The sequence below is a fragment of the Microbispora triticiradicis genome (genome assembly GCF_005864065.1).
GTDB classification, from domain to species: Bacteria; Actinomycetota; Actinomycetes; order Streptosporangiales; family Streptosporangiaceae; genus Microbispora; species Microbispora triticiradicis.
Genome location: NZ_VANP01000001.1, coordinates 901,488 through 1,014,073, shown reverse-complemented (window position 1 = coordinate 1,014,073; position 112,586 = coordinate 901,488). Strand labels below are relative to the sequence as shown.

Below are 112,586 nucleotides of genomic sequence, written 5' to 3'. Positions count from 1 at the left end.
AGCAAGTACCTGTTGCTCTCCCTGGCCTTCGAGACCTGGCAGGTTCACCGGATCACCCTCAAGGCAGACGTACGCAACACCCGATCCCGGGCCGCCATCGAGGCCCTCGGCGCGCACCTGGACGGTGTGCGACGGGCGGACAGCCGAGGCGCCGACGACACGGTCCGAGATACCGCGTACTACTCCATCCTGAGTCCCGAATGGCCCGCCGTACGCGAGCGTCTGCTCGCGAGGCTGGGCCTTCTGGAACCGGCGTCGGAAGCAGCCTGACAAGCCCCCATAGACAGATCCAAAGCCTATAAAAAGGGAGCGGCCCGTCCCGGGAAGGGACGGGCCGCGTCATGCCTGCGGACGATCAGGCGTCGTAGCCGTACTCGTCCTCGTAGGCGTTGTAGATCTCGTGCCAGCCACCGCACTTGACCGGGAAGTTGCTGTACAGACCGATCTGGCAGACCTGCGCCTGGACCTGCGCGACGTCGTAGCGCCAGAAGTTGATCTGCTTGTAGCCGCCGGCGCCGCAGTACTTGTACGACTTGAAGCTGGAGGACCAGTCGTCCTCGCTGTCGTCCCAGTCCTGGACGCGGAACCGGATGTAGGCGCACTTGCCGCCGTGCCGGTAGGTGCGGTTGTCCTGGTCGTAGAGCTTGCCGGTGACGTGGACCCGGTTCGACTCCTCGTCGTCGTAGTTCACGTCGATGTGGCCCTTGGCCTTGGCGAGGTGGTTGGAGGACCAGTAGGTGCCCCACCACTCGGAGTAGTCCCAGTCGTCGTCGTGGTGGGAGGCGGAGGCCGCGGACGCCGGGGCGGCGCTGGCGGCGGTCGTGAGGGCCGGCAGCCCGAGGGCGGTGACGGCGGTGGCAGCGGCGAGGCCGAGGATGATGGAGCGACGCATTTCGGTTCTCCTGTTCGAGGACGATCCCCCGATGCGGGGTGCTGTCGGGGTTGCGTCTCAGTGATAAGCCGCTCCGCCTGCAAATCGCTTTCACCGCCCGGACGGCGGTTTGCAGGCCGCTTTCAAGCACCTGAACGCACGCTGAACCCTGGTAAATCGGCGGGAGCGTTATACGGGCGCCTCGCCGCACGATCTATCATTTGCTCACGAATCTTGCCGTTCAGGAGACAGGTTCCACATGCCTGACCACGCCACCTCGGACGACCTGCGCTTCGCCGTACTGGGACCCGTCCTGGCGTGGCGCGACGGCGTCGAACTCGACCTCGGCACGCCCCTGCAACGCTCCATTCTGGCGATGTTGCTGCTGCGGGAGGGGCACGCGGTCTCGCCGACCGAGATGATCGACGGCGTCTGGGGCGAGGATGCGCCACCGCGTGCGCTGGGCGCGCTGCGTACCTACGTCTCCCGACTGCGCACCGTCCTTGAGCCCGGCCGCTCGCCCAGGACGCCGCCGCAACTGCTGACCTCGGTGGGCCGGGGGTACGCGCTGCGGCTCGGCCCTGCCCGGTTCGACCTCGCCGTCTTCGACCGGGAGTGCGCCGCCGCCGAGTCGGACCGCCGTGCGGGCCGGGTGGAGCAGGCCGCCCGGCGGCTCCGCGGCGCCCTGGGGCTGTGGTCTGGCGAGCCGCTCGCCGGCGCGGTCGGGCCGTACGCCGAGCACCAGCGCGACCGGCTGGCCGAGCGCCGCATCGGGGCCGTCGAGGCCCTCATGGAGGTCGACCTGGAGCTCGGCCGGCACGCGGAGATCATCTCGGAACTGGTCGCGCTCGCCGCCGAGCACCCGCTGCGCGAGCGGATCCGCGTCCAGCTCATGCTGGCCTACTACCGGTGCGGCAGGCAGGCCGAGGCGTTGGCGGTGTTCACCGAGACCCGGCAGGCACTGGTGGACGAGCTCGGCATCGAGCCGGGCGCCGAGCTGAGCGAGATGCACCGGCGGATCCTCGCCGCCGATCCCTCGCTCGCCCCCACGTCCCCTCCCGTACGGCTGTCGCAGCATGACGACGCCTGGGAGGAGAACGGGGACGGGGAGACCGGCCCGGGTCACGGCCCGATGGTCGAGATGCCGCGACCGGCGCAGCTTCCGGCGGCGATCACCGACTTCACCGGGCGCACGCGCCTGGTGCACCGGCTGCTCGCGCTGCTGCGCGGCGAGGGCCTGGCCGGCGGCACGGCCGAGGGGGTGCCGATCGCGGCGATGTCGGGCATCGGCGGCGTCGGCAAGACGACCCTGGCCGTCCACGTGGCCCATCTCGCGGAGGACCTGTTCCCCGACGGCCAGCTCTACGCCGACCTGCGCGGGTACGGCGTCGAGCCCACCGCGCCGGAGACCGCTCTGGTCGCGTTCCTGCGGGCGCTCGGCATCCCGATGGATGTGATCCCCGACGGCTTGGCCGAGCGCTCGGCGTTGTTCCGATCGCTGCTCGCCGACCGCAGGATGCTGGTGCTGCTCGACAACGCCCGCGACGCCGACCAGGTGGAGCATCTGCTGCCCGGCTCGGCCGGCTGCGCCGCGATCATCACCAGCCGGGGCAAGCTGGCCGACCTGCCCGCGGCGCGGCTCGTCGACCTCGACGTGCTGGAGCCCGACGAGGCGCTGTCGCTGCTGGCCGCGGTCGCGGGGCCGGATCGGGTGGCGGCCGAGCGCGCGGCCGCGATGGACGTGGTGGCCGCCTGCGGTTTCCTGCCGCTGGCCGTGCGGATCGTCGCCGCCAGGCTCGCCTCCCGCCCGTCGTGGACGGTGGCCTCGCTCGTCCCCCGGCTCGCCGACGAACGCCGCCGCCTGGACGAGATGAAGATCGGGAACCTGGCGGTCTCGGCCACGTTCGCCCTCGGGTACGGCCAGCTCGACGCCCGGCAGGCCCGGGCGTTCCGGCTGCTGTCGCTGCCGGAGGGCTCAGACATCTCGCTCTCCGCGGCGGCGGCGCTGCTCGACCTCACCCTCTCCGAGACCGAGGACGTGCTGGAGTCGCTGGTGGACGCCAGCCTGCTGGAGGCGCCCGCGCAGGGCCGCTACCGGTTCCACGACCTGCTCAAGCTGTTCGCCCGGCGGCAGGCGGAGACGGCCGAGGAGCCCGGGGCCCGGGCGCTCGCGCTGCGCCGACTGCTGGGCTTCTCACTGGCGTCGGCGGGCGCGGCGCACCGGCTCGCGTACGAGGGCAGCGCGGTCGCCGACAACCTGGTCGACCTGGGCATGCGCGGCCACTCCTTCGGCTCCGCCGACGAGGCGGTGGCGTGGCTGTCGGCGGAGGCCGAGAACCTGTTCGCGGCGGTGGCCAGGGCGTACGGGTCGGGAGAGGACCTGCTCCCGGCGGCCGACCTGCTGCTGGCGCTGGAGCCGCTGCTGGAGTCGGGCACCAGTCAGCGCGAGTTCGAGCAGCGGGTGTCCGCGCTGCTGACGGCCGCGCGGAACGCGGGCGAGCGGCGCGCGGAGATGCGCTGCCGGTACATGCTCGGCCGGGTGCTGTTCGGCGCGAACCGGCTGGCCGAGGCGGAGTCGCACTTCCTGTCCGCCCGGGCCCTGGGCGAGGAGACCGGCGACCACGTCGTGCTCGGCGAGACGTGCAACGCGCTCGCGGTGGTCGCGGGACGGCAGCGCCGTCACACCGAGGCGCTCGACTGGTTCGACCGGGCCACGGCGATCTACCGCGAGGTCGGCAACCCCGCGGGCGAGGCGCTGGCGTCGTGCTACTCGGCCCGCGACCACCTCGGCCTCGGCCGGCCCGACGACGCCATCGCCGCGGCCGAGCGAGGTCTGGCGGTCTTCTCCGAGATCGGCAGCGGCGCCGGGACGGCCCGGGCGCGCTATCACCTCGGCAACGTGTTGTCCCACGTCGGACGGCTCAACGAGGCCGTCGTCCACCACGCCGAGTGCCTGGCCTTCTTCCGCGCGAGCAACCAGCGGGTCTGGGAGCAGCGGGTGTGCTACCGGCTCGCCGCGACCTTCATCGCCGCCGGTCGTTACGCCGAGGCCGCCCGGCACGCCGAGGAGGCCCTCACGGTCAGCCGTGAGATCACCCACCCGTACGGCGAGGCGCAGTCACTGGCCGCGCTCGGCAAGGCCCTCATGGGCGTCGGAGAGGCCGCGCGGGGCGGGGACGCCCTGGACAAGGCGCTGGAGATCTTCACCCGGCTCGGCTCGCCCGAGGCCGCCGACATCGCCGCGCTCCTGGCCGAACAGGCCCAGACCCAGGTCGACTCGTAGGTCGTCGTCCAACCGGCTCATCCGGACGTGGTTGATCACGCGCTCGCCCCTTCTGGTATCCCGGACAGATCGGCCCGGCCGGCCGCCCGCCGCCTTGGGGCGCGCAGGGGGCCCGGTCCTTACCGGTGCGCCCCGTGGCGGCTCGCCGCCTCACATGAACGACCGGCCAGGCTTCGGTGCGGGCTCCGAACCCCCCCGGAGCCCGCACATGACCAGAGTCGCCCCGGCCGTTCAACTTCCGATCAACGCGGGCTTGCAGCCGAGCTCGCGACCGACAGAAAGCCCTCGGCGACCAGCGGGCGGAGCGCCGCGGGGGCCCGGCCGAGCACGGCGTCCGGGTCCTCCCCGGTGAGTTCCGCGATCGCGGCGAGCAGCGGCCGCGTGGGCAGGTCGCCGTCGCACACCCCTGCCAGCGCCGCCTCCACGGTCCCCACGGTGGCCGTACGGCGTGCGCCCCGGGTCTGCCGGAGCACGATGCGGGAGGGGTCGTCGGCGCCGGGCGGGCCGACACGCTCCTCCACGACTCCGTCGGCCACCCGGAGGCGAGCGTCGAGCAGGTCCTCGTCGGACAGTTCGTGCGCGGCGCGGGCCGCCCGCAGGACCTCCTCGACCAGCGCGCCGGCCGGCGGCTCCACCGGCTGCGTCAGCTCCTCCACCCGCACCAGCGGGCTGAGCGAGCCGGAGTCGTGCAGGGCGATCCAGCCGAAGCCGACGCCGGTCACGTCCATCGACTCGAACCACGCGAGCCACTCGTCGTAGCGCTCCCGGTAGGCCGAGGTGCCGTGCTCGGCGGAGTCGCGCAGCCACAGTTCGACGTACTCGGCGGGGTCCTGCACGTCGCGTTGCACGGCCCAGCCGTCGCAGCCGGTCTCGGTGAGCCAGCCGCCCACCCTGTCCTGCCAGTCCTCGCCCTTGACGTGCAGCCAGTTGGCGAGGAAGCGGGCGTGCCCGCCCTGGGCGAGATGGCGGGGCGTGCGCCGGACGAGCTCGCGGCAGAAGTCGTCGCCGTGCCGCCCGGTCTCCCGGTAGGTGTACCTGGCCTCCGGCGCGATGACGAACGGCGGGTTGGACACCACGAGGTCGAACCGCTCGCCGTCCACCGGGTCGTACATCGACCCCTCGCGCGCCTCGACGCCGTGCACGCCGGACAGCTCCCAGCTCAGGCGGGCGAGCCGCAGCGCGCGGCGGTTCACGTCGGTCGCGACGACCTGGCCGGCCCGGGGAGCGAGGTGCAGCACCTGCACCCCGCAGCCGGTGCCGAGGTCGAGCGCCCGGCCGGCCGGGGCGGCCCAGCCGAGCTGGGCGAGGTTCGCCGACGCGCCGCCGGCCCCCACGACGTGATCGGGGCGCAGGGAGGGGTCCCCGGGCCGCACCTTGCGGTCGGAGACCACGTACGCCGGACCGGCCGCCCCCGCGTCCCACGGCTGGAGATGCACGGTGGCCTGGACGGTGTCGCCCAGCCGTACCAGCAGGCCGGTCTCGATGAGGTCCTGGAGGGGCAGGTCGGCGGCGGCCATGCTGACCGGCACGCCCAGCCACCACAGGCGGATCAGCGCGGCGAGGGGGTCGGCGTCCCTGGTGGCGCGCAGCGCGGGCACGATCTCCTCGCGGGCCAGGGCCGAGGCCGCCATGTCGCCCAGCCGCTCACGTACGCCGTCGATCGAGTAGCCGGTCTCCACGAATCTGTCGCGAAGCCGTCGGACCAGGTCAGAAGGGGCGTCCACAGATCGAATGTATCGCGGCGCCGCCGGACGGCACGCGGACTTCGGCGGTAAGCCGTTGATAAGTGAAACTCAAGCAGCAGGCCTTATTCATATGGGGAACCCCCCGACCGAGGACCCCGATGCTGCTGCCCTGTCTGGCGTGCGACTGCCGCCTGCGCCCCGACGAGTACTTCGACGCCTGCCACGACTACAACCGGGCCAGGGACGTCGTCATGTGGACCTGTCCCCGCTGCGGCAACCGGGACGAGATCCGCGTCTTCCCGGGAGAGCTGGGCTTCGGGTACGCCCGCGGCAGGCGGTTCGACGTACAGGACCGTGTCCCGGTGCCGGGGCTGCGGCGCCACCGCTACGAGCTGCGGCTGGAGATCTGTCTCGACGGCCGGGTGTGGCGGGTGCTCAGCAGGGAGCTGCCGTCCCCCGGCGTGGGCGCTACGGCGTCTTGAGGCTGTGCCAGGCGGCCTCGCCCAGCCCGCGGATCTCCTCCGCGGTGGGCTGGTGGGCGCCGCTGAACCACAGGCGGCACATCTCCTGCGCCGGGCCGAGCCACAGCACGTAGCACATGGTGGCGGGGACCGCCCGGAGCTCGCCGTTCTTCACGTGCGGCCGCCACCAGTCGGCGACCTGGCGGAAGAAGTCGCGCCGCGACTCGGCGACCTCCGGGCCGCCGGGCTCGTTGCGGCGGGGCGGGCGCTCGCTGATCAGCAGGCGGGCGCGTTCCGGGTGCTCGCCGCACCACGCCATGTGCAGGGCGACGATGGCCTCGATCCCGCCGCGGGCGTCCTCGTGGCGGATGAGCTCGTCGACGAAGGCATCCTGGTACGCCTCCAGGATCTCGGCGTAGAGCACCCCGTAGACGTGCTCCTTGCTGGTGAAGTGGTGATAGAAGCTGCCGACGCTGACGCCGCTCTCCTGACGGAGACTGGCGAGCGTGGTGGCGGACACGCCGCTCTGGCTGAACCTGCGCAGGGCCCCCTCGATGATCCTGGCCCTGCCGTCCCGCCCGCTTCTCACGTTGTTCACAAAGTCAATGGTGAACCAACAGAACCTTGTTCTGCAAACGCGGGGGTGGCTTCGTTCAATTGTGACAGAGCGGAAGGGGTTTGTGCATACGATGCGTGACATGCGGCGTTATCGGGTGGACAACTGCTCCATCGAGCGAACCCTCGCCGTGCTCGGCGAGAAGTGGACGCTCCTGGTGCTGCGCGAGGCGTTCAACGGCGTCCGGCGGTTCGCCGATCTCCAGGCGCGTACGGGTGCGCCGCGGCAGGTGCTCAGCGCCCGGCTGTCCCGCCTCGTGGACGAGGGGCTGCTCCGCAAGGTGCCCTACCGGGAGCCCGGCCAGCGCCAGCGCGACGAGTACCGGCTCACCCAGAAGGGGCTCGACCTCTACCCGATCATGATCTCCCTGATGCACTGGGGCGACCGCTACCTCGCCGACTCCGCGGGGCCGCCGGTCGTGGTGACCCACCGCGACTGCGGCGCGCCGGTCGCGCTGCGCCTGCTGTGCGCCGACGGCCACGAGGTCGGCGGCCCACTGGAGGCGACCCCCCGCCCCGGTCCCGGCGCCCGGCTCGGCCTGACCCGTGCCTGATATCGCGTGCCTGACATACGGACCACCCGTGGGGCTGCCTAGGCTGGTCACGTGTACCGGTTCCTCCTCTCACGCCGCTGGGTCGGCCTGCACCTGCTCGTGCTCGCGCTGATCCCCGCCTTCTTCTTCCTGGGGAAGTGGCAGTGGGGGCGGTTCGAGGAGAACTCGGCCAGAAGCACCAGGATCACCGCCAACCTCGCCGCCGCGCCCGTGCCGATCGACCGGCTCGACCGGCCCGGCGGGGCCGTACCCGAGAAGGACGGGCATCGCCTCGTCACCGCGACAGGGCGGTACGACCCCGCGCACGAACTCGTGGTGCGCCGGCGCACCCTCCACTCCCGCGTCGGGTTCTACGTGGTCACCCCGCTCGTCACCCCCGGTGGCGCCGTGCTGGTGAACCGGGGGTGGGTCCCGGCGGGCGCGACCGCGGACGCGCCGCCGCGGGTGCCCGCGCCGCCCGCCGGAGAGGTGACGGTCACCGGGCGGCTGCGCCCGGCCGAGACCCGGGAGAACAGCGGGATCAGGGTCCGGGCCGGGCTGCCGCCCGGCCAGATCCTGCTGATCGACACGCCCGCGGTCGCCGGAGGCCTGCCATACCCGGTCTACGGCGGCTTCGTCGAGCTGACCGATCAGCGGCCGCCGGCCGGCGCCTCCCCCGAACTCCTGCCGCCGCCGGACGTGGGCGCCGGCGGCGGGCTCAACCTGGCGTACGCCGTGCAGTGGTGGTTGTTCATCGGCATCGCGGTGGGCGGCTGGGTCCTGCTCGTCCGCCGGGAGGCCCGCGATCTGCGGGAGGCCGGAGACGCCGTCCCCGAGGACGCGCCACGCGTCGTGATCACACCCAGTGACCGGGACACCGCAAGGTGAGCGAACGGATACCAACCGGAGACCTTGCAGCTTGTACCGTGTTATCCCTTGGCTTTACCGTTTACTCTCGTGACGACGCCGCTGCATCCCGACCCAGAGCCGAGGCGGCGGGACTACGTGATCATTTCGGTCGACGATCATCTGATCGAGCCGGCCGACCTCTTCGAGGGCCGTCTCCCGGAGAAGTACAAGGACCTCGCGCCCAAGGTCGTGGAGACCGAAGCGGGCCACCAGGTGTGGCGGTACGGCGGCGCCACCTATCCCTGCGCCGGGGTCGACGTGGGCGCGGGCCTGCCCAAGGAGCAGTGGACCCTCGACCCCGTACGCTTCGACGACATGCGGCCGGGCTGCCACGACATCGAGGCCCGCATCGGCGACATGGACCGTGCCGGGATCTGGGCGGCCCTCTGCTTCCCCGGGATGCTGGCGAGCCAGGCGGGCGTGGCCTTCGGCCGCACCCGTGACCGGGACCTCGGGCTCGCACTGGTGCGGGCGTGGAACGACTGGCACGTCGACGTGTGGGCGGGCAGCTACCCCGAGCGCATGATCGCGCTCCAGCTGCCCTGGCTGCCTGACCCCGAGGTCGCGGCCAAGGAGATCAGGGAGAACGCCGCCCGCGGCTTCAAGGCCGTCGTGTTCCCCGAGTTCCCCACCCGGCTGCGGCTGCCGTCCATCCACAGCCGCCACTGGGACCCGTTCTTCGCCGCGTGCGAGGAGACCGGGACGGTCGTCTGCCTGCACACCGGGGCGTCCTCCTGGGCGCCGGTGCCGTCGCCCGACACCCCGGTGGAGGCGATCACCACGCTGATCCCGGCCAGCGCGATGTTCGCCTGCGCCGACTGGCTCTGGTCCGGGGTCGCGCTGCGCTACCCCAAACTGCGCATCCTCATCGTGGAGGGCGGCGTGGGCTGGCTGCCCATGCTGGCCGAGCGGGCCGACTACGCGCTCGACCACCCGGTCGCGGGCGAGCCGGCGTGGGAGGGCGGCCTGAAGCCCAGCGAGGTGCTCAGGCGCAACTTCTTCTTCGGCACCCTCGACGACAGCGCGCTCAGTTCGGTGCGGCTGGCCGTCGGCATGGAGCACGTCCTGCTGGAGACCGGCTATCCGCGCGCCGAGTCGACCTGGCCGGACACCCAGCGCACGGTGGCCCGCAACCTCGGCAGCCTGCCCCCGGCCGACATCGCCCGGGTCTCGTACGGCAACGCCGCCCGGCTGTTCGGCCACCCCCTGCCGTCACGGGCCTGGCTGCGGATGGAACAGCTCTAACGCCGCGTCCGCCCTGTGCGCGTGTGCGCCTGCGGGTGCGCGGGCCGGGCGCCGTTCTCCCACTCGACGAACTGGCCGCTCTCGCCGAGCAGCGCGGTCGCCAGCCACAGCAGGACGCCGAAGTCGTCGACGATCCCGATGCCCAGGAGGAAGTCGGGGACCACGTCGATGGGGGACACGATGTACGCCACGGCCATGCCGAGCATGGCCAGCTTGCCCTTCGTCAGGCCGTGATACTCGCCCTTGACGGCGGCGCGGATCATCCGGGGCACGGCCTTGAGGCGCGAGCCCACGCCGGGCGAGCCCGGCCGGGACACCTCGCGGTAGGCGCGCCAGGTAGCCGCCGCACGTCCTGCCTTCACCATGAGGACACCTCCCGGGGGACAACACTGCCCGCCCTGTCCTCCCGTTAACGTACGGCCGCGCCCGCCCGGTTCCTGTCACGCCCGCAGCTCGTGCACCACCTCGATGACCTCCCTGGCCACACCCTTGATGCCGGGCAGGTGCGACAGGGCGACCAGCCGGTCGACGAGCGGGACGACCCGGTCGATCAGACGGTGGGTGCGCGCGCAGCCGGGCGAGGCGTCGTGCACCCAGAACAGCACGACGCCCATCCACAGCATCCACAGCAGCTCGGGCAGCTCCTCACGCAGCTCGTCGTCCATCCGCCCGGCCGACCCGTCGACGACCTCCCGGTAGAGCGCGATGGCCGACTCCCGTGCGGGCGCCGACTCGGCGCTGAACGGGCTGAGCGGATTGCTGGGCTCGGCGGCGTGCTTGAAGAACTTCACCGCGAACTCGTGGTACGGCTCGGAGATCCGCACCCACTCCCGCAGCACGCCGCCGAGCCGTCCCGCGAAGGACCTCTCTGCGGCGAACACCTCGCGGCAGGCCGCCTCGTGCGACGCCTGCGCCCGGTCGTAGTACGCCTGGACCAGCTGTTCCTTGGACGTGAAGTAGTAGTAGGCGTTGCCCACCGACACGCCCGCCTCCGCGGCGATGGCACGCATCGTGGTCGCCTCGTACCCCCGCTCCCGGAACAGCCGGAGGGCCGTCTCGACGATGAGCTCCCGTGTCTTCTCGGCCACGATCGTCACTGTACGGCGCGGCCGGGCAGGGAGCGGGGGTCAGGAGAACTCAGCAGAACTCAGGCGAACTCGGTGGCGACGAGCGCGGCGATCTCGGCGGTGTTCAGCGCGGCGCCCTTGCGGAGGTTGTCGCCGCACACGAACAGGTCGAGCGTGTTGGGGAAGTCGAGCGCCTGCCGGATCCGGCCGACGTAGGTCGGGTCGGTGCCCACGACGTCCGCCGGCGTGGGGAACACGCCGTTGGCCGGGTCGTCGAGCACCACGACGGTCGGCGCCGCGTCCAGGATCTCCCGGGCGCCCTCGACGGTCACCTCCCGCTCGAACGTCGCGTGGACGGCGAGCGAGTGGGTGGTCACCACGGGGACGCGCACACAGGTCGCGGAGACCCGCAGGTCCGGGATGCCGAGGATCTTGCGGGACTCGTTGCGGACCTTCAGCTCCTCCGACGTCCAGCCGCCGCCCCGGATCGAGCCCGCCAGCGGCACCACGTTGAGCGCCAGCGGAGCGGGGAACGGCGAGTCGGCCAGGTCGGGCACGGTCTTGCGCACGTCACCGGCGGCCGTGCCCATCGTCCGGTCGCCCGCGACGGCCTCGATCTCGGCGTACAACCGCTCGGGGCCGGCCACCCCGGCGCCGGAGACGGCCTGGTAGGAGGCGACGACCAGCTCACGCAGGCGGTACTCGCGGTGCAGCGCGCCCATCGCGGCCATCATCGACAGCGTCGTGCAGTTGGGGTTGGAGATGATCCCCTTGGGCCGGTTGCGGGCCTGCTCGGGGTTGCACTCGGGCACCACGAGCGGCACGTCCGGGTCCATCCGGAAGGCGCCGGAGTTGTCCACGGCCACCGCGCCGCGCTCGGCGGCGATCGGCGCCCACTCGGCGGACACCTCGTCCGGCACGTCGAACATCGCGATGTCGACGCCGTCGAAGGCCTCCGGCGACAACGCCTGGACCACGACGTCCTCGCCGCGCACGCTCAGCACCTTGCCCGCCGAACGCGGGGAGGCGATGAGCCGGATCTCGCCGTACGCGTCGGACAGGTCGCGGCGGTTGGTCAGGATGTCGAGCATGACCGTGCCGACGGCGCCGGTCGCGCCGACGACGGCCAAAACGGGCTTGCGGCTCATCGTCCGGTACCTCCATACACAACGGCCTCGACCTGGTCGGAGTCGAGGTCGAACGCGCGGTGGGCGGCGGCGACCGCGGTGTCCACCTCGTTCTGCCCCACGACGACGGAGATTCGGATCTCCGAGGTCGAGATCATCTCGATGTTCACTCCGGCGTCGGCCAGCGCGCCGAAGAACGTGGCGGTGACGCCGGGGTGCGAGCGCATGCCCGCGCCGACGAGCGACACCTTGCCGATCTGGTCGTCGTACAGCAGCGACTCGAACGCGACCTGACTCTGGATCTTCTTCAGCGCGGTGAGGGCCGTCTGGCTGTCGTTCACCGGCAGCGTGAAGGAGATGTCCGTACGCCCGGTCGCGGCGGCCGACACGTTCTGCACGATCATGTCGATGTTGATCTCCGCGTCCGCCAGCGTGCGGAAGATGGCGGCGGCCTCGCCGACCTTGTCGGGCACCCCGACCACAGTGATCTTGGCCTCGCTCCGGTCGTGCGCGACCCCGGAGATGATGGGCTGCTCCACTTCGGTCCCTTCGCTGTAGGGGTCGGAGACGACCCAGGTGCCTTCCCTCGTGCTGAACGAGCTTCTGACGTGGATGGGCAGGCCGAACCTGCGGGCGTACTCCACGCAGCGCAGGTGCAGGATCTTCGCCCCGCACGCCGCCATCTCCATGGCCTCGTCGTAGGAGATCCGCGGGATCTGCCGTGCCGAGCGGACGATGCGGGGATCGGCGGTGTAGATGCCGTCCACGTCGGTGTAGATCTCGCAGACGTCCGCGCCGAGCGCCGCCGCGAGAGCGACGGCCGTGGTGTCGGAGCCGCCCCGGCCCAGCGTCGTGATGTCCTTGCTGTCCTGGGAGACGCCCTGGAACCCGGCCACGATCGCGATCTGACCGGCGTCGACCGCCTCCCTGATTCGGCTCGGCGTGACGTCGATGATGCGCGCCTTGCCGTGCGTCGAGTCGGTGATCACGCCCGCCTGCGAACCGGTGAAGCTGCGCGCCTCGTGGCCGAGGTTGGCGATCGCCATCGCGAGCAGGGCCATCGAGATCCGCTCACCCGAGGTGAGCAGCATGTCGAGCTCGCGGCCGGGCGGTAGCGGCGACACCTGCCGGGCCAGGTCGAGCAGTTCGTCCGTGGTGTCGCCCATCGCGGAGACCACCACCACGACGTCGTTGCCCGCTTTTTTCGTCGCCACGATCCGCTGGGCGACCCGCTTGATGCAGGACGCGTCGGCTACGGAGGAACCACCGTACTTTTGCACAACGAGCGCCACTGGAATCTCCAACGAATCAGGACGTGGAGCTCACAGTGTACTTGTGCGTCCCAAACGCCCACCGTACGCGACCAGTATGTGGACGGTCAGACCACGATCAGACGGCGATCAGACGGTGGTGCCCTCTTCGACCACGTCGAGGCGGGCGTGCGCGACGAGCGACTGCAGGGCCCGCAGCGCCGCGCCGGCGTGGTTGCCCCAGGTGTTGAAGTAGGAGAACTGCCACCACCACAGCGCCTCAAGGGGACGGCCCGCGCCGTAGTGCCGCAGCCCGTGGATCAGGTCGGCCGCCACCGCCGCGAGGTCGTCGGACAGCCGGTACGGCGTGACCGCGTCGTCCTTGTAGGGGTCGAAGACCTCGGCGTAGTCGTCCACCGGCCCGAGCCGAGCGGCCAGCGCCGTGCGGAGGGGGTCGATGTCGGGGTCCTCGCTCAGCACGGGCTCGACGTTCCCCTGCAGGATCACGTCCTGCGCGGCCCCCAGCTGGGTGCCCGCGAGGCTGACCTGGGCCACCTCCACCAGAAGCAGCGGCAGCGTCGCGTCGCCGCCCTCGCCGCCGGCCAGGCGGGTCAGGCCGTCGATGTAGTTCTGCGCGTGTCCGGCGACGCGTGCGGCCAGGTCGTTCCACTCGTCAGACATCCAGCAGCCTCCGTCCTTCGAAAGCGCGGCCCAAGGTGACCTCGTCGGCGTACTCGAGATCACCGCCCACAGGCAGGCCGCTGGCAAGTCGGGTCACCTTCAGCCCCAGAGGCTTGACGAGCCGGGCCAGATAGGTGGCCGTCGCCTCACCTTCGAGGTTCGGGTCGGTAGCGAGGATCAGCTCGGTGATCTGGCCGTCGGCCAGCCGGACCATCAACTCGCGAATCTTCAGGTCGTCCGGCCCGACACCGTCGATCGGGCTGATCGCTCCTCCGAGCACGTGGTAGCGGCCGCGGAACTCGCGGGTCCTCTCGATCGCCACCACGTCCTTCGGTTCCTCGACCACGCAGATCACCTGCGGGTCACGCCGCTGGTCGCGGCAGATGCGGCATTCCTCTTCCGCTGCGACGTTGCCGCAAACCCGGCAGAAGCGCACCTTCTCCTTGACCTCCAGCAGCGCGTGCGCCAGCCGCTTGACGTCGGCCGGGTCGGCGGCGAGGAGGTGGAACGCGATCCGCTGCGCGCTCTTGGGACCGACGCCGGGCAGCAGCCCGAGCTCGTCGATCAGATTCTGGACGACCCCTTCGTACATGCTCTAGAACCCCGGCAGCTGACCGCCGCCGAAACCGCCTCCCAGACCCTGCGCGAGCGGGCCCAGCTTCTCCTGCTGCAGCTCGGCCGCGGCGCGTACGGCGTCCCGCACGGCGGCGAGGACCAGGTCCGCGATCGTCTGCGCGGTCTCCTCCGGGTCGCTCGTGTCGATGGCGACCGGGCTGATCTCGAGTTCCAGCAGCTCGCCGCTGCCGTTCACGGTGGCGCGGACGAGCCCGCCGCCGGCGGTCCCGTCGACCTCGGCGTCGCTGAGCTCCTGCTGCGCGGTGACGAGCTGCTGCTGCATCAGCTGAGCCTGCTCCAGCAACTGCTGGAGATTGACATCTCCTGGATTCACGATGGTGCGCTCCTCAGCGTCCAGCGACGTGTTCGTCGCGACGAGCCTACGGCGTCCGTCCCCGTTTCCGCACCGGAGCCGGTACGCGTGTTCCACCCGGGGCCGTCGGCGGACGGACACCGGTTACCCCACCAGTCTCCGTCCATGCGGCGTCCGTCTCCCGCGCGGGTGAGGCGTTCAGGAGTGGTCGATCTCCTCGATGATCCGGCCGCCGAGCTCGCGCTGGATCAGGGCCATGCCGGTCAGCTCGCTCACGTCCGCGCCCGCGTCGCCACGGCCCGGCACCGTCTCCGGCCAGGCCTGGCGTGATCCCGCCGGCGCGGCGGGCCGCCCGGCCGGCCGCGCGGTGGCGAAGGCGGACGACGCTCCCGACGGCGGGCCGGGCGACGGGCTGTCGAAGTCGTCCGACGGCGCGTCCGGCCAGGTCTCGTCGGTCGTCCCGCTGGGACCCGCTCCACCGCTTCCCGTCCCGTTGCTCACGGCGGGCGGGGCGGCCGGTGCGGCGGACGCCGGCGGTGACGGCGCGGACGCCGCGGGGACGCCGGCTGAAGTGGGCACCGTGGCCGGTGACGACCCTGTCGGCGCGACCGGCGCGGGCGGCGCCGCGGGCGCGGGCGGGCCGGACGGGCCGCGCGCGGCGGAGCCGGACGGGCCCGGGCCCGAGCCGCCGACGACCACCTCGACGCGCCAGACACCGCCGAGCACCTCGCCGAGGGCGGCGGCCACCAGCTCGTCGCGCTTGCCCTTGAGGAAGCCCTGCACGTCGCCCGGCTTCTCGAAGCCGATGGTCACCACGTTGCCCTCGACGCCGAGCAGCCTGCCCTGGGCGTTGAGGATGATCCAGGCCACCTTCTGCCGGCTCCTGATCGCCTCCAGCACCCGCGGCCAGGCCTGGTGCACCGGCCCGCCGCTCTGAACCACTCCCTGGCCGACGCCCGTCGCGGGCGCCTGGGCCTGCGCGGGCGGCGGAGCGGCCCCGGACCCGGGCCGTACGGGGGTGGGCCAGTCGTCGGCGTCCCCGGTCCTCGCCGGGGCGGCCGCCGGGGGCCGCGCGGCCGGGGCCGGCGCGCTCTCCGCGGGGGGCGCCGCAGGTGGGGCGGCCGGTGGGGCGACGGGTGGAGCCGCCGGCGGTGCCGTAGGAGGCGCGGCCGGTGGCGGGGCGGCGGCGACGGGGTGTGTCCCGGCCACGACGCCGCGCTCCAGCCGTTCGAGCCGGGTCAGCAACGCTGCCTCACCCTGGTCGGCCCCCGGGAGCAGCACGCGGGCGCACACGAGTTCCAGCAGCAGGCGGGGAGAGGTCGCGCCGCGCATCTCGGTCAGCCCGGCGTTGAAGACCTCCGCGGCCCGGGTCAGCTCGGCGGGGCCCATCGACGCCGCCTGCGCCTGGAGGCGCTCCAGCTCGTCGGCCGGACGGTCGAGCAGGCCACTGCCCGCGGCCTCGGGGACGTTCGAGAGGATCACCAGGTCGCGGAAGCGTTCGAGCAGGTCGGTGGCGAAGCGGCGGGGGTCGTGGCCGCCCTCGATCACCCGGTGCACCGCGTGGAACACGGCCGCGCCGTCCCTCTTGGCGAACGCGTCGACCACCTCGTCCAGCAGGTCGCCGTCGGTGTAGCCGAGCAGGGACACGGCCCGCGGGTAGGTGATGCCGGCCTCGTCCGCGCCCGCGAGAAGCTGGTCGAGGATCGACAGCGTGTCGCGGGCCGACCCGGCGCCCGCCCGGACGACCAGCGGTAACGCGGCCGGCTCGTACGGCACCGACTCGGATTCGAGGATCTCCTCCATGAGCCGGCGCAGCGTCGCGGGCGGCATCAGCCGGAACGGGTAGTGATGGGTGCGGGACTTGATCGTCCCGATGACCTTCTCCGGCTCGGTGGTGGCGAAGACGAACTTGAGGTGCGGCGGCGGCTCCTCCACCAGCTTCAGCAGCGCGTTGAAGCCCTCACGGGTGACCATGTGGGCCTCGTCGATGATGTAGATCTTGTATCTCGCCGAGACGGGGGCGAAGAAGGCCCGCTCGCGCAGGTCACGCGCGTCGTCCACGCCGCCGTGGGACGCCGCGTCGATCTCGATCACGTCGAGGTGGCCGGGCCCGGTGGGCGCCAGCGCCACGCAGGACTCGCACTCCCCGCAGGGGTCCGGCGTCGGGCCCTTCTCGCAGTTCAGGGAGCGGGCGAGGATGCGGGCGCTGGAGGTCTTGCCGCAGCCGCGCGGGCCGCTGAAGAGATAGGCGTGGTGGATCCGGCCGCTGCGCAACGCCTGGCGCAGCGGGTCGGTGACGTGTTCCTGCCCCTTGACCTCGGCGAACGTCCCGGGCCTGTACTTGCGGTACAGCGCAAGACTCATGCCGCCTCCTCGGGGGGTCGACCCGGCCGGCGTACCCGCTAACTGAGAGACCCCTCGCACACCCGCCAGAGCCCGCTTATCCTTGCTGCCTTCCGGCCCTGGGGAGGTTCACAGGATGACGCCGCGCGAGGGGTCCGCTGGACAGTCTAGCCACTAGGCGGGGGTGCGCGGGACGCTTGACCACACCTCGCCATCACCGTCGAAACCACACCCGAAGTGAGCTAAGCTGTCCGACGGAGGATTCGCCTAGTTGGCCTAGGGCGCACGCTTGGAAAGCGTGTTGGGGGCAACCCCTCAGGAGTTCGAATCTCCTATCCTCCGCGCTTGGTTGAGCAGCAAGAACGCGAAAGGCCCGGTCCATCCAGCCGGGCCTTTCGCGCGTCCGGGCCCTGCGTGTCTGGGTCCCGCACGTCCGGCGGAACACCATCGCTCCGACCAACCTCGAAGGGTGGCGGCTGAGGACGGCGTGACTCCTGCGGGGCCGGGCCGCCTTCGGGCCGCCCGGCCCCGCTTCGCGATCTGCCACTCCCACGGAACTGCCATGGCGTGGACGACCTCCGCCGGCGGGTGGTTGGTTGACGGGATGGACCTCATCGACTTCTCCGGCTCTCCCCGTCCGGGAGACCTCGGCGTCCGCTGGATCCACGGGTCCGAGTCGGCCAAGCACAACACCGATCCGGACATCCAGGTCCACCGGTACGACGAGCACACCGTCATCCTGCGGCAGAACAAGGCGATCAACTACGAGGCGCCGTTCATGTTCCTGCTGTTCGGGAACGACCGGGCCCTCCTGCTCGACACCGGCGCGACCGCGTCGCCCGCGTACTTCCCGCTACGCCGGACGGTGGACGCCCTCGTACGGGACTGGCTGGGCGAGCACCCGCGCGAGCGCTACGGGCTTCTCGTCGCCCACACCCACGGCCACGGCGACCACATCGCCGGGGACGGCCAGTTCGCCGGCCGCCCGGACACGGTGGTCGTGGACCCCGCGCCGGAGCGCGTGCGCGAGTTCTTCGGGCTCGGCGACGACCTGGACGTGCCCGCTCCCCTCGATCTCGGCGGCCGCGTCCTGGACGTGCTGGCGAGCCCCGGGCACCACAGGGCGGCGGTGACCTTCTACGACCGGTCCACGGGCCTGCTACTGACGGGCGACACGGTCTACCGCGGACGGCTGTACGTCGAGGACTGGCCGGAGTTCGGGCGGACCATCGACCGCCTGGTGAGGTTCGCCGCGGACCGGCCCGTCACCCATGTGCTCGGCTGCCACATCGAGATGACCGGCGTGCCGGGCGAGGACTACCCGATCCGCACCACCTATCAGCCGGACGAACCGCCGCTGCAGATGACGGCTGGGCACCTGCGGGAGATCCGCCACGCGGTGACCGAGATCGGGGGCCGGCCCGGCGTCCACGTCTATCCCGATTTCATCGTCCACGTCCGCTAAGCCGCGAAAATTTCAGCCCCGGTGTGACGTCTCGGCAGGCCGCCGCCGGAGGGCGGGCGCGGCGGTTGACACGGCCTGGCCCCTCGGGAGATTCCGGATTCGCGGACACCGCAGCCCGCAACGGCCGGCCGACGAGTCAGGAAAACACATGGTGATCTCCCGTACGACGGCGGCCCTCGCCGCGGTGCTCGCCCTCGCCCTGCCCGCACCCGCGGCCGCGGCCGCCGCTCCACCGGCGGACAGGCAAGTGGGCACTCCGGTGCGAACCGAGCCCCTGGCGCAGGAGCTGCGGCTCGCCGGAGCGGGGACCTCGCTGCTGCTCTGGTACCGCTCCACCGGCCACGACGGACGTCCTGCCGTGGTCAGCGGGACGCTGGCGGTGCCGTCCGGACGTCCTCCGGCGGGCGGCTGGCCGGTGGTGAGCTTCGGGCACGGCTTCGGCGGCATCGCCGACGCCTGCGCCCCCTCCCGCACCGGCCCGAGCCCCTGGGAGCGCGCGGTGCAGGAGACGCTGCTCGCCGCTGGGTACGCCGTGGCCGTCACCGACTACGAGGGGCTCGGCACCCCCGGGGACAGCCCGGGCATCGACGGGAGATCCGAGGCGTACAACGTGATCGACATCGTCCGCGCCGCCCGGCGCGTGGCTCCCGTCGGGCGTGACTGGGCGTCGGTCGGCTACTCGATGGGCGGGCACGCGGCCCTGTTCGCCGCCGCCCTCACCTCCTCGTACGCGCCTTCGCTGCGGCACAGGGGCACGATCGCGATGGCCCCGATCACCCAGTGGGGGCTGCAGACGAAGGACCCCGCGTTCTCCGACCCCGCGCGTCCCGTCAACCACACGGTCCCCTACAACGGCCGGACGATGCCGCTGACGACGCCCGGCTTCCGCGCGGCGGACTGGTTCACCCCGAAGGGGATGGAGCTGGTCGACCTGGCCGGGCGGGCCTGCATCGGCGACATGATCGCGGCGGTCGCCGGGCTCACCAACGGCGACGTGCTCAAGGACCCGGCCGCAGCCAACGCGGTGTTCGCCCGGTCGCTGGCCGACGACGAGATCCCCGTGTCGCGCTATCCGCGGCCGGTGTACGTCGTCCACGGCACCGACGACGTCATCCCGATCGCGCTCAGCCGTCTCACGGCCGGACAGCTCCGCGCGGCGGGCACCGACGTCACGTTCGTACCGGTGGAGGGCGCCGACCACATCACGCTGCTGCCGGCGATCGCCACGCGGGTGCGGGAGTGGACCGACCGGCTCTTCCGCCGCCGGTAGGAGCCGCCTAGACCCACCCGGGCAGCAGCATGCGGCTCAGCCAGGCGTCGTACGGCACGGGGACCGCGGTGAGGACCGGGGACAGCCACCAGAAGTCGGCCAGGGCCAGCAGGGCGAACGCGCCCACCAGCGCCGCGCCCGTGGAGCGCCGCACGGCCGAGGCGCCCGGCGGCCCGAGGACGAGCCCGCAGGCGAGCACGATCGCGAGGATCAGGAACGGCAGCGCGGGCAGCAGGTAGAACAGGAACGTCGTGCGCCGGTCGGCCAGCGCGAAGTAGCACCACGGCAGCCAGCCCGCGGCGTAGCCGAGCACCGCGGCCCCCGCCCGCCAGTCGCGCGTCGTCAGATGCCACACGACCATCGCGAGCAGCGCGAGCAGTCCGGCGTACCAGACGACCGGGGTGCCGGTCCCGAGGATCGCCTGGCTGCAGGAGCGCGCCCCGCAGGCGCCGGTGGACGAGCGGTAGTAGAAGAGGACCGGGCGTGCCAGCAGCGGCCAGCCCCAGGGGTCCGACTGGTAGTCGTGGTGAGCGCGCAGTCCCTGGTGGAAGCCCAGCACCTGGCTCTGGTAGTCGATCAGGGACCGCAGCGAGTCGACGACGAAGTAGGCCCAGCCGTTCGCGCTCGCGCGGTCCCAGTTGCGGCCGTAGCCGCCGGCCGAGGCCAGCCACCCGGCGAACGAGGCGACGTACGCGACGGCGGGGACGGCGCAGAGCCACGCGAGGACGAGCGGCAGGTCGAGGCGGACCGCCTGCCGTCCGGGGCGGCGCAGGCCGACCGCCCGCCTGGCGCCGCGGTCCCAGGCGAACGCCATGACCGCGAAGGCCACGACGAAGAGCACGCCGGTCCACTTCGTGGCCGTCGCCGCCCCGAGGCACAGCCCGGCGGCCAGCCGCCAGAGCCGGGGGCCGAGCCGGGGGCCGGGTTCCTCCAGGGCGGAGGTGCGGTGCCACTCCGCCAGGCGGGCGCGGGCGGCGTCTCGGTCGGCGACCAGGCAGGCGAAGCCCGCGAGCACCCAGAACATGAGGAAGACGTCGAGCAGCGCGGACCGCGACAGCACGAGGTGCAGGCCGTCCAGCGCCAGCAGCAGGCCCGCGAGGCAGCCGAGCAGCGTCGAACGGGTCATCCGGCGGGCGACCCGCGCCAGGACCAGCACGCTCAGGGTCCCGGCGAGCGCGGCGGCGAAGCGCCATCCGAAGGGCGTCAGGCCGAACAGCCACTCCCCCGCGCCGATGAGCCACTTGCCCAGCGGGGGATGCGCGACGTAGGCGGCGCAGTCCTCCGGCCGGGCGCAGGCGCGGAAGACGTCCCGGCCGCCGCGCAGGATCGTCTGCTCCGCGCCGTCGGCGAACTGCCGCTCGACCCCGTACGTGATCAGCGAGTAGGCGTCCTTGGCGTAGTACAGCTCGTCGAAGACGAAGGCGTGCGGGACGTCGAGACGATCGAACCGGAGGAACCCCCCGAACGCGGCCACGGCCAGCGGGCCGAGCCAGCCGAGCCCGCCCGGCATCGGCGGCACCAGCCGGTGTGCGGCGCTCCGAGGCACGCGCGCATCCTAACCCGCCCGGTTAAGGCATGATCACTCACATGCGGGGCAGTAGGCCCGGCGAGCAACGCAGTGACGGCAATGAGTGACGGCAACGCCATCGGGAGCGTCGCAGATGGATTTCGATGATCGAGCGCAACTCGACACCTCGCAGGTCGAGGACGTCGGCGGAGGTGGCGGATTCCGGGGCGGCGGCCTGGCCGTCGGCGGCGGCGCCGCCGGCATCATCGCCCTCATCGTGGCCCTGATCTTCGGCATCAACCCCGGGAACATCACGGGCGGCGGAGACGAGCCAACCGGGGTGCAGCCGAGCAGTGACCTGAGCGCCCAGTGCAAGAGCGGCGCCGACGCCGACCAGTCGGAGAAGTGCCGCGTCGTGGGCGTGGTCAACAGCATCCAGAAGTACTGGGGCGACCAGGTCCAGGGCTACACCAACGCGAAGACCACGCTGTTCTCGGGCGGGGTGCAGACCGGGTGCGGCGCGGCCGACTCGTCCGTCGGCCCCTTCTACTGCCCGAACGACAAGCACGTCTATCTGGACCTGTCGTTCTTCGACGAACTGCAGTCGCGGTTCGGGGCCAAGGGCGGCCCGTTCGCGCAGGCGTACGTGATCGCCCACGAGTACGGCCACCACGTGCAGGACCTGCTCGGCACGATGAACAAGGTCGGCCAGGAGCAGGGCGCGGAGAGCGGCTCCGTACGGCTCGAACTGCAGGCGGACTGCTACGCGGGCGTGTGGGCGAAGAACGCGGTGAGCACGGGCTTCTACGCCTCGGAGTTCACCGACACCGACATCAAGGAGGCGATCGACGCCGCCGCGGCGGTCGGCGACGACCACATCCAGGAGCAGGCGCAGGGCCGGGTCAACCCGGACGCGTTCACCCACGGCACGTCGGCCCAGCGGACCAAGTGGTTCAAGAACGGCTACGGGTCGGGCGACCCCGCACGCTGCGACACCTTCTCCGGAAGCATCTGAGGCCGATGTGAGGGCCGCCGGACAGCCTGCGGCGGCTCCGGACACCGGCCGTTTGCCACGTCTCCTAAACTACATAGCGTGATCTTTAAGTTGGTCGGCGACGGACGGCCCTACCCGGAACACGGACTGTCCTCCCGAGAGTGGGCCCAGATCCCGCCCCGGCAGGTCCGGCTCGACACGCTGATCACCACGAAGGCGGTGCTGGACCTGCACTCGTTGCTCAGCAAGGACTCGACCTTCTACGGCGACCTGTTCCCGCACGTGGTGCAGTGGCAGGGCGAGCTGTACCTGGAGGACGGCCTGCACCGCGCGCTGCGCTCCGCGCTGCACCAGCGCTCCGTGCTGCACGCCCGCGTGCTGGAGCTGCAGGACTGACGCCGGACCGGCATACGAGAAGAGCCGCCGACCTGGACGACCAGGTCGGCGGCTCTTTTCCGTGTCCTAGGACAGTGGCGGTGGAGGTGGGATTTGAACCCACGGTAGGTTGCCCTACACACGCTTTCGAGGCGTGCGCCCTCGGCCACTAGGCGACTCCACCGCGCAGCAGCTTACCGGACGAACACCACTGCCCGCGCACCCGTTTCCGGCGCGCACCCCGCGATCAGGCGCGGCGGCCGGAGAAGAACCCGCTCAGCACCGCCGCGCACTCGTCGGCCAGCACGCCCATGACGACCTCGGGCCGGTGGTTGAGCCTCCGGTCCCGCAGGACGTCCCACAGGGAGCCGGCGGCGCCCGCCTTCTCGTCCACCGCGCCGTACACGACCCGGTCGACCCGGGCGAGGACGGCGGCGCCGGCGCACATCGTGCAGGGCTCCAGCGTGACGACCAGGGTGCAGCCGGTCAGCCGCCAGTCGCCCCGGGCGGCCGCGGCGGCCCGGAGGGCGAGCACCTCGGCGTGCGCGGTCGGGTCGCCGCTCGCCTCGCGGTCGTTGCCCGCCGCCGCGAGCACGCGACCGAGTTCCGGATCACCGGCCTCCGAACGACCGGCCGCCGCGGGGCCGAGCAGCACGGCGCCGACCGGCACCTCCCCGCGCTCACCCGCACGTACGGCCTCCGCCAGCGCCAGCCGCATGGCGGCCTCGTACGGCCCCGGCGGCGAGCCGGTCACCGCAGGCGTTCGAGCTCGTCGGCGAACCCGAGCCGTTCGGCGATGAGGGAGAGGATGTCGGCGGGCAGCACACCCTCCTCCATGCTGAGCTCCAGCAGTTCCTCCGCGCTCAGCGAGAAGTCGGCGAGCAGTTCGAGGTCGCCCACCGGGCGGATACCGAGATCGGGGGTGTCCTTGTCCACCACCACACCGGCGAGCTCGGCGAAGATCTCCCCGAGCGGGTCGTGCTGCGCCGCGTGCGCGTCCGAGATGAACACGCGCGGATCGAGATCGTCCTCATAGCGGATGATCGCGAACCACTCGTCCTCGACCTCAACGCAGAGCAGGGCCAGCTCGTCGCCGTTGAGCCCGAGCGCCTCCTGCAGGGCGTCGCCCAGGTCGTCGGCGATCTCGGCCTCGCCGAGGTCGACCTCGGCGCCGGCCCAGCGGCCGTCGATGCGGGCGAAACCGGCGGAGAAGAGGTTGGATCTGGAGGGCATTGCCGTCTCCCCAGGTCAGCCGATGGCGGCGTCGACGGCGCGTTCGAAGGGCTGGGAGAAGCCCAGCCGCGCGGCGATGCTCGACAGCACCTCGTCGGGCAGCAGGTCGAGGTCGCCGGACAGGGCGCCCAGCTCCATCTCGTCGAGCCCGAGGTCGGCGAAGATGGACAGGTCGCCGGCCGGAAGGACGCTGTCGAGCTCCTCCTCCTCGGGCACCGGCACCTCGAGGTACTCGAGGGCCTGCTGCGCCAGCGGCCACTCCCAGGCGGCCGTGACATCCGAGAGGAAGACGTCGACCTGCTCGCCGAAGACCCGCAACGCCACGAAGAAGTCATCCCCTACGGCGACCATGCCAATCGTGGTCCCCATGCTCGGCGTCTGCCGCAGCGCGTGGATGAGCCCGTCCAGGTCGGAGGTGAGGGCCACCGGAAGCATCTCGGCCTCCCAGCGGTCCTCTTCCCGATACACAACGATGGCGAAGTCAAGAGTGTCCACGTCTGTCATCGTCTTCCCCACCGCACGGTCCTCACGCACGGAATCGTCGCAGAATCGGGCTCCCGCCGTACGGTGCTCACGCCAAATCGTGATCAAAGAGTCAGGCGGCGCCGAGGCACGAGGTCGGAGACGGTAACTTTTGTTCCCATGCAGACCCTCGTCGTCGACCACCCGCTCGTCGCCCACAAGCTCACGACGCTGCGCGATGTGCGGACCGACTCGCCGACGTTCCGCCGCCTGGCCGACGAACTGGTCACGCTCCTCGCCTACGAGGCGACCCGCGACGTGCGGGTGACCGACGTCACCGTCGCCACGCCGCTCGCCCCCGCCCATGGCGTACGGCTCGCCCGTCCCGTGCCGCTCGTCGTGCCCATCCTGCGGGCCGGGCTGGGGATGCTCGACGGGATGACCCGGCTGCTGCCGACCGCCGAGGTCGGCTTCCTCGGAATGATCCGCGACGAGTCCACGCTCAAGGCCCAGACGTACGCCACCCGGCTGCCCGAGGACCTCTCCGGGCGTCAGTGCTACGTGCTGGACCCGATGCTGGCGACCGGCGGCACGCTCGCCGCGGCGATCGAGTTCCTGTTCGCCCGCGGCGCGCGGGACGTCACCGCGATCTGCCTGCTCGCCGCCCCCGAGGGCATCGCGTACCTGGACGAGGCGTTCCAGGGCGGCGACCGGCCCATCAGGGTGGTGACCGCCGCGCTCGACGAGCGGCTCAACGAGAACGGCTACATCGTGCCCGGCCTCGGCGACGCCGGCGACCGCCTATACGGCGTGGTCTGATTTCCCTCTCCTTCCGCACGCTCCGCGGCCCTTCTCTCCCTGGTTACGCTCCGCTCCCGCTAGGGTACGCAGTGTGATGACGACGTCACCTCGCGCTCACGCGAGCGGGGCGCCACAGGGAGAGCGATTGAGCCAGCATCCGGGCGGCGAGCACTACGAGCAGCTCGAAGCCCTGCTCAGGGACGAGTTCGCGGGAGTGCATCCCCCCGCGACGGTGACCCGGTGCGTGCAGGCCGCCCACCACGGCGCCGTCGAGGTCATCGGCCACGCGCCCGCCGGGCTCGTGGAGCGGATCGCCCGTAAACACCTGCGGGTGCTCGCGACCGCCGCCGAGGGGCGGGGCTGACACCGTCACGATCACTGATCCCGTTCGCGGTTCGCCGCTTTACCAAACGGGGTGACTGGGTAATGTATTGGTCATGGGAGTGGTGACGGCGGTGCAGGGGAAGAAGATCCTCAAGTGGACGGTCATTGTCGTGGTGGCCTTCTACTTGCTCACGAGGCCGACTGACGCGGCCCACACGGTCCACGGAGCCCTCAACGGAATGATCAACGCGGCCGACTCGATGGCGCAGTTCTTCGCCTCCCTGACATGAGACTTGTGACCCACGGGGACTCCGCCCCGTCGTCGGTCAACCGTTACCTCCTCCCCCACGAACAACAGGTCATCATGGTGCGGCGGCACCCTGCCGTGCTCCTGCGCCCGGTCGCCGAGATCTTCGGAGGGCTCATCCTCGCCGGAGTTCTCAGCAAGTTCCTGAGCGACGGCGGCGCCGCGCAGGCCCTGGCCATCGTCTGGTGGGCCTGGCTGCTGCTGCTCGTCCGCTTCGTATGGAAGGTGGCGGAGTGGTCGGTCGACTACTTCGTCGTCACCTCCCAGCGCATGCTTCTCACCACCGGCCTCATCACGCGCAAGGTCGCGATGATGCCCCTGGGCAAGGTCACCGACATGAGCTTCCAGCGCTCGCTCCTCGGCCGCATGCTCGGCTACGGCGAGTTCGTACTGGAGTCGGCCGGCCAGGATCAGGCCTTCCGCACCGTTCCCCACATCCCGTATCCGGAGACCCTGTATCTAGAGGTCTGTCAGATGATCTTCCCCGGCAAGGACGGGGACGACGACTGACGGCCTCCGGCCGTCCGTTATCTCGACACCGTGATCGAACCTTCACCGTCGTGATTCTTGACGGAGGGTTACACGAATCGGTCGCTTCGTGCCATTATGGCGACACTATTGACCCTTCCCCCGCCCTGAGAGATCAGATGCCGAGTCAGGGAACCATCGGTGACCGCGTCCGCGGACTGCGGTTGAGCAGGCGAATGTCGCAGGCCCAGTTGGCCGGACCCGACCTATCCGACAGTTATGTCTCACTCATCGAGTCCGGAAAGCGGACGCCAACGCCGGTCGTCGCCCGGCTGCTCGCCGAGCGTCTCGGTTGCACCACCGAGTTCCTGCTTCACGGGATAGAGCCTCGGCAGCGCATCGACACCGAGCTCGGCCTCCGGCACGCCGAGCTGGAGCTGTACCACGGCGACCCCGCCGTGGCCGCCGACCGCTTCGGCGAGATCGCCAAGGCGGCGGGCGAGGACAACGCGATGCTGGCCGCGCACGCGCGGCTCGGCGTGGCGCGGGCCCTGGAGGCCCAGGGCCGCGTCGGCCGGGCCGTCGAGGCGTACGAGCGGCTACGCCGTGAGGCCACCGCGCATCCCGAGCGCCTCGCCGACCTCCCGCTGACCGTCGCGCTGTGCCGCTGCTACCAGCGGGCCGGCGACCGGTTGCGCGCCCGCGACCTCGGCGCCCACGCGCTCGGCCAGGTCGACCGGCTCGGCGTGATCGAGGGCGACCTCGCCGTCGAGCTCGCGCTGGCGCTGGTGGAGGCCGAGACCGGCCTGCCGTACGTCGAGCGGGTGCTGGACAGCGCGGGCCTGCCGCAGGCCGCCGACCGCAGCGGAGAGATCCTCGCGTTGTGGCAGGCGAGCGTGACGGCGGGTGAAGGCGAGGACTCGGCGCTGGCCGTGCAGCTCGCCGAGGACGCCCTCGCGGCCGGCCGCCCGGCCCGGATCGCCCTCCGGTGCGCCCGCATCGCGATGCACTGGGCCCGGATCACAGCGGCGGATCCCGAAGGTGCGGATTTGGATCGAGCCAACAAGCTGGCGGCGTCCGCCGTGGGGGTTTTCGCCCGATTCCCGGCCGAGCGACGGGAGCACGCGAGGGGCCTCGTGGTGCTGAGTTCGGTACGGCTGCGGACAGGAGACACGGAATCCGCACTCGAACTCGCCGACGAGGCACTGGTTCGGCTGGGCGACGCCCGGGGGACCACGGCGGCCACCGCGAACATGGTGCTCGCCGAGATCGCTTTGGCACGGTCCGAAGACCCGGCGCCCGCGCTCACCCGGGCCCATGACCTGCTGGGCGGCGAGACGCCGGACCGGGACACCGCCCGGGCCTGGCGGACGCTCGGCGACCTGTGGGGCCAGGCCGGTGCTCTCAACCAGCAGACGGAGGCATATCGTAGAGCCCTGGAAGCCGTGGGGATCCGCGTGAACATACCGGGCTCCACCACCGCGGCGGCGCTCGCTCGGTAGCCTCCCTGGAGCTCCGGATTTGTTCCGGAAGCTCTGGAATAATTAGGGTCGACCACTCATTCCATCATCGGATGATTGGCTACCCAAAGGAGGCTGACTGTGAGCCTGCGGACGGCGCAGCGGGCGTCTCTCGTGGACCAGGTGATCGACCAGCTCAAGGAGCAGATCACCTCCGGCTCCTGGCAGATGCATGCCAAGATTCCCACCGAGACCGTGCTCGCCGAGCATCTCGGAGTCGGCCGGAACACCGTCCGCGAAGCGGTGCGGGCACTGACGCACGCCGGGCTGCTGGAGTGCCGCCAGGGCGACGGCACGTACGTGCGGGCCACAAGTGAGCTCTCGGGCGCGATGGCCCGGCGGCTGCGGGCGGCCGAGCAGCTGGAGATCCTTGAGGTGCGTCGCGCCCTGGAGGTCGAGGCGGCCCGGCTCGCCGCGACGCGGCGCACCGACCAGGACATCGCGTCCATCGAGGCCGCGCTGGCCGCGCGGGAGAAGGCGTGGGCGGACGGCGACGCGGAGGCGTTCGTCGAGTCCGACCTCGCCTTCCACGTCGCGGTCGTCGAAGCCACGCACAACACGGTGCTGATCGACCTGTACGTCGACTTCTCGGCGGCGCTCCGGGCGAGCATCGCCGCTGCCGGCGGCTCGCTGGAGCAGAACTACATCCCCCACGACGCCATCGTCCGCGCGATCGTCGCCGGTGACGCCACCGCGGCGGAGCGGGCGGGTCACGCGTGCATGGAGCACATCCTCATCGCCCTCACCGAGTCGGCGACGCTGACCTCCTGAGCCGCCCCCGGCTCCCAGAACCGGGACCGGGAGCTCAGCCGAGCCGCAGGGACATCACCAGGTAGCGGTAGCCGGGGTCGTCGCCCTCGTCCGTGACCAGGGCGGGCCGGGTCGGCGAGTCCAGGTGGACGCGCGCCCGCTCGGTCCCGACGCCCGCGAGACCGTCGAGCAGGAAGTGGGGCTGGAAGGCGATCTGGATGTCCGGACCTTCCAGCTCGGCCTCGACGACCTCCGCGCCCCTGCCGATGTCGCCGCCGCCGGCCTGGATCAGCACCTGTCCCGGGGAGAACGACAGCCGGACCGCGGTGTTGCGCTCGGCGACCAGCGTCACCCGCTTGACGGCCTCCACGAACGGCCCCACCGGGACGTCGGCGTGGATCGGCCACTGCTCGGTCAGCCGGGCCCGGTAGTCGATGAACTGCTCGTCGAGCAGCCGGACGGTGGTGGTGCGGCCCTGGCTCTCGAATCCGGCCACGTTGTCGCCGAGCCCGACCGCCACCTCGCCCCCGCGCAGCGAGCGCGCCACCTCGACCAGCACCCGCGCCGGCACGACCACACCGTGCCGCTCCTCCTGCCGCTCCGGGTGCCACAGGAACTCGCTCGCCGCGATGCGGTAGCGGTCGGTGGCGGCCAGGGAGACGCGAACGTCCTCGATGTCCATCCGGATGCCCGTGAGCATGGGCAGCGTGTCGTCGCGGCTCGCGGCGGGCGCGACCTGGTTGACGGCGGTGGCGAAGACGCCCCCGCCCACGGCGCCGACCCTCGGCGGCATCGGCGGCATCGCGGGGAAGTCCTCGTCCGGCATGGTCAGGAGGCCGAACTCGGCGCTGCCGCAGGTGAGCACGGCCTCCGAGCCGCTGGTGGCGATCTCGACGGGGCGCGCCGGAAGGCTGCGGGTGACCTCCGCCAGGACCTTCCCCGGGATCAGCACCCGCCCCGGCTCCGCCACCTCGGCCTCGACGTCGGCCCGCGCCGACACGTCGTAGTCGAAGGCGGACACCCGCAGGTCGTCCCCCGCCTCCAGCAGCAGCCCCGCGAGGACGGGCACCGCGGGCCTGGCCGGGAGCACCCGGGCCGCCCACGCCACCGCTTCGGCGAGAACGTCGCGGTTCACCTGGAATTTCATCCCGACCTCCTGCCTGTGCCACCTGCCTGTGCCACGACTCGATTCCCCAAGGTAGCGCCCCGCACCGACATTCCAGGGGCCGGTTGCGCGGCTCAGCTGGGCCTGCTGCCGAGGAAGGCCAGCACCGCGAGCACCCGGCGGTTGTCGTCGTCGGAGGGCGCCAGGCCGAGCTTGGCGAAGATGTTCGCGGTGTGCTTGCCCACCGCGCTGTCGCTGAGGAACAGCCGCTGCCCGATGGCGGCGTTCGACCTGCCCTCCGCCATCAGTTCCAGCACCTCCCGCTCCCGGGGGGTGAGCCGGCCGAGCGGCTCGTTGCGCGAGTTGCTGGCCAGGAGCCTCGCGATGACCTCGGGGTCCATCGCCGTGCCGCCCGCCGCGACGCGGCGTACGGCGTCGACGAACTGCTCGCCGTTGAACACCCGGTCCTTCAGCAGGTAGCCGACCCCGCCCGAGCCGTCGGCCAGCAGCTCCCTGGCGTACAGCTGCTCGACGTGCTGGGACAGCACGAGCACCGGCAGCCCCGGCACCCGCCGCCGCGCGGCGAGCGCGGCCTGCAGCCCCTCGTCGGTGAACGTCGGCGGCAGCCGTACGTCGACCACGGCCACGTCCGGACGCTCGCCGACCAGCGCGGCGAGCAGCTCCGGGCCGGACTCGACCGCGGCGACGACCTCGAAGCCGTGCGCGCGCAGCAGGTGGACCAGGCCCTCCCGCAGCAGGTGCAGATCCTCCGCCAGGACTACCCGCACCCGCTCTCCTTCTCCCGCATGGCCCGTGCCGTCGTGGTCAGCGCGACGGTCAGCAGGCCGCCGCCGAGCAGCATCATGCCGACGATGACCGGCCACTGGAAGGGCTCGGGCATGTACAGCCCCACGAACCAGGACCTCACCGGCGAACCGGCCAGTTTGAGCACCATCGCCACCAGCCCCTGCGGGAACAGCGCGATCGGCCACAGCGCCCAGCAGACGCCGCCGAGCATGCGCCACGGGGACCGGGGCGCCACCCGCAGCGGGAAGGCCCGCGGCAGCTCGACGACCGCCGTGGTCGGGCCGCCCGCCGGGCTGCTCAGCGCGAACACGCCGTCGAACGCCCCGAGCCTGCGCTCGATGCCGCGCAGGCCGGTGCCACGCCCGGGGTCCGCGCCGCCGCGGCCGTCGTCGGTCACCGTGACCCGCAGCGCGGGACCCCGCGTGCTCACGTCCACCCACGCCTCGGTCGCGTCGCCGTGCCGGGCGGCGTTGGCCAGCAGCTCGCTGACCGCGAAGTACGCCGCGGACTCCAGCGGCGCGGACGCGCGCTCCGGCACGTCGACGGTCACATGGACGCGCAGCGGGCTGTCCAGGGCCAGCGCGCGTACGGCGTCGCCGAGGCCGCGTTCGGCGAGCACGGGGGGATGGATGCCCCGCACCAGCCGCCGGATGTCCTGCAGCGCGGCCGCCGAGGCGTCCCGCGCCTTGTCCAGCAGCGCCCGGGCGGCCCGCGGGTCGGTCTCCAGCAGCTGCTCGGCCGCGCCGATCGTCATCCCGATCGCGACGAGACGGGCCTGGGCGCCGTCGTGCAGGTCACGTTCGATCCGCCGCAGCTCGGCGGCCTGCGAGTCGACGACCTCGGTGCGCGCCGCGTCCAGGTGGCTGACCCGCCGGGCCAGCCGCGTCTTCTCCGTGGGCCCGAGAAGCACGGCGGCGACGCCGCCGTGGACGCGCAGGGCCCACGGCGCGTACCAGTACGCGACGCCCGCCGCGAGCAGGATCCACACCACACCCAGGGGGTCGCCCCCGGCCAGCCGCAGCACGCCGTACGCGGCCGTGAGCAGCGGCGCGGCGGCCACGAGTCCGCAGGTCACCGGCGCGGCGAGCAGATAGGCGAGATCGCGCCAGGTCGCCGGGTCCTTGATCATCCAGTTCCACCGCTTGTTGAAGGCGGGGATCGTGGGCTTCTTGTACAGGGTGCGGCCGTCGCGGTACCAGCCGTCCGCCTGCGGCACCGGCGGGGACGGCACCGGCAGGTAGGGGTCGTCCACCGGCACGCCCGACCAGCGCCCGGACAGATCGCGCGCCAGCCCGGTCACAGCCCGCGTGAGCCGTACGGCCGGGGGCAGGGCGAAGACCAGGCCGAGCAGGAAGGTGAGGAGCGCCGCCGTCAGCATCACCAGGGCGGCGGCCAGGCCCAGCAGGGCGAGGCCGGCGAGGGCTGCGCCTCTGCCGAGTGCGACGAGGGTGCGGCGAGCTGCGGTCATGCGTCCAGTCTGCGAGTTCCGGGCGGTTCCGCACAGTGGCCCCGGGCCCCCGGCGGGGGTGGGGAAAAGTGCACCCCCGCCGGGTCCGCAGCCGCATTCCGGGCGGCCCGCCCGATTCCTAGCGTCGTCGGCATGGCAATCATCACCGTGGACCACCTCCGCAAGACGTACGGGGCACGCGTGGCGGTCGAGGACGTGTCGTTCTCCGTGGAGGAGGGCGAGGTCTTCGGCATCGTCGGCCGCAACGGGGCCGGCAAGACGACGACGGTCGAGTGCGTCGCCGGGCTGCGCACCCCCACGGCGGGCACGATCGATCTGGACGTCGGCCCGGACGGCGGCGCAGGCGCGGACCTGAAGGAACAGGTCGGCGTGCAGCTCCAGGAGTGCTCGCTGCCCGACAAGATCCGGGTCGGGGAGGCGCTGTCGCTCTACGCGTCGTTCTACCGCCGTCCCGCCGACTGGCGGGCGCTGGCCGCCGACGCCGGGCTCGACCTCCGCGCGTCGTTCGCCACCCTCTCCGGCGGGCAGCGCCAGCGGCTGTCGGTCGCGCTCGCGCTGGTGGGCAGCCCGCGCGTCGCGATCCTCGACGAGCTCACCACCGGCCTCGATCCGCAGGCCCGGCGGGAGACCTGGGAACTGGTCACCCGGATCAGGGACCGGGGCGTGACGGTCCTGCTCGTCACCCACTTCATGGAGGAGGTGGAGCGGCTGTGCGACCGCGTCGCGGTCATCTCGCGCGGCCGGGTGCGCGCGGTCGACACGCCCGCCGGGCTCGTCGCCCGCGCCGGCGGCGAGCAGCGCCTGGTCTTCCGTACGGAGAGGCCGCTGACAGCTGAGCAGGTCACGGGCCTGCGTGCGCTGCCCGAGGTGACGTCGGCCACTGTGGAGGGCGGGGATGACGCTGGGGAGGTCACCATCGCCGGCACCGGCGACCTGCTGAGCGCGGTGACGGCGGTGCTGCCCGCGTCCCTGATGCGTGGCCTCCGCATGGAGCGGACCACCCTCGACGACGCGTTCCTCGCCCTCACCGACCCCTCGTACGGACCCTCTCACGCGCCCTCCCAGGAGGAGTCATGACCACCGCCCGTACACGGGTTCTCGTCCGGATCGCGGCCGTGGAGGCCCGGCTCTTCCTCCGTGAGCCCGCCGCCGTGTTCTTCGCGGTCGTGCTGCCGGTCGCGCTGCTGCTGACCCTCGGCGCCACGATTCCCGGCTTCCGCGACGCGGACCCGTCCCTGGGCGGGCAGCGCTTCGTGGACGCGCCCTTCACCTCGATGATGGTGCTGCTGTCGGTCGTGACGCTCGGGCTCAGTGCGCTGCCGGCGGTCCTGGTGACCTACCGCGAGCGCGGCGTGCTGCGGCGGCTGTCCACGACGCCGGTACGGCCCGGGGCCCTGCTGTCCGCGCAACTGCTGATCAATGTGGGCGTGGCCGTGGTCGCGACGGCGCTGACGCTGGGGCTGGGGCACCTGTTCCTCGGGGTGCCGCCGCCCCGCTCGCCCTGGGCGTTCGCCGGGGTTTTCGTCCTCGGCTCGACCGCCATGCTCGCCATCGGGCTCCTCCTCGCCGCCGTGGCGCCGAACTCCAAGGTCGTCCAGGGCGCGGGGGCCGCGCTCATGTTCCCGCTGCTGTTCCTGGCCGGGATGTGGCTGCCCAGGCCGCTCATGCCGGAGCTGCTGCGCCGGATCAGCGACTTCACGCCCACCGGGGCCTTCGGGCAGGCGCTCACCGACGCGCTGGGCGGCGGTGGTCCCCAGGCCGTCCACCTCGCCGTACTGGCGGGCTGGGCGCTGGCCGCCGGGCTCGCCGCGGCCCGGCTGTTCCGCTGGCAGTGAGACCGGTGCGGTGAGAGCCGTGCGGTGAAAGGCGGCCCGCTCCGTGCCCGTCGCGGGGGCGGGGGCACGGAACGGGCCGCGACCGGTCACGTGGGCCCGGTGGTTACCCAGGGGGTAATCGCCGGGCCGCGCGGACGGGGATAGCGTCGGGGCGTGACCGTCGCCCAGATCCACCAGCGGCCGTTCGGTGAGCTCCTGCGCCAGTGGCGCGAGCACCGGCGGCTCAGCCAGCTCGACCTCTCCAACCGCGCCGAGATCTCCACTCGGCACATCAGCTTCCTGGAGACCGGCCGCTCCACGCCGAGCCGCGACATGGTGCTCCACCTCTCCGAACACCTGGATCTCCCGCTGCGCGAGCGCAACCACCTGCTGCTGGCCGCCGGGTACGCCCCGGTCTACGCCGCGTCGCCGCTCGGCTCGCCGGGGATGGCGGCGGTGTGCGAGGCGATCCGGCGGCTGTTGTCGGCCCACGACCCCTATCCGGCCGTGGTGGTGGACCGGGCCTGGGACCTCGTCGACGCCAACGAGGGGATCGCGCTGCTCGCCGAGGGCGTCGATTCCGACCTGATGGGCAACGTGCTGCGGGCGAGCCTGCATCCGGAGGGTCTCGCGCCGCACATCCTGAACCTCGGCGAGTGGCGGGCGCACCTGCTCGGACGGCTGCGGCGGCAGATCACGCACACCGCCGACCCCCGGCTCACCGAGCTGTACGCCGAACTGCGCGACTACCCCTGCGACCAGCCCGAGCCCGAGGTGGAGCTGCCCGGGCCGGGAGACATCCTGGTGCCGCTCCGGGTGCGGCGGGCCGGGCGGGAGCTGTCGTTCTTCAGCATCGTGGCCACCTTCGGCACGCCGCTCGACATCACGGTCTCCGAGCTGGCCATCGAGTCGTTCTATCCGGCGGACGCCGCGACCGCCGCCTTCCTGCGCGACACGTCTTCGTGATCGTCCGGAGATCATCCGGCGTCCGGCGTTCTGTCACACTTCGTGCATCGACACGTGCCTTGGCCGTGCCTGAGCAGAAGGAGGCGGGAATGCCCACACGAGTACTGGTCAACACGTTCCACGTGGACGCCGCTCCGGAGAAGGTCTTCGCGCATCTCACGACGCCCGAGAGTTACGTCGGCCTGTCACCGCTCGTGGTCGCCGTACGCGACGTCGACCGGTCCGAGCCGGGGGTGGTGCGGTACACCTCCGTCGAGCGGTTCCGCTTCCTCGGTCTCAGGTACGACAACCCCATCGCCGTGACACTCCTCACCGAGGGCCTGTCCGTACGCGGACAGGTGCGCAGCCCCGGCGGAGTCCGGCTCGGCTACCGGTTCGATCTGTCCCCCGAGGGGCCCGGAACCCGGGTGGCCGACCGGCTCGACGTGAGCGCGGCCTGGTTCCTGCTGGGCTTCGCGGCGGGCCAGGCACGGAAGGTGCAGCTGGCCCGGGCCGGTATCCTCGCCCGACGGCTGTCGGAGGGTTCCGCCCGGATGTCCTGACGGAAGCGGTTTCACGGCGTACGGTGCGGTCGCGGGCGGCGCTCGCGAGCGGCGGCCCGCCGGCGGCGGCTCGCGGGATGTGCACGCGGGCGGCGGCTTCCGGGGCGGCGCCTCGTGATCATGTCCGCCGCGCTCTCACGTGAGAAGCTGTAGCCCCCATCCATGGCCGGAGGTATCACATGCTCGTGCTGGCGCACGTCAGCGACATCCACATCGACGGAAGCGAGCGGAACACCTCGCGCGCCGCACGCGCGCTCACCTACGCGAGGTCGCTGCGGCCCGACGCGATCGTGCTCACCGGTGACCTGGCGGACCACGGCGCGATGGAGGAGTACGAGATCGTCCGTGAGCTCGTCTCCGGTGACGACGTGCCGCTCGTGCTGTGCCCAGGCAACCACGACACGCGCGCCCACCTCCGCAAGGTCCTGCTGGAGCAGGACGGCGACCACCCGGTGAACCAGGCGCTCAACCTCGACCACGCGACGATCGCGCTGTGCGACTCCAGCGTTCCCGGGCGGCCCGAGGGTGAGCTCAGCGACGACACGCTGGCCTGGCTCGACTCGGTGCTCGCCGCGACCCCCGGGGTTCCGGCCTTCGTCGGCATGCACCACCCGCCGGTCGCGCTCGGCATCCCGTACGTGGACGGCATCCGGCTGGAGCGGCCGGAGGGGCTGGCGGAGGTCCTCGGCCGTCACCCGCACGCCATCGCGGTGCTGGCCGGGCACGCGCACACCGCGGCGGCCACGACGTTCGCCGGGCTGCCGCTGCTGGTCGCGCCGGGAGTGGTGAGCACGGGGCTGCTGCCGTCCGAGACCTCCGCGCACCCGCCGGTCGACCACGACCTGCCTCCGGCCGTCGCCCTGCACGTACTCGACGACGGCCGGGTCACCACCCACTTCCGGCCCGTCCCGTAGGCCGCGGCGCCACTCGGCCGTACGGCCCGCGCCGGATCCTCCCGCGCGGGCCGTACGGGCGACGACGGCCTCAGGCGTCGGGGATCCACGAGCCGTGGAACCCGGCGGGCACCCGCCGCGGCAGCCGTACCGACGCGACCTGGGACAGGTCCGACGCGTCGAGCACGAGCAGCTCGGCGCCGTCGTCGGTGCCGGCGATCGACAGCAGCCAGCCCGCGTCCTCGTCACCGGAGCCGCCCGTGCCGCCCGCGCCGTCTGTGGCGGCGGGCACGAACACGGCCTCACCGGGCGTGCGGTCTCCCGTCTCGTGGGCCACGCTCGTGCCGGCGCCCGTGTCGTACTTCACGATCGCGTCCTTGGTGACCGCGTAGAGGTAGCGGCTGCGCAGGCCGGTCAGCGTCTCGTTGACCGTGGGGAACTCGACGTCCCGATCGTCGAGGGCCTCGTCTTTCGACACGCCGGTCGCGGGGTCGAGCACCCAGCGGTGCAGCGCCGCGCCGCCGGTGTGCGCGGCGGGGCTGGCCGTGCCGCCGATGGTCGGCCAGAAGGCCTGGAACGCCCCCGGTGCGTAACGCACGGCGTCGACGACGATCCGCCCCTGCTCGTCCTCGCTCGCGTTCCCCACATGGAAGACGTAGCAGGGGTCGATCTCGAACCACCGGACCTGCCCCGTGCGCCGGCTCATCACGCCGAGCCGGGCGCCGTACAGGTCGTCCCACCGGTACGGCATGCTCCGGCCCACCAGGTTCACGTCGAAGACGACCGGCAGGTCGAGCCAGACGACGTGGTTCGCGGTGATCGCGAAGTCGTGCGCCATCGTGGGTCCGGGCACCTCGACCTCACGGGTCTCCACCAGCTCACCGGCGGCGGACAGGCGGTGGTAGGTGAGGTAGGGCGGCGCCCAGCCGTACCCGAAGAAGTGCAGCTCCCCGGTGACCGGGTCCTCCTTGGGGTGCGCGGTCATCGCGGTGGCGAGCCGGCCGCCGAAGTCGCAGGGGCCGACCGTGTCGAGCTCCGGCGTCATCTCGTACGGCAGGCCGTTCTCGACCAGCGCGAAGATCTTGTCGGCGTGCGAGACGACGTGGGTGTTCGCGGGGACGGCGGCCAGGTCGACGCCCTTGTCGCCGAGGTAGGGCGCGCCGTCGAGGCGGGTGGTGCGCACCCACCGGTTGCGGTACCACTCGGCACGCCCCTCGCGTAACCGGATGCCGTGGATCATCCCGTGGCCGACGAACCAGTGGCCGGGCTCTTCGCCGGGGCGGGGGTTGGGCCCGTTGCGGAAGTAGCGGCCGGTCAGCTCGGGCGGCAGCGTGCCCTCCACGGGCAGGTCGAGCGCGTCGATCTCGTCGGGTACGGGGGCGAGGCGGCCGGAGAGGTAGGAAGCGGTCATGTCTCGTGGCTCCTTTCAGAACGGCTTTCCAGACGGCTTTCAGGCGGCTTCAGGCGGCGTTGTAACGGGCGCGGACGATCCGGGGGTAGCGGACCGTGAACAGGGCGGGCAGTGCGAGACCACAGACCTTCACGGTGACGAGGGCGGCGGTGGCCTGCGGCTCGAAGGCGAGCAGCAGGGCGAGCGCGACGGCGGTGAGCGTGAACGCGGCGGCCCAGACGGTGGTGATGACGGCGTTGACCTGGTAAAAGATCTCGGTCGCGTGCACCTCGGGGGCCGTGGAACGGCGGGCCATGCCCAGCGTGAACGGCCTGCGGACCGCCAGCGACCCCCAGGCGGTGAGCGCCAGCCAGCCGACCGACACGGCCGGTCCGTACTCGCCGAGCGGCGCCGGGGTGACCGTGAAGGCGACGAGCGCGAGGGCCGCGAAGAAGACGCCCGAGCTGAGCTCCAGGACGATCTCGTCCCAGCCGCGCCCCGCGCGGCGGTCGACGGCCAGCAGAACGATCGCCACGAGGAGACCGGCCCCGGCTCCGTACCTCGCCTCGCCGTTGGTGCTGAGCACGGAGAAGACAATCCAGGGGAGGAAGGTGAGGACGTAACGGAGCACGGCGGGTTCCTTCGGATGACGTTCCAGTTGTGACATGTCAAAAGTAGAAGCTCCAGAGATGACATGTCAACACAGGAATGTAGGATCTGGCGCATGAGTCTTCGTCACGCACTGCTGGGGCTCCTGTCGGCCGGCCCGGCCAGCGGGTACGACCTGCTGAAGACGTTCGAGATATCGCTGGCCAACGTCTGGCCGGCCACCCAGAGCCAGCTCTACTCGGAGCTGACGCGCCTGGATCGCGAGGGTCTGATCGAGGTCGCCGCCGAGGGCCCGCGCGGACGCAAGGAGTATCGGATCACCGGAGAGGGCCTCGCCGAGCTGCGCCACTGGCTGGTGGAGGAGCCGCCCACGCAGAGCCGGCGCAGCGACATGCTGCTGCGGGTGTTCTTCCTCGACACGGTCACGCCGGACCAGGCCCACGGCTACCTGGAGAGGCTCGCCGTACAGGCCCGCAAGGAGCACGCCGCGCTCCGCGGCGTGCGCGAACAGATCATCGGCCAGGGCGAGGACGCGCTGCGGCTGTACGGAGACCTCGCGTTGGAGTGGGGTCTGCGCCTGACCGCCGCCCAGCGTGACTGGGCCGAGTGGGCGGCCGCCCGGATCGCGGCCCTGCCCCACCAGAGCACCGTGCCCACCGAGACGCTCACCGAGACGCTCACCGCGCCCGCCGAGACCGCCGAAGCCATCGAGCCCGCCGCGGCCGAGTGAGGCTCCCGGCCCCGGCGCGGCCTCCCGACGGACGGCCGCCCGGGGCCGCGGCCCACCCGGTCAGTGCGTGAGTCGCCTAATGGGTGGCCATGTCGACGAAACGGCTGTAGTGGCCCTGGAAGGCGACGGTGACCGTGGCCGTGGGGCCGTTTCGGTGCTTGGCCACGATCAGGTCCGCCTCGCCCGCGCGCGGCGACTCCCGCTCGTACGCGTCCTCCCGGTGCAGCAGGATGACCATGTCGGCGTCCTGCTCGATAGATCCAGACTCACGTAGGTCCGACACCTGCGGGCGTTTGTCCGTACGCTGCTCGGGGCCACGGTTGAGCTGGGAGATGGCGATGACCGGCACCTCCAGCTCCTTGGCCAGCAGCTTGAGCGCCCGGGACAGCTCTGAGACCTCCTGCTGCCGGCTCTCGGTCTTCTTCGGCGAGCTCATGAGCTGCAGATAGTCGACGATCACGAAGCGCAGGTCGTGCCGCTGCTTCAGGCGGCGGCACTTCGCCCGGATCTCCATCATCGACATGTTCGGGGAGTCGTCGATGAACAGCGGCGCCTCGGCGACCTCCCCCATCCGGCGGGCCATCCGGGTCCAGTCGTCGTCGCTCATCGTGCCCGAGCGCATCGTGTGCAGCGGGACCCGCGCCTCCGCCGACAGCAGGCGCATCGTGATCTCGTTGCGCGACATCTCCAGCGAGAAGATGACCGTGGTCATCCCATGCCTGATCGCTGCAGACCGGGCGAAATCCAGACCTAGGGTGCTTTTTCCGATCGCGGGGCGGGCGGCCACGACGATCATCTGGCCGGGGTGGAGGCCGTTGGTGAGGACGTCGAGGTCCTGGAAGCCGGTCGGAACGCCGACCATCTGGCCGCTGCGGCTGCCGATGGCCTCGATCTCGTCCAGGGCGCCGGGCATGATGTCCGACAGCGGGAGGTAGTCCTCGGAGGTGCGGCGCTCGGTGACCTTGTAGATCTCGGCCTGGGCGCGGTCGACCAGGTCGTCGACCTCCTCGCCCTGACCGCCGTAGCCGTAGGAGACGATGCGGGTGCCCGCCTCGATGAGGCGCCGCAGGACGGCCTGCTCCCGCACGATCTTCGCGTAGTAGCCGGCGTTCGCGGCGGTGGGCACGATCGCGGTCAGGGTGTGCAGGTAGGCGCCGCCGCCGACGCGGGCGACCTCGCCCCGCTTCTGCAGTTCGTCGAAGACGGTCACCGAGTCGGCGGGCTCGCCCCGGCCGTAGAGATCGGTGATCACGTCGAAGACGATCTGGTGGGCCGGCCGGTAGAAGTCGTCGGCGCGCAGCACCTCGATGACGTCGGCGATGGCGTCCTTGGACAGCAGCATGCCGCCCAGCACCGACTGCTCGGCCTCGATGTTGTGCGGCGGCGTCCGCTCGAACGTCGATTCGGAGCCTCCCGGGCCTCCCGGGAAGTCGAGCACGCTCACCTCACACCCCCTGCCCAGCGGTCACAGCATCCCCAACCCGGTGCGACAGTCTCCCCAACCTCGGGGCGGGGCGGCAACCCGGCCGGTGGACAAGCCTGTGGACAACGTGTGCAGGCACGCCCGTGACATGTGGGAAGCCTGGGGACGAGCCTGTGGACAGCCGCGCGGCCGCATCGGGGGAATCCATCGTCACCTGCGGTTTCACTGTCCACCGCCTGTGGAGGAAAGAAAGTCGCAGAGGGATTCCCGATACTGATCGAGCATGACCCCGTAAGCCGCAAAATAGGCGTATGTCCCTTACCTCCAGAACAGGACGCGGACGTGCCCACGACAGGGAGATCCTGAGGCTCGCGATCCCGGCATTCGGGGCACTCGTGGCCGAGCCGCTCTTCCTGCTCACCGACTCGGTCATCGTCGGCCACCTCCCCGATCCAGCGCTCGGCGCGCTCGGTGTGGCCAGCGCGGCCCTGTCGGCTCTCGTCGGGCTGTGCGTGTTCCTCGCGTACGCCACCACGGCCGCGGTCGCGCGGAGGCTTGGGGCGGGGGACGTCAGGCAGGCGATGCGCCAGGGGATGGACGGCCTGTGGCTGGCCGCGATCATCGGCCTGGCCGTCGGTGTGGCGTGCTGGCCTCTTGCTCCGTTTATCGTACACCTGTTCGGAGCGGTGGGCCAGCTCGCCACGGAGGCCGTCACCTACCTGCGCATCAGCCTCATCGGCATCCCCGCGATGCTGCTGGTCCTCGCCGGCACCGGCGTGCTGCGGGGAATGCAGGACACGCGGACGCCGCTCGTGGTCTCCGTGGCGTCGTTCGCGCTGAACGGGCTGCTCAACGCCTGGTTCGTGCTCGGGCTCGGCTGGGGGCTCGCCGGGTCGGCCTGGGGCACGGTCCTCGCCCAGGCCCTCGCGGCGGCGGCCTATCTCGTGATGGTCGTGCGCGCCGCCCGCGCGCACGGCGCCTCGCTGCTGCCCGACCTCGCGGGGCTGCGCGCCGCCGGAGCGGCCGGGCTGGCCCTGGTCGTCCGTACGGCGTGCCTGCAGGCGGTGCTGCTCGTCGCCGCGGGGATCGCCACCCGCATGGGCGACGAGCAGATCGCCGCGCACACGATCGCCACCCGGATCTGGACCTTCCTCGCCTTCGCCCTCGACGCGATCGCCATCGCCGGTCAGGCCATCACCGGCCGCGCGCTGGGCGCGGGAGACACCTCGGGCACCCGCACGGCGACCCGGCGCATGCTGATCTGGGGCGTCGCCTGCGGCGTGGTGTTCGGCGCGCTCGTGCTGGCCGCCCGGCCGCTGGTCCCGGCCCTGTTCGACGCGCGGGGCGAGGCCGCCGCCGAACTGCTGGCCGTGCTGTGGCCGGTGGCCCTCCTCCAGCCCGTCGCGGGTGTCGTGTTCGTGCTGGACGGGGTGCTCATCGGCGCCGGCGACCAGCGCTACCTCGCCCACGCCGGGCTGTGGACGACGCTGGCCTTCCTGCCGTTCGCCGCGGTGGCGGGCACCCTGGTCGCCCTGTGGCTCGCGCTCGGCGCGTGGATGGCCGCCCGGCTGGTCACGCTCGGCGTCCGAGCGTACGGCACCGCCTGGATGGTGACCGGCACCTCGCGGACGGCGACCTGACTCACATGCGGCGGGCCTCCAGCACGCGCTGGAGGAACGCGCGGGTGCGGGGATGCCGGGGCTCGGAGAAGATCTGCCCGGGCGGACCGCTCTCCAGCAGCACGCCGCCTTCGAGGAAGCAGACCTGGTCGGCGATGTCACGGGCGAAGCCCATCTCATGGGTGGCCAGGATCATGGTCATCCCGGTGTCCTTGAGCTCGCGGATGATCCCCAGCACCTCGGTGACCAGCGTCGGGTCGAGCGCGGAGGTCACCTCGTCGAGCAGCAGCAGGCGCGGCGTGGTCGCGACCGCGCGGATCACGGCGACGCGCTGCTGCTGTCCGCCGGACAGCCGGTCGGGATACTCGTCCGCCTTGCCGGCCAGCCCGAACCGGTCCAGCAGCTCACGCGCCCGCGCCTCGGCCTCCTCCGCCCGTACGCCGTGGACCCTGCGCGGCGCGAGCGTGATGTTGTCCAGCACGGTCATGTGCGGGAACAGGTTGTAGGCCTGGAACACCATGCCGATGCGGCGGCGCACGTCGTCCGGGTCGGCCCGCGGGTCCGTGATCTCCGTCCCGTCCAGGTGGATCGCGCCGTCGTCGATCGTCTCCAGCAGGTTGACGCAGCGCAGCAGCGTCGACTTGCCCGAGCCGGACGCGCCGATCAGGCAGACCACCTCGTGCGGGGCGACCTCCAGGTCGACGCCGCGCAGCACGCTCTGCCGGTGGTAGTGCTTCCAGACACCCTCGACCTTAAGCAGGCTCATGCGTCCCCGCCTCCCGTACGGCGCCGGGCCGCCCGCGCGGCGAGATGGTCGGTGAGCCGGGCCATCGGCACGGTCAGCGCGATGAACAGCAGCGCGGCGGCGAGATAGGGCGTGTAGTTGAAGTCGGAGGATGCGTGGATGGACGCCTGCCGCAGCGCCTCCAGCGGACCGAGCACGGCCACCAGGGCGGTGTCCTTCTGCAGCGACACGAAGTCGTTGAGCAGCGGCGGGACCACCCGGCGGACGGCCTGGGGCAGCACCACGTAGCGCATGGTCTGGCCGTGGGTGAGGGCCAGCGACCGGGCCGCCGCCCGCTGGCTGGGGTGCACCGACTCGATCCCCGAGCGGAACACCTCCGCGACGTACGCGCCGTAGGACAGCACGAGGGCGATGATGCCGAGTGTGACCGGGTCGCTCGGCGCGCCCTGCAACTGGAGCGCCGGAACGCCGAACCCGACCAGGTAGATCAGCAGGATCGTGGGGACGCCGCGGAAGATGTCCGTGTAGAGCACGGCGAGCGCGCGCAGCGGGAAGAACACCGGCGAGCGCAGGCCGCGCACCAGCGCGACGAGAAGGCCCACCACCAGGATGAACGCCTCGGCGATGAGGAAGATCTTGATGTTGAGCAGGAACCCGCGCAGCACGTCGGGCAGCGCGGCGACGAACGCCTCGGGGCTGAGGAAGGTCTCCTGGACGCGCGGCCACCCCGGCGACTTGGTGATCCCGACGACCAGGGCGACCACCACGACGATGGTGGAGGCGGTGGCGATGGACACCGACCGCCGCCCGCGGGCGCGCAGCTCCGCCTCCCGGCGAAGCTGCCGCTCGCTCTTCACCCACTCCGGCGGATCGCCCGGCCCGTCCGGACCGCGATCGGGATCGTCCTCCCGGCCGGGCAGCCCGTACGGCGCCGCCGCGTGCCCGTCGGTCACTTGAGCTCCGGCGCGCCCGCGGCGGCGGTCAGCCACTCGCCTTCGATCTTCGCCAGCTCACCGGAGCTCCGCAGCTCGCCAAGCGCCTTGTCGACGCAGCTCACCAGGGAGCTGCCCTTCTGGAACAGCAGGCCGAACTCCTCCGGCTCGCCGCCGGTCGCGGCGAACTGGCCGACGATCTTCGAGCCCTTCACCTGCGCGGCCGTGACGTAGAAGGCGGTGGGCAGGTCGACGACGATGGCGTCGATCTGCTTGTTCTTCAGCGCGGTGATCGCGTCGACCTGCTGGTTGAACACGCTCGGGTCCTTGGCCGGCTGGATGACCGACCGTACGGCCTGCAGCGCGGTGGTGGCCGCCTGCACACCGATCTTGGCGTCCTTGAGATCGGCGAGGCTGGTGGCGGAGGCGTACTCGCCGCCCTCCAGGGCGACCACGCCCTGCTTGACGGTGTAGTAGCCCTGGCTGAAGTCGACGGCCTTGGCCCGCTCGGGGGTGATGGAGATCTGGTTGACGTCGAAGTCGAACTGCTTGGGCCCGGGGGCGAACGACGAGTCGAACGGCACGACCGTCCAGGCGACCTCGTCCCTGGTGAAGCCCAACTGCCCGGCCACCGCGTAGGCGACGGCGCTCTCGAACCCCTGACCGCTGGAGGGGTCGTCGTTCTTGAACCACGGCTCGTACGCCGGTTTGTCCGTGCCGATGGTGAGCTTGCCGGGGGTGGTGAGCTTCAGGCTCTCCTTGGCACACGTGTCGGCGCCCGTGGAGGCACCCGCCGACGTGCCCGCCGAGGAGCTCGCGGTGGTGGAGGCGTCGTTCGCCGGGGCGCAGGCGGCGGCCGCCAGCGTGAGGGCACCGGACGCCAGCAGCAGAGAGGGACGGCGCATCACAGCCTCCATCAGGGGGTCTTTCCACGAAATCCGTCAAAACGGATGGGATGATACTAGCGTTCCGTAGAACCCCCCTTTACCTGGGGAGATCTCGGAATTCCGCTCGCCCACACGGCTCGGACGACGAAGGGCCCCTCTCCGCGGACGGAGAAGGGCCCTCGACGGACTGCGGCGGGTGTCAGCCCGCGACCACCTCGACATCGAGGGTGGCGGCGACCTCCGGGTGCAGCCGGACGCTGACCTTGTGGGTGCCGACGCTCTTGATCGCGTTGCCGATCTCGATCCGGCGGCGGTCGAGCTGGGGACCGCCGGCGGCCTTGACGGCGTCGGCGATGTCACCGGTCGTGACCGAGCCGAACAGCCGGCCGGACTCGCCGGCGCGGGTCTTCAGCTTGACCTTGAGCGCGCCGAGCTGGCCGGCGACCTCCTTGGCGGAGCCGAGGTCGCGGATCTCGCGGGAGGCGCGGGCCTTCTTCAGCGAGGCGACCTGCGACTCGGCGCCGCGGGTCCAGCGGATGGCGAAGCCACGGGGAATAAGGTAGTTGCGGCCGTAGCCGTCCTTGACCTCGACAACGTCGCCGGGAGCGCCGAGCCCGGAGACCTCAGTGGTGAGAATGAGCTTCATGTCCTGGGTCTCCCTTCTCAGCGCGCGGTGCTCGTGTACGGCAGCAGGGCCATCTCACGAGCGTTCTTGATAGCGGTGGCCACGTCGCGCTGGTGCTGGGTGCAGTTGCCCGTCACCCGGCGAGCACGGATCTTGCCGCGGTCGGAAATGAACTTCCGCAGCAGCGCCGTGTCCTTGTAGTCGACGTAGGAGATCTTGTCGTGACAGAAGAGGCAAACCTTCTTCTTGGGCTTGCGCACTGCCGGCTTCGCCATCGTGGTGCTCCTTTCAGAGCCCCGCGTTTCGCGGGAATGGTCGCTCGGTTGTGTTTACAGTTGGTGGGACCGGAAGGCCCGGGACCGGGTCGTTCCCGAAGGTCGTTTCCCTAGAAGGGCGGTTCGTCGCTGAAGTCGCCGCCGAAGCCGCCACCACCCTGGGGAGCGCCGCCGAAGCCGCCGCCACCCCCTCCGCCGGAGCCGTAGCCACCCTGCGGAGCGGGAGCCGCGGACGCCCACGGGTCGTTGGCCGGGCCGCCGCCGAAGCCGCCGCCTCCGCCCTGGCGCGAGGTCTTGTTGACCTTCGCCGTCGCGTTGCGCAGCGAAGGACCGACCTCGTCGACCTCGACCTCGTAGACCGTGCGCTTCTCGCCTTCCTTGGTCTCGTACGAACGCTGGCGCAGCCGTCCCTGCACGATCACCCGCATGCCGCGCTGGAGGCTCTCGGCGACGTTCTCCGCCGCCTGCCGCCAGACGTTGCAGGTGAGGAACAGGCCCTCGCCGTCTTTCCACTCGTTGGTCTGCTTGTCCAGGAACCTCGGAGTGGACGCGATGCGGAACCGGGCCACGGCCTGCCCCGTCGGGGTGAAGCGCAGCTCCGGGTCGTCGACAAGATTGCCGACAATGGTGATCTGTGTGTCGCCTGCTGCCATCGGTCGCTTTCGCCTTCCTATCCCGTCAGCTGAGCCGTCAGGGGCTCAGAGTACGGCTCGGGCCCGACAAACCGCCGGGCTTCGGAGCCGTCTAGTGCAGCTCGGGGCGGATGACCTTGGTGCGGAGAATGCCCTCGTTCAGGTTGAGCTGGCGGTCCAGCTCCTTCACGGTGGCGGGCTCGGCGGTCAGGTCGACCACCGCGTAGATGCCCTCGGACTTCTTCTCGATGTCGTAGGACAGGCGGCGACGGCCCCAGACGTCGACCTTCTCCACGCTTCCGCCGTCATTGCGGACGACGGCGAGGAACTGGTCGAGCGACGGCTGCACGGTGCGCTCGTCGAGGGACGGGTCGAGGATGACCATCATCTCGTAGCGACGCATGTGTTATCCAACCTCCTCTGGACTCTTGCGGTCACGACGCCTTGCCGTGACAGGAGGACCTGCGCGATGCCGGGCGGCCAAGCCGCCCCAGCTGTGTCACACGCAGTCGAACCAGGCTACCAGCCCCTTGGCCGTACGCCGGACGGAGAGCGAAACTGGAGGTCGGAGAGGGGGGAGGCGCGATGCCACGTGTCATCGGCCGGAGAAGGAGGCGCCCCGGTCACCTGACGCTGAACACCGACGGGCGTCCGCACCCGCGGGAGAACGCGTTGACGATCGCCACGCTCGCGTGTGGTCTGGTGGCGTTCGTCACGGGGTTCGTCGTGCAGGCGCACATGGTCGCGTCCTGGGTCGGCGCGATCGGGTTCTGGGGCGGCCTCTACGCACAGTTCGTCTCGTCGACCAGCAGGCAACGGGCACTGATCATCGTGGGGATCGTGGGGTCGTTCGTCGGCGCGGCGCTGGGGATCGCGCACGGCGGCTTCTTCCCCCGCGGGTTCACCCTGCGCAACTGACTCGTCCACGGCGCCGCTCCGACCGGAGGCGGCTCAGCCGCCGATGTGCAGGTCGACGCCGAGGAGCACGAGGAACCACAGGAAGACGGCGATCAGGGCCTGGGCGACCTGCTTGATGAGGGTGGGGGTGATGTAGTGGTGGATCCAGGCCACGTAGAGGCCGACGAGGATGTAGATGAGAAGGATGAAGCTGCCTAAGCGGTATCTCATGCTCGTCTCCCTGACGAAGTAGGATCGGCGCGCGGGTCTCAGGGCGCGTGACACGCGACTTCCCTGGTGCGCTCTTTTGAAACAGCGCACCCTCTTGAAACGCTCTTGGAGAGCGCCTACAGTTCGCCCTCCGCGTCCGGCAGCCGCTCACCAGGCACGCACGTGTTGGAGGACCTCCATGGACAGCCACAGCGCCGGCCCGCGGATCGGGGCCCACGTCGACCAGGACGACCCGCTGGCGCACGCGGCGGCCCGCGACGCCGAGGTGGTGCAGTTCTTCCTCGGCGACCCGCAGGGATGGAAGAGCCCGGTGCTCCCGGCCACGGCCGACGCCCTGCGCGCCTCGGACGTCGACGTCTACGTGCACGCGCCGTACGTCATCAACGTGGCGACCGCGAACAACCGCATCCGCATCCCGAGCCGCAAGCTCCTGGACGCGCACCTCAAGGCGGCGGCGTCGATCGGCGCCAAGGGGCTGGTCGTCCACGGCGGGCACGTCAACGCGGGCGACGACCCGCAGACCGGGTTCGACAACTGGCGCAAGGTCTTCGAGCGCACCGAGTGCCCGATTCCCGTCCTGATCGAGAACACCGCGGGCGGCGGCAACGCGATGGCGCGCAGGCTGGAGCGGATCGCCCGGCTGTGGGACGCCGCGACGGCGGGCGCGCCGGACCCCTCGATGGTCGGCTTCTGCCTCGACACCTGTCACTTCCACGCGGGTGGCGAGGAGCTCGCCGGGCTGGTGGAGCGGGTGAAGGCGATCACCGGCCGGATCGACCTCGTGCACTGCAACGACTCGCGGGACGCGTTCGACTCGGGCGCCGACCGGCACGCCAACCTCGGCGCCGGCCAGATCGACCCCGAGTCGATCCTCGCGGTCTGCCGCGCGGCCGGGGCGCCGATCGTGGTCGAGACGCCGTTCGAGGGTCAGGCCGAGGACATCGCGTTCCTGCGCAAGCATCTGTGACACAGGGCCGTCCACAGCCTGTGGATAAATCTGCGGATTGCGAACCTCAGGAAACGGGTAGGGCTTCCGGAACGTCCTGCTCGTCCTTCGCCTTCTTCGGCCTGCGCGTGGCCCGCCACAGCTGCACGTACGACGTGACCGCCGCGGCCAGGAAGACCAGGTTCCGGAGGGTCAGCACCACGGTGCCGGGCAGCGCGCCCTCCCAGCTGTAGTCCTGCTCCACCCAGGGGTACATGATCCCGGTGAGCAGGGCGGCGACCATGACGAGCCAGGCGGCCGGCCGCTGCGTCGGCCCCGGCTCCGCGCGCCGCACCGCGAGGATGACGGCGGCGACGCCGATCACCCAGACGAAGTACTGCGGCGACAGCACCCGGCTGGTGACGACCAGGAACAGCACGGTGGTGAGCGCGGCGTCGTAGTAGGACCGCGGGCTGGGAGCCGCGCGCAGCCACCACACCCCGATCAGCACGAGCGCCACGGGCGTGGCCGCCAGGCTCACCCCGGTCGCGGTGTCCACGCCGGCGCCCACGGCCTCCATCGAGCCGTGCTGGTAGGAGGTGAAGCCGTCCCACCACCCGAGGGCCCGGGCGAGCGCGAACGGCGTCGCGGCGAGCGACTCGATCTGCAGCCCCCGCTCCTGCTGCGCGGTCAGGAAGTCGAGCGCGTGCGGCAGGGTCAGCGCGGCCATGCCGCAGCCGGCCACCGCGACGACGAGCGTGGAGCCCGTGGCGGTCAGCAGTTCACGCCACCGCCGCAGGCCGGTGAGCAGCGCGACCGGCCACACCTTGACGACGAGCCCGACGCCGATCAGCGCTCCGCGCACCACCGGGTTCGCCGAGGCCGTCAGCGCCAGCACCGCCACCAGCGTGACCATCAGGTCGTACCGGCCGAGGAGCACCGGTCCGAGCAGGGCCGCGCCGATGGTCCACGCCCACGGGCCGGTGCGGCCTCCGCCGCGCGGGGAGCGCGAGAACCGCCACACCAGGAACAGGATCGCGAGGTCGCACAGCAGGGACAGCAGGTAGAAGGCGACGTGATACTCGAACGGCAGCAGCCGGGGGACGAGCATCGGCAGCGCCGCGAACGGCGGATACTGCCACTTGTCGTCCCCGGCGGGGAACTCCCCGCGCGCCAGGACGTCCGACCAGCCCTGGTAGAGGGAGACGTCGTTGCTGAAGGAGTCGCCGTGGCCGGTCGGGATGGCCTGGGTCGCGACGAGGAACAGCCCCGCCCTGGTCACCGTCCACACGAGCAGCAGAAGCCATGGCGGCCTCCGGCGCATCACCGTCTCCTCCCCGTTCGCCGCACGCTTGCGAGCGACGTTACGCGAAGCCCGCGCGCACGTCTCGCGGAGACATCCGGCGAGGGTGCGCGCGGGCCGTGAAATCCGATGAAAGATTCATGCCTCAGACCGGTTCCGGCTGCTCCTGTCCGCCCCGCTCCTCCGGTCCGTCACGCTCCTCGGAGCCGCCCCGGGCGAGGACCGCGCGGCGCAGCACGAAACGATCCTCGGCCTGGTCGAACGGGCCACCGGACGGGTCGTCCACATCCCCCTGGCGTACGACGTCGTGCTCGGGGCGCAGGATCTCCCAGACGACCAGCGCCATGAGGACGACGATCGTCAGCAGCCGGGCCCAGACCGACAGGAAGTACGGGTCGTCGCCGATGCCGAGCGAGGCCTGGTCGGGGATCTGGGTGATCAGGTAGAGCCAGATCGAGAAGAAGTACCAGCACTCGGCCACCTGCCAGGCGGCGAGGGCCCCCCACCTCGGCCTGGCCAGCACCGCGAACGGCACCAGCCACAGGACGTACTGCGGCGACCAGACCTTGTTGGTGATCATGAAGGCGGCCAGGGCCAGGAAGCACAGCTGCATCAGGCGAGGCCGGCGGGGCGCGGTAAGCGCGAGCACGGCCACGCCCAGCAGCAGCACCGCCAGGGCCGCCATGGCCATCGTGTTCAGCTTCTCGCCGTCGCCGAGGAAGGCCAGGAACTCGGGCCTGTCGTGGCCGAACCACTGCGTCTTCTGGAAGAAGAACCACAGGCCGCCCCAGTCGGCGCCGCGCTCGCTGCTGAAGGCGTAGAACCGCTGCCAGCCCTCAAAGTTGATCATCATGATCGGCACGTTGACCAGCAGCCAGGCGCCGGCCGCCCCCGCGACGGTCTTCAGGAACGGCATCCATTTGGCCGTACGCAGGGTGAGCAGGAACAACGCGCCGAAGAACATCAGCGGGTAGAACTTCGTGGCCACGGACAGGGCCAGCAGCACACCGGCCAGCCACGGCCGGTGCCGGGCCCAGGCCAGCAGGCCGCCGAGCGCGAGCGCGCCCGCGGCGAGGTCCCAGTTGATGTACGCGCAGAGGATGACGGCCGGGCCGACGGCGTACCAGAGGGCGTCCCAGGGGCGGCGGCCCGCGAGCGCGGCCGTCAGCAGCACGCCCACGACCAGCGCGATGCCCATCAGGACCACGGTGACGTCGTAGAACACGACCCCGTCACCGCCGGCGAGGCGCCGGGCGAACTCCATGATCCCGCCGATGCCGACCGGATACTCGACCGGGTAGTCGACGTACGGGACCTTGCCCTCGTTGAGCTTCTCCGCCCAGAACAGCGGATAGATGTCCGTGTAGCAGAAGTGCGTGTACTGCCCGATTCCGCCGTCCCAGGCGCCGCCGAACCGGCACGGATACTTCCACAGGTAGGCGAGGACGGCGCCGAGTCCCGCGAGAAGCCCGAGAGGCAGGTACGGCACAGCCCGCGCGGCGACCCCGGGCAGCGGGGCGGAGTCGTTCGTGGTCCGGGTCGTCATGGTGGGTATTGCACCATCGAACCCCGTGAGTTGGCGACTCAGACGGTTCGAGGGGGCCCGCGGCGCGCCGCCGCTGGCCCCCTCGTCACGGTCTCACGAAGTTTCGGTCCGGACTCAGGGACTGGTTCCGGACTGCTGCGCGACGGGTGCCGACGCGGGGGCGCCGGTGCCGTCCGCCGGGGCGTTCTGTCCCCCTGGTCCCCCCTGGCCGCCCGGGCCCCCCTGTCCCCCGGGGCCGTTGTCGCCGAGATCGAGACCCACGCCGTCATCGCCACCGCCGACGCTGCCGTCACAGGACAGGTCGCCGGGGAGACAGGAACCGTCGCCGCCGTCACCGCCGCCGTTCGGGAAGTCGGTCGGCATGTCGTTGGGGAACCCGCCGCCGCCGTCCTCCGGGCTGGGGGACGGGGTGGGCGTCGGGCTCGGCACGAGGTTCTCCGGGCTGCCCATGCCGGCCTTCGCCGGGAACTGCTCGACGGGCTTGCCCTCGTGCGCCGCGACCATGAAGTCGTGCCAGATGTGCGTCGGCGAGTCGGCGCCTTCGAAGCCCAGCGACACCTCCTTGACGCGGGTGTACGGGTTGTTCCCGTTGTACTTCGGGTGCTCCTTGCCGTTCGGCGTGATCGGGCAGTTGGAGTAGCGCGGCTGCACGATCTTGCCGCTCTTGGTCACACACTGCTCGCGGTACATGCCCACCGCGGTCACCAGCTGCGGCGTGTAGCCGACGAACCAGGCTTCCTTCTCGTCGTTGTTGGTGCCGGTCTTGCCGGCGGCGGGGCGCCCGATGGGGCCCCAGCGGCTGGCGGTACCGGACTTGATGACCTGCTCCATGGCGTAGGTCGCGTCGGCCGCCGCCTCCGGCGAGATCACCTGCTTGACCTCGCGGGCCTCGGTCAGCACGACGGTCTTGTCCTGCTTGACCTCTTTGATCACGTGGTAGTCGACGTGCTTGCCCGCGTTGGCGAAGATCGAGTAGCCGGCCGCCTGCTCCACGGGCGTCACGCCGACGCTGCCGATCGCGAGCTGGTAGCCGTGACCGCTCTGGCCGTTGATGCCGTTCTTGTCCTCCTCCAGCGCCCGCTTGCTGATGCCGGCCGCCTCGGCGAGCGACCGCAGGTCGTCCAGCTGGCCGGGCAGCTTGAACGCCATCGAGGCGAACGCCGTGTTGATCGAGTGCGCGGTCGCGTAGATCACGTCGATCGACGCGGGCACGGAGTGCCCGTTGGTGATCGGAGTGGTGCCGGGCAGCTCCTTCGGCATCGTCTCCTTGCCGGGGACGTAGCTGTTGAGGCTGTAGCCCGCGTCGAGCCAGGCGGCCAGCACGTACGGCTTGAACGCCGAGGCCGCCTGCTTCCTGGAGTCGAAGGGCTCGTTCCAGGTCTCGTTGAGGTAGTTGCTGCCGCCGTAGAACGCGATCACCCGGCCGTTCGTCGGGTCCACGGCCGCGAGGCCGGTGTGGAACTCCTTCGACATCGACGACGTGGTGTTCAGGACCGCCTTCTTCGCGGCCTGCATGAGCTTCTTGTCGAAGGTGGTGTAGATCTTGTAGCCGCCGCTCTCGATCTGCTCGCGGCTGAGCTTGCGGCCCTCCAGCTCGTGCAGCGCCTGGCTGAGCATGTAGCCCTTGAGCCCGCTGAACTCCTGCGAGGCCTTCTTCGGCTTCGGCTTGGGGAACTTCGCGGTGGCCGCGATGTTCGGATACTTGGGCTTGCCGTCCTTGTCCGTCATCAGGGACATGCCGTTGAGGACGTACTTGAAGCGCTCCTCGGTGCCCGCGTAGTTGCCGTCGGCCTCGGCGTTGTCGAAGTTGCTGGGCTGCTGGATGCGCCCGGCCAGGTAGGCCCCCTGCGCGACGGTGAGCTTCTTGGCGGGCACGTTGAAGAACTCACGCGCCGCCGCCTCGATGCCGTAGGTGTTGCGGCCGAAGGGCACCGTGTTCAGGTAGTACTCCAGGACCTTGTTCTTCGACCAGTCCTTGTCGAGCCGGACCGCGATGAAGATCTCCTTCACCTTGCGCTTGATGGTCTGCTCGGTGCTGAGGCCGTTGAAGTAGTTGCGGGCCATCTGCTGGGTGATGGTCGACCCGCCCTGCGTCTGCTGGCCCGTGGCGGTCATCCAGACCGACCGGGTGAGGCCGGCGATGTCGATGCCGCCGTCCTCCCAGAACGAGCGGTTCTCCGCCGCCACCACCGCGTCCTGGACGTGCTGGGGCACCTGGTCGATGGTGACCGCCACCCGCTTGGTGCCGAGGCGGGCCAGCACCGAGCCGTCGCGGTAGTAGAAGGTGCTGCCCTGGGCCTTGGCCGCCTCCTGCGCGTCGTGCTCGGAGGGCAGCTCCGTGTTCGCGTAGGCGACCGCGATCATGCCGAAGAGGCCGGCGCACAGCACGGTGAGGCTGGCGAGGAGGATCTTCCAGCTCGGCACGAACCGCTTCCAGCCCGTACGGCGGGGCTTGGCGTTCTCCTCGAAGTCGTCGTCGTCGAAGTCGCGCGGGTCACGCGGACCACGCCCGCCCGGGCCACCTGGCCCACCCGGTCCCCCCGGACCACCGGGACCCCCCGGACCACCGGGACCGCCGGGGCCGCGTCCGCCGCGGCCGGTCGGCCTGCGGCGGCGACCGCCGGTCTGCCCACCGGTCTGCATCGACTCGGTGGGCTGTCCCTCGGCGTCGCGGCGGGGACCGCCCGCCGGCATGCCCAGCGCCTGCGTGCGCTCGTCGGCGCCCGGCACCCCCGGCCGCCCCGGACCGCCGGGGCCACCGGGACCGCCAGGGCCCTGCGGGCCGTAGCGCGGGTCGTGCCCCCCTGGCGGGCGGCCGCCGCCCATCGGCCCCCGCGGGCCCGGTCCCTGACCCTGCGGCGGACCCTGCATCGGGCCGCCTGGCGGCACCGCGCCCATGGCCGCCGTGTCCTCGAAGGCCGCCTCACGGCGGCGGGGGTCCGGTCCGGGAGGGGGCGGCTGCGGCGCGCGACCCCGGCCGGGTTGCCGCGGCGGAGCGGGATCGCCGTACTCGCCGTACGCGTCGTACTCGTCGGACTCCCGGGGCGAGCGACGACGGCGCCCAGGGCGGGATGATCCACCGGAGCCCGAGGCGTCCTCGGGGCGGCCGGACGATTCCGGTCCGTAGCTGCTGTAAGTCACACGTCCTCGTCAGATGTCTTCGGGAAACTGATCGACGTCGGCCGGCAGGCCGGGAGGGTTCCTCCTGGGAAGGTGGAGGGTCGCCCTACAGGGAAGGGCCCGGGGGATCGGCTGTTCCGTGGACGAACGACACCGCCAGGTGGTTCCAGGTACAACCTTGGCAGACCTCCCCCACGCAGACCCGGGATTCGCCGTATTCCCGGGCCGTCGCGGCGCGCTCCGTCCTCCCCCCGGTCCGTTCCGCCGCTCGTCCCCGTTCGCCTCCGTGCACAGGTGTGACGTTGGTCACGTTCCTTCGCCCGCGCGTGGGGCAGATGCGAGACGTGGGCTCAGCGTGAGGCCGGGCCGCACGTGGGAGGAGAGGGCGGGCGTCCCAGACGTCCCGCGCCCGCGTGCGATCGGCGCGGAAGGACCGTACGGCCGCCCGCCTGGCGAAGCCTCGGGCCTCGACCGATCGCTGTGAGCACATGTGGCCAGATTACGACCCTTTGCCAAATCTTGCCCAACTGTTGACCCGTTGCCAGATATGACACCCCGACGTATCCTGCAGATGTATCGAGTCGATACATCAGTCGGACACAGGAGGTGGTTCCAGTGACGGGCTCTCGTGGAGGTGTGCTGGAACTCGCCGTCCTGGGGTCGCTGCACGAAACACCTCTGCACGGATACGAGCTGCGCAAACGGCTCAACACGCTGCTCGGCATGTTCCGTGCGTTCTCCTATGGCTCGCTGTATCCCTGCCTCAGGGGCCTGCTCAACGACGGGCTCATCGTCGAGGAGGAGCCCCCGCAGGACACGGTTCTCGGCCGCAGGTCGAAGATCGTCTATCGGCTCACGGCGGAAGGTAAGGAGCGGTTGCAGGAGCTGCTCAACCAATCGGGCCCGTCCTCCTGGGAGGACGAGAGCTTCGGCATCCGCTTCGCCTTCTTCCGCCACACGGAAGCCGAAGTGCGGCTGCGCATCCTGGAGGGCCGCCGCAGCCGCCTGGAAGAACGCCTCGACCGCGTCCGTGAGGCTCTGTCCCGCACGAGGGAGCGACTGGACAGCTACACGCTGGAGCTCCAGCGCCACGGGCTGGAGTCGGTCGAGCGCGAGGTTCGCTGGCTGAACGAGCTGATCGACTCGGAACGACGGAGCCGGTCGGCTCCCGGCGAGGGGGATCACCCCCCGGGTCCCGCGCAGGCCGTACAGGAAGAGACCCAGAGGGCGGACACGCCCGAGGCAGATAGGTAAAGGAGCGAGTGCTATGGGTTCGGTGCGCGTAGCCATCGTCGGTGTGGGCAACTGCGCCTCATCGCTGGTGCAGGGCGTCCACTACTACAGGGACGCGGATCCGGGCAGCCGTGTGCCGGGCCTCATGCACGTGCGGTTCGGTGAGTACCACGTCGGCGACGTGGAGTTCGTCGCGGCTTTCGACGTGGACGCCAAGAAGGTCGGCCGCGACCTGTCGGAGGCCATCGTCGCCTCCGAGAACAACACGATCAAGATCTGCGACGTGCCGCCGCTCGGCGTCACCGTGCAGCGTGGTCCCACCTTCGACGGGCTGGGCACGTACTACCGCGAGATCATCGAGGAGTCCGACGAGCAGCCGGTCGACGTCGTCCAGGCGCTCAAGGACGCCCGGGTGGACGTGCTCGTCTCCTACCTGCCGGTGGGCTCGGAGGAGGCCGACCGCTTCTACGCGCAGTGCGCGATCGACGCCAAGGTGGCCTTCGTCAACGCGCTTCCGGTCTTCATCGCCTCCGACCCCGAGTGGGCCGCGAAGTTCACCGAGGCCGGCGTGCCGATCGTGGGCGACGACATCAAGTCGCAGGTCGGCGCCACGATCACGCACCGTGTGCTGGCCAAGCTGTTCGAGGACCGCGGAGTGGAGCTGCTGCGCACCTACCAGCTCAACTTCGGCGGGAACATGGACTTCATGAACATGCTGGAGCGCACCCGCCTCCAGTCCAAGAAGATCTCCAAGACCCAGTCGGTCACCTCGCAGATCCCGCACGAGATGGGGAAGGCCGACGTCCACATCGGCCCGTCGGACCACGTGCCGTGGCTGGACGACCGCAAGTGGGCCTACGTCCGCCTGGAGGGCAGGTCGTTCGGCGACACCCCGCTGAACCTGGAGTACAAGCTCGAGGTCTGGGACTCGCCCAACTCGGCCGGCATCATCATCGACGCGGTCCGCGCGGCCAAGATCGCCCTGGACCGGGGCATCGGCGGCCCGCTGCTGTCGCCCTCGTCGTACTTTATGAAGTCGCCGCCGGAGCAGTACTCCGACGACGTCGCCCGCGAGGCCGTCGAGAAGTTCATCCGGGGCGAGAACGAGCGCTGACGGACTCTTCTCCGCGTGTCCCGCCCCGGTTCCGTGACGGACCGGGGCGGTTTCACATGCTCATGGGTGGCCCGGAGGCGGCGGCTCAGGCGAGAGGGAGCGCGGCCGGCGGCAGGGCCGCCGGGTCGGCCACCGGCCAGGCCAGCGGGTCCGGGCCGAGCGCGACGAGCTGCGGCACCTGCTCCCGCGCCCAGGGCGAGATGTCCAGCTCTCCGCTCGTCACCCCGGCGGCGAAGCTCGCCCAGGGCTCCCAGCGGACCTCGCCGACCTCCTCGGCGTTGGGCGCGGCCTCCTCTCCCGTCACCACCGCCCGGTAGACCGGGCACAGCTCGTGCTCGACCATCCCGTTGTCCATGACCGCGCGGTAGGCGAAGCGCGGCAGGATCAGGTCGACGGACTCGACGATCAGCCCCAGCTCGAACTCCAGGCGGCGGACCACCGCCGCCGACAGCGGCTCCCCGGGCAGCGGATGGCCGCAGCAGCTGTTGGTCCACGCGTCGGGCCAGGTCAGCTTGTGACCCGCCCGCCGCGACAGCAGCACCCGGCCCTGCCGGTCGAAGACATAACTGGAGAACGCCAGGTGCAGCGGAGTGTCCGCGCCGTGGACGGTGGACTTGGGAGCGGTGCCGATCGGGTTGCCCTCGACGTCGACCAGCACGACATGTTCCGGTGAGGTCACCGTCAGAGACTACGGTGTCACGCCGTCGCCGGTCAGTGGCAGGGGGTTTTATCGGGGTTGATCCTGATGCCACCCGGAGATCGTCCGCGTAGGCTGTCGCCGTGTCCTACGTCTCCGATCTGCGGGTGGTCCTGCGGGGTCGCAACTTCCGGCGGCTCTTCGCCACGAGGCTCGTCTCGCAGTTCTCGGACGGGATCTTCCAGCTCGCCGTCGGCGGGTACGCGTTCTTCAGCCCGGAACGGCAGGCCAGCGCCGCCGACATCGCGGCGGGCCTCGCCGTGCTGCTCCTGCCGTACAGCGTGCTCGGGCCCTTCGTCGGGGTGTTCATCGACCGCTGGTCGCGGCGGCAGATCCTCGTGATCGCGCCGTTCGTGCGCGGGACGCTGCTGGTGCTGGCCGCCTGCCTCGTCCTGGCGGGAACCTCCGACGTCGTCTTCTACGTGGCGGCGCTCGGCGTGCTCGCGGTCAACCGCTTCTTCCTGGCGGCCCTGGGCGCGTCGCTGCCCCACGTCGTGCCGGGCGACCAGCTCATGATGGCCAACGCGGTGACCCCCACCTCCGGCACGGTGGCGACGTTCCTCGGGATGGGCGCGGCCATGGTGCTCCGCACGATCGCCGGATCGGACGACCGGGGCGTGGCGGTGCTGCTGGTCTGCTCCGGCGTCGTCTTCGGGCTGAGCGCGCTGATCGCCCGGACGATGGAGCGCTCCCTGCTCGGCCCCGCGTACGACCCGGACCGGCCGCAGGCCCGCGAGGCCGTACGGCACGTGCTGACCGGGCTGGTGGACGGCGCGCGGCACGTCGCGCACCGGCGCTCGGCGGCGGCCGCCCTCACCGGCATGGCCGCCCACCGCCTCATGTTCGGCATCTCGACGGCGGCGGTGGTCCTCATTTACCGTTACTCCTTCACCAGCGACCCCGACGACGCGCTGAAGGGCATCGCGCTCGTGCTGGGCGCCGTCGGCGCCGGGAGCTTCGCCGCGGTGCTGGTCACCCCGTGGGCCACCGAACGGATCCGCATCGAGACCTGGGTCCCGGCCATGCTGATCACCTGCGGGATCCTGGAGTTCGCGCTGTGCGTGACGTTCCGCGAGTGGGGCTTCCTCGGCGCCGGGCTCGTGATCGGCGTCGCGGGACAGAGCGTGAAGATCTGCGCCGACACCGTCGTGCAGCGCGACGTCGAGGACGCCTACCTCGGCCGCGCCTTCTCCGTGTACGACATGCTGTTCAACGGCATGACGGTCCTCGGCGCGGTGCTGGCGGCGGCGCTGCTGCCCCACGACGGCAGGTCCTACCCCGCGCTCGCCGTGATCGCCGTCGGCTACCTGCTCGGCGCGGTGGTCTACCGCCTGGTCCTCCCCTCCCCCACCACCCGCCACCCCGCCGTCGCCTCCGATCGACCCGAGTAAGGGCCGGGCGTGATCAGGTGATGTGCCCCTGACATATCCATGACGGCGCCCTGACGGATCATCGGAGAGCTACTATTCCGGCAGTTCCCGGTCCTCTCATCACTGAACAGGCCGTTGTGATGTCCTCCCCGACCCCCTCGACCGCAGGAGACGACTCCGACAGGCCGCCAGGGAACGCACCGGGGGAGGCGACGCCCCCGGAGCGGCCCCCGAAGGTGGCGGCGGCGCGGGAGACGCTCGTCACGACGCTCGCCGCGGCCGCGGCGAACAGCATCTGGACGGAATACCACGCCTTCCTGGAGCACCTGCCGGTCCCGACGTACGTCGGAGTGCTGGCGACCGGCGTGCTCGGCGGTTTCTTCCTGTCGGGCCGGGGGCCGGCGGGTGTGCTCGCCCGACTGACCGGATGGCTCGGCCCGCCCGCCGCGAGGATCCGGGACTGGATCCTGGCCCCCCTCTCCCAGCGGACGCGGACGGCGAAGACGCTGCGGACGCTGCGCCGCGCCCTGCCCGTGCTCGTGATCGCCTATCTGTCCGTGGCGTCCGGTGTGGTCGTCGTCCTGGGCGTCTGGGGCGCGTCGATGCTGGTGCGGTGGGCGTCGTCACCCTCCTGCGCGGATCCGCGGGAGTTGTTCGTGATCACGGCGCCGGAGAACGTCGACGAGCTGCGCGATGCCGTCGCGGCCTATGCCGGCGATTCGGACGACTGCCCGCCGTACCGGATCTCGGTCGGCCCCGCGCCGTCGGCGGCCGACATCGCCAAGGGCTTCACCCTCGGCTGGTGCCGGGGAGACGAGTCGTTCCCGAGGCTCTTCGGGAGGCGCCCTGACGCCTGGATCGCCACCAGCACCGCCGAGGTGGAGCACGTTCTCCGGCTCCAGAGCACCAGCAGCCCTTCGGGACAGCCCTGCGACAGGATGGCCGGCGGAACGGCGACGCTGCGCCCGGGCCCGAGTGTGGCCGGCGAGCAGCTGGTCGTCGCGATGCTCGCCGAGCGCGCCGACGACCTGGAGAGACTGCCTCCGGAGCGGAGAGGCGACAGAGCGCTGGCGGACGTCATGCGGACGGTCCGCACCGATCTGGGCATGCGCCTGGTCTACCCGCAACCCGGTCTCTCCTCGGCCGGTCTGCTGGCGGCCGCACGCCTGGTCGGCCTGGAACGCCCTGAGGACACCGTGCGGAGCATGGTCTCCGACGACAGCGTCAACGCGCTCCTGTGCCGCTTCAAACGGATGACGAGGGCCGAGAAGAATGAGCATGCCCTGCTCATCCCGGCCCACAGCGTGCGGGAGTACAACGCCGGGGAGCTCACGGACGAGGGCTGCCGGGGCATGGGCGAGGACGAGCCCAGACTCACGGAGGAACGGCCGCCCGGTCTGCCCCTCCTCGACTATCCGTTCGTCGCCGTCGACTGGCCGGACGAGGGCGCCCCGGCCTCCCGGGACGAGACGGCCGAAAGCCGCCTCGCTCTCGATCGCTTCGCCGCCTGGCTCACGCACGAGCACCCGCTCTTCGGCCGCCCGGCACCGCCTGCCAAGCAGAGCGGCGATGACGTGCTGGACCAGGCGCAGAAGGAGATCTCCCGGCGGCTGCACCCCGTCGACCTGCAGTTCCTGCTCGACGTCTCCGGATCGATGTCCCGATCGCTCCTTCCCGCGAGTGAGGCGCTCCCCGAGATCAGGCAGGCGCTCGTCGAGACCGACCGCCTGTCGCTCAGCACATTCTGGCGGGAGAAGGACGAAGGTCCCGTAAGGGTCAGCGATCCCACCGACAAGGACGAGCCGAGCCGTCTGGACAGGTTCGTCGGGCGTTTCCGGCTGGAGCGGAGCCGGGGACGGGACGCACCGCTGTGGACGGCGATAGAGGAGTTGGGAAGGAAGTTCGGCCCCCCGGCCCGTTCGGTGGTGGTCATCACGGACGGAGGACCGTTCGGGACCGGAAGGGATCCCCGACCTGCGGAGCAGGACGTCGTGCGGGCCCTGAGTCGCAGCCCCTCGATACGCAACCTCTACGTCCTCGTCCTCGGGCACAACGGGTGTGGGGGCAGGTTCCCGCAGCCGGAGCGGGTGCACGGGCCGGGGGCGAAGCCGGGGTCGGAGCAGCGCGTGATCTGCGCTGAGATCGGAGGAGGGCAGCCCTCCCGGACAGGGACGCAGGCGGTGGCGGGCGTGCTGCGCAACGCGATCTTCACACTACGGGAGTGGTCTCGATGACCCGGCGACCGGAGCTGTGGTGGTCACGGCTTCCCCCCTTCCGGAGGCGGCTCGCCGCCGGAGGGTTCGCGGTGGGCGTCCTCCTCGGGAGTCTGCAACTCCTGCACACCGGGAGGGACACGGCCTGCCACTCCGACGGGCGGATCACGATCGCGGCGAACAGCGACGTCAGCGCCGGAGGCTTCCGCAGGGACCTCGTCCGGCAGTGGAACGCGAAGTCGAAACGCACCGACGATCTCGTCGAGATCTCCGACTCCACCGACGAGGCCAGGGCCGAGATGGCCGCCGCGGCCCAGTCGCACCGCTGCACCTACGACATCTTCCTCCTGGACGTCGTCTACATCCCCGAGTTCGCGAGGAACGGCTACCTGAGCGAGCTCACCCCGAAGGAGTTCGGCGCGGCGTGGCCGCACGTCACGAAGGAGGTGCTGCGGGCGGCACAGGTGGACCGCAGACAGTACGCCGAGCCCCTGGCCACAGACGCGCCGCTGTTGTTCCGCAAGGCCGGCCTGCCGCTCCCCGCCACATGGGCGGATCTCGTCGGAGACGGCAGCCGGACCGGCTACGCCGGCACGTACGGCTACGTCGGGCAGTTCGACGACTACGAGGGGGGAACCGTCAACCTCATGGAGGCGGTGCTCTCCTCCGGCGCCGAGATCACCAAGGGCGACAAGGTCGTGCTCGACCAGTACGCCGAGAAGACGCAGAACGCGCTCGCCCACCTGCGCGGGCTCCTCGACGGCCTCGCGGGGGACGGGAGCCGGCCACCCGGCTCGGGCGGCCCCTCCTCCAGCCCGGCGCCCTCCCCCGGCGCCGAGGCCCGGTGCCAGGACCGCCTCGGCCGCGGCTGTCTGTTCCGGTACCGGGAGGAGAGCAGCCTGCAGGCTTTCCGGGACGGGGACGTGGGGTACATGCGGAACTGGCCGTTCGCCTTCCCCCGTCTGGCGCTCGACCCGTCGATGCGGGCCGGAGACGGGTCTCCGCTGTTCGAGGTGTCCCACCTGCCCGGCAAGGGGATCACGGGGGGCTACGCCCTCGCGATCAGCGCGACCATGCCCGAGGAGGAACGTCCGGACGCGGTACGGCTCATCCGCTTCCTCACGTCGGCCGAGGCCCAGAAGCAGCTGTTCGCGTGCGGCGGCTACCCGCCCGTCATCAAGGAGGTCTACGACTTCTACATGTCGCAGAAGAAGGGCCCCCGAACGTGCAGCGAGCTCCAGGATCGGGAGGATCCGTCCCCCGAACCCGGATCGGAGATGACGGCCCCCGAGCTCGGCGACTTCGCGACGGCGATCCACGACGCGCTGGGCCGGGCCGAGTCACGTCCGGTCTGGCCCCACTACGCCACGTTCAGCGACACGTTCAGATCCTGCGCGAGAAAAGCGGTGACCGGCGAGATCGAGGCGCGGGAGATCGACGTCGACAGCTTCGCCGAGGCCCTGCGGACGGCCGGGGACGGCAGGCGGCCGGACGATCCCTGCCCCGGCTGACCGGCCGTCACAGGGCGGTGGCCGCGGCCGTCATCGCCCTGGTGATCATATCGATCTCCTCGGGCGCGCAGGCGTATGGCGGCATCGTGTAGATGAGGCGCCCGAACGGGCGCAGCCACACGCCGTGGCCCATCACGATGTCCTGAATTTTCGCGACATCGACGGGGTGGTCGGTCTCGATCACGCCGATGGCGCCCAGTACCCGCACGTCCCGTACGCCCGGGGCGTGGACGGCCGGGGCGAGGCCGTCGAGCAGCCCGGCCTCGATGCGGGCGACCTCCTCCCGCCACGGGCGCTCGGCCAGCAGGTCGAGCGAGGCGCCGGCCACCGCGCAGGCGAGCGGGTTGCCCATGTAGGTGGGGCCGTGCATCAGCACTCCGAGGCGGTCGGCCACCCGCTCGGTGCACAGGGTCGCCGCGAGCGTCACGTATCCGCCGGTCAGGGCCTTGCCGACGCACATGATGTCCGGCCTGATCCCGGCGTGGTCGCAGCCGAACATCTCCCCCGTACGGCCGAAGCCGGTGGCGATCTCGTCGGCGATCAGCAGGACGCCGTGCTCGTCGGCGAGGTCGCGCAGCCGCCGAAGGTAGGCCGGGTGGTAGAAGCGCATGCCCCCGGCGCCCTGCACGACCGGCTCCACGATGATCGCAGCCAGCTCCGCCGCACGCGCCTCGACGGTATCGGTGAGCTCCCTCAGGTACGCCTCGTCGGGTTCCGGAGCCGTCCGGACCGGGCGGCGGCCGTAGTCGTCCGGCGGCGCGGGCGCGAAGACGTGCCGCGGCAGCATGCCGGTGAACAGGTGGTGCATGCCGCTCACCGGGTCGCAGACCGACATCGCGCCGAGCGTGTCGCCGTGGTAGCCGCCGCGCACGGTCATCAGCGTCGAGCGTCCGCTGTACTGGATCGCCATCTTGATCGCGACCTCGACCGCCACCGAGCCCGAGTCGGCGAGGAAGACCCGGCCGAGCCCGGTCATCCCGGCCAGCCGCTCCGCGAGCCGCACGGCGGGCTCGTGGGTGAGGCCGCCGAACATGACATGCGCCATGTCCTCGATCTGTTCGCGTACGGCCCGGTTGAGCCGGGGGTGGTTGTGGCCGTGCACGGCCGCCCACCAGGAGGCCATGCCGTCGAGCAGCGCACGGCCGTCGTCGAGGACGATCCGCACGCCGTCGGCACGCCTGACCACGTGGACGGGCACCCCGGACGACACCGCCGAGTACGGATGCCACACGTGCGCGCGGTCCAGCCGGAGAACCTCGTCCGCGTCCACCTACGACAGCAGGCCGTTGTCGCGAGCCCAGGTGAGCAGGGCCTCCCCGGCCGCCTCCTTGCCGATCAGTCCGTGGTCCATGCGGATCTCCAGCAGGTGCTTGTAGGCCCGGCCGACGACCGGGCCGGGCGGCACCCCGAGGATCTCCTGGATCTCGTTGCCGTCCAGCTCGGGCCGGATCTTGGCGAGCTCCTCCTCCTCGGCCAGCCGGGCGATGCGCTCCTCCAGCTGGTCGTAGGTGCGCGACAGGGCCTGCGCCTTACGCCTGTTGCGGGTGGTGCAGTCGGCCCTGGTCAGCTTGTGCAGGCTGCTCAGCAGATGCCCGGCGTCGCGGACGTAGCGGCGGACGGCGCTGTCGGTCCACTCTCCCGTGCCGTAGCCGTGGAAACGCAGGTGCAGCTCCACGAGCTTGGACACGTCGGAGATCACGTCCTTGGGGAACCTGAGCTCGGTCAGCCGCTTCTTCGTCATCTGCGCCCCGACCACCTCGTGGTGGTGGAACGACACCCGGCCGCCCGGCTCGTTGCGCCGGGTCTTCGGCTTTCCGATGTCGTGCAGCAGGGCGGCCCACCGCAGCACCCGGTCCGGTCCGGCGGTCTCCAGCCCGATCGCCTGCTCCAGCACGATCAGCGTGTGCTCGTAGACGTCCTTGTGCCGGTGGTGCTCGTCGATCTCCAGCCGCAGTTTCGGCAGCTCGGGCAGCACGTGGGCGGCCAGCCCGGTGTCCACGAGCAGCGAGAGGCCGGCCCTCGGGTGCGTGCCGCAGACCAGCTTGTCGAGCTCGTCGCGGATGCGCTCGGCCGAGACGATCTCGATGCGGCCGGCCATCGCGGTCATGGCCTCGACCACCTCGGGGGCGACCGCGAACCCCAGCTGCGCGGCGAACCGCGCGGCGCGCAGCATCCGCAGCGGGTCGTCGTCGAACGACCGCTCGGGGGGGCCGGGCGTGCGCAGCACCTTGGCGGCGAGGTCGGGCAGCCCGCCGTACGGGTCGGCGAACTCGTGGCCGGGCAGGCGGACGGCCATCGCGTTGACCGCGAAGTCGCGGCGGGCGAGGTCGCCGTCGAGGGAGTCGCCGTACATCACGTCCGGCTTGCGGGAGGCCGGGTCGTACGACTCGCTGCGGTAGGTGGTGATCTCCAGGAGCCAGCCGCCCTTACGCACGCCGACCGTGCCGAACTCGATCCCGATCGTCCAGACGGCGTCCGCCCAGTCCTTGACGATCTCCAGCACCCGGTCGGGCCTGGCGTCCGTCGTCAGGTCGAGGTCCTTGCCCACGCGGCCCAGGAAGACGTCGCGGACGGATCCGCCGACCAGGGCCAGCTCGTGTCCCCGGGCCGCGAACAGCTCGCCGAGCTCGTCGGCGACAGGGGCGATGCGGCGGAACAGTTCGTTCACGGCGTGCTGCTGGCTGTCGCTCAGATTTGAAACGGACAAGGCTGGGTAGGTCCTTCGGTCACGGAACAGAAACTCTCCCCCGATGGCCCAGGGGTCGGGTGTCACCCAGGGGAGACACGCCTAGCGATCACAAGGCCACGGACGGTTCGGGGGCGCTGGACGACGCAAGGAGCACAAGAGATGAAAGACGCTCTCGCGATTCACCGCTGGCTCCTCGCCCACCAGATCCACCATGAGATCGTACGTCTTCCGCGCCCGTTGACATGCTCCGACGAGCTTCCCGAGGTCCTCGGGGTGGCCCCCGAGACCTGCCTGTGCGTGTCGCTTTTCGAGGTGACCGCGCGATCGGGCACCCAGGCGGTGGCCGTGGTGAGCACGGTCGGCCGGTCTCCCGGGCCCGCGGCGGTGGCCTCACTCCTGCGTACCCCCAGGGTACGCCCCGCCTCCGCCAACACGGTGAACTCGGCGACCGACTACGCCGACGGGCTGGTCTGCCCGCTGCTGCTGCCCGACGAGCTGACCGTGCTGGTGGACCAGCGGCTGCGGGACCGCCTCGATCCCGACGACGTCGTCCACACCGCGACCGGCGAGCGCCGCACCGCGTTGCGACTGCGCGCGATCCACCTGTTCGACCTGGTCGCGGCCAAGGCCGTGGACATCAGGACGATCCCCCGGAGAGGCGCGGCGAGCCTCGCGAGTCCTATGCGGACCGCTTAGGCCATAGCATTCTGGGCGTGCGCCGTTCCTCACCGCTGGCCCGCACATGATTCGCAAGGCCGCACTGCTGACCCTGCTGACCGCCCTGCTCGCGTCCCCCGCGGGCATGGCCGGTACGGCTGCCGCCGTACCGGCGGGTCGCGCCGCGGCCGCCGCCGCTCCCGCCGATCCGCTGGTCGTGAACGAGATCACGCCGGAGGTCGTACGCGACGCCGCCGCCCCCGTGACGATCTCGGGGACCGCCGTGGGCGCCCAGGGAACCTCCGTACGGGTGGTCGTCCGCTACGCGCCGAACCGGCCGCTGACCTCGCGCGGCGAGATGGCGGCCTACCTGTCCGAACAGGGATACGTCCCCTCCAACTGGAGCACCAGGGTCCAGGCCACGCCGCTCGACCAGGCGGGCAAGCTGCCCTTCCGGTTCACCGTGACGCCCCAGGAGCTGGGGATGTCCCGGCCGGGCGTCTACCCGCTCGCGATCGAGGTGACCGACGCGGCGACCGGCCAGCGGATCGCGATCGAGCGCACCTTCCTGACGTACGCCCCGAAGGGCGAGCAGATCCCCAAGGTGAAGCTGGCGCTCGCCCTTCCCCTGGTGGACCGGCCGCACCGCGCCGACGACGCGACGTTCATGGACGACGACCTGTCCGCGTCGCTCGCGTCCGGCCGCCTGGCGGCGCTGCTCCAGACCGCCCAGGACACCGGGGACAAGGTCACCTGGTTCGTCGACCCCGCCCTGCTCGACGACGTCCGCGTCCTGTCCTCCGGCGCGCGGATCGTACGCGGCGTGCGCAAGGAGGCCGACCCGGCCGCGGGCCAGTGGCTGAACGGCCTGCGCGGCGCACTGACCGGCAAACCCGTCGTGGCCACGCCGTACGCCGATCCGGACATGACCGCGCTGGTCCACCACGGCCTCGACAAGCAGGCCGCGGCGTCGGTCCAGCGCGGGGCCGCGCTCGCGAGCGAGGTGCTCGGCCGGGAGATCCACGGCACCACGGCCTGGCCGGCCGGTGGCCGGATCGACCGGGACACCCTTGACGAACTGGCCATCTCGGGCGTGACATCCGTCCTGTTGTCCGCGGACGCGCTGCCGGTCAGGGCCGCGGCGCAGGACGACCCGGCGGCGATCACCCCCACGCCGCTCACCCCCGACGGCGCGGCCACGCTCTACTCCGTGGCGGACAAGCCGCTGACCGCGCTGCTCGCCGATCCCACACTGAGCGAGGTCCTCGGCGGGAACGTCTCGGCTCCCGGCGCTGCGCTGCTGGCGCGGCAGCGGTTCCTCGCCGAGACCGCGATGATCGCCTTCGAGTGGCAGAACGGGCAGCCCGCCCAGCCGGGCCGGTCGGGCCAACCGAACAGGACAGGACAGGACGGGCCGGACGGATCGGCGAAGACGCCGTCGCCCACCGTGGTCGCGGTGCCCGGCTCGCACCTGTGGACGCCCGACCCCGCGTTCGTCTCCGGCCTCCTCCAGGCCGCCTCCTCCGCCCCCTGGCTGAGCATGACCTCACTCGACTCGGTGAAGCCGGGACGGGACGGGGCGACGCGGGGCGACCTGGCCTACACCGAGCGCGACCGCCAGGCGGAGCTGGGCCGCTCCCACCTCGCGACCGTCCGGAAGCTGGAGCGCAAGGCCGAGGCCGTGGCCACCGTCACGGCGGAGCACACCGACGTCTTCCACGCGGCGATACTCCGGCTGACCTCGGCCTCCTGGCGGGGTGACGCCAAGCGGGCCGCCTCCTTCGCACAGCGGGTCAAGGAGACGATCGACCAGCGCATCACCGGCGTGTCCGTGCTCGACAGCCCGCGCTCGGTGGCGGGGAGCAACGGCCAGGTGCCCGTCAGCGTGGCCAACAACCTGGACCAGGACATCGAAATCAGGATCCGGGTCACGTCGGGCAGCAAGTCCCGCCTCGCGATCGACGCGGACGACGGGACCTACGTGACCCAGCCGACCCGGGTCCTCGCCGGCCGGAGCCAGCTCGTCAACGTGCCGGTGATCGTACGAGGCGGAGGCGGCGAGGCGAGCATCTCGGTGCAGCTTCTCACCGACGGCGACGTGGAGTACGGCAACGCCGTACGGGTCGTGGTGCGCGCGACCGGCTACACCGGCATCGCCGTCGTCATCGTGGGGGCGGCCCTGGTCATCATGCTCGCGGCCGTGGTGATGCGGGTCCTGCGCCGCAGGTCGAGGAGGGCCTTCCCGTTCGACGGCACGACCGCCGGCGAGGGCCCGCCGGAGGACCGGCCGGACGCCGTACCGGCCGAGCGGACGCAGTCACCGTAGGCGGACCCCGACCCGGCCCACCCCGAGCGAGGCGGCCCCGCGAACGCGGCCGTCGTGACCCGAAGGACACCCATGAGCAGGATGCTGCGAGCCAGCGCGATCATGGCGGCCGGGACGATGGTCTCGCGGCTCACCGGCTTCGCGCGGACGGCGATGCTCGCCGCGGCCATCGGCACCTTCGCCCTCGGCGACGCCTACAACGCGGCCTACATGATTCCCTACATCCTCCTCGACCTGTTGCTCCAGGGCGTGCTGAGCAGCGTGGTCGTGCCGGTGATCGTACGGGCGCAGCAGCGCGACCCGGACGGGGGCCAGGCGTTCGAACAGCGGCTGATGACGCTGGCGGTGGTGGTGCTGACGGCCGTCGCGCTGCTCGGCGTGCTGCTGGCCAAGCCGATCATGGAGCTCTACACCGCCTCGAACTGGACCGAGGACAAGGTGGAGGTCGCCGCGACGCTGGCCAGGTACATGCTGCCGCAGATCGCGTTCTTCGGGGTCGGCTCGCTGGCGGGGGCGATCCTCAACACGCGGGACAGGTTCGCCGCCCCGATGTGGGCGCCGGTGCTGAACAACATCGTGGTCATGGGCGTCCTGGCCGCCTACTACGCCGTCGGGTCGTCCGACATCGAGAAGGTGAGCGAGCGCGACCTCACGCTCCTCGGCCTCGGCACCACGGCCGGCATCGTCGCCCAGGCGATCGTGCTGGTGATCGCGTTGCACCGGGCCGGGTTCCGGTTCCGCCCCCGCTTCGGCGTCCGCGGCACCGGGCTCGGGGAGGCGGCCAGGGCCGCCGTGTGGACGTTCGGCTACACCGGCATCACCCAGATCGGGTTCTGGGTCACCACCAAGCTCGCCACCGGCGCGGGCTACCGGGCGCCGGGCGCCGGCAACAGCGCCTGGGCGTACGCCTTCCAGCTCTTCCAGCTCCCGTACGGGATCATCGCGGTGTCGGTGATCACCGCGATGCTGCCGAAGATGAGCCGGTCCGTCGCCGAGGGCAGGCTGGACGAGGTGCGCACGGAGTTCGCCTCGGCGGTGCGGCTGGTCTCGTCCGTCATCGTCCCGGCGGGCCTGCTGCTGATGGTGCTCGGGCCGGCGGTCACCACACTGATCTTCTCGTGGGGCCACATGACGACGGCGAACGCGATCTATATCGGCCATGTCCTGCAGGTGTTCGGCGTCGCGCTCGTGCCGTTCTCGATCTTCCAGCTCCTGCTGCGGGTCTTCTACAGCTTCGGTGACACCCGCACCCCCGCGATCATGGCGGCGGTGAACGTGGCCATCAACGCGACGCTCAGCCTGGTCGCGTACTTCACGCTGCCCGACCGGTACGTGGTCATCGGCATGGCCTTCGCCTACCTGGCCACGTACGTCGTGCTCTGCGGCGTCGCGTGGTCGCTGGCCAGCCGGAAGATCGGCGGGCTCGGCGGCCGGGAGGTCACCGCCGGCCTGGGCCGGATGTACGCGGCGGCGATCCCCTCGGCCGCACTCGCGCTGGCGGTGCTGTGGCTGGCCCGGGAGCTCACCACGATCACGCCGGTGAGCTCGGCGGTCGTGCTCGCCGTGGGCGGCGGAGCCGGCCTGATCCTCTACCTGCTGGCCGCGCACCGGCTGCGGGTTCCCGAGGTCCGCTCCATCATTGGACTCGTGGCGGGCAGGGTAGGACGGTAGGAGTTCTCACGACCAAGCGGCAACTCGAAGGTAACCCAGAAGTCCGATTCGGACGTCTTCCATCGGGAAGGCGGGCACAAGCGGCACGGCACTAGCATGGTGCGCCAGGGAGTGTTGAGGAAGCGGCGCCCGTTGCGAGCGGGAATCCGGTGGGATTCGGCGCGGCAGGGCATCACTTTTGATACACCTTCCAGCGAAACGTCCCGCGGATCTTGCCCTACCGGAGGAATCCGGCCCGGCGGTGCTCCGTCCGGTGCCGCGGCAGGCACGAGATCTCGGGGGCGCGACCTGGAGTTGTGATCGGCGAGCGGAAGCGGGAAGGCGTGGGCGGAACCACCCGGCATCGGCTGATGCATGCCGACGGGCCGCGGAGCGGGGCGGCCGCATGAGCATGTCCACGGTCGAACCGGGGACCCGGCTGGCGGACCGGTTCCGCCTGGAGGACCGGGTCCACGAGTCCGCGGGCGCGACCCTGTGGAAGGCGCTGGACGAGATCCTCGCCCGCCCGGTCGCCGTCCACACGTTCGCGCCGGACTTCCCCCGGGTCGCGGAGGTCGTCACGGCCGCCCGCCTGGCGAGCCGGCTGACCGACCCGCGCCTCACCCAGGTCTTCGACGCGGCCGACGAGGACGGCACGGCGTACGTCGTGAGCGAGTGGGTCAGCGGCGACTCGCTGCTCGACCTGCTGGAGAGCGGCCCGGTCGAGGCCGAGCGCGGCGCCGCCCTGGTGGCCGAGGCCGCCGAGGCGCTGGCGCACGCCCACGCGGCGGGCCTCACCCACCTGCATCTCACCCCCGGCCGCCTGGTCTGGACGAGCGGGGGCACGGTCAAGCTCCTGGGTCTCGCCGTCGACGCCGCGATCCTCGACCTCCACAGCGAGGAACCCGCCCGGGAGGACGCCGAAGGGCTGGGCCGTCTGCTGTACGCCGCGCTGACCGGGCACTGGCCGGGCGACTCCGACTGCGGCCTGCCCTCCGCGCCCCTCGACGACGGCAAGGTCTGCACCCCCCGGCAGGTCACCGCCGGCGTGCCCGGTTATCTCGACGCCATCACCTGCCGCGCCCTGCTGCAGGAGCCGAGGCGGGGACAGCCTCCGCTGGCCACCCCGGCCGAGGTGGCGGAAGCCCTCTCCGAGGTGCCGCGTCCCACGCCCGTCCCGGTCACCACCGCCCCGCCCGCGCTGAACCTGCGCTCCGAGGCGCCCGACGGCCTGGGCCTGGGCGTGACCACGAGGCCGCCGCAGAAGCCGATGGCGCATCCGCCGCCGCCGCGTCCGCAGACCGGAGCGGCGAGCAAGATCCTGCTGACCGTCATCGTGCTGCTCGTGATGGCGGCCGTCGGGGTCGGCGCCTGGACGGTGGGGAAGAACCTCGGCAACGCCCCGCGGGTCACGCAGCCGGACGTCGCCGATTCGCCGTCGCCCACGGCCAAGCCGGTCGCCGTCAAACCGGTGAGCGCGACCGGGTTCGACCCCCTGGGCTCCGACCGCGCGGAGAAGCCGGAGATCGCCGGGCTCGCCGTCGACGGCAAGCCGTCCACGGAGTGGCACACCGACAGCTACCTCGGCGCGGACCTGGGCGGGCTCAAGGACGGGGTGGGGCTCATCCTCGACATGGGCAAGCCGGTCCCGATCGCCGACGTGGCCGTCTCCCTGGGCGACGCCGCCGGCGCGACCGTGCAGCTCAAGGTGGGCGACGCGGCGGATCTCGGCTCGCTGAGGACGCTCGCCGAGGCGAAGGGCGCCTCTGGCACGGTCACGCTCACGCCGAGCAAGGCCACCACAGGTCAGTACGTTTTGATCTGGTTCACCCGGCTTCCGCCCTATGCCGGGAAGTATCGTGGCACCATCTACGAAGTAACGGTGCACTCCCCCGGACCGGCATAGCAGGGACCTGTGAACTCCCCACCAGACACACCCCCGACGGCTGAGCACGCGCAACGCGCCGTGTCCGACGCCGATCTGCTGACGCGCCATCTGGGCGGCGATCCGCACGCGTTCAGTGAGATCGTCAGGCGGCACCGCGACCGGATGTGGGCGGTCGCCCTGCGTACGCTGGGCGATCCCGACGAGGCCGCCGACGCGGTGCAGGACGCCTTCGTCTCGGCGTACCGGAAGGCGGACAGCTTCCGCGGCGAGGCGGCGGTCACGACGTGGCTGCACCGCATCGTGGTGAACGCCTGCCTCGACCGCATGCGCCGCAAGTCGGTGCGGCCCGTCGCCGACGACGAACTCATCGAGGCCGCCGAGCGGGAGTCTCCGGCCACCGACCAGTCGGGCGAGCGGGAGGTGTCCCTGGAGGTGACGGCGGCGCTCAAGCTGCTGCCGCCCGACCAGCGGGCCGCCCTCGTGCTCGTCGACATGATGGGCTACGCGGTGGACGACGCCGCCGCGGTGCTGGGCGTCCCGCCCGGAACGGTGAAAAGCCGCTGCGCCCGGGGCCGCGCCAAACTCGCCCCGATTCTTTCGCATCTACGGAACCGATCAGACCTGACTCGCGTCTCATCCGGGAAGGGAGCAGAACTTCGTGACGGGTGACACGCACTACGACCTGGAGATTCTCGCCGAACTGGCGGAGGGTCTCCTCGACGAAACCACGGCACGGCGGGTCCGCGAGCACCTCGCGGTCTGCGACCCCTGCGGGGAGAGCCTCGCCGACCTGGCCGCGGTCCGCGAGGTCCTGGCGGCCGTGCCGGTGCCGGCGATGCCTCTGGGCGTCGCCAAGCGCATCGACCGCGCGCTCGCCGCCGAGGCCCCGGACTGGGACCGCGTCATGCGGGACTCCCCCTGGGAGAACGCGCCGTGGGAGACCGTCGAGACTCCGGTCGAATCCATCGTCCCTGCCGGGGCGCCGCAGCCGGGGCTCGTACCCGCGCCGGAGCCTGCGCCGGAGCCGGAACCCGAGCTCGCGCCGGTCGCCGCGGCGACCGGTCCGCTGGGCGTCGTGTCCGGCGACGGGACGATCACGCCGGCCGGGCGCCGCAACGGGACGCGTACGGGGGGCCGTAAGTCCGCCAGACGGCGCGCGTGGGCGATGCCCGCGGTGGCCGCCGCCGCGGCGATCGCGGTCGTCGGGAGCGGGGTCGCCGCCACCGGCCTGCTCTGGTCCGGCGGCGCGCAGCCCCAGTCGGCGCTGAGCCAGGGCGACGCGAGCCAGAGCCCGGAGAAGACCCGTGCGCAGGCGCTGACCTACTCGACCTACGCCAGCGGCCACAACTACACCAGCCGGGAGCTGCGCGGGCCGCTGCTGGGCTACTTCGGCGTCGGCCCCGGCGTGGACGGCGCGTCCACGAGTGACGAGGGTCTCGACAGCTGCGTCAAGCAGTTCTCCACCGAGCTCGACCGCACGCCGATCGGGGTCGACAAGGCCCTGTACAACGGCAACGAGGCCACGATCATGGCGTTCTGGGAGGACAAGAACATCAACGCCGTACGGGTGGTCGTCGTGGACTCCGAGTGCCGCCGCCTGCGGCCGGAGGGCCTGGCCAGCTGGAGGTGACCTGACGCCGCTCCGGGGCTCACCCGGCGGCGTACGGAGTACGGCGCGAGCCGTACCATCGGCAGTGACGAAGCCCCCCGCGACCTCCGGGGGGCTTCGCGATGTCCGGGTGCCCCAGACGCGTCAGGAGTCCTCGGGTGCCGGGGGTCGGCCGCGGGAATCGCCGGGGCCTAGGATCTGTTGACGCGACTGCACATCACACCGGGATCGGAAGGCGAGTCCGTTGAGCGACGTCCGTAACGTGATCATCATCGGATCGGGCCCCGCCGGCTACACGGCTGCCGTGTATGCCGCGCGGGCGGACCTGCGGCCGCTCGTCTTCGAGGGCTCGGTCACCGCGGGTGGTGCGTTGATGAACACCACCGACGTGGAGAACTTCCCCGGGTTCCCCGACGGGATCATGGGTCCGGACCTGATGGACAACTTCCGCAAGCAGGCCGAGCGCTTCGGCGCCGAGCTGGTGGCGGACGACGTCGTCGAGGTCGACCTGGAGGCCGACCCCAAGGTCGTCAAGACCTACACCGACACCTACCTGGCCAAGTCCGTGATCATCGCCACCGGCTCGCGCTACCGGGAGCTGGGCCTGGAGAACGAGAAGCGGCTGTCCGGCCGGGGCGTGTCCTGGTGTGCGACCTGTGACGGGTTCTTCTTCCGCGACCAGGAGATCGTGGTCGTCGGCGGCGGCGACACGGCGATGGAGGAGGCCATCTTCCTGACCCGGTTCGCCCGTACCGTCACCGTGATCCACCGCAGGGACACGCTGCGCGCCAGCAAGATCATGCAGGACCGGGCGTTCGCCAACGACAAGATCCGCTTCGTCTGGGACAGCGAGGTCGTCGACGTGCTCGGTGAGGACCGGATCTCCGGCGTGCGCGTGCGCAACCTCAAGACCGGCGAGGAGACCGATCTGCCGGTCGGGGGGCTGTTCATCGCCATCGGACACGAGCCGCGCACGGAACTGCTGAAGGGCCAGATCGATCTCGACGACGAGGGCTACGTCCTCGTGCAGTCGCCCACGACCAGGACCAACCTCGACGGGGTGTTCGCGGCGGGCGACGTCGTCGACCACATCTACCGCCAGGCGATCACGGCCTCCGGGACCGGATGCGCCGCGGCGCTCGACGCCGAGCGCTGGCTGACGCTGAACGCCTGAGACCGTTTCCGGGCGGCCGCGGGAATGCGGTGACCGTTCCCGCGGTTGCACCCACCACACCAGACACAAGGGGAGAGTTACCTTGGGCGCCATCAAGAGCGTGACGGACGCGAGCTTCGAGGCCGAGGTCCTCAAGAGCGACAAGCCGGTTCTCGTCGACTTCTGGGCCGAGTGGTGCGGTCCGTGCCGCCAGGTCGGGCCCATCCTCGAGGAGATCGCCACCGAGAACGCGGACAGGCTGACCATCGTCAAGCTGAACATCGACGAGAACCCGGTCACGCCGCGCGACTACGGCGTGCTGCAGATCCCGACGATGAACGTCTACAAGGGCGGCGAGGTCGTCAAGCAGATCATCGGCGCCAAGCCGAAGGCCATGCTGCTGCGCGAGCTGGAGGGCGTGCTCTGACGCGCCCCGATCGAGCCGGACAGGAGCCCCCCGCGCGAACGCACGGGGGGCTCCGCTGTGTCATGAGATCGCTCGGGCACTCGCGTGGACACTGAGATCGCGTGGACACTGAGATCGCCTGGAGCCTGAGATCGTGTGGGGCCCTGAGATCGCCTCAGACGGGCCGCAGCGCCCGCTCTGGGGACATCGAGCCGAGTAGGCGCTCCAGCGCCACCTCGACGTCCTCACGCCACGAGACGGCGGTCTTGAGCTCCAGGCGGAGCCGTGGGAAGCGCAGGTGCGGGCGTACGGTCTTGAATCCGACCGACAGCAGATAGTCCGCCGGCAGCAGGCAGCCGGGCTGCTCCCACTTGAGGTCGCCGAAGGCTTCTATCGCTCGTACGCCGCGGCGGGTCAGGTCCTTCGCGACGCCCTGCACGAGCATCCGGCCGAGCCCGCCTCCGGAGAACTCCGGCACGATGTGCGCGGTCATCAGCAGCACCGCGTCGGAGCTGACCGGAGAGGTCGGGAACGCCACCGATCGGGGGACGTACAGCGGCGGGGCGTAGAGCACGAAGCCGGCCGCCACGCCGTCGACGTAGGCGATCTTCCCGCAGCTCCCCCATTCGAGGAGGGTCGCGGAGATCCACGCCTCCTTCTCCAGCCCCGGGTCGCCCGCCTCCACCGCTCGCTCCCCGCTCACGGGGTCGAGCTCCCAGAACACACACCGCCGGCACCGGCGCGGCAGGTCGTCAAGGTTGTCGAGGGTGACATTGACCAGCCGACGCGACACGTGATGCCCCAATCCCCGCTAGCGGTCCCGCCAGAAAAGCGCGCGAATACGGCGTCTACTGCACGCATCGTAACTCAGCGGCAGGGCCGGAGCGCGTACGCCACAAGAGCCACAGCCGACCGTTTACGTCGCCCTCACGGTGAAACCAATGAGGCAGGAATGCAGGAAAAGGGGTCTGTGATGGTCAATACCCTGTTGTGAGCAGCGTGGCGCGTTACCGTACTCTGGATTTCTCGGCTATGTGATCGGAGGTGGACCGTGACGCATGAGCTTGATCACGGTCGGACGAACGCGGCCCACGGGTCGCGCATTGACGCCTACGTCGACAGGTACGCCGCCCGGGCCGCCGGGATGGTCGCCTCCGAGATCCGAGCTCTCTTCGCCGTCGCCTCGAGGCCTGAGGTGGTCTCGCTCGGCAGCGGCATGCCGTACATCACGGCCCTTCCTCTCGACGTGGTGGGCGATCTCGTCGCCGATCTCGTCGCCACCCGCGGTTCCGTCGCTCTGCAGTACGGCGGCGGCCAGGGCGACCCCGCCCTGCGGGAGCAGATCTGCGAGGTCATGCGCCTTGAGGGTATCGAAGCCGGTCCCGACGACATCATGGTCACCGTCGGCTCCCAGCAGGCGCTCGACCTCATCACCCGCATCTTCATCGACCCCGGTGACGTCGTGCTCGCCGAAGGGCCGTCCTATGCCGGGGCGCTCGGCACGTTCGCGGCCTACCAGGCGAAGGTCGTCCACATCGCGATGGACGACCAGGGCCTGATTCCCGAGGCGCTCGCGCAGACCATCTACGCACTCCAGGCGGCGGGGAACCGGATCAAGTTCCTCTACACGATCCCGACCTTCCAGAATCCCGCCGGTGTGACGCTGAACGAGGTGCGCCGCCGCCAGGTGCTGGAGGTCTGCCGCCGGACCGGCGTGCTCGTCGTCGAGGACAACCCGTACGGCCTGCTCGGGTTCGACGGGGAGCCGATGCGGGCGCTGCGGGCCGACGATCCCGACGGTGTCGTCTACCTCGGCTCGTTCTCCAAGACCCTGGCCCCGGGCTTCCGCGTCGGCTGGGCCGTCGCGCCGCACGCGATCCGCGACAAGCTGGTCCTCGCCATGGAGTCGGCGGTGCTGTCGCACTCCACGTTCACCCAGCTCGCCGTGGGGCAGTACCTCACGACCCAGCCGTGGCGGGAGCAGATCAAGACGTTCCGGGAGCTGTACCGCGAGCGGCGCGACGCGATGCTCAACGCGCTCGAGGTGTTCATGCCGCCCGGTTGCACGTGGACCCGCCCGGCCGGCGGGTTCTTCGTCTGGATGACGCTGCCCGAAGGGCTCAACTCGAAGGCTCTCCTCCCCCGGGCCATCGCCGAACGGGTCGCCTTCGTGCCCGGCACCGGTTTCTACTCCGACGGCGGCGGCACGCGGAACATGCGGCTGTCGTTCTGCTACCCGGAGCCGGACCGCATCAAGGAGGGCGTACGCCGTCTCGCCGGGGTCATCGAGCAGGAGCTCAGGATGCGGGACACGTTCGGCACCGGTTCCATACCGCGGCAGGGAGGCGTGGACACCCCCGGCCCGGACCTCGCCTAGGAAGTGTCTGGCCCGCCTCGCTCAGGTGTGGGTACGGCCCACGCCTGAACCGGCGTAGCCTCTCCTACTGGGACGTCGCAGCCTCCCGCCCCTCCCCTCGTGGTCGGGCCTGGACGACGACCGCCAGGAGGGGCACTAGCCTGTTCAGGCTGGCCGTACCGACTCCTCGACGCGAGAAAGGCCCTCTTCGTGAGCGAGCGAACGATGACCGCAGGATCGCCCCCCGCACCTCCGCGGAGGGGAACGCGCCCCGGGCCGGGCAACGCCGATCACCGGTGGATCGGGGGTCGTACCTCCGAGAGCCGCACGGCGGCCACGGCCGGCCCTGCTGAAGGGCTCGGCCCGCGTGCGCGGGGAAACGACCAGCCCCAGCCCAGCGGCGGGTTCGCCCGCATCGGTGGTGAGACGGCATGAGCGATCTGAGTCATGTGCTCGTCCTCGCCGGAGGTCTCTCCTACGAGCGTGAGGTCTCCCTGCGCTCCGGTCGCCGGGTGGCGGAGGTGCTGCGGGCCGCCGGTGTGGACGTGGAGACGCGCGACACCGACGCCACCCTCGTGCCCGCCGTGTTGTCGGACCCGCCGGACGCGGTGTTCGTCACCCTGCACGGCGGCGCCGGGGAGGACGGGGCGATCCGGTCCGTCCTGGAACTGCTCGACGTGCCCTACGTCGGGGCGACGCCGGACGCCTGCCGGGTCGCCTTCGACAAGCCCACCGCCAAGGCGGTCGTCCGATCCTGGGGGCTCAACACCCCCGACTCGGTGGCGCTTCCCAAGGAGACGTTCCACGACCTCGGTGCCACGGCGGTGCTCGCCCGTATCGTCGACCGCCTCGGACTGCCGCTGTTCGTGAAGCCCTCACGTGGAGGGTCCGCGCTCGGCGCGTCGATCGTCCGCAGCGCCGAGGAGTTGCCCGCGGCGATGGTCGGCTGCTTCGCGTACGGGGACACCGCGTTGATCGAGCAGTACGTGCAGGGCGTGGAGGTCGCCGTCTCCGTCGTGGATATGGGTGACGGACCGGTCGCCCTGCCTCCGGTGGAGATCGTGCCCGACCGCGGCGTCTACGACTACGCCGCCCGGTACACGGCCGGCCAGACGGAGTTCTTCGCACCTGCCCGGCTCTCTCCGGAGGCCACCGAGGCGTGCGCGGGGATGGCCGTGGCCGCTCACACGGCACTGGGCCTGCGTGACGTCTCCCGCACCGACCTCATCGTCGACGCCACCGGCAAGCCGTACTTCCTTGAGGTGAACGTCGCCCCCGGCATGACGGAGACCTCCCTGCTGCCGATGGCCGCCGAAGCGGCCCACCGGGATCTGGGCACCCTCTGCAAGGGACTCCTGGAGCTCGCCGCGGCTCGCCGCTGAGCCCTCCGGTTTCGCTGAGCCCCGCCTGTTTCACGTGAAACAGGCGAGAGAACGTCGCTGCGGCATGCGTGCCTGTGAGCACGCATGCCGTGTGGGGCGACGAGGTCAGCCGAACCAGCTGTCGTAGGCGCTGCGCAAGGTGTCATGGGGCGGATCCGGGAGCACCTTGAAGAACTTCCACGCGTAGCCGTAGGGATCGAGGACCTCGGCGTACCGCTCCCCCCACGGGGCGTCGGCCGTCTCAGTGGTGACCTCGCAACCGGCCGATCGGCAGTAGTCCACGGTCGCTCCGACATCGTCTACCGCGATGCCGATGACCACGCCCAACCCTCGCGGACCGGCCAGCGTGCCCCGTTCACGCTCATTGTCGGGAAACGGCATGCCGGTCAGGGCGTCGACGAGTAGTTGGAGCTCGCCGCGTCGCAGGATCGCCATGACTGTCCGGCCATCGGGACTGGAGATCCTGCCGGTCCGCTCGAATCCCAGCCCCTCGTAGAACGCGGCCGCCGCACTCACGTCGTAGGCCCGAAGCCCTACCCGAAAGGGAGCCTCGTCGTTCATCGCGCCTCCATCGCTCGCCCATCGCTCGCCCATCGGCCGTCCTGAGCACCGTGCCTGAGACTGTGCCTGAGCACGATGCATCAGTGCGAGAAGCGACGTCCAGTGCGACAGCGTGGCCGACGGTGGCGATGTTTCACGTGAAACAGCGACTACCCAGCGACTACTCGGTGGCGATCCCCGCGCTGCGCATCGCGTTGGCGGCGTCCGGAGCCATCGTGTCGATGATCCGCTCCAGGTCGTCGATGGTGGAGAACTCGACCACGATGCGGCCCTTCCTGCTGCCGAGATCGACCTTCACCTTCGTCTCGAAATGGTCGGAGAGCCGGTCGGCCAGATCCCGCAGTGCCGGAGCCGTCGGTTTCTTCGCCCGCGGCTTGCGGGGAGCCGGACCCGCGGTCGCCTCCCCCAGCGCCACGATCTCCTCGACGGTCCGGACCGACAGCCCTTCCGCCACGATGCGGCTCGCCAGGCGTTCCTGGGCGGCCGGGTCGCTGAGCGTCAGCAGCGCCCGCGCATGCCCGGCGCTGATGACCCCGGCCGCCAGCCTGCGCTGCACCTCCGGCGGGAGGTTCAGCAGCCGCAAGGTGTTGCTGATGTGCGAGCGGGAGCGCCCCACCTTCTTCGCGAGCACCTCATGGGTGGCGCCAAAATCGTCGAGAAGCTGCTGGTAGGCCGCCGCCTCCTCCAGTGCGTTCAGTTGCTCGCGCTGGAGGTTCTCGATGAGCGCCTCGCGGAGCATCTCGTCGTCCTGCGTGCTGCGGACGATCGCGGGGATGTGGTCGAGCCCGGCGAGCTGGGACGCCCGCCACCTCCGCTCCCCCATGATGAGCTCGAAGCGGCCGTCCGGCAACGCCCGTACGACGACCGGCTGCAGCAGGCCGACCTCCTTGATGGAGGCTGACAGTTCTTCGAGACGATCCTCGTCGAACACCTCCCGGGGCTGGCGGGGGTTGGGAGAGATCGACCCGACCTCGATCTCCTGGAAGTACGCGCCTTCCACCGGGCGCAGGCCCGTTCCGCCGTCACCCGCAACCCCACCGCCTGCCACACCGCCACTCGATGCGAATGCCGGCAGACCGGCAGTGGACGGCACGCTCGCCAGAGGCGACGGATCGACGATCGGTCCTGTGGGGATCAGAGCCCCAAGACCCTTGCCAAGTCCTCGACGCTGCTGGCTCACCGCTGCTCCTTCATACCCGCACCCGCAAAGAAGGCGGTGCCCAGCGACTCGGAGTCACTGGGCACCGGCACGCACACACCAGGAGAGAGTACCGCTGCGACGCCTCCGCACGAGTCCTCAGACATCGACCTGTGCACAACCCATCGACGCTGAGAGCCCACACCGCCCGTGCCCAGGAAACGCCCGACGCCTTTCCAGCGCCAGCTCTCGGCGGTCGGCACTCAGTGGCCAGTTCTCAGTGGCCGGTTCTCAGCGATCGGTTCTCAGGCATCGGCGAGCGCCGCCGCGCGATAGGCGATCTCCTTGGCGGCCCCCATGTACGCGAGCGCGCCACTGGATCCCGGGTCGTACGTCATGACCGACTGGCCGTAGCTGGGCGCCTCGGAGACACGGACGCTCCTGGGGATGACCGCGTCGAGCACCGTGTCCCCGAAGTGGGACCGCACTTCTTCCGCCACCTGAGACGCCAGGCGGGTACGGCCGTCGTACATGGTGAGGAGGATGGTCGAGACCGCAAGCGTCTGGTTGAGGTGCGCACGGACCAGTTCGACGTTCTGCATGAGCTGGGTGAGCCCCTCCAACGCGTAGTACTCGCACTGAATGGGGATCAGGACCTCCTGGGCCGCCGCCATGGCGTTCACGGTCAGCAGGCCCAGCGACGGCGGGCAGTCGATGAGGATGTAGTCGAACTCCATGGCGTCAAAGGCCGCCAGCGCCCTCCGCAGACGAGACTCGCGGCCCACCATCGGGACGAGCTCGATCTCCGCTCCCGCAAGGTCGAGGGTGGCGGGGGCGCAGTAGAGGTTCGGCATGTCGGGGACGGGGTTCACGATCTGCGACAGCGGCATGTCGTCCACCAGGACCTGGTAGACCGACGGCATCCCCGACCGGTGCTCGGTCGCGAGGGCGGTCGACGCGTTTCCCTGTGGGTCCAGGTCGACCACGAGAACGCGCTGATCATGCATGGACAGTGCCGCCGCCAGGTTGACGGCCGTGGTGGTCTTACCCACGCCGCCCTTCTGGTTGGCCACCGTCATCACCCGGCAGCGAGGAGGCCGGGGCCAGCTCCCCTCGTCACGCGTCGAGTAACCGACGGAAGGCGCAGCCGCCTGCGCAGGCGCGGCTGTTTCACGTGAAACCACAGAACTCAGTGCCTCTCGTACCAGCGGCGAATCGCCAGGGCTTAGGGGGGTCTGGGGCACGGTCGTCGTCCTTTCGACCGGCGAAGCAGGGGGACGAGGCCAGCCAACCCCGGAGGACCGGCCTGCTGTCGCGATCTCCCAGGGTAGGGGGAGCCGGGTCTCCGGCCAACCCAGTCCCGCTTTCACATCGCCTGATCCGGCGTCCGCCACGCGGCTCACCTCTTCCGTCGCCTCCGCGTGTCCGCTCGCGGGGGTCGTCCTGCGACGACGCGAACAAGGGTCGCGGGCGGCTCGACCCTACCGCGCCCCACTGTCACGAGCTCGACGTGCCTCACCCCGTACGACTGGAGGTGAGGGCGGGCGGCCTCCAGTTCCTCCTGTGCCCGCTCTCCCTTCATCGCCAGAAGTTCGCCGTCCTCCCGTAGCAGCGGCATCGACCATGAGAGCAGGCGGTCGAGCGGCGCCACCGCCCGTGCGGTCGCGACATCGAAGAGCCTCTTGTAAGCGATCTCCTCGGCGCGTCCGCGCAGCACCTCCACGTTGTCGAGCTTGAGCGCCTCGGCACACTCGGAGAGGAAGACCGTGCGGCGGAGCAGTGGTTCCAGCAATGTCACCGTCACGTCGGGCCGGACGATCGCGAGCACCAGGCCGGGCAGGCCGGCGCCGGAACCGATGTCGACGACGGTCGAGTCCGGCGGGATCGCCTCCTCCACCACGGCACAGTTGAGCAGATGGCGGTCCCAGATCCGGGGGACCTCTCTCGGCCCCAGCAGCCCTCGCACCACTCCGGGACCGGCGAGTAACTCGGCGAACACCCGGGCCCGCTCCAGCGCCTCACCGGTGAAGATCTCACGCGCCACCGGGGGCGCCTCGGGCAGGTCGTTGCTCTCCGTCATCACTCACTCATCCAGGAACGCTCTGGGGCCAAGGGTAGTCGTCATTCCCCGGCCGGGAATGGTCAGCCGTGGATACGGGCGCCGGGTCCGCACTCCCCCGGCCGTGCGGGGAAGCGTGCCGCTCATCCCGCGGTGTGGCAGGACTTCAGCAGGACGCAGCAGGACGCCAGGACGGGAAAAGCCGCCGGCCCCGAAGATCGGGACCGACGGCTTCCCACGTCGGAGTTTGCGGAACCCCGGCGTTTCCGGCACCACAGCTGAGAGCCGTACGGGCTCGAAAGCGGAGCCGGAACCGCGAGGAACGGTCAGGCGGGCAGGACCACCACGAAACGGCGGGGCTCCTCGCCCTCCGACTCGCTGCGCAGGCCCGCCGCCGCGACGGCGTCGTGCACGATCTTCCGCTCGAAGGGCGTCATCGGGGTGAGCGCCTTGGGCTCGCCCGTGCGCTTGACGTCCGCGGCCGCCGAGGAGCCCACCTTCGTCAGCTCGGCGCGGCGCCGCTCCCGGTAGCCGCCCACGTCGAGCATCAGCCGGGAACGCTCCCCCGTCTGGCGGTGCACGGCGAGACGCGTCAGCTCCTGCAGCGCCTCCAGCACCTCCCCGCCGGAGCCCACGAGATCGTCACCCTTGATCCCGACGATCGACACCACGGCGCGGTCCCCCTCCACGTCCATGTCGATGTCGCCGTCCAGGTCGGCGATGTCGAGCAGGCCCTCCAGGTAGTCCGCCGCGATCTCGCCCTCCTGTTCCAGGGCGTCGACGTCGGGAGCAGGCTTGAGGGTCTCCCCAGCTTCGGTCACGTCCGGACTCTCCTTCTCCTACGACTTCTTGCTGCCGGTGCGCTTGCTGCGGGGCTGGCGCGCCGGCTGCTGACGGACGATCTTGGGGGCGGGTTCCGGCTCTGCCTCCGGGGCCTTCGTGGTCTTGGGCTTACCCACCAGCTTCGTGAAGACGCCGTTCGACGGCTCGGGGGTGGTGATGTTGCCCTTCTCGTCCACGACCGGCATGGGGTGGCGGCTGTAGAACCAGTGCTGCTGGCCGAGCGTCCACAGGTTCGTGGTCACCCAGTAGAGGATCAGACCGAGCTGGAAGTTCAGGCTGAAGACGGCGAACAGCGGCGAGATGTACATGAGGATCTTCTGCTGCTGCGCCATGGGGTTGTCCGGCATCTGCGCCATCGAGCGCGTCACGCTCTGCCGGACGGTGAGGAAGGTGGTGCACGAGCTGACCGCGACGAAGAGGCCGAGCACGATCTTCGTGACCACCGGGTCGGCGCTGAACTTCTCGATGTCCGCCGCGCTCGTGAAGAAGGTCGCCGGCAGCGGAGCACCGAAGACGTGCGCGTGCCGGGCGCTCTCCACGAGATCCTTGGACATCCCGAAGACGGCCCGGTCCTCGGCGATGGCCCGCAGCACGGTGAACATCGAGATGAAGATCGGGAACTGCGCGACGATCGGGAGGCAGCCACCCAGAGGGTTGGTGCCAGCCTCCTGGTACAGCTTCATGACCTCTTGGTTCATGCGCTGCTTGTCGTTCTTGTACTTCTTGCGCAGCTCCTGCACCTTGGGCGCGAGTTCCTGCATCTTCCGCGACGAGCGCATCTGCTTCATGAAGAGCGGGAAGATCAGCAGACGCATCAGCACGGTCAGGGTGATGATGGTCAGCGCCCAGTTGAGACCGCTACTGGCGGGGATAAAGGTGCTGTAACCGCCGTGGATCCAGGTGATCACCTGGGCCACCGCCGTATACAGCCATTTCAGGAATGGCAGCTCCACCGAGCTAGCTCCCTTGCGTTTCGTCGTGAGACCGGACTCGGCGTGGGGGCACCGGGTCGAAACCTCCAGGATGGAACGGATGGCACCGTCCAATACGCCTGACGGTCAGCCATACCCCGCGCGCCGCTCCGTGAACGGCGACGGCCTCGAGACCATAGGCACTACAGGACGGCTCGAACCGGCACCTCGGCCCCAGCAACGGGCTGATGAATGCGCGGTAGAACCGGATGAGCGCGAGCAGCACGCGGGCGACCAGCCCTTCCGCGAGCCGGTCGGCCTCCCCGGGCGCCTCGGCCGGGGTCGGATGCTGCGCTGTCATGACCGTCCATCCGTCGGGGTCCGGGCGTCGGACCCGCGCCGCCGGAGTAAACGACTCAGCGCGACGTCGAGTTCGGCGGCCAGGTGCTCGCTGCGCGCGGACGCGGCCGGTGGATTGGCGCGTACCACCAAGAGGCTACCTCTCGGCAGCATCGGCAGGCGGCTCCGCATGAGGTGTCTCAACCTGCGCCTGACCTGGTTCCGCACCACGGCGCCACCGACCGCCCTGCTCACGACGAAGCCGACCAGCGGTGGCTCGTCGGCGTCGCGCAGGTTCAGATGTGCGACCAGGGCGGGACGCCCGGCGCGTCGCCCACGGCGGATCGCGTCGGCGAACTCGTCACCCCGACGCATGCGGGACGCGGACGGCAGCACCGGGCCTTCCTCGACGTACGGCCGCCCGCTCCACCGGCGCCGTGAGGGGCACCGGGTGCGAGCGGGCGGCGACTGGTCGTCAGACCGTCAGCTCGGCGCGGCCCTTGCGGCGGCGCGCGGCCAGGATGGCGCGGCCGGCCCGGGTGCGCATGCGCAGCCGGAAGCCGTGGGTCTTCGCGCGGCGACGGTTGTTCGGCTGGTAAGTACGCTTGCTCACGAGTGGGCTCCAGGCTTCAGGTACGCCCGCGGGCTGCGGACGCGGCACAATCCAATGTCACGCGGCTTGTCATATGCGCGGGCATGCGAAATAGCCGTCGCGTGATTAGCCGACCGGGACACGTTACGGGGCCACCATACGTCAGGTCAAACCGACGCCCGTGCCGCCAACCGAGTACGGCGGGCGACCATGGCCCACTAGGCTGTGGACAACGCCTTGAACGCGAGTGTGCACACCGCTACTGTCGGCCGTCCGGCCCTTCCCCTCATCAGCGTGGATGTGCCTGGGGAGAATACGCGGCCTGTGTACATCGTGTGGATCACATGTGGACCAGGCATCCGGAAGAGGGCCGGTGCCGTGAGGCGTACCGGACTGGACACGGCACGGATCGCGGCGGCGGACGGGGCCGCGCAAAGGGAGGAGGGGCCGAGCCATGGAAGGCGTCGATCTCAACGCTGTATGGGCTCGGGCGCTCCGGACCCTCTTCGACGAGGGCGTCTCCGGACAGCAGCGTGCGTTCCTCCAGATGACGCAGCCCTCCGGCCTCATCAACGACACCATCCTCCTGGCCGCCCCGAACGACTTCGCCAAAGAGGTCATCGAGGTGCGGCTGCGTCCGCTGATCGTGCACGCGCTGTCGCAGGAGCTCGGCAGGCCGGTGCGGATCGCGGTGATGGTGGATCCCGGCGCGGGGCTGCCGGCCGCTCCGGACCCCGTGGGCCAGGGGCCGGCCGACCGTCATCCACAGCAGTCGTCCACAGATTATCCACAGCCTCACCCCCAGGCTCCGCGCTTCCCCTTAAATGAGGACGGACCCTCCCGGCGCGAGCCCGAATCGCACGCCCCACCGAGCATCCACAGCCCCCTACACGGCCAGTCGCACGGTCCGTCGCACGGCCAGCCGCACGGTCCTTCCCACGGCCGCCCGCAGGGGTCGCAGCAGGTCCACGGGGGCCCGCGGTATCCACAGGACCCGCAGTATCCACAGCCCGCCCAGCAGGTCTCCCCGCCCGACCGCATGCAGCGGCCGGGCGGCTACTCGCCCGAGCCTCCCCCGGCGCCGAAGCCGGAGCCGGCGCAGAACCGCTGGGACGCGCGGGGCGGCCGCCCGAGCGGCGAGTCGGCGCGGCTCAACGCCAAGTACACGTTCGAGACGTTCGTCATCGGCGCGAGCAACCGCTTCGCCCACGCCGCCGCCGTCGCGGTGGCCGAGGCCCCCGCCAAGGCGTACAACCCGCTGTTCATCTACGGCGACTCCGGGCTGGGGAAGACACACCTGCTGCACGCGATCGGCCACTACGCGCAGAGCCTCTACGACGGCGCCAGGGTCCGGTACGTGAGCTCTGAGGAGTTCACCAACGACTTCATCAACTCCATCCGCGACCACAAGGCGGACGGGTTCCGGGCCCGCTACCGCGCGGTCGACATCCTCCTTGTGGACGACATCCAGTTCCTGGAGGGCAAGGAGCAGACGCAGGAGGAGTTCTTCCACACGTTCAACACCCTCCACAACGCCAGCAAGCAGATCGTCATCTCCAGCGACCGGGCCCCCAAGCAGCTCGTCACGCTGGAGGACCGGCTGCGCAACCGGTTCGAGTGGGGCCTGATCACCGACGTCCAGCCGCCGGAGCTGGAGACCCGCATCGCGATCCTGCGGAAGAAGGCGATCCAGGAGGGCCTCGCCGCGCCGCCCGACGTCCTGGAGTACATCGCCAGCCGCATCGCCACCAACATCCGCGAGCTGGAGGGGGCGCTGATCCGGGTCACCGCGTTCGCCAGCCTCAACCGCCAGTCCGTGGACCTCCAGCTCGCCGAGATCGTCCTCAAGGACCTGATCAGTGAGGACGCGAGCCCGGAGATCACCATCTCCCTCATCATGTCCACAACCGCGGAGTACTTCGGCGTCTCGCTCGACGACCTGTGCGGTAGCTCACGGTCGCGGGCTCTGGTCACCGCCCGGCAGATCGCGATGTATCTGGCCCGCGAACTCACAGACCTGTCGCTGCCGAAGATCGGCCAGCAGTTCGGCGGCCGGGACCACACCACCGTCATGCACGCGGAGCGTAAGATCCGCTCGCTCATGGCCGAGCGGCACTCGATGTACAACCAGGTCAACGAGCTGACCACCCGGATCAAGCAGCGCGCACGCAACTCTTAGTGCACAGGCTGTGGATAACTCTGTGGATCAGGGATGCCGCCTCATCGCGGCCCGAATCGCGTTACCCCCACCCTCTCCGGACCGCCGGCAGGCCGTCCCCACTTGGGGACAACTTTGGGGAGAAGCTGGGGACAGCTTGGGGAATACCTGTGGGCAGGCTGGGGACGCCCTGTGCGTACTCGTCACAGGCACATCGGCTGTCCCTTTTACCCCGTGGACAACCGGTGGAAACCTGGTGGATTACTCGTGGACAGAGGTGCCCGAACCTGGGGACGGGCTGTGGGGACAGCGCGGCCACCCACAGTCCACAGGGGGTCCGTCCACCTTTCCCCCACAGCACCAGTGGATGAAGCATCTCCGCTGAGCTGCGAAAATGCTCCTCATCCACATATCCACACTCCCTAATACGAGGACCTGTATCTCTCTCTAAGGAACTCAAGAACCATAGAAGGGGTTCTGGAGGCACACAGGTGCGGGAGAGTGAAGACTTGACGATGCAGCGACACCCAGGAGGCTGATCCACGTGATGTTCCGGATCGATCGCGATGTGCTCGCCGAGGCCGTGGCGTGGACGGCACGGAGCCTTCCGGCCCGTCCCTCGGTGCCGGTGCTCGCCGGCATGCGGCTTGAGGTGACCGACGACCAGAGGCTGAAGCTCTCCGGCTTCGACTACGAGGTCTCCGCCGAGGTGACCCTCGACCTGCAGACCGGGGAGGCGGGCGTGGTGCTCGTCTCCGGCAAGCTGCTCGCCGAGATCACGCGCGCCCTCCCCGCACAGCCGGTCGAACTGGTCGTGGACGGGGCGAAGGCCGTCGTCACCTGTGGAAGCGCGCGGTTCACCCTGCTCACCATGCCTGTGGAGGACTACCCGTCCCTTCCGGCGATGCCGCCCGCCGCCGGACGGGTCGGCAGCGACGTGTTCGCCTCCGCCGTCGGCCAGGTGGCCGTGGCCGCGGGCAAGGACGACACGCTCCCGATGCTCACCGGCGTCCGGATGGAGATCGACGGCGACACGGTGACCCTCGCCGCGACCGACCGCTACCGGCTCGCCGTACGCGAACTGAAGTGGCAGCCGGAGCAGCCCGGCTTCCAGGCCGTGGCGATGATTCCCGGCCGTACGCTCGCCGACACGGCCAAGGCGCTCGGCGGCAGCGGTGCGGAGGTCGAGATCGCGCTCAGCTCCGCCGGCGGCACCGGCGAGGGCATGATCGGGTTCTCCAGCTCCGGGCGGCGGACGACGACCCGGCTGCTCGACCCCGAGTTCCCCAAGTACCGCTCTCTGCTGCCCACCGAGTTCTCCGCCCGCGCCGACTTGTCCACAGGCTCGTTCGTCGAGGCCGTCAAGCGCGTCGCGCTCGTCGCCGAGCGAAACACCCCCGTACGGCTGGCCTTCCGCGGCGGCGAGGTCGTCCTGGAGGCCGGCAGCGGCGACGAGGCCCAGGCGGTGGAGGCGCTCCCGGTCGACTTCGACGGCGACGAGATCAACATCGCGTTCAACCACCAGTTCCTGCTGGAAGGCCTGGGGGCGATCGACTCCGACATCGCCCGGCTGCAGTTCACCACGCCGACCAAGCCGGCCATCCTCACCGCGGGCAAGCCTGTGGACGAAGGCGCGAACGAGGACTACCGCTACCTGATCATGCCCATCCGCCTGTCCAGCTGATCTCGCCGTGACGCCCCGGGCGTACGCTTTGGCCGTGGCATGGACACCCGATGCATGGGTACGCGTGCCTCGGTGGACGACGCGGACGTCAAGGGGTGGCTCAGATGCAGATCGGCATGATCGGGCTCGGCAGGATGGGCGGGAACATGGCCGAGCGGCTGCGGCGCGGCGGCCATGAGGTCGTCGGCTACGACCGCGATCCCGCCCTCAGCGACGTCGGCAGCCTGAAGGACCTCGTCGAGAGGCTTCAGGCGCCGCGCGCGGTCTGGGTGATGGTCCCCGCCGGAGCGCCGACCCGGGCCACCGTCGAGCAACTGCGCGACCTGCTGTCGGAGGGCGACGTCGTGATCGACGGCGGCAACTCCCACTACCTGGACGACCAGCGGCACGCGGCGGACCTCGGCACACGCGGCATCGGCTTCGTCGACGTGGGCGTCAGCGGCGGCGTGTGGGGCCTGCAGAACGGCTACGCGCTGATGGTCGGGGGCGAGGACGAGCACGTCGGGCGGCTCATGCCCGCCTTCGACACGCTCAAGCCCGAGGGCGAGGACGGCTTCGTGCACGCGGGCGGCGTCGGCGCGGGCCACTTCGCGAAGATGGTCCACAACGGCATCGAGTACGGCATGATGCAGTCCTTCGCCGAGGGCTGGGAACTGCTGGAGGCCAGCGACGTCGTCACCAACGTCCCCGACACGTTCCGGAGCTGGCGGCACGGCACGGTCATCCAGTCCTGGCTGCTCGACCTGCTGGTGCGGGCCCTGCGGGAGGATCCCGACCTCGCCGACCTGAAGGGCTACGCGGAGGACTCCGGCGAGGGCCGGTGGACCGTGCAGGCCGCCGTCGACCACGCCGTGCCCCTGCCGGCCATCACGGCCGCGCTGTACGCCAGGTTCGCCTCGCGCCAGGCCGACTCCCCGGCGATGAAGATGGTCGCGGCGCTGCGCAACCAGTTCGGCGGCCACGCGGTCGCGTCGGCCGAGGGCCAGACCGCCAGGGGCGCCGACTCCCCTGGCGCCGACGTGGCTCCGCCCCCCGAAGCCGACCGGTGACCACCCCGGGCGGCCGGCGGGCACTAGCCTTGCGGGCGTGCACGTGGCGAGCCTGTCCCTCACCGACTTCCGGTCCTACCCGGAGGTCGAGCTGGCGCTCGAACCGGGCGCGACGGCCTTCGTGGGGCCGAACGGGCAGGGCAAGACCAACCTGGTCGAGGCGCTCGGCTACCTCGCGACCCATTCGAGCCACCGCGTGGCCACCGACGCCCCGCTCGTACGGCACGGCGCGCAGCGGGCGGTCGTACGGGCCGTGGTGGTCAGGGACGACCGCCGCGCCCTCGTCGAGGTGGAGATCAACCCGGGCCGGGCCAACCGCGCCCGGGTGAACCGCTCGCCGGTGCCGCGGCCGCGCGACGCGCTCGGCCTGCTGCGCACGGTCCTGTTCGCCCCCGAGGACCTCGCGCTAGTCAAGGGCGACCCGTCCGAGCGCCGCCGGTTCATGGACGAGCTGCTCGTCGCCCGCGCCCCCAGGTTCGCGGCCGTACGCGCCGACTACGAGCGCGTGCTCAAGCAGCGCAACACCCTCCTGCGTACGGCCGCCGCGTCCCGGGCGGGGCGGCGGCGCGGCCCCCGAAGGCAGGACGACGACGCGGCGTTCGCCGCCGCGGGCGCCGGGGACGTGCTGAGCACGCTGGAGATCTGGGACACCCACCTGGTGCGCTTCGGCGCCGAACTGCTGGCGGCCCGGCTGCACCTGGTGGACCTGCTGCGCCCGCTCGCCGCCAAGGCGTACGCGACGCTCGCCCCGTCGTCCGGGCTCGCCGATCTGGAGTACCGGGCGTCAGGGTTATCCACAGATATCCCCACCCTGGGGACAAACCGGGAACTTCTCGCCGAAGGCCTGCGGGCGGGCCTCGCCGAGGCGCGTCAGGCCGAGCTCGAACGCGGCGTGACCCTCGTCGGCCCGCACCGCGACGACCTGCTGCTGCGGCTGGGCGAGCTGCCGGCCCGCGGCTACGCCAGCCACGGCGAGTCGTGGTCGTTCGCGCTCGCGCTGCGGCTCGCGGCCTACGACCTGCTGAGAACCGACGGCGGCGACCCCGTGCTGATCCTCGACGACGTCTTCGCCGAGCTGGACGGGCAGCGGCGCAGGCGGCTCACCGAGATCGTCGCCCCGGCCGAGCAGGTGCTCATCACCGCCGCGGTGCCGGACGACGTGCCGCCGGAGCTGACCGGCGCCCGGTTCGACGTGACCGAAGGGAGCGTGACCCGTGTCCGATGAGATATCCACAGGCGGTGGACAATCCCCGAAGGGCTCGGTCGCCCGGGGCGCCGCGCTGGCGCGGGAGAAGCTGGCCCAGGCCAAGTCCGACGCGCTCAAGCGGGGGCAGCTGCCGCGCAGCGAGCCCCGCCGCCGCTCCGGCTCGGGCGCCCCGCGGCGCGACTCCGGCGATCCGCTGCCGTTCGGCCGGGCGATCCGCGACCTGCTCGCCGCCCGGGGCTGGGAGCAGCCGGTCGCGGTGGGCGGGGTGTTCGGCCGCTGGCCGGAGATCGTCGGGCCGGACCTCGCCGCCCACACCCGGCCGGAGAGCTTCGAGGACGGCGAGGTGCTGGTCGCCGCCGACTCCACCGCCTGGGCGACCCAGGTGCGCCTGCTCGCCGCCACGCTGGTCAAGCGGCTGAACGAGGAACTCGGCGACGGCACGGTGACCAGGGTGAAGGTGCGCGGCCCGGGCGCGGGCCCGCGGCCGGAGGGCGGTCTCCGGGTGCGCGGCAGCCGGGGGCCGGGGGACACCTACGGGTGAACGGGCCCGTCCAGTGGGCAGGGGGGAGTCTCCGGAAGCCCGAACCGGCCCAAAATCGCGTCTGAGGCCATGACCCCCGTCCCCCGTAGGGGATGCTCGGAAACATGATCATCAAGCGACAGGGCACCACAGCCCCCGTGGATGCCACCGGTTGTCGGTCGGACCGGTAGAATGTAGGAGGACTCAAGGACACGTCCGGTTTGCGTCACCCCCGGTCCTGCGGGCCGGTTTCCCTGGGCGGGCGCATCGGGGCACTCACGACGGTGACGGGCACGGCAGGGGCAGCCATTCCACGGTGTCGCCCGCCGCGTGTCCGCGGCAGGAGGATTTCGCACTTGTCCTACGACGCTAGCTCTATCACCGTTCTCGAAGGGCTGGAAGCGGTCCGCAAGCGGCCCGGCATGTACATCGGCTCGACCGGTGAGCGCGGGCTCCACCACCTGGTGCAGGAGATCGTCGACAACGCGGTCGACGAGGCGCTGGCCGGCTACAACGACCTGATCGAGGTCACCCTGCTCGCCGACGGCGGCGTGCGCGTGATGGACCACGGACGCGGCATTCCCGTGGGCATCGTCGCTGCCGAGGGCAGACCCGCCGTCGAGGTCGTCTTCACCGTGCTGCACGCCGGCGGCAAGTTCGACAGCAAGTCGTACGCCGTCTCGGGCGGCCTGCACGGCGTCGGCGCCTCGGTCGTCAACGCCCTGTCGACCCGCCTTGAGGTCGAGGTCCGGACCGACGGCCACGTGTGGCGCCAGAAGTACGTGACGGCCAAGCCGACCGGGCCGCTGCAGAAGGGCGAGCCCACCGAGGACCACGGCACGACGATCAGCTTCTGGCCCGACGCGGAGATCTTCGAGACCGTCACCTGGAACTTCGAGACGCTGGCGCGCCGGTTCCAGGAGATGGCCTTCCTCAACAAGGGCCTCACGATCAGGCTCACCGACGAGCGGCCCGACCACATCATCGAGGGCGAATCCAAGGTCGTCACGTACCACTACGAGGGCGGCCTGTCCGACTTCGTCACCCACCTGAACTCGAAGAAGGACCCGATCCACAACTCGGTCATCGACTTCGAGGAGCACGGCGACGGCATCTCGGTCGAGATCGCCATGCAGTGGAACGCCTCCTACAGCGAGTCGGTCTACACGTTCGCCAACACGATCAACACCGCCGAGGGCGGCACCCACGAGGAGGGCTTCCGCGCCGCGCTGACGACCATCGTCAACCGGTACGCGCGCGAGCAGAAGTTCCTCAAGGAGGGCAAGGACGACAACCTCAGCGGCGACGACGTCCGCGAGGGGCTCGCCGCGATCATCTCGGTGAAGCTGGCCGACCCGCAGTTCGAGGGCCAGACCAAGACCAAGCTGGGCAACACCGAGGCCAAGTCGTTCGTCCAGAAGGCCTGCAACGACCACCTGCGCGACTGGTTCGAGCGCAACCCGGGCGAGGCCAAGGAGATCATCAACAAGTCGCTGCAGGCCTCCCGGGCCCGCATCGCGGCCCGCCAGGCGCGCGACCTCACCCGCCGCAAGTCTCTGCTGGAGAGCGGCAGCGGGCTCCCCGGCAAGCTGGCCGACTGCCAGTGGTCGGAGCCGGAGAAGTGCGAGCTGTTCATCGTCGAGGGCGACTCGGCCGGCGGCTCGGCCAAGGGCGGGCGCGACCCCAAGTTCCAGGCGATCCTCCCGCTGCGCGGCAAGATCCTGAACGTCGAGAAGGCCCGGATCGACAAGGTCCTCAAGAACAACGAGGTCCAGGCGCTGATCACCGCCCTCGGCACCGGCGTGCACGACGAGTTCGACATCTCGAAGCTGCGCTACCACAAGCTGATCCTCATGGCGGACGCCGACGTGGACGGCCAGCACATCACCACGCTGCTGCTGACGCTGCTGTTCCGCTTCATGCGGCCGCTGATCGAGGCGGGCCACGTCTACCTGTCCCAGCCTCCGCTGTACAAGATCAAGTGGGACCGCAAGGGCGAGGACGCGTCGTACGCGTACTCCGACCGGGAGCGGGACGCGATCATCGAGGAGGGCGTCGGCCGCGGCCGGCGCGACCCCCGGCTCCACGACGGCGTGCAGCGGTTCAAGGGTCTGGGCGAGATGAACGCCTCCCAGCTGTGGGAGACCACCATGAACCCCGACACGCGGGTGCTCCGCCAGGTCACCCTCGACGACGCCGCCCAGGCCGACAACCTGTTCAGCGTGCTGATGGGCGAGGACGTCGAGGCGCGCAGGAACTTCATCATCACCAATGCCCGTGACGTCCGCTTCCTTGACGTCTGAGCAGCGCGGCTAACCAGAAGGACTTTTCGTGACGGAAGTGAACACGCCGCCTGGGCCCCCCGCCGATCGGATCGAGCCGGTCGACATCCAGGCCGAGATGCAGCGCAGCTACATGGACTACGCGATGTCCGTCATCGTGTCCCGCGCGTTGCCGGACGTCCGCGACGGCCTCAAGCCCGTGCACCGCCGCGTGCTGTACGCGATGTTCGACGGCGGCTACCGGCCCGACCGCGGCTACTTCAAGTGCTCCCGGGTCGTCGGCGACGTCATGGGCTCCTACCACCCCCACGGTGACACGTCGATCTACGACACCGTCGTACGGCTCGCGCAGCCGTGGTCGCTGCGCTACCCGCTCGTCGACGGGCAGGGCAACTTCGGCTCGCCGGGCAACGACCCGGCCGCCGCGATGCGGTACACCGAGTGCCGCCTCGCGCCGATCGCCATGGAGATGCTCCGGGACATCGACAAGGAGACCGTCGACTTCCAGCCCAACTACGACGGGCGGTCGCAGGAGCCGATCGTCCTTCCGTCGCGGTTCCCGAACCTGCTGGTGAACGGGTCGGCCGGAATCGCGGTCGGCATGGCGACCAACATCCCGCCGCACAACCTCCGTGAGGTCGGCGGAGCTGTCATCTGGGCGCTCGACAACCCCGAGGCGTCCGACGAGGAACTGCTCGAGGGGCTGCTCACCCGGGTCAAGGGTCCCGACTTCCCGACCGGCGCGCTGATCGTCGGCCGCCGCGGCATCGAGGACGCCTACCGCACCGGCCGCGGCTCGATCATCATGAGGGCCGTCGTCGAGGTCGAGGAGGACCCCAAGGGACGGCAGTGCCTGGTGGTCACGGCCCTGCCGTACCAGGTGAACCCGGACAACCTGGCGCTCACGATCGCCGAGCTGGTCCGCGACGGGAAGGTCACCGGTATCGCGGACGTCCGCGACGAGACCTCTTCGCGCACCGGCCAGCGGCTGGTGATCGTGCTCAAGCGCGACGCGGTCGCCAAGGTGGTGCTGAACAACCTCTACAAGCACACCCAGCTCCAGACCACGTTCGGCGCGAACATGATCGCGCTGGTCGACGGGGTGCCGCGGACGCTGCGGCTCGACCAGTTCGTCCGGCACTACATCACGCACCAGATCGAGGTCGTCGTCCGACGGACCCGGTTCCTGCTGCGCAAGGCCGAGGAGCGGGCGCACATCCTGCGCGGCCTGCTCAAGGCCCTCGACCGGCTCGACGACGTCATCGCCCTGATCAGGCGGTCGCCGTCGGCGGCCGAGGCCCAGGGCGGCCTGATGACGCTGCTGGACATCGACCAGGTCCAGGCGCAGGCCATCCTGGACATGCAGCTGCGCAAGCTGGCCGCGCTGGAGCGGCAGCAGATCCAGGACGAGTACGACGGCCTGATGGCGCAGATCGCCGACTACCAGGACATCCTGGCCTCCGAGCCCCGGCAGCGCCGGCTCGTGTCGGACGAGCTCGGGGAGATCGTCGCCAAGTACGGCGACGAGCGGAAGACCGAGATCATCGCGTACGAGGGCGACATGTCCATCGAGGACCTGATCGCCGAGGAGGACGTGGTCGTCACGATCACGCGCGGCGGGTACGCCAAGCGGACGAGCACCGACCTCTACCGGGCGCAGAAGCGCGGCGGCAAGGGCGTCAGGGGCGCCCAGCTCCGCCAGGACGACATCGTCGAGCACTTCTTCGTGACCACGACGCATCACTGGCTGCTGGCGTTCACGAACAAGGGCCGGGTCTACCGGGTCAAGGCGTACGAACTGCCGGAGTCGGGCCGGGACGCGCGGGGCCAGCACCTGGCCAACCTGCTCGCCATGCAGCCCGACGAGCACGTGATGGAGATCCTCGACCTGCGGGACTACGACGTCGCGCCGTATCTGGTGCTGGCGACCCGCAGCGGCCTGGTGAAGAAAACGCGCCTTTCCGAATACGATTCGCCGCGTTCCGGTGGCCTGATCGCGATCAACCTGCGCGAGGATGACGAGGTGATCGCCGCCCGTCTCGTGTCCGAGGGTGACGACCTGCTGCTCGTCTCCAAGAACGCGCAGTCGATCAGGTTCACCGCCTCGGACGACGCGCTGCGCCCGATGGGCCGCGCGACCAGCGGTGTGATCGGCATGCGGTTCGTGGACGGTGACGAGCTTCTCGCGATGAACGTCATGGGCGACGGCGACGACGTGTTGATCGCGACCGAGGGCGGGTATGCGAAGCGGACACCCGCCGACCAGTACCCGGTGCAGGGCCGGGGCGGCAAGGGCGTCCTGACGGCGAAGATCGTCAGTGCTCGTGGCAAGCTGGTCGGTGCCGTCATGGTGCGTCCCGAGGACGAGGTCTTCGCGATCACCTCCGCCGGCGGGGTGATCCGTACCAGCGCAGGCGAGATCAAGCAGTCGGGCCGCCAGACCATGGGCGTCCGCCTGATGAATCTGGCCGAGGGTGACAGCGTCGTCGCCCTCGCTCGCAACGCCGAGGCGTTGGTGACCGAGGAGAACGGGGCAGGAGACGAGGCATGAGCGACAGCGGTGGGGCACGGACCCCCGGCAGCGCCAGGCAGAAACCGGCGGGCGCCCGTCCGGCGTCGTCCTCCAACGGCGTTACCGCGCGGGCACAGGATGGCGGTAGCGTCCCCAGGGTGGGTTCCGAAGGAGATGACGTGACCGCCGCCGACAAGGCGAAGGCCGAAGACACCATGCGCATCCGGACCACGGCCGCCGACCAGCCGTGGAAGCGGCAGGCGACCGCGGACGGCGCCACCGACAAGGGCAGGCCCGAGAACGGCAGGCCCACCGGCGGCGGGTCCGACGGCGGCGCCACGGCGCAGTATCCCCGGCCCGCCGGGGTGGCCGCGGCCGCTCCCGTTGTGGACGGCGCTCGGGCGCCTGTGGACAACGGCGCTCCCAAGATGGACGGCGGCTCCGTACGCGGGCTCACGTTCGGCCCCGGAGGCACGGACCGCCCCGAGGCCGCCAAGGGCAAGGACAAGAAGCCCGGCGTCGGCGTCCGCCCGCCGCGCAAGGCCCACCTGGTGCTGCGCCGGGTCGAGCCGTGGTCGGCGATGAAGTTCAGCTTCGTCGTCTCGCTGGTCTGCTTCGTCGTGCTGTTCGTGGCCGTCGCGGTGCTGTACGGCGTGCTCTCGGCGCTCGGCGTCTTCTCCTCGATCACCGACACCGTCATGCAGCTCACCACGAGCGGCGGCGTCGCGGGCAAGGGCGTCGGCACCATCGACATCCGCGGCTGGTTCGAGCCGGTCCGCATCCTCGGATACGCGGCACTGCTCGGCGCGCTGAACGTCGTGCTCATCACCGCGCTGTCCACCCTCGGTGCCGTGATCTACAACATCTCCGCGGACCTCGTCGGCGGCGTCGAGGTCACCTTCAGCGAAGCCGAGTGACCCCTCCGTACGGCGGGCCGCCCCGAGCGGCCGGCCGTACGAGGCGGGCACCCGCGCTTCGCGGCACGACCACCGGGCCGGACACGGTAAGCTTTTCCTCGTCCGGAAGCGGATTCGCCACCGGAAACCGGATGCGGTAACGTTCGTTGCGCATCGCGGGGCTATAGCTCAGACGGTTAGAGCGCTTCCCTGATAAGGAAGAGGTCCCAGGTTCAAGTCCTGGTAGCCCCACCAAGAAGCACCAGCTCAGAGGCCAGCTCCCAAGATCCGGGACCTGGCCTTTTGATCGTTTGTTAGTCACTCGTTAGTGGGACCGGCCCCGACCAGGTGACAGAGATCGATCCACATCGACAGGCGCTAGCAGCTGATCTCTTTCTACGCGCGGATGGGATTGAACGCCCCGTGCGGTCATGAACCGCGATTTCCGCGGTCTGCAGGCACACGCCCGGGCGAGAGCAGGTACGACGTTCTCTCCTGGGGGTACGGCATTCCGAGATCGTCACCCAGCATGATCAGCAGCACCGGCAGCTGAACGCCGGAAGATCACAGAATCTGTGCCAGAGCCCGGTCTCGAGCGTCGTTGACAAAGTTGTCAGCCCATCCCGTCGCGCATGCTTCTGTGGCATGGTTTCGTGGCAGTAGCAGTGTCCTTTCGGAGGGGCGACCATGCACTGGCAGCAAGCCCTACTCCTGGGTGCGACCGGCGGGCTGATCGTCGAGACCATTGCCATGTGGGCGAATCTGACCGCATGGCAACGTGATCGCCACCACACCCGCGCCCACAGCCGAAAACGCGCACTGCCGCCGCTGACGAAGTACGTCGATCCGCCTGCTGACGCTCTGGTTGCGCTTACCCGACTGCTCATGGGCGCGGGGGCCGGATACCTGATGCACGATCAGGTCACCGGCACCATGGCCGCGATCGCAGTAGGAGCGGCTGCCCCAGCCTTATTGCGACAACTCGGTACCGCTCGCACAATCCAACATCTCCTGCGGGCGGGCGAAAGCCCACCGGTGCTCGGTCCCTCCGACAACGTTGCCACGGCTCCAAAGGACCTGAAAGATCTGACTGCCCCGGACCGTGTGAAGCATCCGCAGACAGAGGGGGCAGCCGAATGACCAACCCTACTCGGTCTGCAATGTGGCCACCGAACCTTCGTCAGCGCTACTGGGAGAGGCTGACAGGCGCATCCGGCAGCGAACAGCCGGCGGGCGAGCGAGGGCGTGCGGGTTACAGCCTGCTGTACCGCTATGTCGCTGCCCTGCTGGACGTACGCTTGCCGCAGCGCGACCCGCCGCTGCAGGGGAAAACCTCGATTCAGCAGGTCGCCCCTGCACGGAGAACCGTCTCGGCAAGCCCGCCAGACAACGCTACTAAGAGCAGCTCCGGAGCTCCTGCCGATCACGAGGATCAGGACGTCACTTCATCTACCAGGATCGAATCGCTGCTTAGTCCCGAGCATCCGGATGCTCTGGCTACACGATCAAGCCTTGCCCGTTGGACAGGTGAGGCAGGAGATGCAGCTGCAGCCCGTGACCAGTACGCCGCTCTGCTACCCATCATCGAGCGGGTACATGGTCCTGAGCATCCGGATGCTCTGGCTACACGATCAAGCCTTGCCCGTTGGACAGGTGAGGCAGGAGATGCAGCTGCAGCCCGTGACCAGTACGCCGCTCTGCTACCCATCATCGAGCGGGTACAGCGAGCTAGCCACACCCCGTCAGGGCCGGATCGCACCCGCGCCCTAACTTCCAGGGAACTCGCTATAGCTAGTCTGGTCGTTTCGGGTATGAGCAGTCGGGCGATCGCAAAGCAACTGACGCTAAGCCTACGGACGGTGGAAATCCACCTCTCTCACATCTACGACAAGCTGGGCGTGACTTCTCGCGAAGGGCTCGCTGCCAGGCTGCTAGCCAGCGAACGAAGTCAGCCCGACGCAAAGCCGAGGTAATTTCCAAGGCTGGCGATCAGCGCCCGCGAACAACGCGAGCTGCCGGATCCTGGACGCTGGTGGCGGCGACCAGGATCGCGAGCAGCACGCCGCCGCGCTGCGTGGGGACAAGCACTGACCCTTCCAGCACGCGATGACTGTCGGCGGATCCTGGAAAACGGGCTCTGGCACTGATTCTGTGATCTTCCGGCGTTCAACTGCCGGTGCTGCTGATCATGCTGGATGACGGTCATGGAAATGCTCTCGGTTCTCTTCCCTCACCTGGCCTGCCTGTAGATTGACGGCGTGGCGGTCGAGGACATCGGTGCGGATCCGGATCAGAGCCCGCACCACGCAGGCGGCATGCCCACGATGCGAAGCGGTGTCTCCCCTCAGCTTCTGCACAGCAGCCAGAGCGGCGGGCCTGTGCGACACCGCCGTTGGCGGCCAGGAGATTTCACCCGCGGGTACGGCGGTTTCGGTACGGCAACGACGATTGCAGCAGGAGACCCTTCACCGAGCAGGTGCCCGGGCTGACCGTCCTCTACCGCCGCTGCAGCGCCCTGCTCCGCACACTCCTGCAAACGATCGCATTGGCCCTGGGCAGCCGTGCCGGCACGCGACTCACGCACCGCCTGGGCCCTGCGGTGAACCGGATGATGCTGATTTGGCTGATCCGATCCTCAACCGGGCGGCCGACCCCAGGTGTTAACCAGACGGCCGGTCGACGTGCTGCCCGAGCGCAGCCGACGCACCGGCCGCCCGGTTGAGCAGGCATCCCGACGTCGAGATCATCTACCGGGACAGCTCAGCCGGAGTCCGATCATCGATCCAGTGTTGGAGCGCCGCCGTCAGCTCGGCATCATGACGACGTCTAGCCCCGCTCTCCGCGCCCGCAGGGACTGTCCCGTGTCGTTTGTCATGAAGATGACGGAGCGGCCAGCCAGGTCCTGTACCGTCACCGCCCTGTCGATGATCTCCTCGTCCATACTAGGCAGTCGCATATGGCCGGGATCATCGAACAAGACCTCGACCGTGATGGCTCCTCTAGGGTTTGTGTCGGTCTTGTCATATGGCGTGAAGCCGGCCTCCCGGAGCGTCCCAATGTCTCGGGGGTCCTTCAGCGCATTGGCTATGGTGCGCAGGCTCGTACGGGCGCGAGTCCGGGCCTTGTCCTGGCCACGATCTTTGAGGATGTCGAGTTCGTCGACAACTGCGAGGGGGATCACGAGGTGGATGTCTTCACCACCAACGTTCAATAGCTGAGCGAGGTCCCAGTGATCTAGCGTCCATGTGTAATTCATGATCATGCTGGTCTCTGGAACTACGAAGTGCTCGATGCCCTGCCACCGCTGCATCAGACCGTTTAGCTCGTCGCACTCGTCCTTGATGTCCTCTATCCGCTCGATGAGCTCCATCTCTACAAGGTCGAGAGTTGGCTGGGAAGCGGGATGGGAGGAGGCTTGGATGGCTGAGTAGCGGCGGGTGAAGACCAACCGATCGATATCTTCGGCTCGTAGGCGGTGACGCAGCAGCCGAGCGGACTCGTGAGTCCATTTCATATAGCGGTTGTAAAAGTCGATTCCAGGCCCGTACCGGGCGGCACGCGCGTTGAGAGCGGCAGTGTGAACTATCCGGAGTGTCTCGAGGGCATCGGTTCGGCTGGCGCCTGGATAGAGTCGCAGCATCTGAATATCTTGCCACTTTGACTCGGAGCGGGCGTCCAGGGCAGGTGCATCGAATGAACCTGCCGCCGTTCGGGGAATTCACGTTTCGTTGATCAATGACAGTCGCCGAACAGGGGCGGATGGCTCGCACATGATCTTACCGGTCCGGTTGCACGCGAGGCGGGCCTCCTCCTGACTCTTGGTACTCGTCACGTGGCTTAGTTGACAGCCCAATGACAGCCGTGGGGTGGCCTCCAGCACCACTTTCGGCTGGTGGCCACCCTTGGCTCGTAAGAGGTAATGATGTAGCAGGCTTGGCCCGAGGCGAGCGGTGCGCGGCCTGGGTTGAGGCGTCCGTGTCATCCCTGGCCTAAAAGCTGATGACGTTCGTTACGAGCGAGTCGGCCTGCTCCTGCAGGAATGGCTAGCGAGGAATGGAAGCGTCACTTCCAAGAAGCCGAAGGAGATCGGTGGAGAAGACGCGGTAGAGGTCCCCGATGCGAATGGTTCGTACCGGGAACTCGTCCTTCTTGGCGAGCTCGTAGGCCTTGGTGCGGCCGATGCCGAGGATCCTTGCGGCGGTCATGAGGTCCAGCGTCGGCGGGAGGTCCTGCAGGTCGCGGAGGGTGATGTCTTTCATTCGATGCCTCCAGCCTTTGCCGATGCCTCACGGATCCGCGCTACCGCGAGCTTGCAGTAGTCCGCGTTGAGTTCGATGCCGATGAACTGCCGGTCGAGTTGCCGGGCGGCAAGGGCGGTCGTTGCCGCTCCGGAAAAGGGGTCCAGGACGGTGCCGCTGGGGCGGCAGCCGGCGGCAATGGCGCGGAGTGGGATGTCGATCGGGAACGGGGCGAAGTGGGCGCCCCGGTAGGGCCTGGTGGAGATGGTCCAGACGTCGCCGGGGTTGCGGCCGTCCGGGTTGGCCGCATCGCTGGCGCGGCCGTTCGGGCGGTTGGCGGTGCCGGGCGATGTGCCGGCTGACTCCGGTGTACCGGTCGGTGGCCAGGGTGTCTGGATGGCGTTGGCCTTGATTCCGCCGCGTCGTGCCCGGCGGGACAGGGAGCGGTCGCCGGTGTACTGCTCGCGGATGGCGTTGAGGTCGAACCAGTAGAAGCGCTGTTTGACGAGCAGGAAGATCAGCTCGTAGCGGGTGGAGAGCCGGTCCAGGGCCGGCTGCGGCATGGCGTTGGGCTTGGACCAGACGATCGCGTTGCGCAGGATCCAGCCGTCGCGCTGGAGGGCGAAGGCGACTCGCCAGGGCATGCCGAGCAGGGTCTTGGGCGGCACGGTACGACGGGAGCGTGGCCGTACGGCTGGCTGGTGCTGGTTGTAGGTGGTGCCGCGGGCGGAGCCGTCGGAGTTGGCGGCGTAGACGTCGCCGAGGTTGAGCCAGCAGGTGCCGTCGTTGGCGAGCACCCGCCGGGCCTCGGCCAAGGCGGAGCGGAGGTTTTCCTTGTAGTCGTCGGGTGTGGGCTCCTGGCCGTACTGTCCGGGGCCGTAGTCCCGAAGTCCGTAGTAGGGCGGGCTGGTCACCAGGCAGTCCACGGAGCGGTCGGGCATCTCAGAGAGCACTTCGCGTGCGTCGCCGAGGTGCAGGGTGGTGTGGTCGTCTCGCCAGTACGGGACCCTCATCGCGCCTCCCCCTGCAGGGAGAAGGCCCTTACGCAAGGACCGGCCGAGGCCGGCTGGTGAGGGACCTGTCGCCAGGTCGTGCTCGTTACCTTCATTTCTGTTCCGGGGCGGAACTCAGATACGCGCTCTGAGTGCAGCAGCGGTCTCCGGCGCCGCTCCGGCGTGAGCCGTCAGCCCTGGTGAGAGCACCTGCGTACCTTTGGCGTCGCTCTGGCGGACGCCTCTCGAAGTGCCGCACCGCCAAACGCCAGAGGCGTGCCAGAAGTAGCCGGGGATTGGTGCCGGAGCCGTGCCAGAGGCCCCTCCTACAACCGGGTTCGACGAAGCGAAATCCCTCTCGCCGTGGAGAACCCGATGAGCACGAACCCATCTGAGATGGCCGGCCCGGACCGGTCGCCCTTGGACATCGCCGAGCGTGCCTTCCGAATGCTTGCCTGCGCGCCCAGCAGCCTCGCCGTCGACGGCCGACAGGTCGGGCACGGCCTGCCCCGCCGGCGAATGCTGCTGATCGAGCTGCGGGATGTGCTGATCCACCCCTCCTGCTCGAACGCCGCCCGCGACGCGGTTATGGCGGTTGCTGGTGAGGCGGGCCCGGCAGAACGGGCCGCAGTGGATGGTGGGTGCCGTCGGGGTTGCCGTTCCGGCACTGCGCGGCATCAGCGGCAGGATGTGCCGCGGCTACGTCGCCGGAGATGCGGAAGACATCGACACCGAGGTCCTGACCGCGTTCATCGAGGCGATCCGTACGGTGAACCTCGGCACCCCGAACGTCTTTCCCCGCATGTGCGCGGTGGCCAAGCGCGCCGGCGAGCGCGCGGGAGAACGCGGAGGCCGGAGTCGCCCGGCGCTTTCCGCTCCGGGAATCCGCGCCCCCTGCCGTTCCATGGGGGCATCCGGACCTCGTCCTCCTGGACGCCGTCGCCAAGGGCGTCATCAGCGAGGTCGACGCCGAACTGATCGGCATGACCCGCCTGGAGAAGCGCACCCTGGCCGACGCCGCCCGGCAGCTCGGCCTGACCACCGAGGCCGCCAAGAAGCGCCGCCAGCGCTGCGAGCCGATCCTCGTCGACGCCATTCTGAGCGGCGAAGTCGAGGCCGCCACGTCCCTGACGATCTCCTCCGGCCCTTCTAGAGGGGTGGAGGAGGACGTCTCCATGATTTCCGTGCGGAGCCGGAGCTCGGATACGCAACCCGAGACCACCACGAGGAAAGGAGGCCGGGGCAGCCTCACCGGCTCCGCGCGGATTCCTCACCTGCCGGCGTCGCGGAAGCCGCGGCGGCGCGTCGTCCGCGTGCTGGTCGTCGTCGGCATCGCGGCGGCAGTGGTTGCCGCGGCTGTGGCCGACGGCGGCAACGCGACTGCCACGGTTCACGCGGCTGCTCCGCCGACTCGGCCGGACCAGCTCGAGAAGGTCTTCACCAACCTGCGGAACTGGATCGTCGGGCTGCTCGCCACGCTGGCGACGCTCATGTTCACCATCGGAGGCCTGCGCTACCTGGTCGCCGGCGGGGACCCCGGGGAGGTCCAGAAAGCCAAGGTCGCTTTCAAGGCCGCCGCCCTGGGTTACGCCCTGGCCGTGCTGGCGCCGTTGTTCGTCAACGTGCTCAAGCACGTCGTCGGCGGGTGACGGCAGTGGCCATCGAGATTTTTATCCACATCCTGTGGACAAATGCCTCGCCCGCTCCGAAGACGACGCCTGAACTGCCACCGCTCCCGAGCGGCACCACCGGGATCAGCTTCGGCATCGGCGACTGAATCACCAACCAGATCAACGCCTGGTTCGCCGACCTCGTCGGATCCGCGATCAAGCCGCTGCTGGAGGCCCTGGCCGCCACCCTCCTGGCCACGCCGAGCATCGACGGTCAGACACGGATCGAGGACCTGTGGCACGTGACCCTGGTCATCGCGAACGGATCCTTCATCCTGTTCGCCACCGTCGGCGGGATCCTCGCCATGAGCTACGAGACCGTCCAGACCAGGTACGCGATTAAAGAGATCCTGCCCCGGCTCGTCGTAGCCTTCCTGGCCACCAACGCCAGCTGCCGCCGGGCCCGCCGGGCTCAATCAGATGTACCGGCTGCGGAGCGCGGGAACCAGTTCACCGCCTCCCCCACGCCAGACGGTCGTCCCTCCGACGGCACCCGTACGACCGGTGCAGCCGATCGTGCCCCCGGACGCTCCCATCCCGGGCTCCGTGGACTGGCCCGAGAACCCCGGACGACGTAAGCCGCCACCTCGTCGCCGTACGCGCGGGCAGCGAGGAGGTGACGGACGATGAGCTGGAGCGACGTCGTCCGTATCCCCGCCGATGTGGAACAGCCCGACCGGATCGTCTGAGGGCTCACCGCTCGGCAGATGGCCATCCTCGCCGTCACCGGTGTGGCTCTCTACCTCGGCTACTCGATGCTCGGAGAGCGGCTCCCCCTCGCCGTCTTCGCGGCGATCGCCCTGCCGGTGGCGGTGCTGGGAATCCTGCTGGCCGTCGCCACCCACGACGGCGGCAGCCTCGACCGGTCCAGGTAATCACACGTCGGACACGGCACCTCGTGGTGCGCCCGCAGCATCTGCGTCTCGATCGACTCAGGCACGGACCCATCATGCCTGCCACCACCGACATTCTTTGACGCCGCCCCTTTCGACCGATCAGTAGCAAATGAGGGCGGTGGCGATGGCGACGAAGGAGGTGAGACGGTCGGCCTGGCCTATGGCGGCGAGGACAAAGCACGATGCCGACCCTGTTCGGGACAGTGGGAGGATTGCGAGGGTGACGGCTAGAACCAGTGACATCGAGAAGGCGGCCGGTGTGTTGCGCGCCGGGGGTCTGGTCGCCTTCCCGACCGAAACCGTCTACGGCCTGGGCGCCAACGCCGAGGACCCTGCCGCTGTCGCGCGTGTCTTCCAGGTCAAGGGGCGCCCACCCTCCCATCCGCTGATCGTCCATATCGGCGGCGCGGAGCACCTGGGCGACTGGGCCGAGGACGTGCCCGCGGCGGCGCGCCTGCTGGCCGAACGCTTCTGGCCGGGGCCGCTCACGCTGGTTCTGCGGCGCGGTCGGCGGGTGCCCCTCGAAGCGACTGGTGGCCTGGAAACGGTCGCCGTGCGCGTGCCCGATCACCCCGTCGCACTCGCGCTGCTGTCGGCCTTCGGCGGCGGCGTCGCCGCCCCGTCCGCCAACCGCTTCGGCTCGGTCAGCCCCACGACGGCGAACCACGTCCGCGCGGAGCTCGGCGATGCCGTCGACTTCGTGCTAGACGGTGGCGGCTGTCAGGTCGGCGTCGAGTCGACGATTGTCGACGCCACGGGCGACACCCCGAGCATCCTTCGGCCCGGCGGGGTGACGCAGGAGGACCTCGAAGCGGTGCTGGGGTTCCCGCTCGCGGTTCACTCGACGAGCCGCGTTCGTGTACCGGGGCAGCATCCGTCACACTACGCGCCGCGTGCGCAGGTCGTCCTGGTCGAGCCCGGGAAGGTCGTGGCCGAAGCGGAGCTCGCGCAGGAGCTGGGGCGCCAGGTGGGCGTCTTTCTTCCCCCCTCCTTCGCCGACGCCCCGGTGAAGGCGCACGCCGTGGTGGCGGTCCCGGCTTCGATGGCCGACTACGCGCGCGGGTTGTACGGGTTCCTGCGCGAGCTCGACCAGTTGGGGTGCGACCTCATCGTCGCGTCCTTGCCGGCGGAGGAGGGGCTGGGCCTGGCGATCGCCAACCGGCTCCGCCGCGCCGCGGGGCCCCGGCCCTCCGAGTGACCGGCAACGCCAATGGTCAGGGATACGGCTCGCCGCTGGTGGCATCCCCTCGCAGTCCGCCGCGAGTGCCCGAGCCGTAGCCCAGTTCCTGCGGCGGGCGCTCCCAGCCGATGCCGGTGTGCAGTGCAGGACGAACAAGATGCCTTGCAGTACCAGGCGGTCATCCAGCCGCTTGTGCCCCGGCTAGCGGGTCCGGCGCTGGTGCCTGGGCAGCAATGGCTCGATGACCGCCCATAACTCGTCGCTGACCTTCCACGGCCTTCAGCGCGCCACCTGCCACCCCTCTCGCTGACTACCGCGAGAGATCAAACCACGTCGGGAACGATGAGCCCGCGCTGGTAGGCGCGGACCAGTCGGCGGGGCACCAGGAGTTCGCGTCCGTCCACGGTGATCGGCACCAGGTCGGGTGGGGTTGCCTTCCACTGGCTGCGGCGGTGGCGCGTGTTGCTGCGCGAGGTTCTGCGCTTGGGAACGGCCACGATCACCAGCTCGCTTTCGTCACGCCCGGCAGCTCGCCCCGATGGGCCATCTGACGGAACCGGATCCGGGAGAGCCCGAACGTGCGGAGATACCCTCGCGGGCGGCCGTCGACGGAGTCCCGGTTGCGCACACGCGTCGCGCTCGCGTCACGCGGCTGGCGCGCCAGCTCGCGTACAGCCGACGCCCGCTCTTCTGGAGTGCCGGTGCGTACGACCTTCTTCAGCTCCGCACGCCGTTGGGCGTAGCGGGCGACCACGGCCTCGCGCCTCTCGTTGGCGGCGATCTTGCTCTTCTTGGCCATCAGATCCTCTCTCCCCGGGCGCGGATCCGGGTGACGGCGGCCTCGATGCCGATCTTGTCGACGGTCCTGATCGCCCGGGCGCTGAGCGTGAGCCGGACATGGCGGTTCTCGCTGGGCAGCCAGTAGCGGCGGCGCTGAATATTGGGGTTCCAGCGCCGGCGGGTGCGCCGGTGGGAGTGGGAGACGCGGTTGCCGAAGACCGGCGCAGTTCCCATGAGCTGGCAGTGCGCGGACATCAGGCTCTCCCGTAGCGCTGGTTGAACCGCTCGACTCGGCCGGCGGTGTCGAGCACCCGGCCGCGCCCGGTGTAGAAGGGGTGGCTCGCCGAGGAGACGTCGACGTCCACCACGGGATAGGTGTTGCCGTCCTCCCACTCGATGGTCTTGTGGCTGGTGATGGTCGAGCGGGTAAGGAAGGCGAACCCGGCGCCCGGGTCGCGGAACACGACCGGGTGGTAGTCGGGGTGGATGTCCTTCTTCATCGTTCCTCCCGGAAGGCGACGTGCCTGCGGATGATCGGGTCGTACTTGCGGAGCGTGAGCCGGTCGGGGTTGTTACGGCGGTTCTTGCGGGTCACGTAGATGTAGCCGGTCCCCGCCTCGATCGCAGCTTGAACACGGGGCGTAGCTCGTTTCTGGCCATGGGCCCTTCCTCTCTCGCCATCATCCTGTGCAATGATAACGATAATCATTTCCATCTCCGCAACTCGGAGGCCCTCCATGTCCACCCCCGTCGTCCTGGTCGCGGGCCTGCACGCCTCTGCTCGCACGGCCGTCGTCGATCGCCTCCTGCGCGACCACCCCGGCTCCGTCGCCGTCCACCACGACCTGCGGGAGGTGACCGCCGGCCGGGTGGAGCGCGTGGTCCGCGACGCCTCCACCGTGCTCGACCTGGCCGACATACGGCTCGCGCACGGCTGTGTCACCTGCACCGTCCGCGAGGACCTTCTCCCTCAGCTGGTGCGGCACGCCGCCATCGCGTCGCTGCTCGTGGTCGACCTGTGGGACTCGGTCGAGCCGCGCTCGGTCGCCGAGGCTGTCGATTGCGAGGAGGCCCACGACATCCTGCGGCTGACCTGCGTGCTGACCGCGTTGCACGCCGAGCACATGCCCGTCGACATCACCCGCGGTGACCGCCTCAGCGAGACCGGCCAGCGGGCCGCGGCCGGCGACCAGCGCTATCTCTCCGAAGTCCTGACCCGGCAGATCGAGTACGCCACCGCCCTGACCCTGCACGGCGGCGATGAAGAGGACGCGGAGCTCTCCCGCGCCGTGCTCGCCCACCTCGCGCCCTGCACCCCGGTCTTCGCCGAGTCGCTGCCGGGCGTGACCGGCGCCCGGCTGTGCTCACGGGAACTGGCCGAACGCGTCGACCCCGCCACCGCCCAGCTGCCCTGCGACGCGCAGACCGACGAGATCACCACAGTCGTGTGGCGCCGGCTGCGCCCGCTGCACCCCGGTCGCCTGTTCGAGGCCTTGGACGAGCTGGTCACCCAATCGGTGCGCTCCCGCGGGCGGTTCTGGCTGGCCAGCCGGCCAGATCGGTTGCTCGCCTGGGACGCGGTCGCCGGCGTCGTGTCGGTCGAGGATGCCGGGCCCTGGCTGGCCGCGTTGCCGGAGGCCGCCTGGGACATGGTCTCCCCCGGCCGCCGCACGGCCGCCGACCTCGACTGGGACCACATCACCGGCGACCGCGTCCAGCACCTGGTGTTCACCGGGCCCGACCTCGCCCGAGAGCGCCTCCACGCTCTGCTCGATGCCTGCCTGCTCACCGAGGAGGAGGCCCTGGCGGGCTCCGACGTGTGGGCCGGCTACGACGACCCCTTCGCCCACATCCTCGACCTCAAGGAGCTCGCATGAAGCCCCGCCGCACCCTCCGCAAGAAGAGCAACCCGCTGCAGGGCGTGCGCTACATCGACTACAAGGAGACCGACCTGCTGCGCAAGTTCATCTCCGACCGCGGCAAGATCCGCAGCCGTCGCGTCACCGGCGTCACGGTGCAGCAACAACGCCAGATCGCCCGCGCTGTCAAGAACGCCCGTGAGATGGCCCTGCTCTCCTACGCCTCCCGGCCGCGTTCGTGATCGACACAGCGGACGGCGCCGTCGGACGTGGTCCGGCGCCCGGCGACGTCCTCTGACCGGTAGACCGTCGGCCCGTTCGGATCCGCGGCCATAGACCCACAGTGTGCTGCGGCCGCGGATCGAGCTGGCAAGAAGGAGCAGACCGGCTGGGACATAGGCGTGGATCCGCCCCGGGGCCGACATCATGCCGGCGAAGACATGTCTCCGGACCGGAGTTCGGCTCAGTCTGCCGCCGGGTCCGGCCGTCGCAGTTCCACAAGCCCATGCCCGAGTTCCCGGGCGACGAGTCCTGCAGCCGCCGCTTCCAAACCACGGTTGCATGGCTCACAGGGAACATCGTGAAACGCCCGCTGCGATCGTCCAGGGTTTCTCCGTGTCGAGAACGGCACGACAGGTCATGGTCCATGCCCTCGAGGCCGGTGACCTTGACCGCGTCCTTCACCGGCTTCCTGCTGCGGTCGGCTTCCATGTCGAGGAGATCTACGGCGTGTGCACATCGTGCTGGACGGACGAGACGGAGCCCTCGAAGGCCATGCGGTGACCTTCTGTGCCTCCTGCCCCATTGCGGCCGATCCAGGTGGCGATGCTAGATTAAAATGAAAACCGTTGTCATTTCCGACAAGGATCGACATGAACACCTCCCCCCTGCGTCGTCCCTCCGTGCTCGTCCTCGCGGGCCTGACTTCTGTGCTGCTGACCGGTTGCGGCGGCTCATCTTCTCCCGCGACATCTCCCGAGTTGGCCATGAGCGCGTCCATCGGCCCGGGCACGGTCGCCGTGGTGACCTCCACGAACGTGTACGGCGACATCGTCCGGCAGATCGGCGGCGACAAGGTCGCGGTGACCTCGTTCATCGCCAGCCCTGACCAGGACCCGCACTCCTTCGAGGCCAATCCGCAGAACCAGCTGGCTCTGTCCAAGGCCAAGGTGATCATTGAGAACGGCGGCGGCTACGACGACTTCATGGACACGATGCGCGATGCCGCCGGCAACACCTCGGCCCAGGTGCTGAACGCGGTCGAGATTTCTGGGAAGACCGCGGCGGACGGAGAGGAGCTCAACGAGCACGTCTGGTACGACTTCCCGTCCGTCGCGCGGCTGGCCGACTCGATCGCCGCCGCGCTTGGCAAGGCCGACCCCTCCGCAGCCGCCGCCTTCACCGCTGGAGCCGAGACATTCAAGCAGAAGCTCAAGCCGCTGGAGGAGCAGGAGGCGGCCATGGCGGAGACGGCGAAGGGGACCGCCGTGGCGATCACCGAGCCGGTCCCGCGTTACATGATCGAGGCCTGTGGCCTGACCAACGCCACCCCCGAGGAGTTCAGCGAGTCCATCGAGGAAGGCAACGACGTCTCCCCCCGCGTCCTGCGGGACACCCTCGCCCTGTTCACCGGCAAGAAGGTCCAGGTCCTCGTCTACAACTCCCAGACCGCCGGCCCGGAGACCGAGAAGGTCCGCGAGGCGGCGACCGGCAACGGCATCCCCCTCGTCCCGGTCACCGAGACCCTGCCCTCCGGTGAGGACTACATCGGCTGGATGACCGCCAACCTCGCCGCGCTCGGCAAGGCCCTGGGGCGATGACCGAACAGTCGGGCGCCATCGCACCGCAGGCCACCTTCACCAGCGGAACACCCGTCGTCCTCAGCCTGACCGATGCGGAACTGCGCCGTGGCGAGCGCGTGCTGTGGTCCGGGCTGGATCTGGAGCTGCGCCGCGGCGAGTTCATCGCCGTATTGGGCCCCAACGGATCGGGCAAGACCAGCCTGCTGCACGCCATCCTGGGCCGGTTACCTCTCTCTGCCGGGACCCTGCTGATCGACGGCCGCCCGCCCCGGCGAGGCAGCGATCTGATCGGCTACATCCCCCAGCAGCGCGCCGTCGCCCCGCACATGCCGCTGCGCGCCCGCGACCTCGTGCGGCTCGGCGTCGACGGCCACCGCTGGGGTCTGCCCCTCGGCAGCAGAGGGCTGCGGCGTCGCATCGACGAGCTGCTGACCGAGGTGGGCGCGCACGCGTACGCGGACATGCCCCTCGGCCTGCTGTCCGGCGGCGAGCAGCAGCGGGTGCGCGTTGCGCAGGCCCTGGCCACCGATCCAGCGCTTCTGCTGTGCGACGAGCCTCTCCTCTCGCTCGACCCGCACCACCAGCACGCGATCGTCGACCTGCTCGACCGGCGGCGGCGCGCTCATGGCGCCGCAGTACTCTTCGTCACCCACGAGCTCAATCCGGTCCTGCCACTGGTCGACCGGGTGCTGTACCTGGCCGGGGGCCGATTCCGCGTCGGCACGCCCGACGAGGTGATGACGTCTTCCGTTCTGTCCGACCTGTACGGTGGCCCGGTCGAGGTGGTCCGGGCCCACGGCCGCTACCTGATCGCCGGTGCCCCCATCCCGCACCACCCCGACCACGCTGAAGGCGTCCAGTCATGAGCACCGACACCTGGCACCAGATCTTCAACTACGACGACTACGGGCAACTGCTGGCCCTCGTCGCCAACTCGATCCTCGCCGCGGCCGTGCTGGGTGTGGTCGGCGGCCTGATCAGTACGTTCGTGATGATGCGGGATCTGGCCTTCGCCGTACACGGGATCGCCGAGCTGTCCTTCGCCGGCGCTGCGGCCGCGCTCCTGCTCGGGGTGAACGTGGTGGCAGGATCCCTCCTCGGATCGGTCCTGGCCGCCGCGGTGATCGGTGCCATGGGGGTGCGCGTCCGGGACCGCAACTCCGCCATCGGCGTCCTGATGCCGTTCGGACTGGGACTCGGCGTGTTGTTCCTGTCGCTGTACAAAGGCCGCGCCGCCAACAAGTTCGGGCTGCTCACCGGGCAGATCGTGGCCGTGGACACCCCGCAGACAGCCTGGCTGATCGGAGTGTCGGTCGTCGTCCTGCTCGTCCTGGCAGTCATCTGGCGTCCGCTGACCTTCGCCAGCCTCGATCCCGACGTCGCCGCCGCCCGCGGCGTGCCCGTTCGGGCTCTGTCCCCCGTATTCACCCTGGTGCTGGGTCTCGCCGTGGCCACGACCATCCAGATCGTCGGCGCTCTGCTGGTGCTTGCCCTGGTGGTCACCCCTGCGGCCGCCGCCATCCGGGTGACGGCCTCCCCTCGCCTGATCCCTCTGCTCAGCGTCCTGTTCGCCGTCGCGTCTGTGGTCGGCGGCATCCTCATCGCGTTGGGCAGCAGCATCCCGATCAGTCCGTATGTCACCACCATCGCCTTCGTCATCTACCTGGCCTGCCGCGCTGTGGGCGCCGTACGCACCCGTGGCGGCTGGGCGCGCAGACCCCCGGCTGTGGTCCCCGGCTGAGGCGATGGTGAGCTCCGTTCCTCCCCCGCCCGGTTCACGCGACTGCCATACGGAACTTTGACGGGGTCGCGTAGTGCCGATCCCAGGATCACCGCTGAAAAGTTCTGCCAGGATGAGGCGCATGCCGGACCGGGTTGTGGTGGAGTCCTCGACAGAGGTACCGCCCCCGGATTGGGGCCGTAGGTCGGCCGCACCTCCGGTGACGCCCTGGCTGTTCGCGCTCCTCGCCACGCTTCTCGTCATCGGCCGCCTGGTGCTGACACCCCTGCTCACGGCCCCGGTGCTGCAGACCTGGGCGACCGTTTTCGTGGCGATTTGCGTTCAGGCGTTGCCCTTCCTCGTCTTGGGCGTGCTGCTGTCGGCGGCCATCGCGGCCTTCGTCCCGCCGTCGTTCTGGACGAAGGCCCTGCCCCGCAACCCCTACGCCGCGGTCCCCGTGGCGGGGGCGGCCGGAGCGGTCCTGCC

General features: G+C 70.5%; 113 protein-coding genes, 3 tRNA genes, 1 other RNA gene and 2 pseudogenes (2 of these 119 cut by a window edge). 63 read left to right on the top strand and 56 right to left on the bottom strand.

All coding sequences use genetic code 11. The features are described 5' to 3' along the window. Positions 1-270 carry the end of a GNAT family N-acetyltransferase gene (locus FED44_RS04780; protein WP_111697670.1) on the top strand. 387 nt of this gene lie to the left of the window's left edge, so the window shows 270 of its 657 coding nt (coding positions 388-657); its start codon lies beyond the left edge, outside the window; it ends in the stop codon at positions 268-270. 85 nt (positions 271-355) lie between these two features. Here the strand turns inward: FED44_RS04780 and FED44_RS04775 are convergent, their stop codons facing one another. Further along, positions 356-892 (bottom strand): hypothetical protein, encoded by a 537-nt coding sequence (locus FED44_RS04775; protein WP_111697616.1) that lies wholly within the window; start codon positions 890-892, stop codon positions 356-358. Positions 893-1,130: 238 nt separating this feature from the next. Between FED44_RS04775 and FED44_RS04770 the strand changes: the two genes are divergently transcribed. Beyond that, on the top strand, positions 1,131-4,154 hold the full coding sequence (locus tag FED44_RS04770) for an AfsR/SARP family transcriptional regulator (protein ID WP_138459840.1): 3,024 nt from the start codon (positions 1,131-1,133) through the stop codon (positions 4,152-4,154). A 242-nt stretch (positions 4,155-4,396) separates the two neighbouring features. On the opposite strand, the gene FED44_RS04765 is transcribed toward FED44_RS04770, so the two are convergent. Next, a complete protein-coding gene (locus FED44_RS04765; protein WP_396697357.1) occupies positions 4,397-5,887 on the bottom strand; it encodes a DUF7059 domain-containing protein in 1,491 nt (496 codons plus the stop codon). Between the two features lie 110 nt (positions 5,888-5,997). Here FED44_RS04765 and FED44_RS04760 point away from each other — a divergent pair, with 110 nt between their 5' ends. Further along, positions 5,998-6,321: a hypothetical protein gene (locus FED44_RS04760; RefSeq protein WP_111697614.1), complete on the top strand. Its 324-nt coding sequence runs from the start codon at positions 5,998-6,000 to the stop codon at positions 6,319-6,321. Here FED44_RS04760 and FED44_RS04755 read toward each other — a convergent pair. After that, positions 6,308-6,898 carry a TetR/AcrR family transcriptional regulator gene (locus FED44_RS04755; protein ID WP_111697613.1) on the bottom strand — a complete coding sequence of 197 codons (591 nt, stop codon included), beginning with the start codon at positions 6,896-6,898 and terminating at the stop codon, positions 6,308-6,310. The two genes, FED44_RS04760 and FED44_RS04755, sit on opposite strands and share 14 nt — an antisense overlap. A 100-nt stretch (positions 6,899-6,998) precedes the next feature. Here FED44_RS04755 and FED44_RS04750 point away from each other — a divergent pair, with 100 nt between their 5' ends. The 3 genes from FED44_RS04750 to FED44_RS04740 all read left to right on the top strand — a co-directional run bounded on the left by FED44_RS04750 (position 6,999) and on the right by FED44_RS04740 (position 9,602). Further along, entirely contained in the window at positions 6,999-7,469 is a 471-nt protein-coding gene (locus FED44_RS04750) for a winged helix-turn-helix transcriptional regulator (RefSeq protein ID WP_208758818.1), read from the top strand. 51 nt (positions 7,470-7,520) lie between these two features. Then, positions 7,521-8,336, top strand: a complete 816-nt coding sequence (locus FED44_RS04745; RefSeq protein ID WP_111697611.1) for an SURF1 family cytochrome oxidase biogenesis protein — start codon at positions 7,521-7,523, stop codon at positions 8,334-8,336. A gap of 69 nt (positions 8,337-8,405) precedes the next feature. After that, complete coding sequence (locus FED44_RS04740) at positions 8,406-9,602, top strand: amidohydrolase family protein (protein WP_111697610.1); 1,197 nt, start codon at positions 8,406-8,408, stop codon at positions 9,600-9,602. Here FED44_RS04740 and FED44_RS04735 read toward each other — a convergent pair. The 9 genes from FED44_RS04735 to ffs all read right to left on the bottom strand — a co-directional run bounded on the left by FED44_RS04735 (position 9,599) and on the right by ffs (position 17,157). Beyond that, positions 9,599-9,967, bottom strand: a complete 369-nt coding sequence (locus FED44_RS04735; protein WP_138459839.1) for a YkvA family protein — start codon at positions 9,965-9,967, stop codon at positions 9,599-9,601. The genes FED44_RS04740 and FED44_RS04735 overlap by 4 nt on opposite strands. 75 nt (positions 9,968-10,042) lie before the next feature. Beyond that, positions 10,043-10,690 carry a TetR/AcrR family transcriptional regulator gene (locus FED44_RS04730; RefSeq protein ID WP_244301701.1) on the bottom strand — a complete coding sequence of 216 codons (648 nt, stop codon included), beginning with the start codon at positions 10,688-10,690 and terminating at the stop codon, positions 10,043-10,045. A gap of 59 nt (positions 10,691-10,749) precedes the next feature. Continuing rightward, positions 10,750-11,817, bottom strand: coding sequence for an aspartate-semialdehyde dehydrogenase (locus FED44_RS04725; RefSeq protein ID WP_111697607.1), 1,068 nt, complete (start codon positions 11,815-11,817; stop codon positions 10,750-10,752). Further along, complete coding sequence (locus FED44_RS04720) at positions 11,814-13,088, bottom strand: aspartate kinase (RefSeq protein WP_111697606.1); 1,275 nt, start codon at positions 13,086-13,088, stop codon at positions 11,814-11,816. The genes FED44_RS04725 and FED44_RS04720 overlap by 4 nt, the downstream gene beginning before the upstream one ends. Positions 13,089-13,196: 108 nt before the next feature. Further along, positions 13,197-13,727: a DUF5063 domain-containing protein gene (locus FED44_RS04715; protein WP_111697605.1), complete on the bottom strand. Its 531-nt coding sequence runs from the start codon at positions 13,725-13,727 to the stop codon at positions 13,197-13,199. Next, a complete protein-coding gene (gene recR / locus FED44_RS04710; RefSeq protein WP_111697604.1) occupies positions 13,720-14,319 on the bottom strand; it encodes a recombination mediator RecR in 600 nt (199 codons plus the stop codon). Before recR ends, FED44_RS04715 begins: the two co-directional genes overlap by 8 nt. A 3-nt stretch (positions 14,320-14,322) precedes the next feature. Beyond that, positions 14,323-14,676 carry a YbaB/EbfC family nucleoid-associated protein gene (locus FED44_RS04705; protein ID WP_111697668.1) on the bottom strand — a complete coding sequence of 118 codons (354 nt, stop codon included), beginning with the start codon at positions 14,674-14,676 and terminating at the stop codon, positions 14,323-14,325. 177 nt (positions 14,677-14,853) lie between these two features. After that, positions 14,854-17,019, bottom strand: a complete 2,166-nt coding sequence (locus FED44_RS04700; protein ID WP_138459837.1) for a DNA polymerase III subunit gamma and tau — start codon at positions 17,017-17,019, stop codon at positions 14,854-14,856. A 42-nt stretch (positions 17,020-17,061) separates the two neighbouring features. Then, positions 17,062-17,157, bottom strand: an RNA gene (ffs, locus tag FED44_RS04695) — signal recognition particle sRNA small type. A gap of 97 nt (positions 17,158-17,254) precedes the next feature. On the opposite strand from ffs, the gene FED44_RS04690 reads away from it, so the two are divergent. From FED44_RS04690 to FED44_RS04680, 3 genes are all read left to right on the top strand, one after another. Further along, a tRNA-Ser gene (locus FED44_RS04690) sits at positions 17,255-17,340 on the top strand. A gap of 220 nt (positions 17,341-17,560) precedes the next feature. Further along, positions 17,561-18,463, top strand: coding sequence for an MBL fold metallo-hydrolase (locus tag FED44_RS04685; RefSeq protein ID WP_208758817.1), 903 nt, complete (start codon positions 17,561-17,563; stop codon positions 18,461-18,463). Between the two features lie 148 nt (positions 18,464-18,611). Continuing rightward, positions 18,612-19,733, top strand: a complete 1,122-nt coding sequence (locus FED44_RS04680; RefSeq protein ID WP_117408385.1) for a lipase family protein — start codon at positions 18,612-18,614, stop codon at positions 19,731-19,733. A gap of 7 nt (positions 19,734-19,740) precedes the next feature. Here FED44_RS04680 and FED44_RS04675 read toward each other — a convergent pair whose 3' ends face one another. Further along, positions 19,741-21,279 carry a dolichyl-phosphate-mannose--protein mannosyltransferase gene (locus FED44_RS04675; RefSeq protein ID WP_316246844.1) on the bottom strand — a complete coding sequence of 513 codons (1,539 nt, stop codon included), beginning with the start codon at positions 21,277-21,279 and terminating at the stop codon, positions 19,741-19,743. A 115-nt stretch (positions 21,280-21,394) separates the two neighbouring features. On the opposite strand from FED44_RS04675, the gene ypfJ reads away from it, so the two are divergent. After that, positions 21,395-22,255 carry a KPN_02809 family neutral zinc metallopeptidase gene (gene ypfJ / locus FED44_RS04670; RefSeq protein ID WP_117408386.1) on the top strand — a complete coding sequence of 287 codons (861 nt, stop codon included), beginning with the start codon at positions 21,395-21,397 and terminating at the stop codon, positions 22,253-22,255. Between the two features lie 78 nt (positions 22,256-22,333). Further along, positions 22,334-22,630, top strand: a complete 297-nt coding sequence (locus tag FED44_RS04665) for a type II toxin-antitoxin system VapB family antitoxin (RefSeq protein ID WP_117408387.1) — start codon at positions 22,334-22,336, stop codon at positions 22,628-22,630. A gap of 75 nt (positions 22,631-22,705) precedes the next feature. Here FED44_RS04665 and FED44_RS04660 read toward each other — a convergent pair. The 4 genes from FED44_RS04660 to FED44_RS04645 all read right to left on the bottom strand — a co-directional run bounded on the left by FED44_RS04660 (position 22,706) and on the right by FED44_RS04645 (position 24,346). Beyond that, positions 22,706-22,793, bottom strand: a tRNA-Ser gene (locus tag FED44_RS04660). A gap of 63 nt (positions 22,794-22,856) precedes the next feature. Beyond that, the gene (locus tag FED44_RS04655; protein WP_117408419.1) at positions 22,857-23,327 is read right to left on the bottom strand and encodes a nucleoside deaminase; all 471 of its coding nucleotides are present in this window, start codon (positions 23,325-23,327) and stop codon (positions 22,857-22,859) included. A gap of 32 nt (positions 23,328-23,359) precedes the next feature. Further along, on the bottom strand, positions 23,360-23,842 hold the full coding sequence (locus FED44_RS04650; RefSeq protein ID WP_117408388.1) for a tRNA adenosine deaminase-associated protein: 483 nt from the start codon (positions 23,840-23,842) through the stop codon (positions 23,360-23,362). 15 nt (positions 23,843-23,857) lie between these two features. After that, positions 23,858-24,346 (bottom strand): tRNA adenosine deaminase-associated protein, encoded by a 489-nt coding sequence (locus tag FED44_RS04645; RefSeq protein ID WP_117408420.1) that lies wholly within the window; start codon positions 24,344-24,346, stop codon positions 23,858-23,860. A 138-nt stretch (positions 24,347-24,484) separates the two neighbouring features. Here FED44_RS04645 and upp point away from each other — a divergent pair, with 138 nt between their 5' ends. The 6 genes from upp (at position 24,485) to FED44_RS04620 (ending at position 28,495) form a co-directional block, all read left to right on the top strand. Next, on the top strand, positions 24,485-25,123 hold the full coding sequence (upp, locus tag FED44_RS04640) for a uracil phosphoribosyltransferase (RefSeq protein WP_138459836.1): 639 nt from the start codon (positions 24,485-24,487) through the stop codon (positions 25,121-25,123). A gap of 127 nt (positions 25,124-25,250) precedes the next feature. Then, positions 25,251-25,469: a hypothetical protein gene (locus FED44_RS04635; protein ID WP_117408390.1), complete on the top strand. Its 219-nt coding sequence runs from the start codon at positions 25,251-25,253 to the stop codon at positions 25,467-25,469. A gap of 73 nt (positions 25,470-25,542) precedes the next feature. Further along, positions 25,543-25,719 (top strand): hypothetical protein, encoded by a 177-nt coding sequence (locus tag FED44_RS35655; RefSeq protein ID WP_165900791.1) that lies wholly within the window; start codon positions 25,543-25,545, stop codon positions 25,717-25,719. Then, positions 25,716-26,246: a PH domain-containing protein gene (locus FED44_RS04630; protein WP_117408391.1), complete on the top strand. Its 531-nt coding sequence runs from the start codon at positions 25,716-25,718 to the stop codon at positions 26,244-26,246. Before FED44_RS35655 ends, FED44_RS04630 begins: the two co-directional genes overlap by 4 nt. 182 nt (positions 26,247-26,428) lie before the next feature. Beyond that, the gene (locus FED44_RS04625; RefSeq protein WP_244301700.1) at positions 26,429-27,706 is read left to right on the top strand and encodes a helix-turn-helix domain-containing protein; all 1,278 of its coding nucleotides are present in this window, start codon (positions 26,429-26,431) and stop codon (positions 27,704-27,706) included. A gap of 99 nt (positions 27,707-27,805) precedes the next feature. Further along, complete coding sequence (locus FED44_RS04620; RefSeq protein WP_117408393.1) at positions 27,806-28,495, top strand: FadR/GntR family transcriptional regulator; 690 nt, start codon at positions 27,806-27,808, stop codon at positions 28,493-28,495. Between the two features lie 34 nt (positions 28,496-28,529). Here FED44_RS04620 and dnaN (FED44_RS04615) read toward each other — a convergent pair whose 3' ends face one another. The 3 genes from dnaN (FED44_RS04615) to FED44_RS04605 all read right to left on the bottom strand — a co-directional run bounded on the left by dnaN (FED44_RS04615) (position 28,530) and on the right by FED44_RS04605 (position 31,854). Further along, positions 28,530-29,621, bottom strand: coding sequence for a DNA polymerase III subunit beta (dnaN, locus tag FED44_RS04615; protein ID WP_117408394.1), 1,092 nt, complete (start codon positions 29,619-29,621; stop codon positions 28,530-28,532). A gap of 92 nt (positions 29,622-29,713) precedes the next feature. Continuing rightward, positions 29,714-30,367, bottom strand: a complete 654-nt coding sequence (locus FED44_RS04610; RefSeq protein WP_117408395.1) for a response regulator transcription factor — start codon at positions 30,365-30,367, stop codon at positions 29,714-29,716. Beyond that, entirely contained in the window at positions 30,358-31,854 is a 1,497-nt protein-coding gene (locus FED44_RS04605; RefSeq protein ID WP_138459835.1) for a sensor histidine kinase, read from the bottom strand. Before FED44_RS04605 ends, FED44_RS04610 begins: the two co-directional genes overlap by 10 nt. 132 nt (positions 31,855-31,986) lie before the next feature. On the opposite strand from FED44_RS04605, the gene FED44_RS04600 reads away from it, so the two are divergent. The 5 genes from FED44_RS04600 to FED44_RS04580 all read left to right on the top strand — a co-directional run bounded on the left by FED44_RS04600 (position 31,987) and on the right by FED44_RS04580 (position 36,090). Beyond that, complete coding sequence (locus FED44_RS04600) at positions 31,987-32,931, top strand: ABC transporter ATP-binding protein (protein WP_117408397.1); 945 nt, start codon at positions 31,987-31,989, stop codon at positions 32,929-32,931. Then, positions 32,928-33,689, top strand: coding sequence for an ABC transporter permease (locus FED44_RS04595; protein WP_117408398.1), 762 nt, complete (start codon positions 32,928-32,930; stop codon positions 33,687-33,689). The genes FED44_RS04600 and FED44_RS04595 overlap by 4 nt, the downstream gene beginning before the upstream one ends. Before the next feature lie 153 nt (positions 33,690-33,842). Continuing rightward, positions 33,843-34,634 carry a helix-turn-helix domain-containing protein gene (locus FED44_RS04590; protein ID WP_138459834.1) on the top strand — a complete coding sequence of 264 codons (792 nt, stop codon included), beginning with the start codon at positions 33,843-33,845 and terminating at the stop codon, positions 34,632-34,634. Positions 34,635-34,723: 89 nt separating this feature from the next. Further along, complete coding sequence (locus FED44_RS04585) at positions 34,724-35,176, top strand: SRPBCC family protein (RefSeq protein ID WP_138459833.1); 453 nt, start codon at positions 34,724-34,726, stop codon at positions 35,174-35,176. Between the two features lie 179 nt (positions 35,177-35,355). Continuing rightward, positions 35,356-36,090, top strand: coding sequence for a metallophosphoesterase (locus tag FED44_RS04580; RefSeq protein ID WP_138459832.1), 735 nt, complete (start codon positions 35,356-35,358; stop codon positions 36,088-36,090). A gap of 70 nt (positions 36,091-36,160) precedes the next feature. Here FED44_RS04580 and FED44_RS04575 read toward each other — a convergent pair whose 3' ends face one another. Together FED44_RS04575 and FED44_RS04570 are read right to left on the bottom strand one after the other, a co-directional pair. Beyond that, positions 36,161-37,480 carry a carotenoid oxygenase family protein gene (locus FED44_RS04575; RefSeq protein ID WP_117408402.1) on the bottom strand — a complete coding sequence of 440 codons (1,320 nt, stop codon included), beginning with the start codon at positions 37,478-37,480 and terminating at the stop codon, positions 36,161-36,163. Positions 37,481-37,529: 49 nt separating this feature from the next. Further along, a complete protein-coding gene (locus FED44_RS04570; protein ID WP_117408403.1) occupies positions 37,530-38,126 on the bottom strand; it encodes a hypothetical protein in 597 nt (198 codons plus the stop codon). A gap of 57 nt (positions 38,127-38,183) precedes the next feature. Between FED44_RS04570 and FED44_RS04565 the strand changes: the two genes are divergently transcribed. Next, positions 38,184-38,798: a PadR family transcriptional regulator gene (locus FED44_RS04565; protein ID WP_138459831.1), complete on the top strand. Its 615-nt coding sequence runs from the start codon at positions 38,184-38,186 to the stop codon at positions 38,796-38,798. Between the two features lie 76 nt (positions 38,799-38,874). Here FED44_RS04565 and dnaB read toward each other — a convergent pair whose 3' ends face one another. After that, complete coding sequence (gene dnaB / locus FED44_RS04560) at positions 38,875-40,242, bottom strand: replicative DNA helicase (RefSeq protein WP_187405964.1); 1,368 nt, start codon at positions 40,240-40,242, stop codon at positions 38,875-38,877. Between the two features lie 290 nt (positions 40,243-40,532). Between dnaB and FED44_RS04555 the strand changes: the two genes are divergently transcribed. After that, positions 40,533-41,861, top strand: coding sequence for an MATE family efflux transporter (locus tag FED44_RS04555; RefSeq protein ID WP_138459830.1), 1,329 nt, complete (start codon positions 40,533-40,535; stop codon positions 41,859-41,861). Between the two features lies 1 nt (position 41,862). Here FED44_RS04555 and FED44_RS04550 read toward each other — a convergent pair whose 3' ends face one another. From FED44_RS04550 to rpsF, 7 genes are all read right to left on the bottom strand, one after another. Further along, positions 41,863-42,606, bottom strand: a complete 744-nt coding sequence (locus FED44_RS04550; RefSeq protein ID WP_117408406.1) for an amino acid ABC transporter ATP-binding protein — start codon at positions 42,604-42,606, stop codon at positions 41,863-41,865. Then, positions 42,603-43,538 carry an amino acid ABC transporter permease gene (locus tag FED44_RS04545; RefSeq protein ID WP_244301699.1) on the bottom strand — a complete coding sequence of 312 codons (936 nt, stop codon included), beginning with the start codon at positions 43,536-43,538 and terminating at the stop codon, positions 42,603-42,605. The genes FED44_RS04550 and FED44_RS04545 overlap by 4 nt, the downstream gene beginning before the upstream one ends. Beyond that, the gene (locus FED44_RS04540; protein WP_117408408.1) at positions 43,535-44,422 is read right to left on the bottom strand and encodes an ABC transporter substrate-binding protein; all 888 of its coding nucleotides are present in this window, start codon (positions 44,420-44,422) and stop codon (positions 43,535-43,537) included. The genes FED44_RS04545 and FED44_RS04540 overlap by 4 nt, the downstream gene beginning before the upstream one ends. Positions 44,423-44,603: 181 nt before the next feature. Then, on the bottom strand, positions 44,604-45,050 hold the full coding sequence (rplI, locus tag FED44_RS04535) for a 50S ribosomal protein L9 (protein WP_117408409.1): 447 nt from the start codon (positions 45,048-45,050) through the stop codon (positions 44,604-44,606). A 17-nt stretch (positions 45,051-45,067) separates the two neighbouring features. Beyond that, positions 45,068-45,304, bottom strand: a complete 237-nt coding sequence (rpsR, locus tag FED44_RS04530; protein WP_036324737.1) for a 30S ribosomal protein S18 — start codon at positions 45,302-45,304, stop codon at positions 45,068-45,070. A 110-nt stretch (positions 45,305-45,414) separates the two neighbouring features. After that, positions 45,415-45,957 carry a single-stranded DNA-binding protein gene (locus tag FED44_RS04525; protein WP_117408410.1) on the bottom strand — a complete coding sequence of 181 codons (543 nt, stop codon included), beginning with the start codon at positions 45,955-45,957 and terminating at the stop codon, positions 45,415-45,417. 91 nt (positions 45,958-46,048) lie between these two features. Further along, positions 46,049-46,339, bottom strand: coding sequence for a 30S ribosomal protein S6 (rpsF, locus tag FED44_RS04520; RefSeq protein ID WP_117408411.1), 291 nt, complete (start codon positions 46,337-46,339; stop codon positions 46,049-46,051). Positions 46,340-46,521: 182 nt separating this feature from the next. Here rpsF and FED44_RS04515 point away from each other — a divergent pair, with 182 nt between their 5' ends. After that, positions 46,522-46,854: a hypothetical protein gene (locus FED44_RS04515; protein WP_117408412.1), complete on the top strand. Its 333-nt coding sequence runs from the start codon at positions 46,522-46,524 to the stop codon at positions 46,852-46,854. A gap of 33 nt (positions 46,855-46,887) precedes the next feature. Here the strand turns inward: FED44_RS04515 and FED44_RS35650 are convergent, their stop codons facing one another. After that, entirely contained in the window at positions 46,888-47,064 is a 177-nt protein-coding gene (locus FED44_RS35650; protein ID WP_165900793.1) for a hypothetical protein, read from the bottom strand. A 178-nt stretch (positions 47,065-47,242) separates the two neighbouring features. Here FED44_RS35650 and FED44_RS04510 point away from each other — a divergent pair, with 178 nt between their 5' ends. After that, positions 47,243-48,031, top strand: a complete 789-nt coding sequence (locus FED44_RS04510; protein WP_117408413.1) for a deoxyribonuclease IV — start codon at positions 47,243-47,245, stop codon at positions 48,029-48,031. A gap of 46 nt (positions 48,032-48,077) precedes the next feature. On the opposite strand, the gene FED44_RS04505 is transcribed toward FED44_RS04510, so the two are convergent. The 4 genes from FED44_RS04505 to FED44_RS04485 form a co-directional block, all read right to left on the bottom strand. After that, on the bottom strand, positions 48,078-49,313 hold the full coding sequence (locus FED44_RS04505) for a glycosyltransferase family 87 protein (protein WP_138459829.1): 1,236 nt from the start codon (positions 49,311-49,313) through the stop codon (positions 48,078-48,080). A gap of 124 nt (positions 49,314-49,437) precedes the next feature. Next, positions 49,438-50,838: a glycosyltransferase family 87 protein gene (locus FED44_RS04500; protein ID WP_138459828.1), complete on the bottom strand. Its 1,401-nt coding sequence runs from the start codon at positions 50,836-50,838 to the stop codon at positions 49,438-49,440. A gap of 114 nt (positions 50,839-50,952) precedes the next feature. Then, on the bottom strand, positions 50,953-53,979 hold the full coding sequence (locus FED44_RS37995; protein ID WP_167521389.1) for a transglycosylase domain-containing protein: 3,027 nt from the start codon (positions 53,977-53,979) through the stop codon (positions 50,953-50,955). Positions 53,980-54,064: 85 nt separating this feature from the next. Next, positions 54,065-54,448: a DUF5318 family protein gene (locus FED44_RS04485; protein ID WP_138459825.1), complete on the bottom strand. Its 384-nt coding sequence runs from the start codon at positions 54,446-54,448 to the stop codon at positions 54,065-54,067. A 125-nt stretch (positions 54,449-54,573) separates the two neighbouring features. Here FED44_RS04485 and FED44_RS04480 point away from each other — a divergent pair, with 125 nt between their 5' ends. Next, entirely contained in the window at positions 54,574-55,212 is a 639-nt protein-coding gene (locus tag FED44_RS04480) for a PadR family transcriptional regulator (RefSeq protein ID WP_111700074.1), read from the top strand. 13 nt (positions 55,213-55,225) lie between these two features. Next, complete coding sequence (locus tag FED44_RS04475) at positions 55,226-56,305, top strand: inositol-3-phosphate synthase (protein WP_111700075.1); 1,080 nt, start codon at positions 55,226-55,228, stop codon at positions 56,303-56,305. An 85-nt stretch (positions 56,306-56,390) separates the two neighbouring features. On the opposite strand, the gene idi is transcribed toward FED44_RS04475, so the two are convergent. Continuing rightward, positions 56,391-56,984, bottom strand: coding sequence for an isopentenyl-diphosphate Delta-isomerase (gene idi, locus FED44_RS04470; RefSeq protein ID WP_111700171.1), 594 nt, complete (start codon positions 56,982-56,984; stop codon positions 56,391-56,393). A gap of 101 nt (positions 56,985-57,085) precedes the next feature. On the opposite strand from idi, the gene FED44_RS04465 reads away from it, so the two are divergent. From FED44_RS04465 to FED44_RS04455, 3 genes are all read left to right on the top strand, one after another. Further along, positions 57,086-58,393 (top strand): MFS transporter, encoded by a 1,308-nt coding sequence (locus FED44_RS04465; protein WP_138459824.1) that lies wholly within the window; start codon positions 57,086-57,088, stop codon positions 58,391-58,393. Between the two features lie 119 nt (positions 58,394-58,512). Next, positions 58,513-60,606 carry a vWA domain-containing protein gene (locus tag FED44_RS04460; RefSeq protein ID WP_138459823.1) on the top strand — a complete coding sequence of 698 codons (2,094 nt, stop codon included), beginning with the start codon at positions 58,513-58,515 and terminating at the stop codon, positions 60,604-60,606. Then, on the top strand, positions 60,603-62,096 hold the full coding sequence (locus FED44_RS04455; protein WP_138459822.1) for an extracellular solute-binding protein: 1,494 nt from the start codon (positions 60,603-60,605) through the stop codon (positions 62,094-62,096). The genes FED44_RS04460 and FED44_RS04455 overlap by 4 nt, the downstream gene beginning before the upstream one ends. A gap of 7 nt (positions 62,097-62,103) precedes the next feature. Here FED44_RS04455 and FED44_RS04450 read toward each other — a convergent pair whose 3' ends face one another. Both FED44_RS04450 and FED44_RS04445 read right to left on the bottom strand, forming a co-directional pair. Further along, a complete protein-coding gene (locus tag FED44_RS04450) occupies positions 62,104-63,366 on the bottom strand; it encodes an adenosylmethionine--8-amino-7-oxononanoate transaminase (protein ID WP_138459821.1) in 1,263 nt (420 codons plus the stop codon). Further along, a complete protein-coding gene (locus tag FED44_RS04445) occupies positions 63,367-64,764 on the bottom strand; it encodes a CCA tRNA nucleotidyltransferase (protein ID WP_316246845.1) in 1,398 nt (465 codons plus the stop codon). Between the two features lie 180 nt (positions 64,765-64,944). On the opposite strand from FED44_RS04445, the gene FED44_RS04440 reads away from it, so the two are divergent. From FED44_RS04440 to trxA, 8 genes are all read left to right on the top strand, one after another. Next, positions 64,945-65,481, top strand: coding sequence for an aminoacyl-tRNA deacylase (locus FED44_RS04440; RefSeq protein ID WP_111700081.1), 537 nt, complete (start codon positions 64,945-64,947; stop codon positions 65,479-65,481). Positions 65,482-65,527: 46 nt separating this feature from the next. Next, a complete protein-coding gene (locus FED44_RS04435) occupies positions 65,528-67,768 on the top strand; it encodes a hypothetical protein (RefSeq protein WP_138459819.1) in 2,241 nt (746 codons plus the stop codon). A 72-nt stretch (positions 67,769-67,840) separates the two neighbouring features. After that, positions 67,841-69,439 (top strand): murein biosynthesis integral membrane protein MurJ, encoded by a 1,599-nt coding sequence (gene murJ / locus FED44_RS04430; RefSeq protein ID WP_138459818.1) that lies wholly within the window; start codon positions 67,841-67,843, stop codon positions 69,437-69,439. A 385-nt stretch (positions 69,440-69,824) separates the two neighbouring features. Next, positions 69,825-71,324, top strand: a complete 1,500-nt coding sequence (locus FED44_RS04425) for a protein kinase family protein (protein WP_111700084.1) — start codon at positions 69,825-69,827, stop codon at positions 71,322-71,324. Between the two features lie 9 nt (positions 71,325-71,333). Then, entirely contained in the window at positions 71,334-71,975 is a 642-nt protein-coding gene (sigM, locus tag FED44_RS04420; RefSeq protein WP_111700085.1) for an RNA polymerase sigma factor SigM, read from the top strand. Then, positions 71,965-72,936, top strand: a complete 972-nt coding sequence (locus FED44_RS04415; RefSeq protein ID WP_138459817.1) for an anti-sigma factor family protein — start codon at positions 71,965-71,967, stop codon at positions 72,934-72,936. Before sigM ends, FED44_RS04415 begins: the two co-directional genes overlap by 11 nt. 223 nt (positions 72,937-73,159) lie before the next feature. Next, positions 73,160-74,089: a thioredoxin-disulfide reductase gene (trxB, locus tag FED44_RS04410; RefSeq protein ID WP_111700087.1), complete on the top strand. Its 930-nt coding sequence runs from the start codon at positions 73,160-73,162 to the stop codon at positions 74,087-74,089. Positions 74,090-74,171: 82 nt separating this feature from the next. Further along, a complete protein-coding gene (gene trxA, locus FED44_RS04405) occupies positions 74,172-74,495 on the top strand; it encodes a thioredoxin (protein ID WP_111700088.1) in 324 nt (107 codons plus the stop codon). A gap of 154 nt (positions 74,496-74,649) precedes the next feature. Here trxA and FED44_RS04400 read toward each other — a convergent pair whose 3' ends face one another. Further along, positions 74,650-75,267 (bottom strand): GNAT family N-acetyltransferase, encoded by a 618-nt coding sequence (locus tag FED44_RS04400; protein ID WP_111700089.1) that lies wholly within the window; start codon positions 75,265-75,267, stop codon positions 74,650-74,652. Between the two features lie 351 nt (positions 75,268-75,618). Here FED44_RS04400 and FED44_RS04395 point away from each other — a divergent pair, with 351 nt between their 5' ends. Both FED44_RS04395 and FED44_RS04390 read left to right on the top strand, forming a co-directional pair. Further along, positions 75,619-76,851, top strand: coding sequence for an aminotransferase-like domain-containing protein (locus FED44_RS04395; RefSeq protein WP_138459930.1), 1,233 nt, complete (start codon positions 75,619-75,621; stop codon positions 76,849-76,851). 410 nt (positions 76,852-77,261) lie between these two features. Further along, the gene (locus FED44_RS04390; RefSeq protein WP_138459816.1) at positions 77,262-78,212 is read left to right on the top strand and encodes a D-alanine--D-alanine ligase family protein; all 951 of its coding nucleotides are present in this window, start codon (positions 77,262-77,264) and stop codon (positions 78,210-78,212) included. Positions 78,213-78,317: 105 nt separating this feature from the next. On the opposite strand, the gene FED44_RS04385 is transcribed toward FED44_RS04390, so the two are convergent. The 9 genes from FED44_RS04385 to rpmH all read right to left on the bottom strand — a co-directional run bounded on the left by FED44_RS04385 (position 78,318) and on the right by rpmH (position 84,676). Next, positions 78,318-78,773 carry a VOC family protein gene (locus tag FED44_RS04385; RefSeq protein ID WP_111700091.1) on the bottom strand — a complete coding sequence of 152 codons (456 nt, stop codon included), beginning with the start codon at positions 78,771-78,773 and terminating at the stop codon, positions 78,318-78,320. Positions 78,774-78,933: 160 nt separating this feature from the next. After that, positions 78,934-79,953, bottom strand: a complete 1,020-nt coding sequence (locus FED44_RS04380) for a ParB/RepB/Spo0J family partition protein (RefSeq protein WP_111700092.1) — start codon at positions 79,951-79,953, stop codon at positions 78,934-78,936. Positions 79,954-80,216: 263 nt separating this feature from the next. Then, positions 80,217-80,990, bottom strand: coding sequence for a ParA family protein (locus FED44_RS04375; RefSeq protein ID WP_111700173.1), 774 nt, complete (start codon positions 80,988-80,990; stop codon positions 80,217-80,219). A gap of 320 nt (positions 80,991-81,310) precedes the next feature. Beyond that, on the bottom strand, positions 81,311-81,991 hold the full coding sequence (gene rsmG / locus FED44_RS04370) for a 16S rRNA (guanine(527)-N(7))-methyltransferase RsmG (protein WP_111700093.1): 681 nt from the start codon (positions 81,989-81,991) through the stop codon (positions 81,311-81,313). 305 nt (positions 81,992-82,296) lie between these two features. Continuing rightward, positions 82,297-82,791, bottom strand: a complete 495-nt coding sequence (locus FED44_RS04365; RefSeq protein WP_111700094.1) for a Jag family protein — start codon at positions 82,789-82,791, stop codon at positions 82,297-82,299. 18 nt (positions 82,792-82,809) lie between these two features. Next, entirely contained in the window at positions 82,810-83,766 is a 957-nt protein-coding gene (yidC, locus tag FED44_RS04360; RefSeq protein WP_138459815.1) for a membrane protein insertase YidC, read from the bottom strand. Positions 83,767-83,770: 4 nt separating this feature from the next. Continuing rightward, positions 83,771-84,085 carry a membrane protein insertion efficiency factor YidD gene (gene yidD / locus FED44_RS04355; RefSeq protein WP_111700096.1) on the bottom strand — a complete coding sequence of 105 codons (315 nt, stop codon included), beginning with the start codon at positions 84,083-84,085 and terminating at the stop codon, positions 83,771-83,773. After that, complete coding sequence (rnpA, locus tag FED44_RS04350; protein ID WP_111700097.1) at positions 84,082-84,459, bottom strand: ribonuclease P protein component; 378 nt, start codon at positions 84,457-84,459, stop codon at positions 84,082-84,084. The genes yidD and rnpA overlap by 4 nt, the downstream gene beginning before the upstream one ends. 79 nt (positions 84,460-84,538) lie before the next feature. Beyond that, positions 84,539-84,676 carry a 50S ribosomal protein L34 gene (gene rpmH, locus FED44_RS04345; protein ID WP_015772801.1) on the bottom strand — a complete coding sequence of 46 codons (138 nt, stop codon included), beginning with the start codon at positions 84,674-84,676 and terminating at the stop codon, positions 84,539-84,541. A gap of 433 nt (positions 84,677-85,109) precedes the next feature. Between rpmH and dnaA the strand changes: the two genes are divergently transcribed. The 11 genes from dnaA to FED44_RS38385 all read left to right on the top strand — a co-directional run bounded on the left by dnaA (position 85,110) and on the right by FED44_RS38385 (position 98,936). Further along, positions 85,110-86,834, top strand: coding sequence for a chromosomal replication initiator protein DnaA (gene dnaA, locus FED44_RS04340; protein WP_138459814.1), 1,725 nt, complete (start codon positions 85,110-85,112; stop codon positions 86,832-86,834). Positions 86,835-87,357: 523 nt separating this feature from the next. Beyond that, entirely contained in the window at positions 87,358-88,497 is a 1,140-nt protein-coding gene (dnaN, locus tag FED44_RS04335; protein WP_111700099.1) for a DNA polymerase III subunit beta, read from the top strand. A 50-nt stretch (positions 88,498-88,547) separates the two neighbouring features. Continuing rightward, entirely contained in the window at positions 88,548-89,546 is a 999-nt protein-coding gene (gene gnd / locus FED44_RS04330; RefSeq protein ID WP_341868632.1) for a phosphogluconate dehydrogenase (NAD(+)-dependent, decarboxylating), read from the top strand. 37 nt (positions 89,547-89,583) lie between these two features. After that, the gene (gene recF, locus FED44_RS04325) at positions 89,584-90,771 is read left to right on the top strand and encodes a DNA replication/repair protein RecF (protein ID WP_138459812.1); all 1,188 of its coding nucleotides are present in this window, start codon (positions 89,584-89,586) and stop codon (positions 90,769-90,771) included. Continuing rightward, positions 90,761-91,294, top strand: a complete 534-nt coding sequence (locus FED44_RS04320) for a DciA family protein (RefSeq protein WP_307800850.1) — start codon at positions 90,761-90,763, stop codon at positions 91,292-91,294. Before recF ends, FED44_RS04320 begins: the two co-directional genes overlap by 11 nt. Before the next feature lie 374 nt (positions 91,295-91,668). Next, on the top strand, positions 91,669-93,576 hold the full coding sequence (gyrB, locus tag FED44_RS04315) for a DNA topoisomerase (ATP-hydrolyzing) subunit B (protein ID WP_463674807.1): 1,908 nt from the start codon (positions 91,669-91,671) through the stop codon (positions 93,574-93,576). Positions 93,577-93,604: 28 nt separating this feature from the next. Further along, positions 93,605-96,106, top strand: coding sequence for a DNA gyrase subunit A (gene gyrA / locus FED44_RS04310; protein ID WP_138459811.1), 2,502 nt, complete (start codon positions 93,605-93,607; stop codon positions 96,104-96,106). Positions 96,107-96,246: 140 nt separating this feature from the next. Further along, positions 96,247-96,984: a DUF3566 domain-containing protein gene (locus FED44_RS04305; RefSeq protein ID WP_244301698.1), complete on the top strand. Its 738-nt coding sequence runs from the start codon at positions 96,247-96,249 to the stop codon at positions 96,982-96,984. A gap of 157 nt (positions 96,985-97,141) precedes the next feature. Continuing rightward, positions 97,142-97,218: transfer RNA gene (locus tag FED44_RS04300), tRNA-Ile, on the top strand. Between the two features lie 432 nt (positions 97,219-97,650). Beyond that, the gene (locus tag FED44_RS04295) at positions 97,651-98,103 is read left to right on the top strand and encodes a hypothetical protein (protein ID WP_138459810.1); all 453 of its coding nucleotides are present in this window, start codon (positions 97,651-97,653) and stop codon (positions 98,101-98,103) included. After that, complete coding sequence (locus FED44_RS38385; RefSeq protein WP_138459809.1) at positions 98,100-98,936, top strand: helix-turn-helix transcriptional regulator; 837 nt, start codon at positions 98,100-98,102, stop codon at positions 98,934-98,936. The genes FED44_RS04295 and FED44_RS38385 overlap by 4 nt, the downstream gene beginning before the upstream one ends. An 830-nt stretch (positions 98,937-99,766) precedes the next feature. On the opposite strand, the gene FED44_RS04285 is transcribed toward FED44_RS38385, so the two are convergent. The 3 genes from FED44_RS04285 to FED44_RS04275 all read right to left on the bottom strand — a co-directional run bounded on the left by FED44_RS04285 (position 99,767) and on the right by FED44_RS04275 (position 102,214). Continuing rightward, a complete protein-coding gene (locus tag FED44_RS04285) occupies positions 99,767-100,333 on the bottom strand; it encodes a PIN domain-containing protein (RefSeq protein ID WP_167521388.1) in 567 nt (188 codons plus the stop codon). A 673-nt stretch (positions 100,334-101,006) separates the two neighbouring features. Next, positions 101,007-101,222: a helix-turn-helix domain-containing protein gene (locus tag FED44_RS04280; RefSeq protein ID WP_138459807.1), complete on the bottom strand. Its 216-nt coding sequence runs from the start codon at positions 101,220-101,222 to the stop codon at positions 101,007-101,009. Further along, positions 101,219-102,214, bottom strand: a complete 996-nt coding sequence (locus FED44_RS04275) for a DNA-methyltransferase (RefSeq protein ID WP_138459806.1) — start codon at positions 102,212-102,214, stop codon at positions 101,219-101,221. The genes FED44_RS04280 and FED44_RS04275 overlap by 4 nt, the downstream gene beginning before the upstream one ends. A gap of 962 nt (positions 102,215-103,176) precedes the next feature. Here FED44_RS04275 and FED44_RS37085 point away from each other — a divergent pair. From FED44_RS37085 to FED44_RS04260, 5 genes and pseudogenes are all read left to right on the top strand, one after another. Next, positions 103,177-103,842 (top strand): pilin, encoded by a 666-nt coding sequence (locus FED44_RS37085; RefSeq protein WP_244301697.1) that lies wholly within the window; start codon positions 103,177-103,179, stop codon positions 103,840-103,842. A gap of 5 nt (positions 103,843-103,847) precedes the next feature. Beyond that, positions 103,848-103,970 (top strand): hypothetical protein, encoded by a 123-nt coding sequence (locus FED44_RS37990; protein ID WP_262367117.1) that lies wholly within the window; start codon positions 103,848-103,850, stop codon positions 103,968-103,970. A gap of 135 nt (positions 103,971-104,105) precedes the next feature. Further along, entirely contained in the window at positions 104,106-104,441 is a 336-nt protein-coding gene (locus tag FED44_RS04265; protein WP_138459805.1) for a hypothetical protein, read from the top strand. A 123-nt stretch (positions 104,442-104,564) separates the two neighbouring features. Continuing rightward, a pseudogene (locus FED44_RS35645) lies at positions 104,565-104,738 on the top strand (hypothetical protein); the annotation flags it as partial. 241 nt (positions 104,739-104,979) lie between these two features. Continuing rightward, a complete protein-coding gene (locus FED44_RS04260) occupies positions 104,980-105,957 on the top strand; it encodes an L-threonylcarbamoyladenylate synthase (protein WP_138459804.1) in 978 nt (325 codons plus the stop codon). Positions 105,958-106,262: 305 nt separating this feature from the next. Here FED44_RS04260 and rpmF read toward each other — a convergent pair whose 3' ends face one another. From rpmF to rpmG, 5 genes and pseudogenes are all read right to left on the bottom strand, one after another. Beyond that, positions 106,263-106,436, bottom strand: a complete 174-nt coding sequence (gene rpmF, locus FED44_RS04250) for a 50S ribosomal protein L32 (RefSeq protein ID WP_111700176.1) — start codon at positions 106,434-106,436, stop codon at positions 106,263-106,265. A gap of 2 nt (positions 106,437-106,438) precedes the next feature. Continuing rightward, positions 106,439-106,738 (bottom strand): 30S ribosomal protein S14, encoded by a 300-nt coding sequence (gene rpsN / locus FED44_RS04245; protein WP_138459803.1) that lies wholly within the window; start codon positions 106,736-106,738, stop codon positions 106,439-106,441. Then, on the bottom strand, positions 106,738-106,974 hold the full coding sequence (rpmB, locus tag FED44_RS04240) for a 50S ribosomal protein L28 (RefSeq protein ID WP_111700112.1): 237 nt from the start codon (positions 106,972-106,974) through the stop codon (positions 106,738-106,740). The genes rpsN and rpmB overlap by 1 nt, the downstream gene beginning before the upstream one ends. After that, on the bottom strand, positions 106,974-107,219 hold the full coding sequence (locus FED44_RS04235) for a type B 50S ribosomal protein L31 (protein ID WP_138459802.1): 246 nt from the start codon (positions 107,217-107,219) through the stop codon (positions 106,974-106,976). Before FED44_RS04235 ends, rpmB begins: the two co-directional genes overlap by 1 nt. Continuing rightward, positions 107,216-107,379, bottom strand: a pseudogene (gene rpmG / locus FED44_RS04230) (50S ribosomal protein L33). Before rpmG ends, FED44_RS04235 begins: the two are co-directional and overlap by 4 nt. A 77-nt stretch (positions 107,380-107,456) precedes the next feature. Between rpmG and FED44_RS04225 the strand changes: the two are divergent. The 6 genes from FED44_RS04225 to FED44_RS04200 form a co-directional block, all read left to right on the top strand. Then, the gene (locus FED44_RS04225) at positions 107,457-108,596 is read left to right on the top strand and encodes a CobW family GTP-binding protein (protein ID WP_138459801.1); all 1,140 of its coding nucleotides are present in this window, start codon (positions 107,457-107,459) and stop codon (positions 108,594-108,596) included. Next, positions 108,593-108,820 (top strand): 30S ribosomal protein S18, encoded by a 228-nt coding sequence (gene rpsR / locus FED44_RS04220; RefSeq protein WP_138459800.1) that lies wholly within the window; start codon positions 108,593-108,595, stop codon positions 108,818-108,820. Before FED44_RS04225 ends, rpsR (FED44_RS04220) begins: the two co-directional genes overlap by 4 nt. Before the next feature lie 630 nt (positions 108,821-109,450). Beyond that, complete coding sequence (locus FED44_RS04215) at positions 109,451-110,398, top strand: metal ABC transporter solute-binding protein, Zn/Mn family (protein WP_138459799.1); 948 nt, start codon at positions 109,451-109,453, stop codon at positions 110,396-110,398. Continuing rightward, on the top strand, positions 110,395-111,246 hold the full coding sequence (locus FED44_RS04210) for a metal ABC transporter ATP-binding protein (RefSeq protein WP_111700118.1): 852 nt from the start codon (positions 110,395-110,397) through the stop codon (positions 111,244-111,246). Before FED44_RS04215 ends, FED44_RS04210 begins: the two co-directional genes overlap by 4 nt. Next, positions 111,243-112,121, top strand: coding sequence for a metal ABC transporter permease (locus FED44_RS04205; protein WP_111700119.1), 879 nt, complete (start codon positions 111,243-111,245; stop codon positions 112,119-112,121). The genes FED44_RS04210 and FED44_RS04205 overlap by 4 nt, the downstream gene beginning before the upstream one ends. Before the next feature lie 121 nt (positions 112,122-112,242). Continuing rightward, positions 112,243-112,586: the start of a permease gene (locus FED44_RS04200; protein ID WP_187405965.1), read on the top strand. Its footprint extends 670 nt past the window's final position; the window shows 344 of its 1,014 coding nt (coding positions 1-344); its start codon is at positions 112,243-112,245; its stop codon lies beyond the right edge, outside the window.

What these genes read in the sequence shown, in the direction of transcription:
- FED44_RS04210 (WP_111700118.1), top strand. Translation starts at nt 110,395, where the DNA reads ATGACCGAACAGTCGGGCGCCATCGCACCGCAGGCCACCTTCACCAGC.
- FED44_RS04275 (WP_138459806.1), bottom strand. Translation starts at nt 102,214, where the DNA reads ATGAGGGTCCCGTACTGGCGAGACGACCACACCACCCTGCACCTCGGC.
- FED44_RS04395 (WP_138459930.1), top strand. Translation starts at nt 75,619, where the DNA reads ATGGTCGCCTCCGAGATCCGAGCTCTCTTCGCCGTCGCCTCGAGGCCT.
- recR (WP_111697604.1), bottom strand. Translation starts at nt 14,319, where the DNA reads ATGTACGAAGGGGTCGTCCAGAATCTGATCGACGAGCTCGGGCTGCTG.
- FED44_RS04750 (WP_208758818.1), top strand. Translation starts at nt 6,999, where the DNA reads ATGCGGCGTTATCGGGTGGACAACTGCTCCATCGAGCGAACCCTCGCC.
- FED44_RS04555 (WP_138459830.1), top strand. Translation starts at nt 40,533, where the DNA reads ATGTCCCTTACCTCCAGAACAGGACGCGGACGTGCCCACGACAGGGAG.
- FED44_RS04295 (WP_138459810.1), top strand. Translation starts at nt 97,651, where the DNA reads ATGCACTGGCAGCAAGCCCTACTCCTGGGTGCGACCGGCGGGCTGATC.
- FED44_RS04680 (WP_117408385.1), top strand. Translation starts at nt 18,612, where the DNA reads ATGGTGATCTCCCGTACGACGGCGGCCCTCGCCGCGGTGCTCGCCCTC.
- FED44_RS04225 (WP_138459801.1), top strand. Translation starts at nt 107,457, where the DNA reads ATGTCCACCCCCGTCGTCCTGGTCGCGGGCCTGCACGCCTCTGCTCGC.
- FED44_RS35655 (WP_165900791.1), top strand. Translation starts at nt 25,543, where the DNA reads ATGGGAGTGGTGACGGCGGTGCAGGGGAAGAAGATCCTCAAGTGGACG.
- yidD (WP_111700096.1), bottom strand. Translation starts at nt 84,085, where the DNA reads ATGACAGCGCAGCATCCGACCCCGGCCGAGGCGCCCGGGGAGGCCGAC.
- FED44_RS04425 (WP_111700084.1), top strand. Translation starts at nt 69,825, where the DNA reads ATGAGCATGTCCACGGTCGAACCGGGGACCCGGCTGGCGGACCGGTTC.
- FED44_RS04500 (WP_138459828.1), bottom strand. Translation starts at nt 50,838, where the DNA reads ATGACGACCCGGACCACGAACGACTCCGCCCCGCTGCCCGGGGTCGCC.
- FED44_RS04435 (WP_138459819.1), top strand. Translation starts at nt 65,528, where the DNA reads ATGATTCGCAAGGCCGCACTGCTGACCCTGCTGACCGCCCTGCTCGCG.
- rpsR (WP_036324737.1), bottom strand. Translation starts at nt 45,304, where the DNA reads ATGGCGAAGCCGGCAGTGCGCAAGCCCAAGAAGAAGGTTTGCCTCTTC.
- FED44_RS04605 (WP_138459835.1), bottom strand. Translation starts at nt 31,854, where the DNA reads ATGACCGCAGCTCGCCGCACCCTCGTCGCACTCGGCAGAGGCGCAGCC.
- FED44_RS04585 (WP_138459833.1), top strand. Translation starts at nt 34,724, where the DNA reads ATGCCCACACGAGTACTGGTCAACACGTTCCACGTGGACGCCGCTCCG.
- FED44_RS04205 (WP_111700119.1), top strand. Translation starts at nt 111,243, where the DNA reads ATGAGCACCGACACCTGGCACCAGATCTTCAACTACGACGACTACGGG.
- FED44_RS04760 (WP_111697614.1), top strand. Translation starts at nt 5,998, where the DNA reads ATGCTGCTGCCCTGTCTGGCGTGCGACTGCCGCCTGCGCCCCGACGAG.
- FED44_RS38385 (WP_138459809.1), top strand. Translation starts at nt 98,100, where the DNA reads ATGACCAACCCTACTCGGTCTGCAATGTGGCCACCGAACCTTCGTCAG.
- FED44_RS04475 (WP_111700075.1), top strand. Translation starts at nt 55,226, where the DNA reads ATGGGTTCGGTGCGCGTAGCCATCGTCGGTGTGGGCAACTGCGCCTCA.
- FED44_RS04595 (WP_117408398.1), top strand. Translation starts at nt 32,928, where the DNA reads ATGACCACCGCCCGTACACGGGTTCTCGTCCGGATCGCGGCCGTGGAG.
- rsmG (WP_111700093.1), bottom strand. Translation starts at nt 81,991, where the DNA reads ATGACGGAGAGCAACGACCTGCCCGAGGCGCCCCCGGTGGCGCGTGAG.
- FED44_RS04565 (WP_138459831.1), top strand. Translation starts at nt 38,184, where the DNA reads ATGAGTCTTCGTCACGCACTGCTGGGGCTCCTGTCGGCCGGCCCGGCC.
- FED44_RS04650 (WP_117408388.1), bottom strand. Translation starts at nt 23,842, where the DNA reads ATGCCCTCCAGATCCAACCTCTTCTCCGCCGGTTTCGCCCGCATCGAC.
- FED44_RS04685 (WP_208758817.1), top strand. Translation starts at nt 17,561, where the DNA reads ATGGCGTGGACGACCTCCGCCGGCGGGTGGTTGGTTGACGGGATGGAC.
- FED44_RS04460 (WP_138459823.1), top strand. Translation starts at nt 58,513, where the DNA reads ATGTCCTCCCCGACCCCCTCGACCGCAGGAGACGACTCCGACAGGCCG.
- FED44_RS04215 (WP_138459799.1), top strand. Translation starts at nt 109,451, where the DNA reads ATGAACACCTCCCCCCTGCGTCGTCCCTCCGTGCTCGTCCTCGCGGGC.
- FED44_RS04700 (WP_138459837.1), bottom strand. Translation starts at nt 17,019, where the DNA reads ATGAGTCTTGCGCTGTACCGCAAGTACAGGCCCGGGACGTTCGCCGAG.
- murJ (WP_138459818.1), top strand. Translation starts at nt 67,841, where the DNA reads ATGAGCAGGATGCTGCGAGCCAGCGCGATCATGGCGGCCGGGACGATG.
- FED44_RS04570 (WP_117408403.1), bottom strand. Translation starts at nt 38,126, where the DNA reads ATGTCACAACTGGAACGTCATCCGAAGGAACCCGCCGTGCTCCGTTAC.
- rpmB (WP_111700112.1), bottom strand. Translation starts at nt 106,974, where the DNA reads ATGTCCGCGCACTGCCAGCTCATGGGAACTGCGCCGGTCTTCGGCAAC.
- FED44_RS04385 (WP_111700091.1), bottom strand. Translation starts at nt 78,773, where the DNA reads ATGAACGACGAGGCTCCCTTTCGGGTAGGGCTTCGGGCCTACGACGTG.
- FED44_RS04580 (WP_138459832.1), top strand. Translation starts at nt 35,356, where the DNA reads ATGCTCGTGCTGGCGCACGTCAGCGACATCCACATCGACGGAAGCGAG.
- rpsN (WP_138459803.1), bottom strand. Translation starts at nt 106,738, where the DNA reads ATGGCCAAGAAGAGCAAGATCGCCGCCAACGAGAGGCGCGAGGCCGTG.
- FED44_RS04515 (WP_117408412.1), top strand. Translation starts at nt 46,522, where the DNA reads ATGCCACGTGTCATCGGCCGGAGAAGGAGGCGCCCCGGTCACCTGACG.
- FED44_RS04770 (WP_138459840.1), top strand. Translation starts at nt 1,131, where the DNA reads ATGCCTGACCACGCCACCTCGGACGACCTGCGCTTCGCCGTACTGGGA.
- FED44_RS04235 (WP_138459802.1), bottom strand. Translation starts at nt 107,219, where the DNA reads ATGAAGAAGGACATCCACCCCGACTACCACCCGGTCGTGTTCCGCGAC.
- FED44_RS04390 (WP_138459816.1), top strand. Translation starts at nt 77,262, where the DNA reads ATGAGCGATCTGAGTCATGTGCTCGTCCTCGCCGGAGGTCTCTCCTAC.
- FED44_RS04600 (WP_117408397.1), top strand. Translation starts at nt 31,987, where the DNA reads ATGGCAATCATCACCGTGGACCACCTCCGCAAGACGTACGGGGCACGC.
- FED44_RS04775 (WP_111697616.1), bottom strand. Translation starts at nt 892, where the DNA reads ATGCGTCGCTCCATCATCCTCGGCCTCGCCGCTGCCACCGCCGTCACC.
- FED44_RS04375 (WP_111700173.1), bottom strand. Translation starts at nt 80,990, where the DNA reads ATGACGGTGGCCAACCAGAAGGGCGGCGTGGGTAAGACCACCACGGCC.
- FED44_RS04285 (WP_167521388.1), bottom strand. Translation starts at nt 100,333, where the DNA reads ATGGAGCTCATCGAGCGGATAGAGGACATCAAGGACGAGTGCGACGAG.
- rpsR (WP_138459800.1), top strand. Translation starts at nt 108,593, where the DNA reads ATGAAGCCCCGCCGCACCCTCCGCAAGAAGAGCAACCCGCTGCAGGGC.
- FED44_RS04550 (WP_117408406.1), bottom strand. Translation starts at nt 42,606, where the DNA reads ATGAGCCTGCTTAAGGTCGAGGGTGTCTGGAAGCACTACCACCGGCAG.
- FED44_RS04455 (WP_138459822.1), top strand. Translation starts at nt 60,603, where the DNA reads ATGACCCGGCGACCGGAGCTGTGGTGGTCACGGCTTCCCCCCTTCCGG.
- FED44_RS04540 (WP_117408408.1), bottom strand. Translation starts at nt 44,422, where the DNA reads ATGCGCCGTCCCTCTCTGCTGCTGGCGTCCGGTGCCCTCACGCTGGCG.
- FED44_RS04440 (WP_111700081.1), top strand. Translation starts at nt 64,945, where the DNA reads ATGAAAGACGCTCTCGCGATTCACCGCTGGCTCCTCGCCCACCAGATC.
- FED44_RS04485 (WP_138459825.1), bottom strand. Translation starts at nt 54,448, where the DNA reads ATGTGCTCACAGCGATCGGTCGAGGCCCGAGGCTTCGCCAGGCGGGCG.
- FED44_RS35650 (WP_165900793.1), bottom strand. Translation starts at nt 47,064, where the DNA reads ATGAGATACCGCTTAGGCAGCTTCATCCTTCTCATCTACATCCTCGTC.
- gnd (WP_341868632.1), top strand. Translation starts at nt 88,548, where the DNA reads ATGCATGGGTACGCGTGCCTCGGTGGACGACGCGGACGTCAAGGGGTG.
- rpsF (WP_117408411.1), bottom strand. Translation starts at nt 46,339, where the DNA reads ATGCGTCGCTACGAGATGATGGTCATCCTCGACCCGTCCCTCGACGAG.
- FED44_RS04725 (WP_111697607.1), bottom strand. Translation starts at nt 11,817, where the DNA reads ATGAGCCGCAAGCCCGTTTTGGCCGTCGTCGGCGCGACCGGCGCCGTC.
- FED44_RS04505 (WP_138459829.1), bottom strand. Translation starts at nt 49,313, where the DNA reads ATGCGCCGGAGGCCGCCATGGCTTCTGCTGCTCGTGTGGACGGTGACC.
- FED44_RS04510 (WP_117408413.1), top strand. Translation starts at nt 47,243, where the DNA reads ATGGACAGCCACAGCGCCGGCCCGCGGATCGGGGCCCACGTCGACCAG.
- rplI (WP_117408409.1), bottom strand. Translation starts at nt 45,050, where the DNA reads ATGAAGCTCATTCTCACCACTGAGGTCTCCGGGCTCGGCGCTCCCGGC.
- FED44_RS04280 (WP_138459807.1), bottom strand. Translation starts at nt 101,222, where the DNA reads ATGAAAGACATCACCCTCCGCGACCTGCAGGACCTCCCGCCGACGCTG.
- FED44_RS04735 (WP_138459839.1), bottom strand. Translation starts at nt 9,967, where the DNA reads ATGGTGAAGGCAGGACGTGCGGCGGCTACCTGGCGCGCCTACCGCGAG.
- FED44_RS04655 (WP_117408419.1), bottom strand. Translation starts at nt 23,327, where the DNA reads ATGCGGCTGGCGCTGGCGGAGGCCGTACGTGCGGGTGAGCGCGGGGAG.
- FED44_RS37085 (WP_244301697.1), top strand. Translation starts at nt 103,177, where the DNA reads ATGACCCGCCTGGAGAAGCGCACCCTGGCCGACGCCGCCCGGCAGCTC.
- FED44_RS04645 (WP_117408420.1), bottom strand. Translation starts at nt 24,346, where the DNA reads ATGACAGACGTGGACACTCTTGACTTCGCCATCGTTGTGTATCGGGAA.
- dnaA (WP_138459814.1), top strand. Translation starts at nt 85,110, where the DNA reads ATGGAAGGCGTCGATCTCAACGCTGTATGGGCTCGGGCGCTCCGGACC.
- FED44_RS04630 (WP_117408391.1), top strand. Translation starts at nt 25,716, where the DNA reads ATGAGACTTGTGACCCACGGGGACTCCGCCCCGTCGTCGGTCAACCGT.
- FED44_RS04575 (WP_117408402.1), bottom strand. Translation starts at nt 37,480, where the DNA reads ATGACCGCTTCCTACCTCTCCGGCCGCCTCGCCCCCGTACCCGACGAG.
- ypfJ (WP_117408386.1), top strand. Translation starts at nt 21,395, where the DNA reads ATGGATTTCGATGATCGAGCGCAACTCGACACCTCGCAGGTCGAGGAC.
- FED44_RS04525 (WP_117408410.1), bottom strand. Translation starts at nt 45,957, where the DNA reads ATGGCAGCAGGCGACACACAGATCACCATTGTCGGCAATCTTGTCGAC.
- FED44_RS04715 (WP_111697605.1), bottom strand. Translation starts at nt 13,727, where the DNA reads ATGTCTGACGAGTGGAACGACCTGGCCGCACGCGTCGCCGGACACGCG.
- upp (WP_138459836.1), top strand. Translation starts at nt 24,485, where the DNA reads ATGCAGACCCTCGTCGTCGACCACCCGCTCGTCGCCCACAAGCTCACG.
- dnaN (WP_117408394.1), bottom strand. Translation starts at nt 29,621, where the DNA reads ATGAAATTCCAGGTGAACCGCGACGTTCTCGCCGAAGCGGTGGCGTGG.